90 protein-coding genes and 4 pseudogenes (1 of these 94 running past the window's edge) are annotated in these 115,343 nt (G+C 68.5%); 42 read left to right on the forward strand and 52 right to left on the reverse strand.

Annotated elements, in window-relative coordinates:
- From PGN25_11470 to PGN25_11505, 8 genes are all read right to left on the reverse strand, one after another.
- On the reverse strand, window positions 1–635 hold a 635-nt coding region (locus PGN25_11470), incomplete at its 3' end, for an energy transducer TonB (protein ID MEH3118176.1).
- Window positions 632–1,069, reverse strand: coding sequence for a TonB system transport protein ExbD (gene exbD / locus PGN25_11475; GenBank protein MEH3118177.1), 438 nt, complete (start codon window positions 1,067–1,069; stop codon window positions 632–634). The genes PGN25_11470 and exbD, both read right to left, overlap by 4 nt.
- A gap of 4 nt (window positions 1,070–1,073) precedes the next feature.
- Complete coding sequence (gene exbB / locus PGN25_11480; protein ID MEH3118178.1) at window positions 1,074–1,754, reverse strand: tonB-system energizer ExbB; 681 nt, start codon at window positions 1,752–1,754, stop codon at window positions 1,074–1,076.
- A gap of 403 nt (window positions 1,755–2,157) precedes the next feature.
- The gene (locus PGN25_11485; protein ID MEH3118179.1) at window positions 2,158–2,958 is read right to left on the reverse strand and encodes a YitT family protein; all 801 of its coding nucleotides are present in this window, start codon (window positions 2,956–2,958) and stop codon (window positions 2,158–2,160) included.
- Complete coding sequence (locus tag PGN25_11490; protein MEH3118180.1) at window positions 2,955–4,103, reverse strand: PLP-dependent cysteine synthase family protein; 1,149 nt, start codon at window positions 4,101–4,103, stop codon at window positions 2,955–2,957. Before PGN25_11490 ends, PGN25_11485 begins: the two co-directional genes overlap by 4 nt.
- Before the next feature lie 83 nt (window positions 4,104–4,186).
- Entirely contained in the window at window positions 4,187–4,741 is a 555-nt protein-coding gene (locus PGN25_11495) for a hypothetical protein (protein MEH3118181.1), read from the reverse strand.
- Between the two features lie 83 nt (window positions 4,742–4,824).
- Window positions 4,825–5,802: a FecR domain-containing protein gene (locus tag PGN25_11500; GenBank protein ID MEH3118182.1), complete on the reverse strand. Its 978-nt coding sequence runs from the start codon at window positions 5,800–5,802 to the stop codon at window positions 4,825–4,827.
- Between the two features lie 17 nt (window positions 5,803–5,819).
- Window positions 5,820–6,305, reverse strand: a complete 486-nt coding sequence (locus PGN25_11505) for a sigma-70 family RNA polymerase sigma factor (protein MEH3118183.1) — start codon at window positions 6,303–6,305, stop codon at window positions 5,820–5,822.
- Window positions 6,306–6,939: 634 nt separating this feature from the next.
- On the opposite strand from PGN25_11505, the gene PGN25_11510 reads away from it, so the two are divergent.
- Both PGN25_11510 and PGN25_11515 read left to right on the forward strand, forming a co-directional pair.
- Window positions 6,940–7,233 (forward strand): hypothetical protein, encoded by a 294-nt coding sequence (locus tag PGN25_11510; protein MEH3118184.1) that lies wholly within the window; start codon window positions 6,940–6,942, stop codon window positions 7,231–7,233.
- 55 nt (window positions 7,234–7,288) lie between these two features.
- Window positions 7,289–7,537, forward strand: coding sequence for a hypothetical protein (locus PGN25_11515; protein MEH3118185.1), 249 nt, complete (start codon window positions 7,289–7,291; stop codon window positions 7,535–7,537).
- A 26-nt stretch (window positions 7,538–7,563) separates the two neighbouring features.
- Here the strand turns inward: PGN25_11515 and PGN25_11520 are convergent, their stop codons facing one another.
- From PGN25_11520 to PGN25_11560, 9 genes are all read right to left on the reverse strand, one after another.
- Entirely contained in the window at window positions 7,564–8,910 is a 1,347-nt protein-coding gene (locus PGN25_11520) for an HlyD family type I secretion periplasmic adaptor subunit (GenBank protein ID MEH3118186.1), read from the reverse strand.
- The gene (locus PGN25_11525; GenBank protein MEH3118187.1) at window positions 8,910–10,670 is read right to left on the reverse strand and encodes a type I secretion system permease/ATPase; all 1,761 of its coding nucleotides are present in this window, start codon (window positions 10,668–10,670) and stop codon (window positions 8,910–8,912) included. Before PGN25_11525 ends, PGN25_11520 begins: the two co-directional genes overlap by 1 nt.
- An 85-nt stretch (window positions 10,671–10,755) precedes the next feature.
- Window positions 10,756–12,876, reverse strand: a complete 2,121-nt coding sequence (locus PGN25_11530; GenBank protein MEH3118188.1) for a S8 family serine peptidase — start codon at window positions 12,874–12,876, stop codon at window positions 10,756–10,758.
- A 680-nt stretch (window positions 12,877–13,556) separates the two neighbouring features.
- Window positions 13,557–15,395 carry an ATP-binding cassette domain-containing protein gene (locus PGN25_11535; protein ID MEH3118189.1) on the reverse strand — a complete coding sequence of 613 codons (1,839 nt, stop codon included), beginning with the start codon at window positions 15,393–15,395 and terminating at the stop codon, window positions 13,557–13,559.
- An 83-nt stretch (window positions 15,396–15,478) separates the two neighbouring features.
- Window positions 15,479–16,369: a hypothetical protein gene (locus PGN25_11540; GenBank protein ID MEH3118190.1), complete on the reverse strand. Its 891-nt coding sequence runs from the start codon at window positions 16,367–16,369 to the stop codon at window positions 15,479–15,481.
- A gap of 9 nt (window positions 16,370–16,378) precedes the next feature.
- Complete coding sequence (gene trxA / locus PGN25_11545; GenBank protein ID MEH3118191.1) at window positions 16,379–16,705, reverse strand: thioredoxin; 327 nt, start codon at window positions 16,703–16,705, stop codon at window positions 16,379–16,381.
- 59 nt (window positions 16,706–16,764) lie between these two features.
- Window positions 16,765–17,913 carry a TonB-dependent receptor gene (locus tag PGN25_11550; protein MEH3118192.1) on the reverse strand — a complete coding sequence of 383 codons (1,149 nt, stop codon included), beginning with the start codon at window positions 17,911–17,913 and terminating at the stop codon, window positions 16,765–16,767.
- Window positions 17,841–19,220 (reverse strand): TonB-dependent receptor, encoded by a 1,380-nt coding sequence (locus tag PGN25_11555; GenBank protein MEH3118193.1) that lies wholly within the window; start codon window positions 19,218–19,220, stop codon window positions 17,841–17,843. The genes PGN25_11550 and PGN25_11555 overlap by 73 nt, the downstream gene beginning before the upstream one ends.
- A gap of 1,255 nt (window positions 19,221–20,475) precedes the next feature.
- Entirely contained in the window at window positions 20,476–21,612 is a 1,137-nt protein-coding gene (locus PGN25_11560; GenBank protein ID MEH3118194.1) for a hypothetical protein, read from the reverse strand.
- A gap of 65 nt (window positions 21,613–21,677) precedes the next feature.
- Between PGN25_11560 and PGN25_11565 the strand changes: the two genes are divergently transcribed.
- Window positions 21,678–22,400 (forward strand): MBL fold metallo-hydrolase, encoded by a 723-nt coding sequence (locus PGN25_11565; protein ID MEH3118195.1) that lies wholly within the window; start codon window positions 21,678–21,680, stop codon window positions 22,398–22,400.
- Here PGN25_11565 and PGN25_11570 read toward each other — a convergent pair.
- The 16 genes and pseudogenes from PGN25_11570 to PGN25_11645 form a co-directional block, all read right to left on the reverse strand.
- Window positions 22,395–22,580: pseudogene (locus tag PGN25_11570) on the reverse strand (LuxR C-terminal-related transcriptional regulator). The gene PGN25_11565 and the pseudogene PGN25_11570 overlap by 6 nt on opposite strands.
- A 988-nt stretch (window positions 22,581–23,568) precedes the next feature.
- Window positions 23,569–24,543 (reverse strand): homoserine kinase, encoded by a 975-nt coding sequence (locus PGN25_11575; protein ID MEH3118196.1) that lies wholly within the window; start codon window positions 24,541–24,543, stop codon window positions 23,569–23,571.
- 307 nt (window positions 24,544–24,850) lie between these two features.
- Complete coding sequence (gene thrC, locus PGN25_11580) at window positions 24,851–26,263, reverse strand: threonine synthase (GenBank protein ID MEH3118197.1); 1,413 nt, start codon at window positions 26,261–26,263, stop codon at window positions 24,851–24,853.
- Between the two features lie 65 nt (window positions 26,264–26,328).
- Entirely contained in the window at window positions 26,329–27,357 is a 1,029-nt protein-coding gene (gene tdh, locus PGN25_11585) for an L-threonine 3-dehydrogenase (protein MEH3118198.1), read from the reverse strand.
- 57 nt (window positions 27,358–27,414) lie between these two features.
- Window positions 27,415–28,617 (reverse strand): glycine C-acetyltransferase, encoded by a 1,203-nt coding sequence (locus tag PGN25_11590; GenBank protein MEH3118199.1) that lies wholly within the window; start codon window positions 28,615–28,617, stop codon window positions 27,415–27,417.
- A 518-nt stretch (window positions 28,618–29,135) separates the two neighbouring features.
- Window positions 29,136–29,687, reverse strand: coding sequence for a hypothetical protein (locus PGN25_11595; GenBank protein ID MEH3118200.1), 552 nt, complete (start codon window positions 29,685–29,687; stop codon window positions 29,136–29,138).
- Window positions 29,680–32,553 carry a 2Fe-2S iron-sulfur cluster-binding protein gene (locus PGN25_11600; protein ID MEH3118201.1) on the reverse strand — a complete coding sequence of 958 codons (2,874 nt, stop codon included), beginning with the start codon at window positions 32,551–32,553 and terminating at the stop codon, window positions 29,680–29,682. The genes PGN25_11595 and PGN25_11600 overlap by 8 nt, the downstream gene beginning before the upstream one ends.
- Window positions 32,534–32,818 (reverse strand): sarcosine oxidase subunit delta, encoded by a 285-nt coding sequence (locus PGN25_11605; GenBank protein MEH3118202.1) that lies wholly within the window; start codon window positions 32,816–32,818, stop codon window positions 32,534–32,536. The genes PGN25_11600 and PGN25_11605 overlap by 20 nt, the downstream gene beginning before the upstream one ends.
- An 11-nt stretch (window positions 32,819–32,829) precedes the next feature.
- On the reverse strand, window positions 32,830–34,083 hold the full coding sequence (locus PGN25_11610; GenBank protein MEH3118203.1) for a sarcosine oxidase subunit beta family protein: 1,254 nt from the start codon (window positions 34,081–34,083) through the stop codon (window positions 32,830–32,832).
- A gap of 133 nt (window positions 34,084–34,216) precedes the next feature.
- On the reverse strand, window positions 34,217–34,765 hold the full coding sequence (locus tag PGN25_11615; GenBank protein MEH3118204.1) for a formaldehyde-activating enzyme: 549 nt from the start codon (window positions 34,763–34,765) through the stop codon (window positions 34,217–34,219).
- Window positions 34,766–34,830: 65 nt separating this feature from the next.
- Window positions 34,831–35,116: pseudogene (locus tag PGN25_11620) on the reverse strand (4Fe-4S dicluster domain-containing protein).
- A gap of 69 nt (window positions 35,117–35,185) precedes the next feature.
- Entirely contained in the window at window positions 35,186–36,376 is a 1,191-nt protein-coding gene (locus PGN25_11625) for an FAD-binding oxidoreductase (protein MEH3118205.1), read from the reverse strand.
- Between the two features lie 8 nt (window positions 36,377–36,384).
- Window positions 36,385–37,995, reverse strand: coding sequence for an FAD-dependent oxidoreductase (locus PGN25_11630; protein MEH3118206.1), 1,611 nt, complete (start codon window positions 37,993–37,995; stop codon window positions 36,385–36,387).
- Window positions 37,996–38,227: 232 nt separating this feature from the next.
- Window positions 38,228–39,487, reverse strand: a complete 1,260-nt coding sequence (locus tag PGN25_11635) for a cystathionine gamma-synthase family protein (protein ID MEH3118207.1) — start codon at window positions 39,485–39,487, stop codon at window positions 38,228–38,230.
- A complete protein-coding gene (locus PGN25_11640; GenBank protein ID MEH3118208.1) occupies window positions 39,487–40,542 on the reverse strand; it encodes an iron-sulfur cluster-binding domain-containing protein in 1,056 nt (351 codons plus the stop codon). The genes PGN25_11635 and PGN25_11640 overlap by 1 nt, the downstream gene beginning before the upstream one ends.
- A gap of 8 nt (window positions 40,543–40,550) precedes the next feature.
- The gene (locus tag PGN25_11645) at window positions 40,551–41,759 is read right to left on the reverse strand and encodes an aromatic ring-hydroxylating dioxygenase subunit alpha (GenBank protein ID MEH3118209.1); all 1,209 of its coding nucleotides are present in this window, start codon (window positions 41,757–41,759) and stop codon (window positions 40,551–40,553) included.
- Window positions 41,760–42,107: 348 nt separating this feature from the next.
- On the opposite strand from PGN25_11645, the gene PGN25_11650 reads away from it, so the two are divergent.
- The 8 genes and pseudogenes from PGN25_11650 (at window position 42,108) to PGN25_11685 (ending at window position 51,049) form a co-directional block, all read left to right on the forward strand.
- Window positions 42,108–43,085 (forward strand): LysR substrate-binding domain-containing protein, encoded by a 978-nt coding sequence (locus PGN25_11650; GenBank protein MEH3118210.1) that lies wholly within the window; start codon window positions 42,108–42,110, stop codon window positions 43,083–43,085.
- A complete protein-coding gene (locus PGN25_11655; protein ID MEH3118211.1) occupies window positions 43,073–44,695 on the forward strand; it encodes an ABC transporter substrate-binding protein in 1,623 nt (540 codons plus the stop codon). The genes PGN25_11650 and PGN25_11655 overlap by 13 nt, the downstream gene beginning before the upstream one ends.
- 177 nt (window positions 44,696–44,872) lie before the next feature.
- A complete protein-coding gene (locus PGN25_11660) occupies window positions 44,873–45,877 on the forward strand; it encodes an ABC transporter permease (protein MEH3118212.1) in 1,005 nt (334 codons plus the stop codon).
- Entirely contained in the window at window positions 45,878–46,759 is an 882-nt protein-coding gene (locus PGN25_11665) for an ABC transporter permease (protein ID MEH3118213.1), read from the forward strand.
- A 40-nt stretch (window positions 46,760–46,799) separates the two neighbouring features.
- On the forward strand, window positions 46,800–48,407 hold the full coding sequence (locus tag PGN25_11670) for an ABC transporter ATP-binding protein (GenBank protein ID MEH3118214.1): 1,608 nt from the start codon (window positions 46,800–46,802) through the stop codon (window positions 48,405–48,407).
- A gap of 453 nt (window positions 48,408–48,860) precedes the next feature.
- A complete protein-coding gene (locus PGN25_11675; GenBank protein ID MEH3118215.1) occupies window positions 48,861–50,111 on the forward strand; it encodes a hypothetical protein in 1,251 nt (416 codons plus the stop codon).
- A 155-nt stretch (window positions 50,112–50,266) separates the two neighbouring features.
- Window positions 50,267–50,552 (forward strand): annotated as a pseudogene (locus PGN25_11680) (IS630 family transposase).
- A 329-nt stretch (window positions 50,553–50,881) separates the two neighbouring features.
- Window positions 50,882–51,049 (forward strand): hypothetical protein, encoded by a 168-nt coding sequence (locus PGN25_11685; protein ID MEH3118216.1) that lies wholly within the window; start codon window positions 50,882–50,884, stop codon window positions 51,047–51,049.
- Window positions 51,050–51,120: 71 nt separating this feature from the next.
- On the opposite strand, the gene PGN25_11690 is transcribed toward PGN25_11685, so the two are convergent.
- Window positions 51,121–52,749 (reverse strand): EAL domain-containing protein, encoded by a 1,629-nt coding sequence (locus PGN25_11690; GenBank protein MEH3118217.1) that lies wholly within the window; start codon window positions 52,747–52,749, stop codon window positions 51,121–51,123.
- A gap of 342 nt (window positions 52,750–53,091) precedes the next feature.
- On the opposite strand from PGN25_11690, the gene PGN25_11695 reads away from it, so the two are divergent.
- The 4 genes from PGN25_11695 (at window position 53,092) to PGN25_11710 (ending at window position 57,516) form a co-directional block, all read left to right on the forward strand.
- A complete protein-coding gene (locus PGN25_11695) occupies window positions 53,092–53,301 on the forward strand; it encodes a hypothetical protein (GenBank protein ID MEH3118218.1) in 210 nt (69 codons plus the stop codon).
- A 229-nt stretch (window positions 53,302–53,530) separates the two neighbouring features.
- Window positions 53,531–54,430, forward strand: coding sequence for a LysR substrate-binding domain-containing protein (locus tag PGN25_11700; GenBank protein MEH3118219.1), 900 nt, complete (start codon window positions 53,531–53,533; stop codon window positions 54,428–54,430).
- A gap of 222 nt (window positions 54,431–54,652) precedes the next feature.
- On the forward strand, window positions 54,653–56,092 hold the full coding sequence (aspA, locus tag PGN25_11705) for an aspartate ammonia-lyase (protein ID MEH3118220.1): 1,440 nt from the start codon (window positions 54,653–54,655) through the stop codon (window positions 56,090–56,092).
- An 86-nt stretch (window positions 56,093–56,178) separates the two neighbouring features.
- Complete coding sequence (locus tag PGN25_11710) at window positions 56,179–57,516, forward strand: dicarboxylate/amino acid:cation symporter (GenBank protein MEH3118221.1); 1,338 nt, start codon at window positions 56,179–56,181, stop codon at window positions 57,514–57,516.
- Window positions 57,517–57,632: 116 nt separating this feature from the next.
- Here the strand turns inward: PGN25_11710 and PGN25_11715 are convergent, their stop codons facing one another.
- Window positions 57,633–57,815 (reverse strand): hypothetical protein, encoded by a 183-nt coding sequence (locus PGN25_11715; protein MEH3118222.1) that lies wholly within the window; start codon window positions 57,813–57,815, stop codon window positions 57,633–57,635.
- Between the two features lie 481 nt (window positions 57,816–58,296).
- Between PGN25_11715 and PGN25_11720 the strand changes: the two genes are divergently transcribed.
- The 8 genes from PGN25_11720 to xylB all read left to right on the forward strand — a co-directional run bounded on the left by PGN25_11720 (window position 58,297) and on the right by xylB (window position 67,824).
- Window positions 58,297–58,425 (forward strand): hypothetical protein, encoded by a 129-nt coding sequence (locus PGN25_11720; protein ID MEH3118223.1) that lies wholly within the window; start codon window positions 58,297–58,299, stop codon window positions 58,423–58,425.
- Between the two features lie 442 nt (window positions 58,426–58,867).
- Window positions 58,868–60,370: a mannitol dehydrogenase family protein gene (locus PGN25_11725; GenBank protein ID MEH3118224.1), complete on the forward strand. Its 1,503-nt coding sequence runs from the start codon at window positions 58,868–58,870 to the stop codon at window positions 60,368–60,370.
- 218 nt (window positions 60,371–60,588) lie between these two features.
- Entirely contained in the window at window positions 60,589–61,953 is a 1,365-nt protein-coding gene (locus tag PGN25_11730; GenBank protein MEH3118225.1) for a sugar ABC transporter substrate-binding protein, read from the forward strand.
- Between the two features lie 355 nt (window positions 61,954–62,308).
- Window positions 62,309–63,109 (forward strand): sugar ABC transporter permease, encoded by an 801-nt coding sequence (locus PGN25_11735; GenBank protein ID MEH3118226.1) that lies wholly within the window; start codon window positions 62,309–62,311, stop codon window positions 63,107–63,109.
- Between the two features lie 226 nt (window positions 63,110–63,335).
- Window positions 63,336–64,151 carry a carbohydrate ABC transporter permease gene (locus tag PGN25_11740; protein ID MEH3118227.1) on the forward strand — a complete coding sequence of 272 codons (816 nt, stop codon included), beginning with the start codon at window positions 63,336–63,338 and terminating at the stop codon, window positions 64,149–64,151.
- 52 nt (window positions 64,152–64,203) lie between these two features.
- The gene (gene ugpC / locus PGN25_11745; GenBank protein MEH3118228.1) at window positions 64,204–65,310 is read left to right on the forward strand and encodes a sn-glycerol-3-phosphate ABC transporter ATP-binding protein UgpC; all 1,107 of its coding nucleotides are present in this window, start codon (window positions 64,204–64,206) and stop codon (window positions 65,308–65,310) included.
- Window positions 65,311–65,319: 9 nt separating this feature from the next.
- The gene (locus PGN25_11750; GenBank protein MEH3118229.1) at window positions 65,320–66,276 is read left to right on the forward strand and encodes a carbohydrate kinase; all 957 of its coding nucleotides are present in this window, start codon (window positions 65,320–65,322) and stop codon (window positions 66,274–66,276) included.
- A gap of 84 nt (window positions 66,277–66,360) precedes the next feature.
- Window positions 66,361–67,824: a xylulokinase gene (gene xylB, locus PGN25_11755; GenBank protein ID MEH3118230.1), complete on the forward strand. Its 1,464-nt coding sequence runs from the start codon at window positions 66,361–66,363 to the stop codon at window positions 67,822–67,824.
- Here xylB and PGN25_11760 read toward each other — a convergent pair.
- From PGN25_11760 to PGN25_11770, 3 genes and pseudogenes are all read right to left on the reverse strand, one after another.
- Window positions 67,810–68,049, reverse strand: a complete 240-nt coding sequence (locus tag PGN25_11760) for a hypothetical protein (GenBank protein MEH3118231.1) — start codon at window positions 68,047–68,049, stop codon at window positions 67,810–67,812. The genes xylB and PGN25_11760 overlap by 15 nt on opposite strands.
- A gap of 190 nt (window positions 68,050–68,239) precedes the next feature.
- Window positions 68,240–69,760 carry a carbohydrate porin gene (locus PGN25_11765; protein MEH3118232.1) on the reverse strand — a complete coding sequence of 507 codons (1,521 nt, stop codon included), beginning with the start codon at window positions 69,758–69,760 and terminating at the stop codon, window positions 68,240–68,242.
- A 162-nt stretch (window positions 69,761–69,922) separates the two neighbouring features.
- Window positions 69,923–70,006: pseudogene (locus PGN25_11770) on the reverse strand (IS5/IS1182 family transposase).
- 304 nt (window positions 70,007–70,310) lie between these two features.
- Here PGN25_11770 and PGN25_11775 point away from each other — a divergent pair.
- The 7 genes from PGN25_11775 to PGN25_11805 all read left to right on the forward strand — a co-directional run bounded on the left by PGN25_11775 (window position 70,311) and on the right by PGN25_11805 (window position 79,428).
- On the forward strand, window positions 70,311–71,570 hold the full coding sequence (locus PGN25_11775; GenBank protein MEH3118233.1) for an aromatic ring-hydroxylating dioxygenase subunit alpha: 1,260 nt from the start codon (window positions 70,311–70,313) through the stop codon (window positions 71,568–71,570).
- Between the two features lie 2 nt (window positions 71,571–71,572).
- Window positions 71,573–72,706 (forward strand): hybrid-cluster NAD(P)-dependent oxidoreductase, encoded by a 1,134-nt coding sequence (locus PGN25_11780; GenBank protein MEH3118234.1) that lies wholly within the window; start codon window positions 71,573–71,575, stop codon window positions 72,704–72,706.
- A gap of 67 nt (window positions 72,707–72,773) precedes the next feature.
- A complete protein-coding gene (locus PGN25_11785; GenBank protein MEH3118235.1) occupies window positions 72,774–74,816 on the forward strand; it encodes an NADH:flavin oxidoreductase in 2,043 nt (680 codons plus the stop codon).
- Window positions 74,817–74,978: 162 nt separating this feature from the next.
- On the forward strand, window positions 74,979–76,877 hold the full coding sequence (locus tag PGN25_11790) for a DUF3483 domain-containing protein (GenBank protein MEH3118236.1): 1,899 nt from the start codon (window positions 74,979–74,981) through the stop codon (window positions 76,875–76,877).
- Entirely contained in the window at window positions 76,874–78,112 is a 1,239-nt protein-coding gene (locus tag PGN25_11795) for an electron transfer flavoprotein subunit alpha/FixB family protein (protein MEH3118237.1), read from the forward strand. The genes PGN25_11790 and PGN25_11795 overlap by 4 nt, the downstream gene beginning before the upstream one ends.
- A complete protein-coding gene (locus tag PGN25_11800) occupies window positions 78,109–78,897 on the forward strand; it encodes an electron transfer flavoprotein subunit beta (GenBank protein ID MEH3118238.1) in 789 nt (262 codons plus the stop codon). The genes PGN25_11795 and PGN25_11800 overlap by 4 nt, the downstream gene beginning before the upstream one ends.
- Before the next feature lie 21 nt (window positions 78,898–78,918).
- Window positions 78,919–79,428 (forward strand): prolyl-tRNA synthetase associated domain-containing protein, encoded by a 510-nt coding sequence (locus PGN25_11805; GenBank protein MEH3118239.1) that lies wholly within the window; start codon window positions 78,919–78,921, stop codon window positions 79,426–79,428.
- Window positions 79,429–79,497: 69 nt separating this feature from the next.
- Here the strand turns inward: PGN25_11805 and PGN25_11810 are convergent, their stop codons facing one another.
- Window positions 79,498–79,716: a DUF1127 domain-containing protein gene (locus tag PGN25_11810; GenBank protein ID MEH3118240.1), complete on the reverse strand. Its 219-nt coding sequence runs from the start codon at window positions 79,714–79,716 to the stop codon at window positions 79,498–79,500.
- Window positions 79,717–80,696: 980 nt separating this feature from the next.
- Between PGN25_11810 and PGN25_11815 the strand changes: the two genes are divergently transcribed.
- On the forward strand, window positions 80,697–81,632 hold the full coding sequence (locus tag PGN25_11815; GenBank protein ID MEH3118241.1) for a GlxA family transcriptional regulator: 936 nt from the start codon (window positions 80,697–80,699) through the stop codon (window positions 81,630–81,632).
- Between the two features lie 102 nt (window positions 81,633–81,734).
- Here the strand turns inward: PGN25_11815 and PGN25_11820 are convergent, their stop codons facing one another.
- From PGN25_11820 to PGN25_11840, 5 genes are all read right to left on the reverse strand, one after another.
- Window positions 81,735–83,066 (reverse strand): hypothetical protein, encoded by a 1,332-nt coding sequence (locus tag PGN25_11820; protein ID MEH3118242.1) that lies wholly within the window; start codon window positions 83,064–83,066, stop codon window positions 81,735–81,737.
- Window positions 83,067–83,147: 81 nt separating this feature from the next.
- Window positions 83,148–83,984, reverse strand: a complete 837-nt coding sequence (locus tag PGN25_11825) for a glycine betaine ABC transporter substrate-binding protein (GenBank protein MEH3118243.1) — start codon at window positions 83,982–83,984, stop codon at window positions 83,148–83,150.
- A gap of 176 nt (window positions 83,985–84,160) precedes the next feature.
- Entirely contained in the window at window positions 84,161–85,012 is an 852-nt protein-coding gene (locus tag PGN25_11830) for a proline/glycine betaine ABC transporter permease (protein ID MEH3118244.1), read from the reverse strand.
- Entirely contained in the window at window positions 84,928–86,220 is a 1,293-nt protein-coding gene (locus tag PGN25_11835) for a betaine/proline/choline family ABC transporter ATP-binding protein (protein ID MEH3118245.1), read from the reverse strand. Before PGN25_11835 ends, PGN25_11830 begins: the two co-directional genes overlap by 85 nt.
- A 526-nt stretch (window positions 86,221–86,746) precedes the next feature.
- Window positions 86,747–90,616: a glycosyltransferase gene (locus PGN25_11840; GenBank protein ID MEH3118246.1), complete on the reverse strand. Its 3,870-nt coding sequence runs from the start codon at window positions 90,614–90,616 to the stop codon at window positions 86,747–86,749.
- A 797-nt stretch (window positions 90,617–91,413) separates the two neighbouring features.
- Here PGN25_11840 and PGN25_11845 point away from each other — a divergent pair.
- On the forward strand, window positions 91,414–92,319 hold the full coding sequence (locus tag PGN25_11845) for a hypothetical protein (protein MEH3118247.1): 906 nt from the start codon (window positions 91,414–91,416) through the stop codon (window positions 92,317–92,319).
- Window positions 92,320–92,501: 182 nt separating this feature from the next.
- Here PGN25_11845 and PGN25_11850 read toward each other — a convergent pair whose 3' ends face one another.
- From PGN25_11850 to PGN25_11860, 3 genes are all read right to left on the reverse strand, one after another.
- Window positions 92,502–93,272 (reverse strand): zf-HC2 domain-containing protein, encoded by a 771-nt coding sequence (locus PGN25_11850; GenBank protein MEH3118248.1) that lies wholly within the window; start codon window positions 93,270–93,272, stop codon window positions 92,502–92,504.
- Window positions 93,273–93,358: 86 nt separating this feature from the next.
- Window positions 93,359–93,931, reverse strand: a complete 573-nt coding sequence (locus tag PGN25_11855; GenBank protein ID MEH3118249.1) for a sigma-70 family RNA polymerase sigma factor — start codon at window positions 93,929–93,931, stop codon at window positions 93,359–93,361.
- 740 nt (window positions 93,932–94,671) lie between these two features.
- Entirely contained in the window at window positions 94,672–95,970 is a 1,299-nt protein-coding gene (locus PGN25_11860; GenBank protein MEH3118250.1) for a L,D-transpeptidase family protein, read from the reverse strand.
- Between the two features lie 291 nt (window positions 95,971–96,261).
- Between PGN25_11860 and PGN25_11865 the strand changes: the two genes are divergently transcribed.
- Genes PGN25_11865 through PGN25_11875 form a run of 3 tightly spaced genes read left to right on the forward strand, consistent with a single transcriptional unit; the run spans window position 96,262 to window position 98,381 of the window.
- Window positions 96,262–96,663, forward strand: a complete 402-nt coding sequence (locus PGN25_11865; GenBank protein MEH3118251.1) for a hypothetical protein — start codon at window positions 96,262–96,264, stop codon at window positions 96,661–96,663.
- Window positions 96,664–96,715: 52 nt separating this feature from the next.
- Entirely contained in the window at window positions 96,716–97,759 is a 1,044-nt protein-coding gene (locus PGN25_11870) for a DUF1775 domain-containing protein (GenBank protein ID MEH3118252.1), read from the forward strand.
- Window positions 97,749–98,381: an SCO family protein gene (locus tag PGN25_11875; GenBank protein MEH3118253.1), complete on the forward strand. Its 633-nt coding sequence runs from the start codon at window positions 97,749–97,751 to the stop codon at window positions 98,379–98,381. Before PGN25_11870 ends, PGN25_11875 begins: the two co-directional genes overlap by 11 nt.
- 144 nt (window positions 98,382–98,525) lie before the next feature.
- Here PGN25_11875 and PGN25_11880 read toward each other — a convergent pair whose 3' ends face one another.
- The 4 genes from PGN25_11880 to dctP all read right to left on the reverse strand — a co-directional run bounded on the left by PGN25_11880 (window position 98,526) and on the right by dctP (window position 101,902).
- Window positions 98,526–98,708, reverse strand: coding sequence for a hypothetical protein (locus tag PGN25_11880; GenBank protein MEH3118254.1), 183 nt, complete (start codon window positions 98,706–98,708; stop codon window positions 98,526–98,528).
- A gap of 139 nt (window positions 98,709–98,847) precedes the next feature.
- Window positions 98,848–100,200, reverse strand: a complete 1,353-nt coding sequence (locus PGN25_11885; GenBank protein MEH3118255.1) for a TRAP transporter large permease — start codon at window positions 100,198–100,200, stop codon at window positions 98,848–98,850.
- Entirely contained in the window at window positions 100,197–100,883 is a 687-nt protein-coding gene (locus PGN25_11890; protein ID MEH3118256.1) for a TRAP transporter small permease, read from the reverse strand. The genes PGN25_11885 and PGN25_11890 overlap by 4 nt, the downstream gene beginning before the upstream one ends.
- Window positions 100,880–101,902: a TRAP transporter substrate-binding protein DctP gene (gene dctP / locus PGN25_11895; protein MEH3118257.1), complete on the reverse strand. Its 1,023-nt coding sequence runs from the start codon at window positions 101,900–101,902 to the stop codon at window positions 100,880–100,882. Before dctP ends, PGN25_11890 begins: the two co-directional genes overlap by 4 nt.
- Window positions 101,903–102,115: 213 nt before the next feature.
- On the opposite strand from dctP, the gene PGN25_11900 reads away from it, so the two are divergent.
- The 4 genes from PGN25_11900 to PGN25_11915 all read left to right on the forward strand — a co-directional run bounded on the left by PGN25_11900 (window position 102,116) and on the right by PGN25_11915 (window position 105,574).
- Window positions 102,116–102,787 carry a GntR family transcriptional regulator gene (locus tag PGN25_11900; protein ID MEH3118258.1) on the forward strand — a complete coding sequence of 224 codons (672 nt, stop codon included), beginning with the start codon at window positions 102,116–102,118 and terminating at the stop codon, window positions 102,785–102,787.
- Window positions 102,788–103,591: 804 nt separating this feature from the next.
- Complete coding sequence (locus PGN25_11905; GenBank protein ID MEH3118259.1) at window positions 103,592–103,828, forward strand: hypothetical protein; 237 nt, start codon at window positions 103,592–103,594, stop codon at window positions 103,826–103,828.
- Between the two features lie 67 nt (window positions 103,829–103,895).
- On the forward strand, window positions 103,896–104,942 hold the full coding sequence (locus tag PGN25_11910) for a cysteine synthase A (GenBank protein ID MEH3118260.1): 1,047 nt from the start codon (window positions 103,896–103,898) through the stop codon (window positions 104,940–104,942).
- A 479-nt stretch (window positions 104,943–105,421) separates the two neighbouring features.
- Window positions 105,422–105,574, forward strand: coding sequence for a DUF3309 domain-containing protein (locus tag PGN25_11915; GenBank protein MEH3118261.1), 153 nt, complete (start codon window positions 105,422–105,424; stop codon window positions 105,572–105,574).
- Window positions 105,575–105,584: 10 nt separating this feature from the next.
- On the opposite strand, the gene PGN25_11920 is transcribed toward PGN25_11915, so the two are convergent.
- Window positions 105,585–107,054, reverse strand: a complete 1,470-nt coding sequence (locus tag PGN25_11920) for a serine protease (GenBank protein MEH3118262.1) — start codon at window positions 107,052–107,054, stop codon at window positions 105,585–105,587.
- Between the two features lie 203 nt (window positions 107,055–107,257).
- Here PGN25_11920 and PGN25_11925 point away from each other — a divergent pair, with 203 nt between their 5' ends.
- The 3 genes from PGN25_11925 to pbpC form a co-directional block, all read left to right on the forward strand.
- Entirely contained in the window at window positions 107,258–107,704 is a 447-nt protein-coding gene (locus PGN25_11925) for a DMT family transporter (GenBank protein MEH3118263.1), read from the forward strand.
- A gap of 94 nt (window positions 107,705–107,798) precedes the next feature.
- Window positions 107,799–113,099: an alpha-2-macroglobulin gene (locus PGN25_11930; protein MEH3118264.1), complete on the forward strand. Its 5,301-nt coding sequence runs from the start codon at window positions 107,799–107,801 to the stop codon at window positions 113,097–113,099.
- A gap of 3 nt (window positions 113,100–113,102) precedes the next feature.
- On the forward strand, window positions 113,103–115,343 hold the 5' portion of the coding sequence (gene pbpC, locus PGN25_11935) for a penicillin-binding protein 1C (GenBank protein MEH3118265.1). Its footprint extends 39 nt past the window's final position; only the first 2,241 of its 2,280 coding nucleotides appear in the window; its start codon is at window positions 113,103–113,105; the stop codon falls past the right edge of the window.

The following is a 115,343-nucleotide window of genomic DNA, read 5'->3' on the forward strand; positions in this document are numbered from 1 at the left end:
CGAGCCCGCATCTCGTTCTGCCACGTCGCCCGCGACGCCTGGCTGATCGCCGCGCCGGCCGAGGAGGCTGCGGTGCGGTCGGCGGTCTGCTGGTCCGAGCGGGGGCCGCCGCCGCTGCGGGAGGCGGCGGTCGGCTTGTCCTTCTTCTGGACGAGCTTTTCGGGCTTCTTCTTCTCGACTTTCTTCTCGGGCGGCTTCGGCTCGGGCTTCTTCACCTCCTGCTTGGGCGGCTTCGGCGGCAGCACGGCCTGCGGCTTGACCTCCGGAGGCGGAGGAGGAGCCTCGACGACCGGCTCCGGATCGGGAGGCGGCGGCGGGGCCTCCTCCGGCTCGGGCGCGGCCTGCTGCGCGTCGGCGGCCGGCGGCCCCTCCGAGGCGTTGTCGACCTCCGACTTCGCCACGATGGGCTCGGGCGACATGTCGATCATCACCGCCGCCGGCAGCTCCACGGGCGCGGGCGGCGGCTCCGTCTCTTGCGTCAGGGCGAGGTAGAGGCCCAAATGCAGACCCAGCGTCAGCAGCCCCGCCGCCGCCCAGCCCAGGATCTGCGCCGCCGAAGACGCTTCGCGGCTTTCCACGTGCGCGCGGTGCCGTTCGGTGGCCCGCACGAAGGCTTCGGGCGGCGGGTGGATCATGGCTGGGCTCCGCCCGAAACGTCTTCCAGGCCAACCAGGCCGACCTTGAGGTAGCCAGCACCCCGCAGAAGGTTCATCACCCCCATCAGTTCGCCGTAGGGTACGCCCTTGTCGGCGCGCAGGAAGATCCGCTCGTCCTTGTTGCCCTTGGTGGCCGCGTCGAGGGCGGCGCCCAAGGCCGGCCGAGCCACGATATCCTCGCCCAGGGCGATGCCGAGATCGGCCTTCACGCTGACGAAGACCGGCTTGTCCGGGCGCGGCTGCTGCGGCGCCGAGGAGACCGGTAGTTCGACCGGCACGTCGACGGTCGAAAGAGGCGCGGCCACCATGAAGATGATGAGCAGCACCAGGATCACGTCGATGAACGGCGTGATGTTGATGTCGGCGGTTTCGGCTAGGTCGCCGTCGTCGCCGGATCCGAGATTGACGGCCATGGCCTCACTCCGCCGCGACACGGATGGACCCCTTCGGGCCGTAGGTGCCGAACTCGCGCCGGTCGAGGTCGCGTGAGAGGTGGCGCATGATCAAGGCGACGGCGTCGCCGGTCATGGCGCGGTAGCCGGTGATGGAGCGCGTGAGCGCGTTGTAGATGACGACGGCGGGGATTGCCGCCACGAGGCCGATGCCGGTGGCGAGTAGCGCCTCGGCGATGCCGGGGGCGACCACGGCGAGGTTGGTGGTGTTCGAGTTGGCGATGCCGATGAAACTGCCCATGATGCCCCAGACGGTGCCGAACAGGCCGACGAACGGGCCGATCGAGCCGATGGTGGCGAGGATGCCGGTGCCCGAGGCCATACGCTTGCCGACCAGCGCCTCGACCCGGTTCAGCGCGATGGCCGCCCGCTCCTTGACGCCCTCGCTCGGCAATCCCCGGGAGAGGCCGAGTTCCTCCTCGGCCTCGACCAGCAGGAGGGCGCCGACGCCGCGGCGCACCCGCTGCCCCGCCTCCGCCAGGCTGCCCGCCGAGCGGATCTCCTTGAGGTTCGTCCGCATCCGGCGCTTGGCCAGCCCTAAGCTGAACATTTTCACCAGCAGGATGGTCCAGGTCACGACGGAAGCGGCGGCCAGGGTCACCATCACGGCCTTCACGACCGGGTCGGCGTTCAGGAACATGCCCATCGGGGACAGGTCGTGGGCGGCCTTCTCCGGCTTCGCGGCGGGGATCTGCGCGGGTGTCGCCGCGGAAGCGGCGGTCGCGGCAGGCGACGATGCCTCGGTTGCTCCCGCAGGAGGTGCGGCGACGGATGATGCCTCGGCTCCCGACGGTGCGGCAGGCGCTTCGATCGTTCCAGGGGGCACGGCGGAACCCGCCTGCTCGGCCTGCACGAGCGGAGGCGACAGCATCACCGTGCCGCAAGCAAGGGCCAGGACGAATGTCGCTCGCCTGAGGCGACGGCCGCTTCCCGTACCCCGTTGCGGCCCGGCCTTGAAGATCGATCGCATCATCGCTTTCCCGTCTCCTCGGAGATCGAAGGCTTCGCGTGCTTTGACGGATAAGAATCGCTAAGTGACAGCGCCCGACTCAAACTTTCTTTCGGCGACCGGATTCAGCGGACGGAAAAAAATTCGATTGTCCCTCTCCGCAGGTAGCGGACGGGCGAGGCGGGCGTCTCAAGAATCCTCTCCGTGGCCTCGGAGCGCCTGCCGTGCCGGCGCCGAGCCTGTTGGGATGATCCCAGCCGGTGACGCCGACGTACCGGTCCGAACGATGGTGCGCCGCGATCACTGCGTTGACCGTGAGCATGCCGAGCGCCGAAAGGGCCAGGTTCCAGGCCGGCAGGACCGAAGAGGCTATGAGCAGGAGCGCTGCGTCGAAGGCCATCTGCACATAGCCTGCGCGGATGCCGACGCGATCCTGCAGGTACAGGGCGAGGATGCCCAAGCCGCCGAGACTGGTGCCGTGGCGGAACAGCACGATCAGACCGATGCCGATCAGCGCCCCGCCCGCGACGGCGGCGTAGATCGGATCGATCGTGGCGAAGCCGGTCCAGGCCGCGGTCCGTTCGGTCAGCGCGCCCGTGAGCGTCACAGCGAGCAGGGTTCTGGCCACGAACCCGGATCCCCGCCGCCGCGCAAGAGCGCAGAAGGGAAGATTGAAGACGAAGAACACGATCCAGAATCCGACCGGGGCCAGACGCGCAACGAACATCGACAGCCCGGCGATGCCGCCGGACAGGAGTTGCGCCTGAGCCTGGATCACGACGCCGAGCGAGACGAGGCCCGCACCGGTGAACATGGCCAGCACGTCCTCGTGCAGCGCATGCCGGCGCAGGCCCGAGCCGTCCAGCGCCATTGCCGGGACCGTCCGATGCACGCGGTTCATCGCCCGACCGTCCGGGATCGCGCCTTCTCGAGCGCGCAGGGCGGCAGAGAGCCGGTCTTCAGGAAGGCCGTCATCGCCGCCTGCGAAGCGCTCACGTCGATTCCCCGTTCGCGGAGCCACGCCTCGTCGAGATGGGTGCTGCGGTAGCGCTCGCCCGAATCGCACAGGAGAGTGACGACCGATCCGGTCTCGCCGCGCGCGACCATCCCGGCGATCAGAACCGCGACGGCCCAGAGGTTCGTCCCGGTCGATCCACCGCAGGAGCGCCCCAGGGTCTCCGACAGGGCGCGGGCCGCCCCGAGGCTGTCGGCATCCGCCACCGCGACCCAATCGTCGATCAGTCGGGGAAGAAAAGACGGTTCCAGCCGCCCGCGACCGATCCCCTCGACGATGGAGACCGCGCTCGTCGCCGACGCCGACGACGGATCGGCGAGATGCCGATGGAACACCGAGGCCTCCGGATCGGCTAGGCACAGGCGGGTGGCGTGGCTGCGATAGCGCAAATACCGCCCGATCGTCGCCGATGTGCCGCCCGTGCCCGCTCCCACGACGATCCAGGCCGGGACCGGGTAGCGCTCGCGCGCGAGTTGATCGAAGATCGACTGGGCGATGTTGTTGTTGCCCCGCCAGTCCGTGGCGCGCTCGGCATAGGTGAACTGGTCCATGTAGTGCCCACCGCTCTCGACCGCGATCCGGGCCGCCTCGGCGTAGACTTCGGACGCCCGCGCCACGATGTGGCTGTGACCCCCGTAGCGGGCGATCTCGGCGATCTTCTCCGCCGCGGTGGAGGCCGGCATCACCGCTACGAAGGGAAGGCCGAGCATCCGTGCGAAATAGGCCTCGGAGACCGCGGTCGAGCCGCTCGACGCCTCGACGATCGTGGTGTGCGGACCGATCCAGCCGTTGCAGAGCCCGTAGAGGAAGAGCGAGCGGGCGAGGCGATGCTTGAGGCTGCCGGTGGGGTGGGCGGATTCGTCCTTCACGTAGAGGTCGATGTCGCGCAGTCCGTGCAGCGGCACGCGGAGCAGGTGCGTGTCCGCGCTGCGTGCAGCTTCGGCTTCGATCCGGGCCAAGGCGGTCCGCAGCCAGCCGGAATCGACTGCGCGCGGCGCGCGGCTCGGCTCGCGGGACACGAGTTCGACCACGCGGCCGTCATGCGGAGACCCGTGGCGCGGCGGATCAGCGTCTCCGGCGAAGGGATTCTCACGAAGGGAACGGGAGGCGACCATCATTCCGCCCCCAACCGGACAAGGCCGGAAGCGGCGGCACCTGCGACCTCGGAAGCGCCGTCGTCCGCACCGCAATCGCCTGCGGCGCCAGGAGCGGGATGCGCCGACGACCGATGATCGGAGATGATTCCGGCCGGCACGAGGCCCCGGTCGCTCGGCATCGTCCCTGCGGCGGGTTCCCCTTTGGCCCAGTGCATGGCCGTCGACGCCCTCGCATCGACCGCCAGGCCCTGCAGCACGAGTCCACCGTTCCTGTCGGACCCGACGGCGGAAGCCGTGCCCGCAAGCGCCTCCGTCAAAGCGGTCTCGGCGGTCTCGGCGGTCCCGCAGCCCGAGATCGGACCGGCCATGCGCCCGGCCACGAGATGGGCCTGCGCCACGATCGGGATGCCCGAGGTCAGGGCGATCTGCGTCAGCTCAGTGGCGAGATCGCCGCGTGGGATGTTGAATCGGTGGGTTTGATCGGCGTGTGCCGTCGCCGCGATCAGGATCAGCGGCACGACAGCCGACCAGGCTGAGTGAGCCTGGCTCGCTCGCCCTGACAGGCTCTTCATTTTCGTCAGCTCTCCGTTTCCTGCCTGCCCAGGTTGACGATCGAGCCCGCGAAAGGGTCAGCGCAGCCGGCGAGAAATGATGGTCACGCCGCTCCTCTCCCCGCCGGACCGAGCTTGATCCAGAGCCGGGAGACGCGTGTCAGGGAAAGGTCGAGGGATTCGGCGAGCGCGTCGAGGGCCGCTTCCGGATTGCGCAGCGAGAAGACCCCCGTGGCGCGCAGGTCCGCGATTGCAGGATCCACTTGGATGATGCCGGAGAAGTAGCGCTGCAACTGGGTCGTGATCGCGAGGAGATCGCTGTCCTTGGCTACCAGCAATCCTTCGAGCCAAGCCGTCGCGGCCTCGATATCGACCTTCCGCCGCCGCCTGTGTCCGCCGGCGAACTCCACCATGTCTCCGGAGGCAACCGGCTCATGCCCGCCCGGCACGTGCCTGACGCGGCCCGAGCCCTCCACACCGGTCACCGCGAGACGCTCGGCGCGGCCCTCGACGAGGAACGTCCCGCCGAAGGTTTCCAGCGCCATCGAACCGGCCCGGATTTCGAAGGGCGTTGCCCGGGAGGCGGCCCGGACCAGCACCTCGCCGTCCAGGAGTTGTACGGCACGCAATCCGGTCTCGTAGACGATGTTGATCGCGGTCCGCGATGCGAGAACGAGTTCGCTTCCATCGGCGAGCGCCACCGTCTCTTGCCCGCCCGTGCGGGTGAAGCGATCCGCCAGGATGTTGCCGAGGGGCACGAACCGGTCGGCGATGCCCGAGCCGATGGTCCCCACCCCGATCAGGCTGGCCAAACCCGCGATGAAGGTTCGGCGGTTCTGCCGTCCTGCCGCGAGACGCCGGGTCAGGACATCATGCCCCATCATCCCGTTTCGCGCCGCAATTCCGCATGGCATCAGGCCCTCTTGGAGCCGAATCCAGGCCGTCTCGTTGGCGTGGTCCGTCTTCAGCCATGTCTCGAAGGCGCGGACCTGAATTTCGGACATCTCGCCCGAATTCATCTCCACCATCCACTGGATCGCGGCTTCGGCGTGCGCATCCTCGAACTGTTGCGTCGGTGACATGCGAAGATCCGCGCTGCTCAACCTTGTCGATCGACCGCTGCATAGGCCGCGCGCAGTCCTTGAGCAACATACTTGCGGACCATGCTGACCGAAACGCCAAGTTCGTCCGCAATATCGGCGTAAGGAGCTCCTCCGATCTGACTTCTCAAAAACGCGGTCCGCGACTTGTGCGACAAGGTCGAGAGCATCGCTTCCACAGCTTGAAGCGCCTGGATCAGGATCAGCCGTTCCTCGGCCGAGATCTCCAGCGCTTCCGGCAGGGCCATCAACTCCGCTTCATAGGAGCGCCGAAGATCGTCCCGACGACGCGCATCGTAGATGAGGCGACGCGCGATCGTCGTCATCATAGCGCGCGGCTGACTCACGGCTTCTAGGTTCGGTATCGTAAGCAGGGCGCAGAAGACATCCGAAGTCAGGTCTTCGGAAGAATGGACAGTCCAACGCTGCTTGCTCAGCCAGCCCGCCAGCCAACTGCTGTGCGTACGAAACAGCCTGTCGAGCACCGTACGGTTCCGAGAAAGTATCGACTCGGGCATCCATCTTCCTTTTTTAGCGTGGATTACATCGATCATAAATTTCTTTGCTGGAAATCCTACCATCAAGAACCAATAAATATGGTTTGGCAATCCTCAATTTGAGGAACGCAAATCCCGGGCCAAATTGGTATGCACAGAGAAATTTGAGTGTCATGAGCAGCCATTGGCTCGGATCTGCCTCGCATCGGCTTACAGCGGATCGACTGTAGGAGCCTCTGCACAGGCCTAAAAAATTTCTGCGAGCAAGGATAGCTTAGAAAGCATTATCTTGTGTTCCAACATGGGATGCCAATCCGTCGGATTGGCATCCCATATTTTTATTAGGCTTTTTCGAAAATATTATCAAGTATACGTCCGTTCTTAATAATTCGATATATCCAGATTTTTGAACTATGTTCTGACGGTCCTATGGTCCCTTTTTCTCCATGCGCAAGTGTCGGTATGCAACTTCGGCTCTGCCGCAGCCTCATCGCAGTCGAAGTCGCGCGGCGCCGATCAGTTAAGCTTCGATTGGGTAGAGCTGGACACCTCTAAAAACCTCGCGGTTTGAGGCGTTTCGTGGTGTGATGGACGGTTCGAGCAGCCCGACTTCAGCGCAGACATGACCGGGTATCGGCCGCTGACGCAGCCCGAGACGTTCGGCGCATTGCCCGGGCGCCGGGTGCTGCTGCTGGGTGACGACCGCGAGCGGCGTGAGGCGCGGGCGGCACTGCCGAAGGCGGCGGCGCGGGTCGGGACGCTGCTGGGCGAGTGGGAGGAGACCTACGACCGCACCGTGTCGCAGGAGGAGAGGCGGCGGGAACTGGCGCAGGTGGAGATCCCGGGGCTGTCGGAGGCGGCGCAGCAGTTCCTGATCCCTACCGGGCCGGGTCGCGCGAGGCGGGCCAGGCGCTGATCGCGGGGGCGCTGGCGACGGAGGAGGGCCGGGGCGTGCTGGGGGAATTCAGCGGGTGAGCGAGGCTGCGAAGGAGCGCGAGGGGGTCTCTCGGGGGGGCATCGAGAAGTACGCCTTCCTCGGCATTCCCGGGATGGATCGGGAGCGCGGGCTTGCGCTGGGAGAGACGGTGATGGCGATCCGGGGGATCGACCGCGAGCAGGGTCGGATCGCCTACGAGCAGAAGCGGGCGCAGTGGCTCGCGTTGGATCATGCTCAGCGGCGCGGGTTGGAGCGGGATGATGGGCTGGCCCTGGAGTTGTAGCCGGCGAGGCTCTCAGTTCCCCGGGCTCATCGCTCTTTCCACGCTTTGGCGATCTGATCGGTCAGGGGCTTGGTGAGATAGGACAGCACCGAGCGCTCGCCGATCTGGGTGTAGGACTCCACCGGCATGCCCGGCACCAGCCGCAAGCCCTTCAGGCGCTCCTGCTGGTCGTCCCGGATGCGGATGCGCGCCGTGTAGTAGCTCTGCCCGGTCTTGGCGTCCTGACTCACGTCGGCCGAGACCCGGGTCACCTCGCCGTCGATCTCCGGCGTCGTGCGCGTGTTGAAGGCGGCAAACCGCAACACCGCCTTCTGGCCGATTCGCACGTTGTCGATGTCCTGCGGCTGCACCCTCACCTCGACGAGGAGCTGGTCGGAGGCCGGCACGATCAGCATCGCCGGTTCGCTCGGGGTCACGAGGCCGCCCACCGTGTGCACGCTCATCTGGTGGACGTAGCCGTCCTGCGGCGCGCGCAGCTCGACCCGCTTGAGCTGGTCTTCGGCCGCCACGCGCTTCTCGCGCAGCTCCGACCACTTGCCGCGGATCTCGGCCAGATCCTTGCCGGTCTCGGTGCGCATCTCGCCGTCGATCTGGAGGATCTGCAGTTCGGTCTCGGCGATCTTGCCGCGCGCCGAGGCGGTGGAGGCGACGAGCTGGCCGCGCTCGCCCTCGAGGCGGGCGGCGTCGCGCTCCAGGGCGGTGACGCGCGAGAGCGGCACGAGGTTCTTGGCGTAGAGGTCGCGCACGCCGGTCAGCTCGTGGCCGATCAGGTTGATCTCGCGGTCCTTGGCCGCCGCCTGCTTGGTCAGCCCGGCGATCTCCTGGCGGAGCTGATCGACGCGCTCGCGCAGTTGCGCCTTCTGGCCCTCGCGCCCGGCGACGCGGGCCGCGAACAGGCGCGATTCGCCGTCGATCAGCCGGGCCACGGTCGGGTCGTCGTCGATGCGGGCAACGAGGTCGGGCGGGAAGGTGATGGTCTTGAACCCGTCGCGCTCGGCCTCGTCGCGGGCGCGGCGGGCGGCGAGTTCATCCATGGCCTTGAGCACGATGTCGAGGTTGGCCCGGGTCTGGGTCTCGTCGAGGCGGATCAGCACGTCGCCGGCCGCGACCCGCTGGCCCTCGCGGGCGAGAAGCTGGCCGACGACGCCGCCGGTGGGGTGCTGCACCTTCTTCACGTCGGTCTCGACCACAAGCTGGCCCGGCGCGATCACGGCGGCCGAGATGTCGGTGAAGGTGGCCCAGCCGCCGACGCCGAAGACGAGGACCGCCGAGAGGCCGACGGTCAGAGCCAGATGGCGCCGGATCGAGCCGTGGGCGGCGGGCCGCGGCAGCGCCGGGGCGAGGCCGCTCAAGGGAGCAAGCGTCGAGGACATCAGGCACTCTCTCGGATCGTGGGCGCGGCGACCTGCGCGGCGGCGGCCTCGGCGGCGACCGGCACGGGGGCCGAGGTCGGGCGCAGGACGCGCTTCAGGATCTCGTCCTTGGGACCGAAGGCCTGGGCGCGGCCGTCGGCCATCATCAGGATCAGGTCGAGGGCGGCGAGCGCGCTCGGCCGGTGGGCGACGACGACGCAGATGCCGCCGCGCTGGCGCACGCCGAGGATCGCTTGGGTCAGGGCGTTTTCGCCCTCGCTGTCGAGGTTGGCGTTGGGCTCGTCGAGGACCACGAGGAAGGGCTCGCGGTAGAGGGCACGCGCCAGACCGACGCGCTGGCGCTGCCCGGCGGAGAGACCCGAGCCGCCCTCACCGATCCGGGTGTCGTAGCCTTCCGGCAGCCGCAGGATCAGTTCGTGCACGCCGGCCGCCTTGGCCGCCGCGATGACCGCCTCGGCCGGCGCGCCGGGCTCGAAGCGGGCGATGTTCTCGGCCACCGTGCCGGCGAAGAGTTCGACCTCCTGCGGCAGGAAGCCGATATGCGGGCCGAGATCGCCGCTCGTCCACTGATCGAGCGCCGCGCCGTCGAACCGGACCTTTCCGCGCACGGGCGGCCAGACGCCGACCAGCGCCCGCACCAGCGAGGACTTGCCGGAGGCCGAGGGGCCGATGATGCCGAGCCCCTGTCCGGCCCTGAGACCGAAGCTGACATCCTGCACCACGAGGCGCGGCGTGCCGGGTGGGGCGATGCTGGCGGCCTCGACGGTGATGGTCTCAGCGGGCGCCGGCAGGGCGTGCGGCTGCGCGCCCTGCGGCATCCGGGCGAGCAGTTCGGACAGGCGGTGCCAACTCTGGCGCGCGGCGACAAAACCCTTCCAGTTTGCGATGGTGAGTTCCGCCGGGGCCAGCGCGCGCGAGACGAGGATCGAGCTCGCGATGATGATGCCGGCGCTGGCTTCGTTGTGGATCACGAGCCAGGCGCCGAGCGCGAGCACGCCCGATTGCAGTGCCATGCGGAACACCTTGGAGCCGGCGCCGAAGGCGCTGCCGGCATCCGACACGGCCTGGTGCGCGTGCATGTAGTCGCGGTTGGCCTGCGCCCAACGGGCGGCGAGGCGCTCCTGCATGCCCATGGCCGCCAGTACCTCGGCGTTGCGGCGGCCGGATTCGGCGAGCGCGTTGCGCCGCAGGCCGTGGCCGGTGGCCTCCCGCGTCGGACCTTTGCTCGCGCGATCGGTGAGGAACGTCAGGGCGGCGAGGATCGCCATGCCGACGAGGGCGGCGACGCCGATCAGCGGGTGGAACAGGAAGCAGATCGCGAGATAGACCGGCATCCAGGGCAGGTCGAAGAAGGCGGAGGGACCGGAGCCGGACAGGAAGGCGCGGATCTGATCGAGGTCGCGCAGGGGCAGGAGGCCGTCCCCCTGCGTCGTTGCCTTGAGCGGCGAACGCACGACGAGATCGAACACGCGCCCGCTCAGGGCCTCGTCCAGCGCCGCGCCGATGCGGGCGAGGATCCGGCCGCGAATGGCCTCGAGCAGCCCCTGGAACGTGTAGAGCGCCAGCGCGAGCGCAGCGAGCCCGATCAGGGTCGGCACGGAGCGGCTCGGGATCACCCGGTCGTAGACCTCGAGCATGAAGAACGAGCCGGTGAGGTAGAGGATGTTCACCAGCCCGCTCATCACGGCGACGCCGAGGAAGGCCGTCTTGCATCGTGCTAATGCAGCGGCAATCTCGTTGTCGTTTCGGCTCTCGATCACGGGCTTGATTCCACTTCCCGTTGACGCGTTACGCGAACCCCGCCTTATGTGACCGGCCGTGGGGACGGTTCAGTCGGAGAACCGGTCACACGAGGGCGTGACCGCTCGCCATGAACTGGTGAGCGGCCGTCAGGTAATCGGGCCCACTGATTCCGAGCGAGGCACCGTCCTGGATCGTGTCCAGGAGAATACCGGTCAGATCGGCGGTGCGGATCTCCGCACCGAAGGCGGTGCCGCGTTCGCTCTTCGAGAGGGAGCCGGCATTGTCCCAGAAGAACCACTTCAGGGTCAGCGCGGACTGCGCGGCCTGTCCCCCCGCGAAGGTGAGCGTGAGGTCGCCGCCGTCCGCGGAGCGCATGCCTCGAACCTGTCCCCCGTCGATCAGGGCCGACAGCGTGTTCGCATCGTCCCAGTACCCCGCCGTCTCGTTGAACAGGAGAAGCTGGTCGCCCTCGGCCAGGCGGAAGCCGTTGATCGTATCGTGGCCGAAGCCGGCTGCCCCGCCCTCGGCATCCTCGAAGAACAGGGCGTAGGTGTCGCCGCCGTTGCCGGCCCAGATCTGGTCGTTGCCGTCGCTGGCCGTGCCGAGGACACCGCCCAGTTGGAACAGGTTCCTGCCCCCGTTGGCGTAGATGGTGTCATCACCGGCCCCCCCGACGATGACGTCGTCGCCGTTGCCGGTGGTGATCAGGTCGTTGCCGGCGCCGGCATCGATATAGTTGTCGCCGCCGTTGGCGTGGATCCGGTCGTCGCCCGCACCGCCGAAGATCCGGTCGTCGCCCTCGCCGCCGACGAGGGTGTCGTCGCCGCCTCCGCCGACGAGGGTGTCGTTGCCGCCTCCGCCGACGATCAGGTTTGCGGCGTCGTTGCCGGTCAGGACGTTGTCCTGCCCGTTCCCGAACGCCGAGAGGGCCGCGCTGCCGGTGAGGGTGAGGTTCTCCACATGCGCGGGCAGGGTGTAGGACACCGACGCCAGGACCGTGTCGATCCCTGCGCCGGCCTTTTCGACGACGACGTCGGCGGGATCGTCGACGACGTAGCGGTCGTTCCCGCCGCCGCCGGACATCCGGTCGCGGCCGGAGCCGCCGTCGAGCAGGTCGTTGCCCGCCCCGCCTTCGAGACGGTCGTTGCCGGCGTAGCCGTAGAGCGCCACGTCGACCGTCGCCCCGGCGGGCGAAGTCCCGCTTCCGCCCGCGGCTTCTTCGCGAGCCCCCCAGCCGATGATGTGATCGTCCAGATGCGTGCCCAGGAGCAGCGACTTGCGGAACGGATTGTCGATCACCCCGGTCGCGGCGAAACCGAGAGCCGTCCCCTGAATGAGCCCGGCTCCGGTGGCCGAGTCGTATCCCTTGTCGAAACCGGGGGTATTGAGATCATCCATGTCGATGGCGCTGTTCTGAAGCAGGTTCCGCACATCGACCGAGGTCAGCGCCGGATTGGCTTGCAGCATGAGTGCGGCCAGGGCCGCGGCATGAGGCGCGGCGGCCGAGGTGCCGGAGAAGTTCGGCAGGCCGTTCCCGTCGCTGTCCCAGCCGAAGAAGGTGTTGTCACCGTCGTTCGGAGCCATGAAGGCCGGACCCGACCGGATGTCGGGCAGCGGCAGCCTGTTCCCGTGGACATCGTGGGTGAAAGAGGCGCGGCCGACGCTGGAAAACGCTTCGGCCCATGGCTGCGAGGCGCCGAAAGCAGGGGTGTCGCGGTAGTTCACCGCGCCGACCGAAAGGGCGTCCCGCGCCGCCGCATGTCCGTAGAGCGTCCCGGAGTTGAGATTCGATGCCAGCGGCTCGAAGTAGGCCCAGTTCCCGTTGGTCAGCGCGATCAGGCGGAACTCGTCGGGAGGCGGGCCTTCGACCAAGCCGACCTTGACGTGAATCGTCTCGTCGGTGTCACCCGCGAAGTAGGCGATCTGCTCGATCGGATCGTTACCGATGTTCGGGTTGCTGACCTTGAAGAGGAACTCGTTCCGATCGTTGAAGAAGAACAGGTCCAGGTCCGTTTTCGCTCCGTTGGACGGGCTGACGGACGCGTAGGCATCGCTCCACTGGAAGGTGAAGGGAATGTTCGTCCGGGCCGGGATCGTGATCGCGATGTAGTCCTGCCCCGGGGCGAATTCATGTAACTGCACCGTCTCGCCGTCGATCGTGGTCGGGGTCGCCGCGGGCTTGAAGGTCGAGCCGTAGGCGTGATTGGCGTGGTTGCCGGCCATGGTGACGTAGGTCACACCTTGCGCGGTGACGTCGCTGATCGCCTGATTGATGACGCTGTCCTGATAGGTCGGCTCCGCCTGATAGAAGAGGTCGTCGACGATGACCTTTGCCCCCGCGGCCGCGAGATCGCGGATGGCCTGCGCCATCGACTCGACTGTGCGCCCCCCTGCGGCGAACAGGATCGATGCGCCCGGCGCCACGTCGTGGACGATCTGCGCCATCGCCCGACCCTCGTCGATTCCCCATTCGCCCTCCCGCAGGATCCGCGTGCCCTGGGGGAGTTCGCCCGCCGCCCGATCGCTCGCGAACCCGCCGAGCATGTCGAAGCTGTCGGAAATGACCCCGACCTTGATCCCGCTGCCGTCGAATCCGTACTTCGCGCGGGCCAAGTCGGTGCCCATCGCGCGGTCGCCTTGGCTGACGACCCTCGGCTGGGTCGGAGGAACGACGTCGCCCGCTTTCGGCTCCGGCGTGAATGCGGCGGGACTCGTCCCAGGGGCGAGGAAACGAGTCGGATGAAACCACCCCGAGCCCGGCGCCTGCGCGATCGCGGGCCCGTGCCCCCCTGAGAGGGCGCCGTCCTGCTCCGCGTCATCGAGACGTGCGCCGTACGATGTTCTCGTCATGTCGGCCTCCTTGTCGATCGAGAGTTCGTGTGCACGGCCGGGCGATCGGCCTGTCACGCCGAGGCGTATCCGGCAGCGAACATCGACGGGACTGACGGTGCGTCCCTGTCGCGGAGACGCTGTATCCCTGCGCTGTCGCCGGTAACCGTCAGTTGATGCGTGTGCAGATCGTCCAGCAACGGCGTGTGCGCGACGCTGACGATGGTCACATCGGGCATCGCCTCCAGCAACATTGCGTACATCCTGCGTGCGTTCGCGGGATCGAGCGCGCTCGTGGCTTCGTCGAGCAGGATGAGGCTCGGCCGCAGGATCAGGGGGCGCAGGAAGGCGAGGCGCTGCTTCTCGCCCGGGGAGAGGTGCTGATCCCACTCGGCCGCGACATCGAGATCCGGCACCCGGGCGCCCAGCCCGATCTTCTCGAACAGATCCGCCAGATCGACCTCGGGGGCCGTCTCGCGCAGCGGGTAGGTCACGGCATTGCGCAGACTTCCGACCGGCAGGTACGATTGCTGGGGCAGGAAGAGCGTGGCTTCGAGCGGAGGCATGGTGAGACGTCCGCCGGTCTCGGGCCAGATCCCGGCCAGCGCGCGCAGCAACGTACTCTTGCCGACGCCGGAAGGGCCGCGGATCAGCCAGCGCTGGCCACGCTCGACGTGCCAATGGGGCAGGCTGAGCAGCGGTGTCCCATCCGGCTGGGCGAGCGTGACGTTCTCGGCAAGGATCGACGTCGCGCCCCTTTCCTCCCGGAGGATCGCCGGGCTGGCCGGCGGCGCGTCGAGCAGCTTGTCGAACCCGCGCAGGCGGCGGACGATGCCGCGGAGCGTCTGAAACCCCGTCGTGGCCTGCCAGAAGTACGAGATGGCGGCGCTGTAATGACCCACCGACTGCTGCGTCTGCATCATGCCGCCGAGGGACAGCGCGCCGCTCATGTAGCGGGGGAGGATCAGCAGCAGCGGAAAGACGTCACCGAGTCTGCCCACGCTCGTGTTGAAGACCAGGATCTTCACCTGCTGGATGATCTGCCCGTAGATGTTGCCGCGGATCGCCGCGAAACGCTCGGCGAGAACCGCCCGCTCGGTCGCCTCGCCGCGCAGCAGCGCCACCTGCTCGGAAGCCCGGCGGATCTCGATGAGCTTGAAGCGGAAATCGGCAGTGAACCGATGACCCATCATGACGAGTTGCGGGAGTTTGCGCCCGACGTAGAAGGCCCCCGCCGTATGCAGCACCGTGTAGAGCGTCGTCGCGAGAAACAGGTAGCCGGGAACGTAGAGCGTGACGAAGCCGAGCGAGAGTTCGCCCGAGCCCGAGGCGTTCCAGAGGATGACGCCGAACGTGACCGCCGTCGTGACGACGCCGATCAGGGACGTCGTGATGTTGACGGCGGAGGTCGCGAAGGCGGTGGTATCGTCGGCGATGCGCTGGTCGGGGTTGTCGAGGAGGTCGCGGCGCTGGTTCTCGTAGTAGGTGCGGTTGTGCAGCCAGCGCGCGATGTACGTCTCCGTCAGCCATTGGCGCCAATGCAGGACGATCACCTCGCTGGTGAAAGTCGAGATCCCGGTCGTGACGATCGCCAGGACGACGACGACCGCGAGCAGGCCCAGGACCGAGGGCAGCCGTTCGACGGCCTTGTCGCCGAGCATGTCCCACAGCGCCTTCGTGTACTGGGTGCCGAGAACGCCCGTGTAGACGTGGACGAACTGCAAGCCCGTATTGACGACGAAGAGCGGCCACGCCCAGCGCGCGTGGCGCGTCGTCCAGAACCCGCCAATCAGGCGCAGGAAGTGGCGGAGCTTGTCAGCGAAGAGCGCTTCCGCCTCTTCCCGAGCGCTCTGCCGCAGGTCTCTCGTCGTGACGGTGTGGGAGGAGGCGCTACCGTCGGCGGCAGATCGCATCGGCCTATCGTTTCCGCTTCGGACTTCGGTCGGGATCGGGGACGCGCCGCGACGGCGCCTGCCGCGGATGCCGGATCAGCAGGTCAGGCCGCCTCGGGGCGGGGCGCGGCTGCCAGGGTGTCGAGACTCACGCGCGCGAGCGCGCGAGGGGCTTCCAGAAAGGCGACGTTCGAACGATCGAGCTGCCTTACGAACCGCGCGTGGAGTTCCGGCTCGCGCGCGCGGAAGAAAGGCGGGAAGTCGGTGGTTTGGAGCGAGGGGTCATGGGCGAGGACCTCCCGCTGGAACGTCTCGGTGCAGGCGTCGAAGGCGGCATCGTCTTGATCCGACCATCCGGTCTCCATCGAGGCTCGCAGCGCGCGCACGGTGAACCATTTGGCCGCGGCGTCGACCAAGGTGCTTCGCGAGACGAGCGGATCCCAGGCGGCGGCCTCCGCGAGGGCGCCGCAAGCCCTGCCGAGCTGGTCCGCCGCCGCGTCGGTCGCGGCGATGGCGGCGGCCTGGGCTGCGCTCCAATCGGTCCGAGTGGGCGTGTCTCCGCTCCCGGCCCGACGGTGCAGGGCGAGAATCCCGCGCAAGGCCGCCGCAACGCCCTGCGTCCCGGCGGTCCATTCCGCGCCGTCGAGCACTTCACCCAGCATGAAGGCGACGAGGCGGCTCGGAACCCCGGACAGGTCCGAGCCGGGCGCGGCCCGTCCGAGCCAGTCCGCCGCCAGCGTTGCGGCCTCCTGAGGATCGTCGATGCGGGCGAAAAGATGATCGAGCAGAAGGCCGAGGCCGGCCGGGTAACCGGTGACGACCTCGAACGCCTTGGGGTCGCCGCTCGCGGCGATGCATCCGGACGGCGTTCCGCCGGTTCCGTTCCAGCGGTCGCCCGCGCTTGCGATCGTTCCGGCGGCCGCGTGCTCGGCCAAGCGTACAAGCAGAGCGGACCGGATGTCCGGATTCCCGGAGAAGGCGATGAAGCGGGCCACGCGCGTATCTCAGAGATGAGTGTCGATGAAGTGGCACAGACGCGTCTTGGACAGCGCCCCGGCCACGCGGCCCCGCTCGCTGCCCTCGGCGAAGAGGGCCAGCAGCGGGATCGACCGGACACCGAAGCGTTCGGCCAGCCCCGGATGGCTCTCGATATCCACCTTCACGATCTTGAGTTCCTCGCCGTACATCTCGGCGACTTCCTCGAGCGTCGGCTGCAGGGCCCGGCAGGGACCGCACCAGGGTGCCCAGAAATCGACCAGAACCGGTCCGCCGAACGTCATGACCTCGCGGTCGAAGTTGTCCTCGGTTGCCGCATCGATCAACGCAGACATATCAAGTCTCTCCTCGTAAACGCACGATGTTCACCAAGCGTGGGCTCGGATGAAGCGGCTCAGAAATCGAGCGTGGCTCGGATCATGAAGATGCGTCCCTGGGCGAGTGGGATGAAATAAGGATTGACCGTCACATTGTAATAATATCGATCGAACAAGTTTCGTACATTTACATCGACCTTAAAGTTCTCCATCGTGTAACCGATCAACGCATCGTAAGTAATGAAGCCTGGTATCTTCGGTGCAGTCGCCCCAGGCTTGAAATCCGTATAGCTGAACGTCTGGCCGCGCCCACCGCCGCCGACCGACAGGCCTCGAAGGGGGCCTTCCGTGAACGTGTAGACGGCGAAGAGATTAGCTTGATGTAGGGGTTGGCCGGGGATGACGATGGGACCAGTGCCGGATCCAGATTGAAGGAGGTCGTTCGTGAAATCGTTGTAGCTATACCCGCCGATGACTTGCAGGTTCGGGGTAATCTGTCCCTGGAAGTCGATTTCGTAGCCATCGGCACGATAGCCGGGTCCGAGCGTGTTCGGTTGCCCGGGCTGGCCGAAAATGATGCTGTTGCTGTACGCGTTGGAATATTTAGCGGTCGTGATCTGCAATTGATTATCCAAGAGGACAAACTTGAAGCCGATCTCACTCAGATCACTGAGTTGCGGCGGGGCTGGCTGTGTTCGGTTGATCAACCCCTCCTGCGGCACGAAACCCGTACCGACAGTCCCGTACACGCTCACCCAGGGAAGAATGTCGTACAGAGCACCGGCCGTATAGGTCAGAGCATCTTGCTCCACCGTTTGAGAACCTGTTCCGATTGTTCTGGAATTGTACCAATCCTGTCGAACCGATCCGAGGATATGGAGTCGATCGAAAATGTCGATTTTATCTTGAAACGATATGCCCAAGTTATCGGTTTTCGTCCAACCGATTGCAAAAAAATTGCCGCCGAAGTATGAGTTATCAAAAAATCCCGGGAAGCGCAGATTCTGCCTGGGATTTATAAGACTGAATTCGTCTTCTGTATAATAAAGATTCGATTTTACCTTGGAAGATATCGAAAGATAGTCGACGCTGAACCGCATCGTTTGCCGAAAATATTCCGTATCGTGCTTCACGAGCAGGTCGGATTGGGTGATCAGGCGGCCCCCGTTCGCGGCAGCGACGCTGCCGGTTGGACGCACCAGAGGTTCGTTGCCGGCAACCCCCATACAAAGCTTCCGGGAATAAATCCTTGGCTATATGAGTCCGTCAGGAAATACGCCGTCCGATTGTGGAATTTGAAATCCAGGTTGCCAAAATTTTCCGTACTTACGGAGCCGAGATGATGGTCGATTTCCCCGTAGGGATTCAGGGATCGCACCGATCCCCCGTTGGCGGTGCTGCCAAACGGTGTCTCCCTTCGCGTCCTGAACGGACGAAAACCGGTCTCCTCCGTTCCGAAGGTGAAGGGCGGCAATCCGAACACCGTGTCGATGTAGCGAAGGCCGGCGGTGACTCGTGTTTCGGTTCCCTGCCAGGACACGACCGGCGAGATCAGCGCCTCATGGGGACTGGTGTTGCCGCCGAAGGAGGTCGTGGCCGTATTGCCCGACAGATTGAGCCGATAGGTGACACCCTCCAGGTCGGGCACCGGCCCGCCGAGATCGAAGGCGAGCGTTCGAAAGAAGCGGCTCCCGTAGAAAACGTCCGCTCTTCGGATCGGCGTCGCGGTCGGCGCCTTCGTGATCGCGTTGATGGCGCCACCGGCGAAGGTCGGGCCGCTGAACTCGGTGGTCGGACCCTTGATGACGTCGATGCGCTCGATGTCGGTGATCGGCAGCCGGGCGGAGCCCGACGGTTGACCGTTGATGAGAATCTGAGTCTGGTCGAAACCGCGGATCTGGTAGCTCGGCGCCCCCTGAGACTGGCCGGAGCCTTCGCCGATGCGGACGTTGCTGACGTTGCGCGCCACATCGAGGACCGAGGTCTGGGCTTGGGTGCGGATCACCTCGTCCGTCACGCCGACGACCGAGCGCGGATTCTCCTTCAGCGGAATGTCGATCCGCGCGGAGGTCTGGGTATCGACGGCACTGAAGCCGACATCGCGCGTCCCCGTCGCGGTATCGGTGACGTCGATCGCCGCGATGTCGCCGAGGGCGGCGGCTCCGGCGGCGGGGACGGTCGCTCCGCCGCGGATCGTCAAGGCGCCCCCGGCACCCGGCACGGCCACGAGGCCGCTGCCGGCAAGCGCGCGAGCGAGCGCCTCCTGGACGCTCATGCGACCGACGATCGGGCCGGCGCTTCGGCCGCGGGTCAGGTCCGCTGGAAACGAGATCGGCTGCGATGCCGCGCGCCCGATCTGGGCGAGCACGCTGCCGAGGTCGCCGGCCGGGATATTGAAGGCGGTACCGGCCGCGACCTGACTCAGTGCCGGGGAGGCGGCTAGAAGCGGCAGAACGGCCGTGGTCGCCATCAGCAGCGCCGCGAGCGGGATGATCCGCGCGGACCGACCGGTCGCCGCGCAGCTCGCCTGCACGCCCGATGTCCTTCCCGTACCCCGGCGACGCTCGCTCGCACCCATCTCAAACCCCTATGCAGATATGGCTCTGCTTTCGCTGGGTTTGACCGATGAAGGAACGAAAGCGTCAGCGCCCCGTGCGAATTTTTTGATAAAAGATCGGAGCGGACCCGCTGCGCAGGCAGCCTCCGGTCTCTGGTCGACGCCCGCAGCGCCGCCGCTGTCGGCGAGCCAGAGCGCGCATCAGGCTCTCGAACAGCCCCGATCCAGCGCCGGAACCAGCCGTAGACCGTGCCCAGGGCGGAAAGCCCGCCACCCTCCACCCGTCCGCAGGTGCCAGGCGATCCCCGCCAGCGCCCGGCGCACGGGCGTCGCATCCTGACGGCTTGGCGGATCCGCGCGCTCCAGGAAGCGGGCCACCGCGTCCAAGCCTGCTCGCAGCACCATGTCCTCCAGGCACGTCTCGTGACGCGTCCGATGTCGGTCCGTCCCCATCTGCTCTCCACGCCGCCCCGCCCGGCGGAATTTGTGTCGGCACACGAGACAGAGGGGGATGGCCGCCGGAGGATCTCAAACAGGCTCTCAGAGGGATGTTCTCACGGCGATCGAAAGAAACGATGGTGGGGTGACGTTGCTCAGACTTTTTGGAATCGAGATTGTTGTAGGAACGGCTAGCACCTCACAGCCGTCATGCTGAAAGGCGTTGCGCCAATGGTAGAACATCGCGCGAGTGATGCTGCGCTTGTCCAGTGGAGGGCGCGTCGACAGATGGGATAGTTCGACTCCCGGATGATCATAGATACTTGTAGTAAAGCATCTCATGCCGCGTCCGCCCTCGCGCCGGTCATGCTTTTTCCACTAGGTGGTACTTCGCGAGGAGTTTGGCCACGACCCTCTATCAGAATACCGGAGTCACGGCGTGGCTCCTTGATCTCGTCGGTATTGGTGGCGCAGGCTGCAGCGGCAAAGGGTAGTTTGCTGCCGGCAGCATTCAATATTTTTGATTATTAAATTATATATAACGTCAATCATTCGCACCGCCACATCTCTGCGATGATATCGCGCTCCAAAACACTTGCAAGATGGCTAAAAATTCCCTATAATACGAGAAGCGCTGCCGACCAACATTGTCGATGACTCTGATTGCCGCCTGCGGCGGCTTTAGAATCGGTCTGAGTATTTTTTGCCTCCGATCTTTGGATTGCGATAACGGATCACTATCGGCTCACGGAGGTTCTCAAACATCTAAGGATTGCCGGCCTTGGAAATTCCATTAGGCCTCTGCCTGAGATCGGTAGCGTTCAAAGGCGATAAGCAACGAGCGAGCGAGCGCTGGCCCGAGGTTTAGACCATGAGTGTTTGCGAGATAGTGCTGAAAATCGTAGATTGTAACGGCTGGACAAACTTCGAACTCGAAGAAAATCGGCCTGCCTTCCGCATCCAAGCGGAAGTCCATCGAAAAGTAATCCTGCAATGAAATTAACCGACGGAGACGATCCGCATAGACCATAACCAAGCATGCGGCCGCCTTGCCGCGTGAATCATCAGTCGTTCGCAGGTCATCCATCTCCGGGGTGAAGGCCGCGTCATGCGCGCGACCGAATCTATTGCGGGAACCTTGCGTGTCGCCGGCGCCCGACAAGGTCTCGTTGTCCTGCATCGTCATAAACGCGCCGCTGGTCTCGCTGGCAGAATTCTTGCGCAGCCGGCCGACGCCGACCTGGGATTCGAACCTTTTCCCGGTATCCATGTAGCTGACGCGGATGTCGTCGCCAGCGATGTAGGCCTGCACGATGGCACGGTCGGCATAGCGGTCCCAGATGCGCTGTCCGAGCCGAGCAGCGGCCTCCATCCCCACGCAGCGGCTATCGGCAAAGATGCCGAGTTTGGCGCCGAGCGTCGCGGGCTTCACGAAGAGGGTGGCCGAGTCCCAATCGAGATCGGACTCCCGCAGCGCCGCCATCGTCGTCGCCCCCTCCAAGAGGCGGGTCGGCGGGATCGGCAGACCCGCTCCCGCCGCCAGGGCGAGCGAGCCGAACTTGTCCTGGCAGAGATGCTGCGCGGCGGGCGGCGAACCGTACCGCGCCAGGCCGAGCAGGCGAGCGAGGGCCGGTATCGACGATCCGCGATAGAAGCGAACGCCGTCCGTCTGGCACCAGACGATCGTGTGCTCCGGATCGGCGCGCAGGAGCGCCTCCGGGGCCTCGGCGAGGGTCGTGAACGTCACGCCGAGTCCCTCCGCCGCCAGGGCGCCCCGGATCTCCTCCTCGAAATCCTCCAGGTCCGTCGCCTGCGCCAGGTAAGTGGCGATCTCCGATGCCAGATGATCAGGGTAGCCGTGCCTCGCGAGGTGGTCGCGGCAGGCGGTCTCGGGTTCGAAAACGATGACAACGTGCTTGAGTTTTGACATGGCTGACGGACATCACCGGCGAGAGGCATCGGCCCTATGCCGATACGTCGCGGAGCGTATCACCGATGGACGACGCGTGCTGGTTTCTGACCCGTGACTTTGGTCACGGTGTCCGGCGGATCGGAGAAGCCGGCTTGGGCCCCCGTCATGCCGCCAACATATGGCTCGTGACCGGTCGGGACAAAGCGCTCTTGATCGATGCAGGCGTGGGCGTCCTCCCGCTGAAGCCGGCGGTCGAAGCTTCGACGGACCAGCCGGTCATCTGTCTTCTCACGCATGGCCATTACGACCACATCGGCGGCGGGTGGGAATTCGCGGATCGCCGAGCGCACGCCGCCGAGGCGGCGATCCTCGCCGCCCCGACCCCCGAGGCGACCCAGTGGCAGGGCTGGCTGACCGATGCGGCGTTCCTTACCCATCCGTATCCCGGCTTCCGCATGGCCGACTACGCGCTGAAGCCTGCGGCGCCGTCGCAGCTCGTCGGCCACGGTGACGAGATCGACCTCGGCGGTCGCCTCCTCACCGTTCTCCACGTGCCGGGTCATTCCCCGGGCCTTCTGGCCGTGTACGAGCGGGAGACCGGCCTGCTCTTCACATCCGATGCGCTCTACGACGGGCCGATGTACTTCGATCTGCCTGGATCCGATGCCCGGGCGGCGCGCGAGAGCATGGCGCTTCTCTCCTCTTTGCCCGTGCGGACGGTCCATCCGGGTCACGGCGAGAGTTTCAGCGGCGCTCGCCTTCGCCAGATCGCGGATGAGCAGTCGCGCGTGCTCATCCCGTCATGAACTTCCATCGGCCATGCAATGGAGGAGGACTTCGCGCTCCGTCGTCACATTGAGCTTGTCGTAGATGCGACGGCGATGATTCTTGACCGTACCCTGCGCAAGGCCAAGCCGCTGCGCGATCGTCCTGATGGGATAACCGCGCAACATCAAGCGGATGACGTCGTTCTCGCGCCGGCTCAACAACCGGCTGATGCCGTCCGGGACAGCCAAGGTCTTTGCCACGCAGGACATCGAGCCGAGGGGCTCGATCGTCTGGACGGAGCCGCACGGTGCGATATCGAACGTCTCCGGCAAGGTGGTCCGATGCAGGATGACGTCACGGCCGATCCGCACCGACCCCGCCGGATCGACATGTTCCGAAGCGACGGCGAAGACACTAGCGTCTCGGTGCGCGAACGCGCTCCACCCGGCGTTGCAGACGATTTCGTTCCCGTCCCGGTCGAGGATGCGCGTCGGCGTCGATCCGGCAAGGGCTGTCCCGACCGGTTGACCATTGTGCAGGATCTGTCCGAACGCAGCCGCGACGTGAGCCGTGTGAAGCCCGGCCGCGAGGTCATAGACGAGGCGGGCCCTTGCGAGATCCACCGCCGCGTATGAACCGCCCCGCCGATCGAGGATCAGGGCGATGCTGCTGCGGCCGACGGGCGGCAGGAAGAGGCCGAGTTCATCGGTGACCTGGACGTCATGCAGGATCGCGCCGACATAGCGGCGCCGGTCGGCTTCCGTGACAGAGACGTCGCGAAGGGAGATCACTCCGGACCGCGCCGTCTGCTGCCAGTAGCGCCGGAAGGGATCGTGCCGGTGGAAACTCTGCACATAGCCGGACATGAAACGGGGATCGTAGTCCGCGCTGAACAGGAGGTCGGGCCGCGACGAGGTGGAGTAGCGCATGACGGAGGACAGATCGTGCGGAAGGCAGCATCCGACGGCTGCCAGCAATTCCCGGTAGAAGCCGTCGCGCCCGATCGCCGCCGCGGCCCGACCCAGCATCGCCGATGCCGTCCGGTCGATGACGAGGGCGCTCGCCATGGGGGCGGACGCCGGCCCGGCCCATGACGGAGTGTCGCGGAGGAACTCCGCAGCCGTGCCCGATTGCGGCGCGACCGGGCACGGCCCCAGAGGACGTTCTCGCTCGGCCATCGGGACGGTGCTCCTTCCCTCGCGTTCGTCAGATCGCAGCAACCGTCCGGCCATAATCGATCGCGCTCGAGACCGACCGGTGAAAGGCGAGCTTGCGCAGGTATTCGAGGGGATCCTTGCGCTTCACGAGGGCGCCGTCGCGGCCGTCGCGCCAATCGACCAACCGGGTGAGCAGGAAGCGCAGTGCGGCCCCGCGGCAGAGCGTGGGCAGGGCATCGGCTTCGGCCGTGCCGAGGGACCGCACGCTTTCATACCCGGCGAGCATGGCGCGGCCCCTGTCGCGGTCGAACGTGCCGTCCGGCGCGAAGCACCACGCGTTGAGGCATATCGCGAGATCGTAGGTGAGGGAGTCGTTGCAGGCGAAGTAGAAGTCGATCACGCCGGACGGCTCGCCGCCGGAGAACAGCACGTTGTCGGGGAACAGGTCCGCATGGATCACGCCGTGGGGCAGGCCCTTTGGCCAGCGCGCCGCGAGGTGAAGGAGTTCGTTCCGGACCGTGGCCGCCAAGCCGTCCGCGACGTCGTCGGCATGCGCTTGCGCGCCGGCGAAAAGGCCCGGCCAATCCGACAACGACAGGGCGTTGCGGCGGCGCGACGGGAAGTCAGCGCCCGCCAGATGCAGGCGCGCCAGCATCGCGCCGACGTCCCGGGCGTGGTGCGCGACGGGGACCAGGACGGACGCGCCCTCGAGGAAAGTGACGATCGCGCAGGGCCGCCCGGCGATGGCCCCGATGACGTCACCGGCGTGGCTCCGCACCGGCCGGGGGCAGGCGATGCCACGCGCGTGGAGGTGTTCCTTCAATTCGAGGAAAAACGGCAGATCGTCCGCCCGCACGCGCTTTTCATAGAGCGTGAGGATGAACCGGCCTGCCTCGGTCTCGATGCGGTAGTTGCTGTTCTCCACGCCTTCCGCGATGGCTTGATACGATCGCAATTGACCGAGATCGTACTCGCGCAGGAGCGAGGCGAGTTGAGCGCGCGTGACTTCCGTATAGACAGCCAATTCTGCAATCCTCCGCCCCGATGCGTGAAGAACCTCGCGACATCCCCTCCGCCGGCGCTCCGTTCACTGCGGCGGGCAGGGGAAGATCGGTGGGGCCCGCCGGTCTCGAAGGATGCCCGCGATCGTTCGTGACCGAGCGGCGGCGTCCGCTCCGGGATATTGGCAGCCGTGCCGTCGCCGGGTCGATCCGTGACGGGCGATCCTCCCGGCGGGCCGATACGAGCCGCCGCCGGTCGCTTTCGAAGCCACGACGAGGGCCAACCCGGAGACGGAGATGCCCAAACGGCGTGTCTTCCTTCGACGGCTCTCAGAGGCGCTCGCGCGCGACTCGGCTGTGCCGGCGGACGAAGTCCTCCACCGCCGCCTGGCTGTTCGGCAGGACGGTGATGCGCTCGGGGCGTTCCATCAGATCGGTGAGATGCGCTGGGAGCTGCGGCCGCAGCCCCGATGCGCGCTGCACCTCCTCGGGGAACTTCGCCGGATGGGCCGTCGCAAGCGCGACGACCGGTGTCGCCGGCGCGGCGCGCAGCAGCGTGCGCGCCGCGCGCACTCCTACGGCACTGTGAGGGTCGAGCATGTAACCGTTGTCCCGCCGCGTCTCCGCGATCTCCGCGGCAGCCGCCTTCCTGCCCACCGACTCGGCGGAAAAATCCGTCCGTATCGCCTGCAGCGCCCGGGGATCGATCGTGAAGCGGCCCGATCGGGCGAGATCGGCCATCGCCTCGATTACTGCGGCGGCGTTCCGGCCGCCGGCTTCGAAGAGCAGTCGCTCGAAATTCGAGGACACTTGGATGTCCATCGAGGGGGAACTCGTCGGGACGACGCCGCGAACCTCGTAAGTGCCGGTTGCGAGGGTCCGCGCCAGGATGTCGTTCTCGTTTGTTCCGATCATCAGGCGATTGATCGGCAGGCCCATCCGTTTCGCGGCCCAGCCGGCGAAGATGTCGCCGAAATTGCCGGTCGGAACGGAGAAGGAGACCGCCCGGCCCGGGCTGCCCAACGCCGCGCCCGCCGTGAAATAGTAGACCGCCTGTGCGGCGATCCGCGCCCAGTTGATCGAGTTCACGACGGAGAGCTTGATCTCTTCGCGGAAACCCGGACTGGCGAACAGCGCCTTGACCATGCCCTGGCAGTCGTCGAACGTGCCCTCGACCGCGACGGCATGGACGTTGGGGGCGTCGCATCCGGTCATCTGCCGGCGCTGGACCTCGGATACCCGCCCCTGCGGGTAGAGGACGAAGACATCGACGCAATTCAGGCCCCGGAATGCATCGATGGCGGCGCTGCCGGTATCGCCCGACGTCGCACCGACGATCGTGGCGCGTTCGCCGCGGGCCTGCAGCGTATGGTCGAGGAGTTGGCCTAAGAGCCGCATCGCCACGTCCTTGAACGCGAGCGTCGGCCCGTGAAAGAGTTCGACAAGGAAGAGGTTGTCGTCGATCTGGACGAGGGGGCAGACCGCTCTGTGCCGGAAGGGGCCGTAGGCCCTCTCGATCATTGGGTCGAGATCCTCCGGAGCAATGTCGTCCCCGGTCAGCGCGCCGACCACCACCTTCGCGACGTCCGCGTAGCGCGCGCCTGCGAAACGCCCGATCCGTTCGGGTGCGAGAGCCGGCCATTGCTCGGGGACGTAGAGCCCTCCATCGGGCGCGAGGCCGGTCAACATTGCCTCGACGAAGCCGACCTTCGGCGCCTGACCACGGGTCGAAACATACAGCATAGCGCGTCCTTCACGTCGTCCCGAGAGTCCAGGTTTCCGCATTCCTGTCGGGGAGGGCCCGCGGGTCAGGCCGTCCAGTCGAGCACGATCTTTCCGCAATCGCCCTTCGCCATCAGTTCGAAGCCCCGCGCATAGTCGTCCACCGGCAGGCGGTGCGTGATGACCTTGCGCACGTCGAGGCCGCTCTGAAGCATCGCCAGCATCTTGTGCCACGTCTCGAACATCTCGCGTCCGTAGATGCCCTTGACGGTGAGCATCTTGAACACGAGCTTCGTCCAGTCGACCGGTGACGGGCGCGTCGGTATGCCGAGCATCGCGATCTTGCCGCCCATCACGAGGTGCTCGACCATCTGCTCGAAGGCGGCAGGCGCGCCGCTCATCTCGAGTCCCACGTCGAAGCCTTCCTTGATGCCGAGGCGCGCCCTCACCGAGGCAAGGTCCTCCTTCGACACGTCGACGGGGACAACATCCGCGACCTCGCCGGCGAGGCTCAGGCGCGTCGGATTGATGTCGGTGATGACGACGTGCCGTGCCCCGACATGCCGGGCGACCGCGGCGCTCATGATGCCGATCGGACCGGCGCCCGTGATCAGCACGTCCTCGCCGACGAGATCGAACGAGAGCGCCGTATGAACCGCGTTGCCCAGCGGATCGAGGATCGCGCCGATCTCGTCGTCGATATCGTCCGGAAGAGGTACGATGTTGAAGGCGGGGATCTTGACGTATTCCGCGAACGCACCGGGAATGTTCACCCCGATGCCACGCGTCATCGGATCCAGGTGAAACCGGCCGCCCCGGGCCGCCCGGCTCTGCATGCCGATGACGTGCCCTTCACCGGAAACGCGGGCGCCGACGGCAATCCCTCGTACCGCGGAGCCGCATTCGACCACCACGCCGGCATATTCATGCCCGACCACCATCGGGACAGGGACGGTCTTACGCGCCCAGTCGTCCCACGTATAGATATGGATGTCGGTGCCGCAGATGCCGGTCTTCCTGACGCGGATCAGAACCTCGTCCGCGCCGATGGCCGGAACGGGTTCGTCCCGCAAACAGAGGCCGACTTCGTCCTCGGCTTTGACAAGCGCCTTCATCGTACGGACCTAACCTGGTTCAACCGGTTCGAAGTGTTGTGCCGCTTGCGAGCGGCCTCAGACGAGACCGAACGACCGGCCGGCATCGGCGAAGGCGTCGATCGCGAAGTCGATGTCGGTCTCGCTCAGAGCCGCGCACATCTGCGTGCGGATCCGTGCCGCCCCCTTCGGGACGACCGGAAAGAAGAAGGCCGCGACATGGACGCCGCGCTCGTTCAGCGCCGATGCCATGCCCTGGGCGCGGCGGGCATCGTGGAGCATGACCGGGATGATGGGCGTGTCGCCCGGCAGCAATTCGAAACCTGCCCTCGTCAAGCCGGCGCGGAACCTTCCGGCATGCGCCGTCAGTCGCGCGCGGCGGTCGTCCGCCCGTTCCGCGAGGTCGATCGCCTTGAGCGATCCGGCGGCGACCGCGGGTGCGAGGCTGTTGGAGAAGAGGTAGGGCCGCGCGCGCTGGCGAAGGAGATCGACGATGGGCTGTGACGCCGCGACGAAGCCGCCCATCGCCCCGCCCAGGCTCTTGCCGAGCGTTCCGGTCACGATGTCGATCTGCCCGCTCGTTCCCGTCAGGGCGGGCGTGCCGCGGCCCTTGTCTCCGAGGTGGCCGGTCGCGTGGCAGTCGTCGACCATGACGAGGGCGCCGTACCGTCGGGCGAGGTCCGCGATGGCAGGCAGGTTGGCGATGTAGCCGTCCATCGAAAACACGCCGTCGGTCACGATCAGCTTGAAGCGGGCGCCGGTGCGATCCGCCTCCTTGAGACGGTCTTCGAGCCCGTTCATGTCGCCGTTGGCGAAGCGGTAGCGCTGGGCCTTGCTCAGGCGGACGCCGTCGATGATCGAGGCGTGATTCAGGGAATCCGAGATGATCGCGTCCTCAGCGCCGAACAGCGGCTCGAACACCCCGCCATTGGCATCGAAACAGGCGGCGAAGACGATCGCGTCGTCCTTGCCAAGATAGCGCGCAATCCTCGTCTCAAGGGCGCGATGCAGGGTCTGGGTGCCGCAGATGAAGCGCACGGACGCCATCCCGAAGCCGAACTCGTCGAGGGCGGCCTTGGCCGCCGCGACGATCTCGGGATCAGCCGCGAGGCCGAGATAGTTGTTGGCGCAGAGATTGACCGCCGCTCGCCTCGCTCCGCCGGACTCAATCTCGATCCGCCCGCCTTGCGGGCCTGCGATCACGCGTTCGACCTTGTACAGACCCTCATCGCGGATGTCCGCAAGGACGCCCTCGACATGGTCAAGAAACCTCGACGCCATCACAAAGTCCCTCATCGCTTCCGCCGATCCGTCCTCTGCTGGCTCTCGGGCTCCGTCCCAGGCGGCGACGGAAGACGCTCAACGTGTCGATCGTCGCGGCAGCGTTGTCCACGATCCACGGAGATCATGTGAACACATCTGCAGCGTCGAAGCTCGCGTCACCAAGCGCCAAGCTCGATAAGTTCTATCAAGATCCGAAGAGCACAGTTATCGAGGGAGATTCTACAGATTTTCGTTTAATATTTTGCATTGAACGAATCTTTTCAAATCGTAGCGCGCAGGAACCGGCAGAGCAACAGGCTCATGAAATCATGGCACATCCAAAATCTACTACCGCCATCTAAATTCTTCAAATGCAGGTGGGCACATCGATTTGATGGAAACCGGCAAAATCCGCAGCCCCGGGCGACCGACCGATCGGAGCCGGCTCCCCCGGCAGAACGGTTCGCCGCCCGGACGACGAGGGGAGACGCGTGCCCGGACAAGGCATTGTCAGGTCTGGAACGCCTGCGGCCGTGTCACGCGCGTGCGATGCCCCCTCCGAGGAACATCCCGCACGCCGTGCCGAGCCAGGTCCAGACGTAAGCAGCCAAGCCGCGATCGACATGCAGCCTGAGCCGTCCCGGTTGCTCCAGGCCGTATAGCACCGCCGTGACCCCGGCGAACGTCACCGCCGCGCAAGGTCCGGGCGCCCTCGGATCAATCACGCAGGCGCGGCGCACGATGTCCTCCACGCGATCGCCCTGCATGTCGAAGACGTGAAGGCCCGCCGACATGTTGGAGGCGAGGTAGCCATCCGCGGACCAGCCGGCCTCCACCGGCATGGCGGGCTGGCCCACGAGCAAGATCCGGTCGCGCCCCACCCGGACCGCGTACGGCGCGCCGCGCACGACGCCGAGCGCCCCAGCCGCCGGCGTCGTGACGCCGGCCGCCCGGCACGCGGCGGCATCGTTTCCGCTCACCATCCACTGCTCCAGGCCGGCGCACGAACGGATGCGCAGGCCGTCCCGCTCGATCTCCGCCTCAGACAGGTCGGGAATCGCCGACCAGGATCGCACCAACTCACGCATGGAGACGCCCTCCGTCCAGATTGTAGGCACAGGGCTGCGCGATCTTCGCCTTCCGCCGCCGACCCAAGTGTTGCACGTCGATCACCTCGCCCATCCGGCTCGCACCGCGCTCAATGAGCGCCAGCGCGATCGGGCGGCCGAGCGTCGGGCTGTCGTAGCTGGAGGTGACGTAGCCAAGGCTTCGGACCCTGTCCCCGGAGACCTCGACGCCGTGGGCGCCGGTCGCGAAGGCCGGGCCGCCGTCGATCACCTCCAGGCCCACGAATTGCTTCCGGTCGGACCGCTGCGCCTCTTCGAGCATCAGCGACCGCCGCCCGAGGAAATCTACCTTCTTCTTGGTCAACGGCGCGACGACGCCGAGGTCCATCGGCCGTGTCATGCCATCAGTGTCCTTGCCGATGATGATGTAGCCCTTCTCGGCCCGCATCAGCAGCAACGCTTCGACACCCATGACCACGACTTCGAACCGGCTGCCGGCCCGTTTCAGATCCGCCCAGAGGGCGCCGGCCCTGTCGGCTCGGATCGAGAGCTCGTAGCTGCGGTCGCCGGTGAAGCTGACCCGCGTGACGCGCAGCGGGATGCCGCGGTAATTTCCCCATCCGGTCGCCATGTGCGGCAGGATCTCGTCATCCAGCGCGAGGCCGAGGTCGAGCGCTTCGAGCAGGGCCTTCGACTTCGGGCCGGAGACCGTCAGCGTGGCCGTGTCGGCGGTCGCGTCGTGGATGAAGAGCTGTTCGCGATCGAAGCGATCCTGACGCCACTCCTCAAGGAGCGCGTGGATCCCTCGTACGTGCGACGACGAGCAGGACACGACGAAATGGTCGTTGCTTAGCCGGACGAGGACACCGTCGTCGAAGACGATGCCGGACTCGTGCAGGATGAAGCCGTACCGGCAGTGCCCGGGCTTCAGCGTCGACATGGTGTTGTAGTAGATGAAGTCCATGAAGGCGGCCGCCTGCGGGCCGCCGACCTCGATCTTCCCCAGGGGAGAGCCGTCGAACAATGCGACTCCCCGGCGGGCCCGCGTCACCTCGCGCGCGATGGCCGTCGCGGGTTCGCCGGAGCCGTACCACGCCGGACGGAGCCAGCCGCCGTATTCCTGCATCACGGCCCCGTCCGCCAGGTGGGCCGCTTCCAGGGCCAGACGACGGGGCGGGTTCATGAATTCGCCCGTGCCCATGCCGGCGAAGCTCATCATCGGCACGGGAGTGAACGGCGGCCGGTAGGTGGTGGTGCCGACCTCGGGAATGCTCCGCTGGGTCAACTGTGCCATGAGCGCGAGGCCGTTCAGGTTCGACGTCTTGCCCTGGTCCGTCGCCATGCCCAGGGTCGTGTAGCGCTTGAGGTGCTCCACGGAGACGAAGTTTTCCCGGGCCGCGAGTTCGACGTCCTTCGCCGTCACGTCGTTCTGCAGGTCGATCCAGACCCTGCCCTTCGTCTTCGGCCGCGGCCAAGCCGCCACGATGCCCGTATCCGCCCTCGCCCCGCCGCTGAGCCTCGGAAGGGTGACGGCGATCCCGACGCCCCCGAGGACGTCGCGAACATCGTCCAGGATCGCCGGCAGGTCGAACCGGCCCGAGGCCGCACCGACGGCCTTGACCCCGGGGAGCAAGCCGTCCGGGACGAAGCCGAGGATGCCATCGTTCCAGGCGAGCCTCCCCTGCGCCTGGCAATAGAGGTGGATGGTGGGCGTATATCCTCCCGAGACGAGGACGGAATCGGCGGCCAGACGTGTGCCGTCATCGAGGATGACGCCGTCGACCTTCCGGCGTCCCGTCGCCCTCGCGACCGTGCGGCCCTCGAGAGACCGCAGGCCGTCGCGCGGTCGGGCGCCCGCGCGATGATCGACGAGCGTGACCTCGACCCCCTGTTTGGCGAGCGCCGTGGCGACCTCGCGGGTGAAGCCGTTGTTGGTCGCGATCACCACCTTGTCGCCGACAAGGACCCCATAGCGCCGGAGGTAGACCAGGGCCGCCTCCGCCGACATGATGCCGGGCAGGTCGTTGTTGGCGAACGGCAGGGGCCGCTCGATCGCCCCGGTCGCGAGGATCGTGAGGTGCGGACGCACGCGCCACAGCCGATCCGGCACCTTGTCGCCGAGGCGCTGGTTGAGGGCAACGAGTCCGTGGTCGTAGATCCCGAACGCGGTGGTCCGCACCAGGATGGTCACGCCGAGCGCAGCGAGACGTTGCCTCACCCGCGCCGCCCACCGGGGGCCGGAGACGCCATCGATCTCTACCTCGCGGTGCAGCAGCGCGCCGCCCAACAGACAATCGTCCTGACACAGGATCACCGACTTGCCGGCCTCCGCGGCCGCCAGCGCGGCGAGCAGCCCGGCCGCGCCGCCGCCAACCACGAGGACGTCGCAGTGGACGTCGACCTGGTCGCCGGGACCGAGGGCCCTCACCGCCGGATCAAGCCTGCCCAGCCCGGCCATCTCGCGGATGCGCGGCTCGAACAGGTGCCAGTCGGGGAACATGAACGTCTTGTAGTAGAACGCGGCGGGAATGAAGCGCGAGAACCGGTCCAAGAAGCCGTGCCGGTCCGCCGCCGCCGTGGGATGAGCGTTGACGCTGCGGATCGACAGGCCGTCGCGGACGGGTTCCGTCGTCGCCCGGACGTTCGGCCGTCCGCCCTCGCCCGCGATGTCGACGAGCGCGTTCGGCTCCTCGACGCCGCTTCCCCATATCCCGCGTGGGCGGTGATACTTGAAGCTCCGTCCGACGATGTCGACGCCGTTGGCCAGCAGGGCGGACGCAATCGTGTCGCCGGCGAAGGCCGTAAGATCGCGCCCGTCGAACGTGAAGGTCATGCTCGAGGAGCGATCGAGGGCGCTCCCGCCCGTCTTAAGACGCCGCGCGGACATGCTCGCCTCCATGCGAGAGAGGGGCCGAGCCCGAAACTTTGTGGGTGAGCGTGTCACGATCCATTCGGAAGACCTCGCCACAGGTCATGTGCATCCAGACTTCGCTGGCAGGGCCCCGCGAATTCCTGCGGAAATAGAGGTAGTCCGTCCACGTCGCGGTCTCGGCGGCGGACTGGCCCTCGGGCCGCGCGTTTCCGGAATCTCCGCCGAAGTGGAATTCGGCTTCGCTGCGCAGCCCGCAGAATGGGCAGGGAAAAAGCTGCATCGGTTTCTCCGTCAGTGCGCGATGCCGGAACCGGCCGCCTCGTCGATGAGGCGGCCGGTCGCGAACCTCCTGAGATCGAAGGGTTTGCTGATGTCGTGGTGGCGGCCGGTCGCCAGGAGATGGGCCAGCAGCGTGCCGCCTGCGGGGATGGCCTTGAATCCGCCGGTTCCCCACCCGCAATTCAGGAAGAGGCCGGGCAGCGGGCTCTCTCCCAGGATCGGCGAACTGTCCGGCACGACATCGACGATGCCCGCCCATTGCCGCATGAGCCTCAGTTGGCGGAAGCTCGGGAACATCTCGAGGGCGCCGGCGATGACCGTCTGAAGGGTGGGCAGGTTGCCGCGCTGCCCGTAGGACGGGATGCGGTCCAGCCCGCCGCCGATCACGATCTCGCCCTTGTCGGACTGGCTGATGTAGGTGCCCGTCGCCGGCGACGAGACAACCGTGTCGACGGCGGGTTTGATCGGTTCGGACACGCAGGCTTGAAGGGCATAGGAGATCACCGGCAACCGGAAGCCGGCCTTCTCCGCCATGACCGAGGAGTTCCCGGCGACCGCGAGGCCGGTCCGGTCGGCCCTGATTTCGCCGCGGGTGGTCCTCACGCCCCGGCACAGGCCGTTCTCGACGATCCACTCCCGGACCTCGCAGCCCTGGATGATGTCGACTCCCAGGCGATCGGCCGCGCGCGCATAGGCCCATGCGACGGCATCGTGGCGGGCCGTGCCCGCCCGCTGCTGCCACACCCCGCCATAGACGGGATAGCGATTGTCCGGGCCGAGATTGTAGAGGGGCACCACGCGCTGGACGTCGGCCGGCCCGAAGAGTTCCGCGTCGATGCCGTTGATCTGCATCGCGTTGACGGTCCGCGTCGCCATCTCTAAATCGGCCGGGCTATGCGCGAGCGTGAGCACTCCGCGCTGGGACAGCATGATGTTGTAGTTCAGGGCCTTGCCGAGCCCTTCGTAGAGCCGCAGCGCGAGATCGTAGAGGGCGACGCTCTCCGGGAAGAAATAGTTCGACCGCACGATGGTCGTGTTGCGACCGGTATTCCCGCCGCCGAGCCAGCCGCGCTCGACGACCGCGACGTTCCGGATGCCGTGGTTCTTGGCGAGGTAGTAGGCGGTGGCCAATCCGTGCCCGCCGCCGCCGACGACGATGATGTCGTAGCGGGACTTGGGCTCAGGCGAACGCCAAGCTTTCTGCCAGCCAAGCTGCTGGTTCAATCCTTCCTTGAACAAGGATAAGGCTGAATAATGCTTTGTCATTGGCCTGTAAAAGCCCTGCTTGTGATCGTATCACTCGAATACGGATCGGACGAGTCGAGTGCCGGAGTCACGATCTGGCGAGATGCCGACACGGTAATGGGGTGATTGCCATCAGACCGCGCGGCAATATTCATTAAATTTTTCCGTCGATCCCCATCTGGTAATACTTGTGCACGATGTCATTTTGATTTTCGAGCAGCCAATCGATCGATGGCTCATGGGTCATGGCCTTGCGGATCGCCTCGGTCATACCCTTGCGCTGAATCTCGAACAGCGCCTTGTGGTCGACCGTCTCGGCCTCGATCACGCCGGGGCTGAGCCAGACCGAGCAGATGATGCCGAGGTCGTTGGCCTTCTCCTTGGGGATGTAGCCGGCCCGCACCGCGTCGAGCACGCCGTTGGCAATGGCGAACTGGACGGTGCCCATCAGGATCGAGGTGTACTTGCTCTCGGTCACGCTCACCTTGGAGACGCACAGCGTCACCGGGCGGACCATGATGTCGGTGTTGAGGAGCGCGAAGACGCGGCTGTGGCCGACCACTTGGTCGCCGGTCAGGGTCGCCAGGGCAGTGCCGACCGGGCCGTCGAGCTCGCCGATGATGACTTCCGGCTCGGAGGCGGTATTGGGCGGGCCGCCCGCGACGAGGGCCTCGCCGGCGCGGAGGATGATGCGGTCACTCATGTTGCGTAATCCCTGTTCGAGAAGATTTGCCCTGATGACGATCGGATCGAATGCAAAGATCTGAATCACATGTTTGGATAGTTCAGCCCGCCCGGACCTTCGGGCGTCACCCAGTCGATGTTCTGGTTCGGATCCTTGATGTCGCACGTCTTGCAGTGGACGCAGTTCTGCGCGTTGATCCGGTAGCGCACCCCGTCCGAGGCGGCGGCATCCTCCACCCACTCGTAGACGCCGGCCGGAGGGGCCGCCGAACACGTCGTGCTCGGAGTGCTTCTGCAGCTCCATGTCCCGGACCTTGAGGTGGGGCGGCTGGTCCTCCTCGTGGTTGGTGTTCGACAGGTAGACCGAGGTTTGCCAGCCCTTCGGCCGCGAGGGCGCTGCCGCCAGAACGGATCGACCTCGCGGCCGGATCGGTCGGCATCAGGCAGCGGCGCTGCTGGTAGCCGGACTGCGCCAGCCCTGGCGTTCACGCCAATCCGACGGGAGGTTTCTGAACCGGTCGAGACTGTATTTCTCGAGGTCGGTGAACGAGCAGCGCCCATCGAGCACGAGATCGCGGATCGCGTGGCCGCTCGCGGGCGACAGACCGAAGCCGACACCCGACATGGTGCAGACGGTGACGTTGCCGGGATCGGCCGGCCTGTCGATCACCGGCCGTCCATCCGGCGTGTTCTCCACCACGCCGGCCCAGGATCGGATCACACGCACATGCGCCGCCTTCGGGAACAGCTCGGACAGCCGCCGTGAGAGATTGGCCAGAAGCGGCGAACTCGGGCGGGCGATAGGACCGTTCGGCCCGACATCCATCCACTCGTGCGGACCGCCGCCATAGGCGAGGTTTCCGCGCAGGGTCTGGCGGCCGTAGAGCCCGTTGCCGTCGCAGCCGCCGACCCGCATGAGAGGAAGTGGCTCGGTGACAATCATCTCCGCCCGGGCGGAGGCCAGGGGCAGCCTGATCCCGATCGGCGACAGCAGGGCCTCGCTCTGAGGACCGGCCGCGACGATGAGATGGTCGCAGGCCAGGAATCCCAGGCGCGTCTCGACGCCCGTGACCTTGCCGCCCTGCTCGACGATGCGCAGCGCCGGCGTATGCTGCAGCACACGGCCGCCCAGATCCTGCAGCGCCCACGCATAAGCCTGCACGGTCCGCTGCGGGTTGGCGTGACCGCCGCCACGGATGTGGATCGCCCCCACCGCGTTGTCGCCGGCGAGCGGGATCGCCTCGCGGCATGCCCGCGGATCGAGTTCGTCGACCTCGATGCCGTACCGCAGGATGATCTTGGCGATGCGCCGGTACTGCGTCCACTGGTTCTCGCTGACGGCGAGGATGATGCGCTCGCGCCGGTACTCGGTGGGGTAGCCGAGAAGCTCGTCCATCTGCGGCCAGAGCCGCTGCTCCTCAAGGAAGAGCGGGCTCTGGTAGTGCGAGCAGCCGCCGCCGTTGCGGCCCGACGCCTCCCAGCCGACGAGGCCCTTGTCGAGCACGAGGACGTCGACGCCCGAGCGCGCCAGCCACCAGGCCGCGCTCAATCCGGTGACGCCGGCGCCGATGACGATGACGGATGCGCCCTTGGGGGGGGCCTCGTCCGAGGGGAGGATGGGCAAAGTCATGCTCGCGCTCACAGGTGCATGTTGACGCCGAGATACTCGGCTTCCTGGGGAGTGCCGATGTCGGCATAGGGGACCCACTGGGTCGGGATGCCGAACCAGACGTCCCAGTGCTCGCGCATGGCGGGCATCTCCTCGATTCTCGCGAGAAGTCCGAGTTGCAGCGGGCGAACCGGTGCGCGGTAGCCGGCGAGCGGCACACCCTCGAGCCCAGTCCCGCCGCCGATAGCCAGCATCATCGCCACCTGCTCGCGGCAGCGCCGCGCCTGGCAGGGCCCCATGCAGGCCCGGGTGATGCGCTTGATCTGGTCCTGGTTGATCGATCCCTCGGCGATCAGCGCCGTGAGATCACGCTTCTCGATCGTCTCCGAGGAGGCCCCGAGATAGCGCGGCGGACGCACGCCGAACAGTTCTCCGCGCGTGACTTCCTCGCACTGGCAGGCGAGGACGTCGGCGTCGCCGCACGCCAGGAGGGCGCGCATCCAGTCGAGCCGATAGGCGTGCCGATCGCCATCGCGGGTGGACGACGGCACGTCCGCAGGTTCCACGGTGCGCCCGAGGGAGGCCATGACGGCCCGGGCGACGCTCCGCGCCCGGTCTTCCGCAGCCGCGGCGTCGGCGACCGGACCGGATCGCAGGCCGGCACAATCGCCGGCCACGTATATCTCAGGGATCGAGGTTGCTCCGTCCGCCGCTAGGCGAGGCACGTAACCGCCGCGCGTGCCGTCCAGGACGAGTTGGGCTCCGGCCACGTCGAGGAGTTCGACGCTCGGAACCCGATCGACCGCCAGACAGACCGTGTCGCAAGCGACGCGCCGCTCCGCGCCGTCCGATCCCGAAAGAATGGCGCCCGTTACGCCGAAAGGCCCGCGTTCGGCCGAACGGATGACGTGGCCGCACAGAATCTCGACCCCGCGCGCACGGAGGGCCGAGACATCGGCTTGCGGCTCGCCCCGGACCTCGACCAAGGCGGCGACATGAACGCCCCTGTCGAGGGCCAGTCCGGCCGTCTCGACGGCGAGCGCGTCCGAACCGAGGATGACGACGCTCCGCCCGTCGAAGGCGTCGTACCGGGCGAGGAGGGCGTGCAGCGCCTGAGCGCCCATGACGCCCGGCTGATCGGCCCCATCGAAGAACATCACGAGGTCGCGCGCGCCCGTCGCCAAGATGAGGCGATCGAAGCCGCACAGCCAGGGCTCGGCTTCGTCGGCGAGCCCGACCACCGGGACCGGGAGAGACTGGAGGCCCGGCCCGCTCACGAAGGCGCCCCAGGCATGGACGCCCAGCGCCACGTCGACGCCGGCCTCAAACGCCTCCTCCAGGCGCGGGTTGGCCGCGATGACCTGTTCGAGCATGCGCGCCTTGGCCTGAACCGCGGAACCGGCCCGGCCGCCGTAGAAGAGCGGTACATCCATGCCGATCAGTTCGCCCGAGACGGGATTCTCGTCGACGAGCTTGACTCCGGCGCCGAGGCGGGCGGCCTCGATCGCCGCGGCCACGCCCGCCGGTCCGGCCCCGATGACCAGCACCTCGACATGCTCGCGCGCGTTGGGGAATTTCTCGACCTGGGACCGCGGATCGACAAAATCCTTCGGTACGCCGGCAGTGATGGAATTGGCCATCGTTGAAGATACCTTTCAGAGCCTGTTTGACCGGCCGCCGTGTCGTCAGGCAACGGCAAGGCGAGGGAAGGTCCTACTCCCATCCTGAACCCTCATCCTGAGGTGCCGGAGCGGAGCGGAGGCCTCGAAGGGGGCTCCAGGAATCGCGCGGGATCCGGAGCCCCCTTCGAGGCCGCTCACGCGGCACCTCAGGATGAGGGGCGAGATGGGATCACTGCAGTCAAACAGGCTCTCAGACAGCATCGAGGGCGTGAGCGAGGTCCGCGATCAGGTCGTCGGCATGCTCGATGCCGACGGAGATCCGCAGGGTGCTGTCGTCGACACCGACATCCTCCCGCCTGTTGCGAGGGACCGAATAGTGCGTGGTGGTGGCCGGGTGGCAGATCAGGCTCTCGGTCCCGCCGAGACTGACCGCCAAGCGGATCACCACGAGCCGGTCGAGCATCCGGAACGCCTCGGCTTCGCCGCCGGCGATCCGGAAAGAAAAGGTCGATCCCGCTCCCGCACATTGCCGGCCCAGGATCTCGCCGACACGCCCGTCCGGACCGCTGTTGCCGAGAAAGGCCACCGAGCGGACTTTCGGATGCCCTTCGAGGAAGCGTGCGATCTTCCTCGCGTTGGAGCAGGCGCGCTCCGTGCGCAGGTGCAGCGTCTCGAAGGATCGCAGAAGCATCGCGCAGACATGCGGATCGGGATGGCTCCCGAGCACCGTGCGCATCTTCCTGACCCGCTCGATCAGAAGCGCCGAACCGCTTACGCCACCGGCGAGAAGGTCGCTGTGGCCGCCACAATACTTCGTCAGGGACGTGATGCAGAGGTCGGCGCCATGTTCGAGTGGCGATTGCAGGAAGGGTCCGAGGAAGGTGTTGTCGACGCTGATGATCGGGCGATGACCTTGCCGGAGGCGGATCGAATCGGCGATCTCGGCGATCATCGTCAGGTCGGTGATCGATCCCGTCGGATTTGCCGGTGATTCGACATGGATCATTTTCAGGGAGCCGGCCTGCATGGCGCGTTCGGCCTCGGCCTGGACGGCCGCGCCGTCGAGGCCGTCCCGGAAGCCAAAGGACCTGATGCCGAGCGCACTCAGTTCGCCGTAAAGGAGGCTGTCAGTGCCGCCGTAGAGCGGACGGGAATGCAGGATCGTGTCGGCGGGACGGAGGAAGGCGAGCATCACGGTGCTGATCGCCGCCATTCCGCTGGCGAACACGGCAGAATCGACCCCCTTGTCGAGGACAGCCAGACGCCGCTCGATCATCGTCAGGTTCGGATGGCCCACGCGGGCGTAGATGAAGCCCGATTCCTCGCCTTCCGGCAGCGGCACACCGTCGAAATAGGCGCGGTGGACGTTCTTCGCGTGCTGGGCCGAGCGGTAGAGGTAAGTAGAGGTCGGGAAGATCGGGGGCTTGGCCGCGCCTTGGTGGGCATGCGGATCGTAGCCGTGGGCGATCGTCAGCGTCTCGGGATGGAGAACGCGGTCGGCGGCGTTCATCAGGACACCTTCACGGTCACGGGGCTGCGCGGATATGAACAGCAGGCGAGGATGGCGCCGTCGGCGACCTCTTCGTCAGAGATGCCCCCTTCGTGGTTCATCGCGACCTCGCCCGTCTCCTTCTGAACGAGGCAGCTGCCGCAGATGCCCTGGCGGCAGGAATTCGGGATCCGCACACCCAAGCGGAGCCCGGCTTCGAGGATGCTCTCACCGGGACGGGTCCGCGTTTCCTTGCCCGAAGGCAGGAAGCGGACGACCTGCTCTTGCGTGGTCGGCTGCGGCGGGACGACCATGCTGCCCTCGCCGCCGAAGCCTTCCTGATGGAAGCGTTCGGGCGCACCGCCGGCAGCGCGATGGGCCGCTTCGACCGCGGCCATGAACGCGCCCGGCCCGCATGCGAACACCTCCGCCTCGCCGAGGGTCGGAATCAGTTTGCCGAACAGCCCGGCGTCGGGCCGTCCTGCGCGAATGCCGTCCTGAGCGACGCCCCTTGTGACCATCCAGTCGAGCGTCCAACGGCCCGTCCGTTCGGCAAGCGTCGAGAGTTCCCGCCGGAACAGCAGGTCCTCCGGTGTCCGGCCGACATGGACGTGGTGGACGCGGGTGGGCGCACCGTGATCGGCGAGCCACCTCAGGATGGCGGCCATCGGCGTCGCGCCGCTGCCCGCCGAGACGAGCACCAGAGGCCGCTCCGGGATCGATTCTAGCCGGAATGAGCCGCCGGGTTTGCGGCCCGCGAGGCCCATGCCAGGGCGAAGGTGATCGTGCAGCCAGCGCGTGGCGTTGCCGTCAGCCTGCGCCTTGATGGTGAGATCGACGGACTCATCGCGCAGGGCCGAACTGGCGATTGTGAAGCTGCGCCAGGCGGGACCGGTCTCCAGAGGAACCGCCAAGGTGAGGTACTGGCCGGGATGGAACACGAACCGCGCTCCGGACTCGGCGGCGAACCGGAACGACTTCACATCCCTCGTTTCATCCCGGACGCTCTGGCAGACGAGGCAATCGTCTCCGGCCGCCCAGGCAGTTCCCGCGCTTCTACGCGTCTGGACGCTCATCGCCCGCATCAAGCGTTCGCTGCGATGAAGCTTCGGGCCTTCCCGCAGTACCAGTCGACGAACCGCCGGACGAGTTCCTCGGCATCCTCCGAATACGGGCCGGGCCGGTATCCGGCCCCGTTGACGCCCCGCTGGTTGTTCTCCGCGAGGTCACGATCCTGCATGTTGGTGACGGTCCAGAGACGAACCAGTTCTTCGACCTTATAGTCGACGCCCTCTTGCGCGTCCTTGTGTACCAGCCACTTGGCGGTGACGACGGTCTCCTGCGGACCGGTCGGCATCGCCGAGAACATGAACACGAAATCGCCGACCGCATGGGCGAAGCAGTGGGGCTCGAGGGCCCACCGCATCGAGCCGATGTCGCCGCCGCCGGCCTCGCACATGAGCTTGGCAACGCAGGAACTGCCGTCTTCCGACATCGAGACGCAGCCCTCGTTCAGAGGGAAGCGCATCGCCTGATACCAATCGCCTTCGATCGGCCCGACCGAAAGGCCGATATCCGCCATGCGGGCGTTGAAGTCGGCGAGCCGCGGGTCACCGTTGTAGTCGAAGTTCCTGCTCGTACCCGTCGGGAAAGTGAAGGAAAGCTCCGGGTGCTTGGCGTCGCAATGATAGCACTCGCGCCCGTTTTCCATTACGAGCTTCCAGTTGGCCTTCTCGATGAGGGTGCTTTGGTGGGCGAGCTTGGCATTGGCGAGATCGTGGGGCGCCAGGAGCGGCGTCAATCCGGCGCGGAAGGCGGTGAAGTCCGGCGGCGTCTCGGCGATGCTCGCGTAGATCGTTCCGGCCACTACTTCGACCTTGATCGGGACGAGGGAATGCTCCGCCGGGTCGAAGCTCTCCTGCATGCGCCCGGCATGCATCAGCTTGCCGTCGAGGCCGTAGGTCCACTGGTGATAGGGGCAGACCAGGCGCGCGCTCCTGCCGTGACCCTCCTCGCAGATCTGCGCACCGCGGTGCCTGCAGGAGTTGAAGTAGCCGCGAATGGCCCCTGCCCGGTCCCGGACGATGACGATCGGTGATTCGCCGATTTTTGTGGCAATGTAGTTGCCGAGCGAGGGAATTTCGACCTCGAACCCGATCATGATCCATGAATGGCCAAAGATCGCATCGAGATCGAAGCGATAGATCTCGGGATCATTGTAGAAGGACTGCGGCAGCGTGTAGCCGGGACGACGTTCATCGAGCAGTCGGCGGATCCGCGTCAGGTCGTGCATGGGTGCCTCCGGAATTCGGGAAGACGATGCCATGCGGGTCTCGGATTAGAACAATTGCATTTTGGCATGCGGGTATCTCATAAAAGCAATTGCTCTCTTCTATGATCAAATCAAAGATCGTTATTAGAAAAGCTCATTTGATAGGCGATTCTCTTGATGGTCGCCGCCTTCGTGAGCAATGAGCGCTTTTCATGGGCGATCACCGGATCAATCACGACGCAAGGAAACACTAGGGCTGCCGAGATCACCCCGCTAGAACTCCCACACGACGAGAGCCTTCCCGCTACCTACACCGGCGCGATCGAGAGTTGTGGAAGCACCTCTCCGGGATTGCCAGGGAGGAATCCGATGATCGATCGACGCTGGTTGCCGCTCAACGCCCTCCGGGCCTTCGAATCGGTTGCCAAGAATCTAAGCTTCACGGCGGGTGCCCAGGCGCTTCACGTGACGCAGAGTGCGCTCAGCCGGCATGTCGCCAGCCTTGAGGTGCTGCTCGAATGCAAGCTCGTCGAGCGCAGGCCGCATGGGCTCGTGCTAACCGCAGCGGGCGCCATGCTTCTGCCCGTGGTCACGAAGTCCTTCGACCGTCTTCAGGACACGATGAACGAGATCCTGCGCGACGGCAGCGGTCTCACGCGGACCCTTCGCGTCCACATGCCGCCGTCCTTCCTCCAACATATGGCGATTCCCATGCTCCGGGACTTCCGGCGGGAATTTCCGAACATTCCGATCGACGTATCGAGCTCCTCCGTCATCGGCGTCCCGACGCGCGACCTCGACATCGCGGTGATCTACGACCGGCCGCGCCAGGGCGACGCGATCCGGGACCTCCTCTGGACGGTCCAGGTCACGCCGCTCTGCGCCCCCGAGGTCGCCCAGGATGCGGAAGGGTTGGATCTCGCCGCGTTCCTCGCCGCCAACGAACTGCTGCATGTCCGGATCGACGGACAGCCGCGCGGCGTGATCTGGGATGCGTTCGCCGCGCAGGCGGGGATCGGCCTCAACACGGAGCGGGGCTTGGCGTTCGACACGTCGAGCCTCGCCATCCAGTACGCGCAATCGGGGTCCGGCGTCGTCCTGGGTGACACCCGCATGTTCGCCGACCTGATCGCCAGCGGGCAGCTCGCGCAACCCTACGACGTCGTCTGCGAGGACGGGCATGGCTACTACCTGACCTTCCATCCCGAGGATGTGACCGAGCCCGGCGTCACTCTGTTCCGCACCTGGATGATCGAGCGTTTCGCCGGATTTCAAAAGGGATCCGGGATCAAGTCACCGACGATACTTTCGAACGAGAAGCAGGGCAGACTGGAATGTTCACTCTGAAGACGTTGAGCGGCCGCCCGCAGCATCCTGCCGTCGACGAGCTGTGTGACAGTTACAGGGGAGGGCATATCGGCCGGAGGGACTTCCTGCGGACGGCCGCATGGCTCGGCGTGTCGGCGGCAAGCGCCGCCGCCTTCGCCGGTTCCGGCACCGGCAGCGCCGCCGCGACCGAGACGCCGAAGCGCGGCGGAAGCCTGCGCTTCGCCTGCCAGATCCAGGAAATGCACGATCCCGCGGAATCGAACTGGTTCGAGGCCGCGAACGTCTTCCGCAACGTGCTCGAATACTTGACCAGGGTCGATGCGAACAACATCGTCCACCCCTATCTCGCCGCGAGTTGGGACCCCTCTCCCGATCTGAAGACCTGGACGTTCCACCTGCAGCCGAACGTCAAGTGGTCGAACGGCGATGCCTTCACGAGCGAGGACGTGGCCACCAACCTTCGCCGCTGGATTGCCCCGGACTCGAAATCGTCGAACAAGACGAGCTTCGCCGCCTTGCGCGACATCGAGATCCTCGGCCCGATGGAACTGCGCCTGCATCTCGATCGGCCGATGCTCGCACTGCCCGAGATGCTCTACGCTCCGAACACCCCGATCATGCATCGGGACTTCGGAACGTCCGGTACGGACTGGACCAAGAATCCGATCGGCACGGGCCCCTATCGGCTGACGGAGTTCCAGGTCGGCCAGAAGGCGACGTTGACTCGCCGCGCGGAGTATTGGGGCGAGGCGCCCTATCTCGACGAGATCCGCTTCATCGATCTCGGTACCGACATCTCCACCCATCTCGCCGCACTGGCCGCGCGTCAGGTCGACATCCTCTACCGGATCAACGTCGCCGATCTCGACCTCGCCAAGCGCCTGCCGGACGTGCAGATCCTCAGAGTCCGCGCCGCGCAGACGCCCGTCATGCGCATGCAGGTCGATCAAAAGCCGTTCGACGACATCCGCGTGCGGCAGGCCGTGGTCCTCGCCTGCGACAACAGCCGCTTCCTGGACATCGCTATCCGTGGCGCCGGCGTCTTGGGCGAGAACTGCCATGTCGCCCCCTTCCAGCCCGAATATGCGCCGGTCGCCGCACCCAAGCGCGACCTGGAGCGGGCCAAACATCTCCTGCGTGAAGCCGGCTACGCGAACGGGCTCGACCTGTCCATCGCCGTCGGCAATACCCAGGGTGTCTGGGAGCAGAATACGGCGCAGGTCCTGCAGTCGCAGTGCGCCGACGCGAATATCCGTGTCAAACTCAACATCATGCCAGCTTCCCAATACTGGCCGATCTGGAACAAAGTGCCATTCGGTCTGACCTACTGGGCACACCGCCCGCTCGCCGTGCAGACGCTCGACCTCGCCTATCGCAGCGGCGCGGCTTGGAACGAGACCCATTTCGCAGATCCGAAGTTCGATGCCGCCCTTGATGTCGCGATGGGAATCATCGATCCGAAGGCTCGGTCCGTCGCCATGGCACCCGTCGAGAAAATTCTTCAGGACGCCGCGCTCATGGTGCAGCCATTCTGGATGAACAAGTACACGGCAGTTTCCAGCCGGGTGCGGGGTTACATTCTCCCGCCCAATGAGTCGTTTGAGCTGTTCAAAACCTGGATCGCGTGAAACTTGCACGGTAGATTTATTATGCCATCCAGGGTGAGATCATAAAAAGTCGTTGATCGACAACGCCGGTCCGGAGCTATCGGATCGACTGCCTCAATCGCTGCCCGGCGCGTCCGATCGGCGCGCCGGCGCTTTCCCGACCGCGGACTTCGCCCAGCGGCTTGCAAGGAACGACACATGCTGCGCACCGGCCTCGTCCGAATGATCGAGATCGCGCTGACGATGCTGACGGTCTCGGTCATCGTCTATCTCCTGCTGGAATTCGACTCCGACGATGTCGCGGTGAAAGTGCTCGGACAGTTCTCGACCGCGGCACAGCGCACGCAGTGGCTGCATGAACACGGTTACGATCAAGGTTTTCTCGTTCGTTACTTGGCATGGCTGAGGAGCTTCCTCAGCGGAGACTGGGGCCGGTCGCTCCATTATCAGGTTCCCGTTCTTCCACTCGTCGCCGAACGACTGGTCGCCACCGCCATCCTTGGCGTGCTGACGCTCGCCCTCATGATTCCGCTGGGACTCGGTTTCGGCATCCTTGCCGGCATCCGCGAAGGGTGCGCGGTCGATCGCGTGATCTCGATCTTCAGCATCGTCACCACGTCCGTACCGGAATTCGCGAGCGCGGTGTTCCTGACGGGCTTCTTCGTCTTTTGGCTCGGGCTGCTGCCGGGTGCCAGCACGATGACGTCTGGATTCTCCTGGCAGGAGATCGTGCTGCCGCTCCTCGTCCTCGTCCTCTACGGCACGGGCTATCTGGCCCGCGTGACCCGGGCATCGGTCGCGGAAGTCATGAACGCGCCCTACGTCCGGACGGCGCGCATGAAGGGCGCCGGTCCCTGGCGGATCGTCGGTCGCCACGTCCTGCGCAATGCGCTCGTGGCGCCCGCCACCATCATCATGCTGCAGATCCCATGGCTGCTCTCGGGCGTGATCGTTGTCGAGGTCTTCTTCGCGTATCGCGGCTTCGGCTCGTTGCTCTACGAAGCGGGATTGAACAGCGACATCAACGTGATCGAAGCCTGCGCGATGATCAGCGTGTTCGTGGTGGTCGTCACGCAGCTCTGCTCGGATCTGATCAACACCTGGTTGAACCCGCGCACCCGTCGGATCCGCGTCACGTGCGCGGCCCCGGCCCCCATCGTCGGAAGCGCGACGCCTCTCTCCAAATCCGCGGAGTCCGTCTGAATGCGTGCGTTCCTGTCCCTCCGCCGTCGGCCATTGGGTCTCCTCGGCGGTGCCGTCGTCGCCCTTTGGCTGACCTGCGCCTTGTTGGCGCCCTGGCTGGCACCGCACGATCCCCTGCGCAGTTTCGTACCTCTCACCCTGCCCTTCTCGGGGACGCCTCAGGACGGGGTCTTCTACCTCGGCACCGATATCCTGGGTCGCGACATCCTCTCGCGCCTCGTCTTCGGCGCACGCTCGGTCATGATCTGGTCCTGCCTTGCGACCGGCACCGCCTACATCTTCGGCATCGCGACGGGTTTGGCAGCGGGCTTCTATCGCGGCGCCATCGATCGTCTGTTGTCCTTCGCGGCCAACGTCATCCTGTCGTTCCCGATCCTCGTGCTCTACCTCGTCGTGATCACGCGGTTCGGCGCATCCGGTCTCAACATCATCCTGGCGGTGACCTTCGCGAGTTCGCCCGCGATCTTCCGGATCGTCCGCGCCCTGACCCTCGACCTGCGCGGCCGCGATTTCGTCGAAGCCTCGGTGACCCAGGGCGAGAGCGCGTGGCGGATCATGCTGGTCGATATCCTGCCGAACGCGAGTGGACCTCTCGTCGTCGATGCCTGCCTGCGGCTCGGCTACACGGCGATCACGATCGGCGTCCTCGGCTTCCTCGGCCTCGGGCTGCCGCCGCCGACCCCCGATTGGGGCGGGATGGTCAACGAGGGCCGCAGCCTCGCCATCGCCTTCCCGCACCTCATCGTCTTTCCCTGCATCGCGATCTCGTCGCTGATGCTCGGCCTGTCGCTCCTGTCGGATGCGCTACGGGAGGCCGGCCAGGCCGCCTTCGCCGGCGGCACCCCGAGCGAGGCGATCGCTCCTCCCGCCGCTCCCGTCTGAGTTCGAATCGATGAACGCCTTGTCCCCGGAGCAGCCCCCCATGTCGGAGCCCGTGCTGACCATCGACGGACTGACCGTGCGCCTGCCCGGCGGGTCCGATCGCCCGTTCGCCGTCGAGGGGGCGAGCTTCCAGGTGAAGCGCGGGGAGATCGTCTGCATCGTCGGCGAGTCCGGCTCGGGAAAATCGATCCTGTCGAGCGCCGTCATGGGGGCGTTGCCGACGGGACTGAAGCATGTCGCCGGCCGCGTGCTGTTCGGGGGGGCCGACCTCTTGTCGCTGTCCGAAGCGCGTCTGCGTGCGTTGCGGGGACGGTCCATCGCGATGATCTTCCAGGAGCCGATGGCGTCCCTGAACCCGTCAATGACCGTCGCGGCTCAGATCGGCGAGATGTTCGAGATCCACGAGCCGAATCTCACGCGCGAGGACGTGTTTCGTCGGGTCCTCGGTCTCCTGAACGACGTTCAACTGCCCGATCCGGAGGCGATGATGCATCGCCTGCCGCACCAGCTCTCCGGTGGCCAATGCCAGCGCGTCGTCATCGCGATGGCCCTGAGCCTTCATCCTCAGTTGCTCATCGCCGACGAGCCGACCACGGCCCTCGACGTGACCACGCAGGCCCAAATCCTGAACCTCGTCCGCCGCCTGCGGGACAGGCAAGACCACGGAATCCTGTTCATCACCCACGATTTCGGAGTGGTCGCCGACATCGCCGACCACGTCGTCGTGATGCGCCGCGGGCGAGTGGTGGAACAGGGGCCAGCGGAACAGGTTCTCACCCAGCCGGCGGATCCCTACACCAGAGCCCTGCTCGACGCCGTCCCTGCGGGCACGCCGCGACGGAGTTGCATCGAGCGGGGCTATCCCGTGCTCTCGGTCCGCGACATGTCGAAACATTTCGGCACGGTCGCCGCCCTGGACGGGGTCAATCTCGACGTCGTTGAGGGACAGACCGTCGCGATCGTGGGCGAATCGGGCTCCGGCAAGAGTACCCTGGCGCGCGCGATCATCCGTCTGATCAAGCCGAGCGGCGGCCACGTGGTGGTCGACGGCAAGGATTTCGCGACCTTGAGCGGTCACGACGTTCGCGCGAGCCGCAATCTCATCCAGATGATCTTCCAGGATCCGTTCGGCTCGCTCAACCCACAGCGCACCGTCGGTGACATGCTCGAGCGTGCCGGTGTCCTCGGGGGATTGACGCGCCAGATGGCGCGGCAGCAGGCCGAGCGCCTCGTGCGCGACGTCGGGCTTTCGCCTGCCTGCCTCGCGCGCAAGCCGGGGGCCTTCTCCGGCGGCCAGCGGCAGCGAATCGGCATCGCTCGGGCCCTCGCGATGCGCCCAAAGATCATCATCGCCGACGAGAGTGTGTCTGCCCTCGACGTGTCCATTCAAAAACAGGTCCTCGAACTCCTGGACGAGATCCGCTCGCGGACGGGGACCACGATGCTGTTCATCACCCACGACCTCCGAGTGGCGGCCCAGATGGCCGACGTGGTTGTCGTGATGCGCCGCGGTCGCATCGTCGAGCGCGGGACGCCGGAGCAAGTCTTGGCCGATCCGGAGAGCCCCTACACCCGCGAACTCGTCGCGGCGATTCCCGGTCAGACGTTCCACAAAAAGCGTCAAGCCGGCGTGTCATCTCACGGATAGATCATCTTCCCCCGAAGTGAGTACCGGTTCGGCGCATGGAAATGCGACAACGACCGTGAGATTGCGCGTTTCCCTGATTCATCGATCGCAGAAATCCGCCCGGAACCGGATTCCAAACCAGACAGTCGTATCCAGCAAGGCAACATGCCCCTTGCTTTCGGCCCTTTACGCACCGTTTATGATCTGATTTTGATCTATTACAAAAAAAATGATCGCAATAGAATTTTGATCTTTGTGTCGAGAGTAATTCCACCCACCCTCCTGACCAAGGCAGCCGTTCAGATATCCGATTAGAGCGGACGGTCGCCGGGCAACCGCGGGGGTTTTGGGACTATGTTTGGCCAAGAGACGCGTTTTCATCTGGCACGCAGCGTCGTCGCATGCAGTCTCTTGCTTGCGACAGGCCGAGCAGCTTTCGCTCAACAACAGGAGATCGACGCGGAGCCGACGAGAGTGAATCGCGCTCAGCCGGTTACGGTCCCGGAGCCTCGGCGAAAGATCCGGGTCAGGAGCGTCGTTCCCGCGTCGCCCGCCGCGCCGGCGCCGCCGCCCATCGCGGCCGATGGAAAATGGACCTTCGGCGGGGCCATCCGCGCGCGAGTCGATGCCAACTTCAATTCGACGAATGCCAGAACCGGGGCGCCGGATACGCGCAGCTACTTCGGTTTCGATACGCTCATCCTGAAAGCCGCCTACGATTCGAGCACCATCTTCGGTGCGGCTCAGTATCGCTTCTACGGCGGGGCGTACCCCTACACGCGCGAGGCAGGCTACAAAAGTAAATTTGGAGAGTTCAATTTTTTGCAATTTGCATATATCGGTGTCAAACTGACCCCAACAGACAGCCTGTCGGTGGGACTTCAGCAGGTTTCTTTCGGACTTGTTCCCTACTTCAGCACGACGTTCTACGAAACGATCGGCTTCGTCATGGGGATCGAGGAAGTCTACAACGCGGGATTCAAGTTCTCGCACGTCGACAAGGATTATAATTATCAGATCGCCTATTTCCCTGCGGATGGCGGGAATTACTTCGGTATCAGCCGCGACAGCGCACGCTATTCGAGCAATATCGTCAAGGCGGACAGCTATGTCGCGGGAGGTTCCAACAACGCCGAACAGCAGATGCTGGTCGGACGCGGCGAGTATACTTTCTATCGCGAAGCCGACGTGACTGCAACCATCGGTGCCTCGATTTGGCATTCGAGCGTCTACAACTATAATACCGCACAGTTCGGGACCACGCAGAAGGAGGCGATTCACTTCGTCGGAACATACGGTCCATGGACGTTTCGTGCGCTCGGTGCCCGGATCGATATCGATCCGAAGAACCCCGGTGGGCGCAACAGCTTGATCACGATCGGCGGATACGACGGATCCTACAACGTCGCGGCGAAGGGTTTCTTCTTTTCCGGGGACCTGGCCTACAAATTCACTCCGGGAATCGGCCCGTTCTCGGAGATCGTCCCTTATGTAAACTACAGCGCTTACTACAAGGATAAGGTCGATTACAAAGATAGCGAGCGCTATATCGTGGGCTCGGCTTGGACGTTGCGCGATATTTCGAGTGTCTATGTGTATACGGAAATTCGCTTCGGCCGAAATGATCCCTACACCGGGTCGGGGCAGTACACGCAGGGCCTCGGGGCCGGGGGTGACAATCGGTATAAGACCAGTTTCCATATGAATATCGGTTACTACTTTTGATCGGCAATTCCGTACGCTCATCGAGTGCGTGGTCGGGTCACCGATCACGTATTGCGAGTGATCTAGAGCGGTTTCGGTTGGGCTGAGTCGGTGAGATAGGGTTCACACGGGGCGTATGGAGTGATTCACGGGTCGTTCCCGACACGGAGCGATGCATGGGCCGCCCCTACAGCTTGGACCTGCGCGAGCGGGTGGCGGCGGCCGCCGCCGCGCCGTCAAGCCGCTGCCCGCTTCGGGGTCGGCATCGCCATCCGCTGGATGGCCGCGCTCACGACGACCGGGACGGTGGCCGCCCGTCCGCAGGGGCGGGCGCGGCGCTCCAAGCTCGATCCGCACGAGGCGTTCCTGCGCGGCCTGATCGCGGAGAAGGCCGACATCACCCTGGCGGAGATGCGCGCCCGACTGCGGGACGAGCACGGCCTCACGGTGGGGGTGGGCACGCGTGACGGCGGGCGAGGTCAATGGTCCGGGCTGCGACCGCCGCGGCTTTACCGTGCAGACGGGGGTGATCGAAACGCGGCGACAGTGAAGCGGCACGGGTTCGACACCGGCACGGAGCACACACCGCTCGTGCGGGGGACCGCCCCGCTCTCAGTGGCGCGATCCCGTGGTCACGCCCGCAGCCTTCCACGATCAACCCTCAGGGGGGTCCGCTCCGCATGCGCGGGCGGCCGCTGCGGCTGACGCCTTCGCGGTGATCGCGGCCGCGTCCGGACACGTCGGGCGCCCGTCGAGCGGGGATGGCCCCGCCGCAGGACGGGAGCCCGGTCATGGCCCACGATCTCACTCTCGCCCGCAGCCACGCCTTCCACCTCGCCCGCACCCTGATGGTCTGCGTCGTGCTCTTCCAGGCCGACGGCGGCTACGGCGCCATGCCCTCGGACGAGTTCGACGGCGATTCCGCCAGCGTCATCCTGGAATTCGATCCCTTCGCCTGACCGCCGAAGGAGCAGGGGCCGCGCAGCGGCGGCCCCATGATCTGGAGGTCAGGGCGCGATGGGATGGACAATCAAGCGCGGCCGGCCATCATCTCGGCGATGCATGCCCTGGGTATCGGCTTGCTGAACAGGTAGCCCTGAACCTGCTTCAGCCCTTCCGCCTGGGCGAGCAGAAGCTGCTGCTCGGTCTCGACGCCTTCCACGAGCGTGGTGATGCCGAGGCTCGTGCCGAGACCGGCGACCGCGCGGATGATGGCGAGGGCGTCGGCGCTCGTCTCGGCATCGCGCATGAACGACCGGTCGATCTTGATCTTGTCGAAGGGGAAGCGGCGCAGGTAGCTCAACGAGGAGTAGCCGGTGCCGAAGTCGTCCAGGGCGAACCGCACGCCGGCCTCCCGCAGCCGGTGCAGGGTCTGCATGGTCGTCTCGCTCTCCTCCAGAAGCGAACTCTCCGTGATCTCGATCTCGAGCCGGCCGGCCGGGAAGGCCGTCTCGGCCAGGATCGCGAGGACCGCGTCGGCGAAGGATTTCTGCCGGACCTGCACGACGGAGGCGTTGACCGCCACGGTCACGTGGTCCGGCCACCGGGCCGCATCCTGGCATGCCCGGCGCAGCACCCACTCGCCGAGCTGCACGATCAGCCCGACCTCTTCGGCGAGTGGGATGAACGTGGCTGGCGGGATGAACCCGCGTTCCGGATGCTCCCAGCGCGCCAGGGCCTCGACCCCGATGATCCGGCCATCCTGGATCTCGACCAGCGGCTGGTAATGCACCTGCATCTGCCCGGCCGCCAGGGCCGCGCTCAGCTCGCGCTCGAGGGCGAGGCGCTGCCGCGCCGTCTCGGACATGGCGGGCTCGAACGCGCAGACCGTGCCGCGTTCCAGCGACTTGGCTTGGCGCAGGGCGAGGTCCGCGTTCTGGAGCAGGCGTTCGACGTCCGCCGCCACGTCCCTATCCTCGTGCGTGGCCACACCGATGCTGACACCGGCTTCGATGCGCCCGCTCGACAACTCGAATGGCCTGCCGATCTCGGCCACGAGCCTTTGCGCGAAGGCGAGAGCCGCGGTCACGTCGGGAACGCGTTGAATCAGCGCGAACTCATCGCCGCCCAGCCGGCCGACGACATCGTCCCGTCTGGCGGTGGCCCGCAAGCGCGCCGCGACGGCTTGCAGCAACTCGTCTCCGACGGCGTGCCCGTAGGTGTCGTTGACGAACTTGAACCGATCCATGTCCAAGTAATGGCAGGCCAGAACGGGCAGGCCCTTCGCCCCTCCGGTCGAGAGGGCGCGTCCGGATTCGCGAAGGGTCCGGGCGTTGGCAAGGTCGGTCAGCCCGTCGTATCGCGCAAGATGCTGGATGCGCGCCTGACTGCGCTTCTGCTCGGTGATGTCCTCGAAGGTGGAGACCCAGCCGCCGCCCTCGATCGAGCGGTAGAGGATCGAGACGATCCGGCCGTTGGCAAGCTCCCGGAAGACCGGCAGGGCGCGCGGTCGCGTGAGCGCGCCACGCACGCTTTCCCTGATGGTCTCGAGCGTGATGGACGGCGGATAGCGGCCGTCGGCGACGAGGAAGCCACAGATCTCCTCCTGGGTCTTCCCGAACAGCGGATAATCCTCCGGGATGCCGAAGATCTCCCGGTATCTATGATTGCAGACGACGAGGCGCGCCTGCCGGTCGAACATGCACAAGCCCTGATTCATGTAATGAAGCGCTGCTTCGAAACGCTGGAACTGCTCGGTCCAGTCACCGTCCATGATCTGCGAGGTGTCGCCGGGCCAAGCGCCGCAGCGACCGGATGGCAGCGCAGTTCCGGTTACGTCTCGCTCGTCCAGGTCGCCGAAATCGCTCGATAGGGCAAGGCTCAGACCGTCCATTCCACGCTCCCTTGATCGTGGCGCGCGGCAGCGCAATGCCGCGCAACTCGGTCCCAGACGGACACGGGTTGTTTTAAGATCGTCTGTAGCGAGAGGCTTTATTTGCCCGTCCGGTTAATTCGGAGTGACCTCACAGGATAGAGTTTCGGATCGCCTCTGATATGAGCGATGAAGCGCCTGATGACGCCAATTCGTTCGACTATGGACGTCTTCGGAGATATTCATTGCGGCATATGCGGGATATCCGAAATGGAAAGCAAGCCCGATCTTGTCGAGCAGTCCGTTGCTTTCGCGCGAGAACTCCGGGAGTGTGCCGGGCACAGGCAGGGCAGGGCGGTCGACAAGGCATTCATCGACGGTCTCGACGAGCGAGAATGAGGTTCGGACGCTTGCCGCCCGTCTCAAGCAGGGCCGCCGCTGCATCCCCTCACCAATGGGAGTGTGGCGGTCGCGGGCTCGCAAAACAGGACACGGACTTCATCTGCTCGAGCGGCCGCAGGCGCCTGCGATCACGGACGATGATCCCTTGCGTAGCGGGAGCGGCCGGGCAACAGCAAGGGCCGGCCAGCTCAGGCGTGCGGGTCTGCGGGAACATCGGTGTCTCACGATGGAACTGAAGTGGATCGAGGATTTCCTCAGCCTCGCGCAGACCCGCAGCTTCTCGCGCTCGTCCGAGGCGCGACACGTCACGCAGTCGGCCTTCAGCCGCCGCATCCGCTCGCTGGAGATCTGGCTCGGCACGGCGCTCGTCGACCGTAGCACCTATCCGATCGCGCTGACCGCCGACGGGCGCCAGTTCCGCGAGACCGCCGAGGAGGTCCTGCGCCTGCTCACGCTGAGCCGCGCCGACTTCCGCAGCACCGGCGAGGGCTCGAGCCTGCCCGTGATCCGGATCGCGGCACTCCATTCGCTCTGCCTCTCGGTCCTGCCGCAATGGCTCGGCGGCGTCCGCGCCGCGGTCGGCCCGCTGACGAGCCGCGTGCTGCCGGAGAACTTCAACATCTGCGTCCAGGCCCTCGTCGAAGGCGGCTACGACCTTCTGCTGACCTATCACCATCCCGGCATCCCGATCCCCCTCGACGCACGACGCTACCCCTACCGCGTCATCGGCCAGGACAGCCTCACGGCGGTCGCCGTTCCGACCGGGCTCGAGCCCGACGCGGAGGGGCGCCTGCCACTGCTGCACTACTCCCGAGGCTCCTTCCTCGGACACCTCGCCGCGCTCGCCCAGGCTCAGGACGGGGTGCCCACCACCTACTCCGCCCACACCAACGAGAACTCGATGGCCGAGGGCCTGCGGACCATGGCTCTCGCCGGGCACGGTCTGGCTTGGCTGCCGCACAGCCTGGTGGCGGCACAGCTCGCGGCCGGAACGCTCACGGTCGTCGCGCCCGCAATGCCGATGGAGATCCGCCTCTACCGGAGCGCCGAGCGTGGACGCCCGTTCCTCGACGCCGTGTGGGACGCCGCCGTACTCGAAAGCCCAGATTATTCGCAACAGGAATAGTTTGGTTCCGACATAGCATTGGCGGCGCCTCCTCGCCGGGCCTATTCCGGTGCGGCCGGGGCAAGCGCGGCCGCCGATCCAGATCCGAACCGGGGCGGCGGTCGGCGCTCCAGACCCGATCATCACCCGTCCGATGCGGTGCCAACCGTCGGCATCCGGCCGTGCATCCCACGCGGCTCGGGCCGCATTGGATCGTCCCCGTGCGGGACCGAGGAGGAAACCGTGACCCAGCCCCCGACCGCCGTCCCACCGCGTATCGAGCACGATCTCCTCGGTGATCGCGAGGTCCCGGGGCTGGCCTACTACGGGGTCCACACGCTGCGCGCCGTCGAGAACTTCCCGATCAGCGGCAGTACCCTCGCGACCTGCCCGGATCTGATCTGCGCCCTCGCGGCGATCAAGCAGGCGGCGGCGCTGGCCAACCTCGAACTCGAACTGCTCGATGCGCGGCGCTGCGGGGCGATCGTCGCGGCTTGCGAGGAGATTCGGGCCGGCGCGCTGCACGATCAGTTCGTGGTCGACCTGATCCAGGGCGGGGCCGGCACCTCGACCAACATGAACGCCAACGAGGTCATCGCCAACCGGGCGCTGGAGCTCCTCGGCCACGGGCGGGGCGCCTACGAGCACCTGCACCCCAACGAGCACGTCAACATGGGGCAGAGCACCAACGACGTGTATCCGACCGCCCTGAAGATCGCCGCCATCGGCGCCATCCGCCGCCTCGTCGCGGCCATGGCGGTCCTGCGCGGCAGCTTCGAGGTCAAGGCGGCCGAGTTCGCCGACATCCTCAAGATGGGGCGCACCCAGCTCCAGGACGCGGTGCCGATGACGCTCGGCCAGGAGTTCGGCACCTACGCGCGGATGCTGGCCGAGGACGAGGCCCGGCTCGGCGAGGCCGAGCTCCTGATCCGCGAGATCAACATGGGTGCCACCGCCATCGGCACCGGCATCACCGCGCACCCGCTCTACGCCGCGCTCGTGTGCGAGCGGCTCTCCGGGATCGCCGGCATCCCGCTGGTCACGGCGGAGGACCTGATCGAGGCGACGCAGGATTGCGGCGCCTTCGTCCAGGTCTCGGGGGTGCTCAAGCGCGTCGCGGTGAAGCTCTCGAAGACCTGCAACGACCTGCGCCTGCTCTCGAGCGGCCCGCGGGCGGGCTTGGGCGAGATCAACCTGCCGGCGCGCCAGGCGGGGTCCTCGATCATGCCCGGCAAGGTCAACCCGGTGATCCCGGAGGTCGTGAACCAAGTGGCCTTCGAGGTGATCGGCAACGACGTGACGATCAGCTTCGCGGCCGAGGCCGGGCAGTTGCAGCTCAACGCCTTCGAACCCGTCATCGCCTACAGCCTGTTCCGCAGCCTCGCGCATCTCGAGGCCGCCTGTCGGACCCTCGACGCGAACTGCGTGCGCGGCATCACGGCCAACCGCGAGCGGCTGCGGGCCGGCGTCGAGCGGTCGATCGGCCTCGTCACGGCCCTCAACCCCTACATCGGTTACCGCAACGCCACGGCGGTCGCGGTCGAGGCGCACGCCTCCGGCCGCGGCGTCTACGAGCTGGTCTTGGAGAAGGGTCTGATGGCCCGCGAGCAACTCGACGCGGTGCTCCAGCCCGAGCGGCTGACCCGGCCCCAGGCCCTCGCGCCGGTCGTCGCGATCGCCTGACCCGCGCTTCGGGATCCGCCTCCGCCACGCCAGCGGCCGGATCCCTCTTTCATCGCGAACCAAGAGCGATCCAGGGAAGAGAGACGATGACGCACGCCGATGCAGCCCCGCGGTCGGGCCGGCTCACATTCTACACGGGCGCCGGGCTCGCGCTCGGCATCCTCGTCGGCGCGGTCCTGCACGGGCAGGCCGCCGGCCCGGAGGAGGCCAAGGCGCTGGCCGCCCACTTCACCCTCGTCACCGACATCTTCCTGCGCCTGATCAAGATGATCATCGCGCCGCTCGTGTTCGCCACCATCGTGGCGGGCATCGCGAGCTTCGGCGACGCCCGCACGGTCGGGCGGGTGGCCGCGCTCGCCATGGGCTGGTTCGTGACCGCCTCGGTGGTCTCGCTCTCGCTCGGGCTGATCGCGGCCAACCTGTTCCAGCCCGGCGCGGCGCTCCACCTCCCCCTGCCGGACGCGGGGGCGCAGACCGGGCTCAAGGCCGCCTCGCTCAACCTGCGCGACTTCCTCACCCACGTCTTCCCGACGAGCATCGTCTCCGCGATGGCCACGAACGAGGTGCTGCAGATCCTCGTGTTCTCGGTCTTCTTCGGCTTCGGGCTCAGCGCGATCGACCGGCGCTACGCCGACCCGATGGTCGACCTCCTCGAGGGGCTCGCCCGGGTGATGTTCAAGGTCACCGACGCGGTGATGAAGCTGGCGCCGCTGGCCGTCTTCGCGGCGATGGCCGCGGTCGTCACCATCCAGGGGCTCGGCGTGCTCGTCGACTACGGCAAGTTCATCGCGAGCTTCTACGCGGGCCTCGCCGTGCTCTGGCTGCTGCTGATCGGCGTCGGCTGGATGATCCTCGGCCGCCACGTCGTGCGCTTGCTGCGCCTGCTGCGCGCGCCGATGATCCTCGCCTTCTCGACCGCGAGCAGCGAGTCCGCGTTCCCGCCCACGGTGGAGATGCTGACCCGGTTCGGCGTGCGCCCGCGCGTCACCGGGTTCGTGCTGCCGCTCGGCTACTCGTTCAACCTCGACGGCTCGATGATGTACCAGGCGATGGCCTCGCTGTTCATCGCGCAGGCCTTCGGCATCCACATGAGCTTCGCCGAGCAGATCACGATGCTGCTCGTGATGATGGTGACGAGCAAGGGCATCGCCGGCGTGCCGCGCGCCTCGCTGGTGGTGGTGGCCGCCACCGTGCCGATGTTCGGCCTGCCGGCGGCCGGCATCCTTCTGATCATGGGCATCGACCAGATCCTCGACATGGGCCGCACGGTCACCAACGTGCTCGGCAACGGGCTGGCCACCGCGGCGGTCGCCAAGTGGCAGGGAGAGATCGCCGAGGGTCGGCAGGACGAGGCATCGAGCGCGACCGGCGGCCTGGGAGCGGACGTTCCGGACGCGGCGCTCGGCGAGGCCGCCCGCTCCTGACACCCGGCGACGCGCGACCCTGAGCCCGCTGCACCTGACAGGGCAGCGGGCTCAAGCACGCTTCCCGAGGCTCCGGACGGCGTGCGCCGGCTGAGGACCTCCGTCCGGGCGTCGCGTCAGGCGGCCCGGACGGTGGCGAGCTGGACCCGGACTTGCCAGACGCAGCCCGATGGCTGGACGCGCAGGACCAAGCCCCTGGCCTCGATGTCGGCGACCTCTCGCCTGAGGCCGGCGGCCGCGTCGCGCTTGGCCTTGTCGATGGTCGTCTGCCGGATCTCGACGCGCTCGCTCGTGGCCACGGCCCCTCCGGATGCCAGCCGGATGCCAGGTCGGCCTTGGACGGTCGTAGGACAGCTCGCGGAAACCGAGCACCCCCATGGACCGCAACGCCTTTCCTTCGATCTGGCGGAAACGGCGTCGGAAGTGAAGCCCGGTTTAGTTCCGATTGCCAGGAAAGTTCAGCGCCTTGGCGCTGGCAGGGTCAACGTCCGGCCGGATCAGGTCCTACCACAGAGAGTGTCCTCCGGTTGGTAGGGCGGCAGCGGGCAAGAGAATGCCACTGCGCGCGGCTCACCTGAGGCAAGCATAACACGAGCCGGTGATCGCTCAAATCGGGCGCCTTACCCCGGCGCCGCCCCACCAGCTCTCCGGTCCGCCACCAGTCCCCGATCCACGGGCGGGTGCGCGCGATCATCGGGCCGATGTCCGGACGGGTCGCGAGGATCGCCCCGACCATCAGCACCGCGAGAGGCGTGCAGCCTTATCCGGGTCCCGGCAGTCATGCCCGCCATCGATATAGGGGCGAACCATCTCGGCAAGCGGCCGGAGATCCGGCTGCACGAGCACGAGGTAGAAGACGAGACTGAACATCACCAGCCACGCCGTGCCGAGCTTGATCTTGCCGCTTGACCTCCAGCTCCATCATGCGCTCGGCCGCACAGGCCAAGAACTCGCGCACGAGATCGCCCCGTCCGCCCCCTTCTCGATCAGCTCGATCAGGGCCATCCTGTCTCGGTCATCGTCATCTCCGGTTCAAGGTTCAGCTCGCAACCGAACCCTAGCCGAAGACCGGCGATGACCACCTGAGCGGCAGCCCGCTCCTACACCACCTCGGGGGACGTTACCGTGCTTGGCCCATCGAGCAGGGTGGGCAGCCGCGCCTTCGGCGCAATATCTCCGGTTCGCTCGCGGAGTTCGAGCCGATGCGAACTGCCGTGAGAGCTGCGGTGAACCATGGTTGCCGGCGAGGTGCGGTCGCGGCCAGTCCGTTCGATGGCGCGGTATGTTTTGGATTTACACGTCGGCATTTGTTGACTTGGAGAACTTTGCTCTAGGGCCGGGGATATCCACGTTGAATCGAGGGAAGCGGATGGCTTGCAAAACGCGGATCGAGCTCAATCGAGCGACCATCGGAAGACTGCCGCCGAGCGTCAATGCGCCTGCCTACGATCCTGCCGCGATTGAGCCGGGCATCGTCCATCTTGGACTCGGCGGGTTCCATCGCGCGCACATGGCCCGCTATACGCACGACACGATGGAAGCCGACGCTTCCGCCTTCGGCTGGGGGATCGTCGGCGCCGGGCTGATGCCGGGCGATCGCGGGATGATCGAGGCGCTGGCACCGCAGGACGGACTCTACACGCTGGTGGAGCGCGACGGGTCCGGTGAGAGCGCGGCGGTGATCGGCTCGATTCCGCGGGTGGTGTTTGCAGCGGACTCCTCCGCCGAGTTGCTGGAGGTGATGGATGGCGAGGGCATCCGCATCGTCAGCCTGACGGTCACCGAGAACGGCTATTGCCTTGATGCATCGACGAAAAGGCTCGATCCCGAGCACCGGCTGATCAGCGCCGACCTGCAGAACCCGACCCAGCCGAAGAGTGCCATCGGCGTGATCGTCGAAGGTTATGCACGGCGACGGGCAGCGGGGCGGCCGGCCTTCACGGCGCTGACCTGCGACAACATCCAGCACAATGGCACGGTCCTGAAGAACGCCGTGCTCGATTTCGCGCGGCTGCGCGATGCGGACCTGGCGGCCTGGATCGAGGAAAACGCGAGGTTTCCCAGCACCATGGTCGACCGGATCACGCCGGTGACCCGCGCGGCGGACGTCTCTGCCTTCGAGGAGCGCTACGGCCTCGCCGACCAGCGCCCGGTCTTCTGCGAGCCCTTCCGGCAATGGGTGATCGAGGACGACTTTCCGCTGGGTCGGCCGGCCTGGGAAACGGTCGGCGCGCAGTTCGTGCCGGACGTTTCTCCCTATGAATTCATGAAGCTGCGCCTGCTCAACGGCAGCCATCTCGCGGTGGCGGGCGTCGGGCGGCTCTGCGGCTACACCTACATCGACGAGAGCCTGGCCGATCCGCGCATCGCCGGCTTCATGGCGGCCCTGATGGACCGGGAGACGGGGCCGACCCTACCGGCGATCGAGGGGATCGACCTCGCCGAGTACAAGGCCAAACTGCTGGAACGCTTCGCGAATCCGTCGATCAAGGACACGGTGGAACGGGTCAATACCGATGCGCCGATCAACGTGCTGGTCGATCCGATCCGCGACCGGCTGCGGGACGACCAGCCGGTGGAACTTTTGTCCCTGGCACTGGCGGCCTGGCTGCGGCGGGTGCGCGGCGAGGACGAGCAAGGCCAGCCGATCGATGTGCGCCATCCCCTCGCCAAGGAGTTGAAGGAGAAGGCGATTCAAGGCGGAGACGACCCGCGTCCGCTGCTCGGCATCCGACGCCTGTTCGGCGAACTGGGTGACGATCCGCGCCTCGTCGAGCCGGTCGGACGCTGGCTGAAGCTGCTTTACGAGAAAGGCGCCTCGGCCGCCCTCGACGAGGTTTCCGGCAAGGCGTGACACCCCGCCGGGTGATCCCCCGGGTGTCCGTCAGCGCCGCACGAGGCGACGTTTTGCGTCAGCTTGGATGCTCACCATGATGAGCGTGGCAATCCCAACTCGTGCATGTGCAACAAAATCGCACGAAAGATGCAACGATGGGTGGTCGGATCAGCACAGCGGCCTAGAACTATAAATCACCGGGACGCTGGATAACGGCGCCCGACGGGAGACGCCCCATGCCAGAAGGTTCGGACTCGCTGCATGCAAGCGTCCGAGGCCTGACGCTCGCCGCTGCCCTACTCGCCTGCGCCGGGATCGGCTCGAGCGGGCCGGCTCTGGGGGAGCCGACGCAGATCACCGTCGCCACCGTGAACAACGGCGACATGATCATCATGCAGTCGCTGACCAGCCAGTTCGAGAAGGCCCATCCCGACATCAAGCTCCGCTGGGTGGTGCTGGAGGAGAACGTCCTGCGCCAGCGCGTGACGGTCGACATCGCCACTCGCGCCGGACAGTTCGACGTGGTCACAGTCGGCAACTACGAGGTGCCGATCTGGGCCAAGCAAGGCTGGCTCACCCCGTTCGACAATTTGCCGGCGGAGTACGACGTCGACGACCTGATCGGCACCGTGCGCGAGGGGCTCTCGGTGAACGGCAAGCTCTACGGGCTGCCGTTCTACGCCGAGAGCGCGATGACCTATTACCGCAAGGACCTGTTCGAGAAGGCCGGCATCACAATGCCGGAGCAGCCGAGCTACCAGCAGGTCCGCCAATTCGCCGACGCGCTCACCGACCGCAAGAACCGGGTCTTCGGCATCTGCCTGCGCGGCAAGCCGGGCTGGGGCGAGAACATGGCCTATCTGACGACCCTGGTGCACACCTTCGGGGGCCAGTGGTTCGGGCAGGACTGGAAGCCGGCCCTCGACGCGCCGGCCTGGGCCAACGCGATCGCCTATTACGTCGACATCCTGAAGAAGGACGGGCCGCCCGGCGCCACCTCCAACGGCTTCAACGAGAACCTCGTGCTCTTCGCCGGCGGGCGCTGCGGGATGTGGATCGATTCCACCGTCGCAGCGGGCCTGCTCTACGACTCCTCGCAATCGACGGTGGCCGACAAGACCGCCTTCGCCGCGATGCCGCAGGGCGAATACAAGGCCGGCCCCACCTGGCTGTGGAGCTGGAACCTCGCCATCCCCGCGACCTCGAAGAAGCAGGAAGCGGCCAGGACCTTCGTCCAGTGGGCGACCGACAAGAACTACGTGAAGCTCGTCGCCAAGGAGAAGGGCTGGGTGTCCGCCCCGCCCGGCACCCGGCGCTCGACCTATGCGAGCGAGGAGTACCGCAAGGCCGCGCCCTTCTCCGGCTTCGTGCTCAAGGCGATCGAGGGCTCGAACCCCAACGGACAGACCCAGACCCCGCGGCCCGAGGACGCGAGCGGCGCGCAGTTCGTCTCGATCCCCGAATTCCAGGGCCTCGGCACCAATGTCGGCCAGACGCTGGCCGCCACGCTGACCGGGCGCAGCACGATCGCCGACGCGCTGTCCACGGCGCAGGGCGCCGCGACGCGCACCATGCAGCAGGCCGGCTATCCGAAGAAGTAGGGGCGCGATGGTGATGGCTCAGGGCGCGTTCCGACACTCACCCCGTCATTCCGGGGCACCGAAGGCGAACCCGGACCCGAAGGGGCGCGAAGGCGTGCAATCCACGAACGGGCACGGCGGTGAGCGTGCCTCGCCAATCGCAGCATCACGGGTGAATTCCGGGTTCTCTCCTGCGGCGAGCCCCGGAATGACGGGGGTGAACTTTCCTGGCGTCAGAGCGGCGGGGCACTAGGCGATGGCATCCGGCACCGTAGCGACAGCCGACGCGGCAACTGCGCCTGCGAAACCCGCGCGCAGCCGCAAGATCAACGGCTTCCCGCTGATCGCGCCTTCGGTCGGCGTCCTGCTGCTGTGGATGATCGTTCCGCTGGTGATGACGCTGTGGTTCTCGTTCCAGCGCTACAACCTGCTCGACCCGACGGTCTCGGGCTTCGTCGGCTTCGACAACTACAATTACCTGATCAACGACGCGAACTTCTGGGCCTCGATCATCAACACGCTCCTGCTGATCGGCACCGTCCTCGTCATCACCGTGGTCGGAGGCGTGCTGCTCGCGGTTCTGTTCGACAAGGATTTTCCCGGCCGCAATATCGCCCGGCTCTTCGCGGTGGCGCCGTTCTTCGTCATGCCGACGGTGGCAGCGCTGATCTGGAAGAACCTGATCCTGCATCCGATCTACGGCGTTTTCGGCTCCTTCGCCCTGGCGCTCGGCCTGGAGCCGATCGACTTCTTCGGCCAGTACCCCCTGCTCTCGGTCATCCTGATCGTCTCGTGGGAGTGGACGCCCTTCGCCTTCCTGATCCTGCTCACCGCGATCCAGTCCATGGACCGCGAGCAGTTGGAAGCCGCGCGCATGGATGGCGCGGGAGCGATCGCGCAATTCTTCTACATCGTGCTGCCGCACCTTTCGCGGGCGATCAGCGTCGTTGTGATGATCGAGACGATCTTCCTGCTGACGATCTTCGCCGAGATCTTCGTGACGACGGCAGGCGGCCCCGGCAACGCCACCACCAACCTCGCCTTCCTGATCTACGCCCGCGCGCTGCTCGAATTCGACGTCGGCGGCGCCTCGGCGGGCGGCGTCATCGCGATCATCCTCGCCAACATCGTCGCGGCCTTCCTGGTCCGCTCGATCGCGCGCCGGCTGGAGGTGTGAGGGCTTTGATGATGTCCCTGCCGACATCGACACCCGCACCGTCATTCCGGGGCACCGAAGGCGAACCCGGACCCGAAGGGGCGCGAAGGCGTGCAATCCACGACCGGGCACGACGGAAAGCCCCACCCTCGGCATCACGGATGGGTTCCGGGCTCTCGCCGTTGGCGAGCCCGGGAATGACGGTGTGGGGGTGGTCGCGCAGTGCGTCGAAGGGAGGGGCTTAGCGATGCAGGCATCACCGGCCAGGCAGATCGGTCTCGCGCTCCTCGGCTGGGGCGTCGCCTTCCTGCTGTTCTTCCCGATCCTCTGGATGTTCCTGGTGAGCTTCAAGGCGGAGAGCGAGGCGATCCTGCCCGGCCTCACCTTCACGCCGACGACCCAGAGCTACAGCCAGGTGCTGGCCCGGGCCGATTACATCACCTTCGCGATCAACAGCGTGGTGATCTCGGTCGGGGGCACCGCGCTCGCCCTCGCCTTCGCGATTCCGGCCGCCTACGCGATGTCGTTCCACCCGACGCAGCGCACCCGCGGCACGCTGCTCTGGATGCTCTCCACCAAGATGTTGCCCCCCGTGGGCGTGCTGGTGCCGATCTACCTCTTGTTTCGCACCACCGGCCTGCTCGATTCCCGCATCGGCATGATCATCATCTACGGGCTGATGAACCTGCCGATCATCGTCTGGATGCTCTTCACCTTCTTCAAGGAGGTGCCGAAGGAGATCCTCGAGGCCGGCCGCATGGACGGCGCCGGCACGGCGGATGAGGTGCGGCACATCCTGCTGCCGCTGACCCTGCCGGGCATCGCCTCGACGGGCCTGCTCTCGCTGATCCTGTGCTGGAACGAGGCCTTCTGGAGCCTCAACCTGACGACCTCGACGGCGGCCCCGCTCACGGCCTTCATCGCCTCCTTCTCGTCGCCCCAGGGGCTGTTCTTCGCAAAGCTCTCGGCGGCCTCGACCATGGCTGTGGCGCCGATCCTCGTCTTCGGCTGGCTCAGCCAGAAGCAGCTCGTCCAGGGCCTGACGTTCGGGGCGGTGAAGTAGCGATGGCCCGTTGCCGACCCAACCCCCGCAGACGCATGAGGGAGTGATTGCGATGGCCAACCTGACCCTGCGCAACGTCCGCAAGAGCTACGGCAACGTCGAGATCATCAAGGGCGTCGATCTCGACATCAAGGATCGCGAGTTCGCGGTCTTCGTCGGCCCGTCCGGCTGCGGCAAGTCCACCCTGCTGCGGATGATCGCGGGGCTCGAAGAGATCACCTCGGGCGACCTGAACATCGACGGCAACCGCGTCAACGACGTGGCCCCGGCCGATCGCGGCCTCGCCATGGTCTTCCAATCCTACGCGCTCTATCCGCACATGACGGTGCGGGACAACATGGCCTTCGCCCTCAAGCTCGCCGGCGTGGACAAAGCCGAGCGCGACAGGAAAGTCGCCGAGGCCTCGCGCATCCTGCAACTCGACAAGTACCTCGAACGGCGCCCGAAGGAGCTGTCCGGCGGCCAGCGCCAGCGCGTCGCCATCGGCCGCGCCATCGTGCGGAGCCCAAAGATCTTCCTGTTCGACGAGCCGCTGTCGAACCTCGACGCGGCCCTACGCGGCCAGATGCGCGTAGAGCTCGCACGGCTCCACCAGGACCTCAACGCCACGATGATCTACGTCACCCACGACCAGGTCGAGGCGATGACCATGGCCGACCGGATCGTGGTGCTGCAGGGCGGCTACGTCGAGCAGGTCGGCTCGCCGCTGGAACTCTATCACCACCCGGCCAACCAGTTCGTGGCCGGCTTCATCGGCTCGCCGCGCATGAACTTTTTGGCCGCAAAGGTGCGGCCGACCGACGGGAATGCCGTGCATGTGAGCGCGAACGGCTCGAAGCCGATCGCCGTGGCGGTCGAGACCGGCGGCGTCGCGCCCGGCGCGGACGTGACGCTCGGTATCCGGCCGGAGGCGATGCGGCTCGATCCGAACGGCGAGATCTCCGGCCAGATCCGCCATGTCGAGCGGCTCGGCGGCGTCACGCTGATCCACTTCGCTCCGCAAAGCGCCGAGGAGGCAATCATCGCGCAAGTCGATGGCGCCGCGCCGGCCAAGCTCGGCGAGACCATTGCCTTCGGCATCGATCCGGAGGGCTGCCATCTGTTCGGGGCCGATGGAAAAGCGCTGAAACGGCTCGTCCGCCATCCGCTGGCGGCGTAGAGTCTCCCGATGATCCTGGTTTCCGGCGAAGCACTGATCGATCTCTTCGTCGACACCCGCGGACCCGGTGCCGAACGCGGGCGGGTGCCGGCGCGTGCGGTGGTCGGCGGCGCGGCCTTCAATCTCGCCTTCGGCATCAGCCGCTTAGGGGCGAAGAGCGGCTTCCTCGGTGGGCTCTCCGAGGACGGGTTCGGGCGCATGCTCGCCGCCCGCCTCGAGGCCGAGGGCGTCGACATCTCGCTGGCCAAGACCAGCAAGCGCCCGACGCCGCTCGCCGTCGTCGCCACCGGCCCGGACGGCCACCCGACCTACACCTTCCACGCCGACAAGGCCGAGAGCGACCTCGCGGCCGAGGACGTGCCGGTCGACCTCAGCGGCATCCAGGCCATCGCAGTCGGCTCCTTCCCGCTGATCCTCGAGCCGATCGGCACCACCCTCGTCGGCTTGGTGCGGCGCGCGGCGAGCCAGTGCGTGATCAGCGTCGACCCGAACCTGCGGCTCAGCCTCGTGCCGGACCTCGACCACTGGCACACGCGCTTCGACGGCATCGTGCGCCACGCCTCGATCGTGAAGGTGAGCGCCGAGGACATCGATGCGGCCTTCGGCGAAGACGCCGACGAGGCCGAGGTCGCCCAGAAGTGGCTCGATGGCGGCACGCAGCTCGTGATCGCCACCGACGGCCCGCACGGCGCCACCGGCTACCATGCCTGCGGCACGATCAAGGTGCCCGGCCGCAAGATCAAGGTGGTCGACACGGTGGGCGCCGGCGACACCTTCCACGCCGCGATGCTGTCCTCGCTCCAGCGGACCAACCGCCTGACCCGCGAAGCCATCGGCGGCTTCGATCAGGAGTCCTTGCGCGAGTTGTTGACCGAATGCGCGGTCGCCGCCGGCATCACCTGCTCCCGCCAGGGCGCAGATCTGCCGACCTGGGACGAGCTGCGCGCGGCGATGCGTGAGGCGTGAAGGACGACCCTCGCCGTCATCGCGAGCGAAGCGAAGCAATGACGGGCGACGACTGACACCGATCATCTCGGGAAGAGCCCAGCGATGTTCCTAGGCCTCGATCTCGGCACCTCCTCGCTGAAAGCCGTCCTCGTCGACGAACGCCAGGAGGTCGTCGGCCATGCCTCGGTGCCGCTCACGGTCAGCCGGCCGCATTCGGGCTGGAGCGAGCAGGATCCCGCCTCCTGGCTGCAGGCCGTCTGCGACGCCCTCGACACCTTGAAGGAGCAGCACGGGCCGGCTCTCGCCGCGGTGAAGGGCATCGGCCTGTCCGGCCAGCAGCATGGCGCGGTGCTGCTCGACGCCGCAGATGCAGTGCTCCGCCCCTGCATCCTGTGGGACGACACCCGCTCGGGCGTCGAATGCGCCGAGCTGGAGGCCGCTTTCCCCGATCTGCGGAGCGTCACCGGCAACATCGCCATGCCGGGCTTCACGGCGCCCAAGCTTCTCTGGGTGAAGAAGCACGAGCCCGAGATTTTTTCGCAGACCGCCAAGGTGCTGCTGCCGAAGGCGTGGCTGCGGCTGGCGCTCACCGGCGAGACCATCGAAGAGATGTCGGACGCCTCGGGCACCTCCTGGCTCGATGTCGGTGCGCGCGACTGGTCGGACGTGGCGCTCGCGACCACCGGCCTCTCGCGCAATGCGATGCCGCGCCTCGTTGAGGGCAGCGCATCCGCCGGCCATCTGCGCGCGGACTTCACCCGGCGCTGGGGCATGGCGACACCGCCGCTTTTCGCAGGAGGAGCGGGCGACAACGCGGCCGGAGCGGTAGGCCTCGGCGCGATCCGGCCGGGCAACGCCTTCGTTTCCCTCGGCACCTCGGGCGTGCTCTTCGCGACGACGGAGGCGTTTCGGCCCTATCCGGACCAAGCGGTCCACGCCTTCTGCCATGCTCTGCCCGATCTCTGGCACCAGATGGCGGTGACGCTGTCGGCAGCGTCGTCGCTAGCCTGGTGGGCGGGGGTAACGGGCGCGAATCCGGGCGACCTCATCGACGAGATCGGTACGCCGGCGCAGCCGAGCGGCGCGCTCTTCCTGCCCTACCTCGCCGGAGAGCGCACACCGCACAACGATCCGGCCGTACGCGGCGGTTTCGTCGGATTGGCGCATGCCACCGACCGGGCGGCGATGACCCAGGCGGTGCTCGAAGGCGTCGCCTTCTCGCTGCGCGATGGGCTCGACGTCATCCGCGAATCCGGCACGCGGATCGCGGAAGCCGACGTCATCGGCGGCGGCTCGCGCTCACGAGTCTGGCTGCAGATCCTTGCCAACGTGCTCGGCCTGCCGCTGAACCGGCTCGCCGAGGGCGAGCATGGCGGGGCCTTCGGCGCGGCCCGCCTCGCCCGCCTCGCGGTGGGCGGCGAAGATCCGGAAGGAATCTGCACGCCGCCGCAGCGGGTCGAACGGCTGGAACCGGACCAAGACCTCACCCAGCTCTATGCCGAGCGGCTCGTCGCCTATCGCAAGGCCTACCCGCTGCTCGGCGGCCGGCCGTCAGCGACGGCGTAGGCGCGACCAGGCCCGCTCGCGCGGCGCGAGGGCGCCGGTGACGAGCGGCTCTTCGGCACGCTGCGCGACGGCTGGCGAATTCCGGCTGCCGGCATAGGCCGGGCTCGCCGTGGCGCCGAGCGTATAGGCGGTACCCGCGGCCGAGCCGTAGCCCTGCGCGAAGGCATTGGAGCCGGTCGCGGCAAGAGCGGCGACGGCGATGGCGGAAAGTGACGGCTTTCTCATGACCGGATCTCCCCTATTGGTCGTGCCGGCGAGCCGTGAGAGCGGCGCCGGCATCGGACGTGAGCCGAACCCTGTGGAGTGCCGGTCAGATGGGGCGTGCGCCGCAGCACATTCGCTGCGGTGCAATAACAGATCGAGACCTCACCTCCTCTAGCCATGCCGCAGGAGCATGGCTAGAGGAGGTGTTGCGCTAGATGCTGCCGGGCCCCTTGGCCAAGCCGAACAGGGTGAAGAGGTCGCAGGAGAACTTCGCGCCGAGCACGAAGGCATCCGGGATGGCCTTGGGCCGGAACGGGAAGCGGGTCTGGTCCGGGTTGATGATGTACTGCAACTGCGGCGTCAGGCGCGCGGCAGGGCTGAGCTGGATGCCGTAGTTCAGCTCCATCATGATCTGCTGGGTCGCGATATCGCGCGGGTCGAGCCCCTGCGAGGCGCGCGCGGCCCGCACGTTGGCGAGACCGAGCGAGGAATATTTCTGCGTCGAGACCACGAAGCCGACGGTGTCGTAGGGCCTGCCGGCAAAGGTGCCCGTCTGCACGAAGCCGAGTTCGAGGAAGTAATCTTGGATCTGGCGCCCGCCGGTGGACTTCATCGCCACGCCGAACAGGCTCAGACCCTGCGGCTGGGTCGGATCGGGGCGCCAGACCATCCGGTCGAAGCGAGCATAGACCAGCGAGCGGCCGAACTGGGTGAACGGATCGAGCCCCGAGAATACCGAGGCGCCGCCGAGCACGTCGCGTACCGGGTCGCTGTACTTCGAGCGGTCGATCACGGCACCGATGCCGTAGTTGCGCGGCATCAGGTCGTTGTCGAAGGTTGTCGAGTAGCCGAGCTCCATCGGGATCACGGCGCCGGTCGCGCCGCGGGTCGACCAGTCGATGCCGTTGTCGGTCGGCAGCAACAGGGTCGGGTTCACCTCGTAGGCGCCGATGTGGAAGAAGTACTTGCGATCCTCGTCGAGCCAGACCTTGGCGTGGCCCGCCCAGCTCGATATCGGGAAGAAGGTGAAGTTGGTGGTCTTGAACACGAAGATCGGCGATCCGCAGGTCGCGTTGTTCTGGAAGTTGCAGTAGATCGGCGAGACCAGGAACGCGCCTTGGCCGTTGAGGCGGCCGACCTCGAAGTCGAGCCGGTTGTCGAACAGCTTCTGCTGCCAGCTCAGATGGGTCAGGCGCGCGGTCTGGCCGGCGCCGAAGATCTCCTGCACCGACGTGTCGTTGCCGATGAAGTCGTTCGAAAGGCTTCGGCCATGGCGCTGCGTCACGATGGTGTGCAGCGAGGAGCCTTCGATCCCGGCGAGCCGGTTCAGGTCGGCGTCGATGCCGAAGAGGATCTGCGCCGAATAGGCGGTGCCCTGCCGGATGCCGCCGATCGGGTTGGCTGCGGACTCGCTCGTGTAGTTGAGCAGGAAGGTCAGGCCGTTGCCGAGATCGAACGTGCCTGGCGGCAGCTTCGGGGGTGCAGCGGTCTGGCCCTGGCGGGCGGCGTTGCCTTGGACGCTGCCGGCCCCGGCGGTTCCCTGTGTCTGATCGGCCTGCGCCGAGCGCGGACGGGCGGGGCGCGCCTTACGCGGCTTGGGATGCAGCTTCGGACGGACGATCGGCGCCTCGGCTCCGGGGGCCTCCGGCGGCGGAGCCGATTGCGCCGAGGCCCCCGTCGCGGCGACTGCGAAGAGACCGATGACGGCCAGGCTCGTCCCGAATGCCTTCATCGCCATGCTTCCCCAACCCGTGCACCCGAGCCGATCTTCGCCGACCAAGGACAACTTAACATTTGGGATGAGTTGAGGCGTGCATCCAGGCCTCACGCTCTGAATGCATTATCATTCCTAACCGCCTGTGTTGGGAATGCCGCAGGCGGGATGAGCAGGCCACGCGTCCATCGCCTTGCGGTCGGGCGTGCGTGGGTTGTGACAGCCCAACGGGTGCGGCGGACGCGCGGGCAGCGGGGGTTCCATGCGCCCAGGGATCGTCTGGCAGGCGACTAGCCGTCGTCCAGAACGGACGGCTTGCTTGGGCGGCGCTGGCGAGAATCACTCATCCCCGCAACGTAGGACGCCTCGTCTCATCGCCTACCGGGATAGGTTCCAAGGGGGCTCAGGACCATGCAGGGGCTGTGGCCCGCGGAGCTCCCGGGGGCGGTTCGGCCGCCGGGGACGGGTCGCGTCGCGGTTTGCCAAGGGGATGTCGCTGCCGTGGAAGCGGCGGGGCGGGGCGCGCTCATAATTCCTCGAAAGCCAGACACGGCTTGGGAGGTTCTCCATGCTCGATGTGACGCCGACCCCGCTCCAGCGCCTGCTGCGCGAGCGCCGCCCCGGCTACACCCTGGCAGCCCCCTTCTACCTCAGCCCCGATGTGTTCGAGGCCGACATGGAGGTCATCTTCGGCCGCCACTGGATCTATGTCGGGGTCGAGCCCGACGTGCCGGAGGCCGGCGACGTGATGGTCGTCGACATCGGCAAGACCTCGGTCGCGATCGTGCGCGGCGACGACGACCAGATCCGCGCCTTCCACAACCTCTGCCGCCACCGCGGGGCGCGGCTCGTGCACGAGGAGAAGTCCACGGTCGGCAACCTCGTCTGCCGCTACCATTCCTGGACCTACGACCTCACCGGCAACCTGATCCACGCCGAGCATATGGGCCCGGACTTCGAGCGCGGCTGCCACGGCCTCAAGCCGGTGCACATCCGCTCGCTCGCGGGCCTCCTCTTCATCTGCCTCGCCGACGAGCCGCCGGCCGATTTCGACGCCATGGCGGCCCGCCTCGGCCCCTACATCGAACCGCACAACGTGCGGAACACCAAGGTCGCCTTCCAGAAGGACATCATCGAGCCCGGCAACTGGAAGCTGACGATGGAGAACAACCGCGAGTGCTACCATTGCGGGGCCAACCATCCCGAGCTGACCGTGCCGCTCTTCGCCTACGGCTTCGGCTTCGCCCCCGAGGAGATGGACGAGCACGACCGCGCCAACGCCGAGCGCTACGGCTGCCTGCTCAAGACCCGCCACGGCGAGTGGGAGGCGGAGGGGCTGCCCTCGCGGGAGATCGACGAACTCGACACCATGATCACGGGCTTCCGCACCGAGCGGCTGCCGCTCGACGGCGAGGGCGAGTCCCACACCCTCGACACCAAGGCGGCCTGCCGGAAACTCCTCGGCACCTTCACCAACGCCAAGCTCGGCGGCCTCTCGGTGTGGACCCAGCCGAATTCCTGGCACCACTTCCTCGGCGACCACATCGTCACCTTCTCGGTGCTGCCGCTCGATGCCGGGCGCTCGCTGCTGCGCACCAAGTGGCTCGTCCACGAGGACGCGGTCGAGGGCGTCGACTACGACCTCGCCAACCTCACCGGCGTCTGGGAGGCGACCAACGACCAGGACAGCGAACTCGTCGGCATCTGCCAGCAGGGCGTGGCGAGCCCCGCCTACGAGCCCGGCCCCTACTCGCCGCATACCGAGATGCTCGTGGAGAAGTTCTGCAACTGGTATGTCGGCCGCATGACAGCGCATCTGGGGCGCTGAGCATGACCGCGGCCCCCGCCCCGGCCGAGCCGGCCGCCGCGCGGCTGGCGGCCTCCGCGCCCTGGGATGCGGAGGCCGACGACGCCCTGGTCTGCCTCGCGGTGCGCGACGAGACGCACGACGTGAAGACCTTCGTGCTGGCGCCGAGGGAGCCCCGGCTCTTCGCCTACGCGCCGGGCCAGTTCCTGACCTTCTCCTTCGAGATCGGCGGCGAGACGATCCACCGCTGCTACACCCTCTCCTCGGCGCCGACACGGCCGCACGCGGTCGCGGTCACGGTCAAGCGCGTGCCCGGCGGCCCGGTCTCGAACTGGCTGCACGACACCCTGAAGCCCGGCGACACCGTGCGGGCGCTCGGGCCGATGGGCGCATTCTCCTGCTTCAGCCATCCGGCCCCCAAATACCTGCTCCTGTCGGGCGGCAGCGGCGTCACGCCGATGATGGCGATGGCGCGCAGCTTCCACGACGTGGGCGAGCCGCGCGACGTGGCCTTCGTCCACTCCGCCCGCTCGCCCGCCGACATCGTGTTCCGGGGCGAGTTGGAGCTGATGGCCCGGCTCGATCCGACCTTCCGCGTCCACGTGGTCTGCGAGACCGATTCCGCCGACGAGGTCTGGGCCGGGCCGAAGGGCCGGCTCTCGCTCGACACCTTGCGCGAGGCGGTGCCGGACTTTTTGGAGCGCGAGATCTTCGTCTGCGGACCGAAGCCCTACATGGACGCCGTGCGGGCGATGCTGAAGGACGCCGGCTTCGACATGGCCCGGCACCACCAGGAGAGCTTCGACTTCGGCGAATTGCCGGAGGCCGACAAGGAGGCGGCGGCCGAGGCCGCCGAGGCGCTCGACGCCGAGGCGGCACCGGCGGCGACGGTCCGCACATTCCGGGTGGAGTTCGCCAAGACCCGCCGGGTGCTCGAATGCCCGGAGGACACGACGGTGCTCGACGCCGCCCGCAAGGCCGGGATCCGGCTGCCCTCCTCCTGCGCCAAGGGCCTGTGCGGCACCTGCAAGTCGAAGCTCACCTCCGGCACCGTCGCCATGACCCATGCCGGCGGCATCCGCCAGCGCGAGATCGATGCCGGCATGGCGCTGCTGTGCTGCTCCAAGCCGACCAGCGACCTCGTCGTCGAACGCTGAACGGGAAGGGCCGGCCGGCCCTTCCCGCGCGCCCCAAGCTCTCGCTCATGCCTTCGGGAGTGCTCCCGTGATCGCCAATGCCGACGCGCTTCTGAAGCCGCTCACCATCAAGGGCCTCACCATCCGCAACCGGGTGATGTCCACGAGCCACGCCCCCGGCTACGGCCGCGACGGCAAGCCCCAGGAGCGCTACCAGCTCTACCACGCCGAGAAGGCCAAGGGCGGGATCGGGCTCACCATGTTCGGCGGCTCCTCCTCGGTCGCCGCCGACAGCCCTGCCGCACCCTGGAACCAGATCTCGGTCGCCGACGATTCGGTGATCCCGTTCTTCCGCCAGTTCTCGGACCGGGTGCACGCGCACGGCGGCAAGCTGATGATCCAGCTCACCCATATGGGCCGGCGCACCAAGTGGGACACCGAGCACTGGCTGCCCACGATCTCCCCCTCGCCCCGGCGCGAGCCCGCCTCCCGCACCGTCCCGAAGGAGATGGAGGCGGAGGACATCGCCCGGGTCGTGAAGAGCTTCGCCCAGGCCGCCCGGCGCTGCCGCGAGGGAGGACTCGACGGCTGCGAGGTCTCGGCCGCCCACGGCCACCTGATCGACCAGTTCTGGTCGCCGTCCGTCAACCGGCGCACCGACCGGTACGGCGGCAGCCTGGAGAACCGCATGCGCTTCGGCATCGAGGTGCTGGAGGCGATGCGCGCGGAAGCCGGCGACGACTACGTCATCGGCATCCGCATGTCCGGCGACGAGATGATCGCCGACGGCCTCAGCCAGGAGGATTGCGTCGCCATCGCCTCGGAATATGCCAAGCGCGGCCTCGTGGACTTCCTCAACATCATCGGCGGCCAGGCGCGCGACCACATCGCCCACGCGATCTCGCTGCCGAACATGTCGTTTCCCGTGGCACCGTTCCTGTTCCTGCCGAGCGCGATCAAGCGCGAGGTCGACGTGCCGGTCTTCCACGCCCAGCGCGTCACCGATCTCGCCACCGCGGCGCGCGCGGTCGCGGACGGGCATGTCGACATGGTGGCGATGACCCGCGCCCACATCGCGGACCCGCATCTGGTGAAAAAACTCTCCGAGGGCCGGGCCGACGACATCCGCCAATGCGTGGGCGCGGGCTACTGCATCGACCGGATCTATGTCGGCGGCGACGCGCTCTGCATCCAGAACGCCGCCACGGGCCGCGAGGCGAGCATGCCGCACGAGATCCGGCGCGCCGACCTGCGCCGCCGCGTCGTGGTGATCGGGGCCGGGCCCGGCGGCCTGGAGGCGGCCCGCGTCTGCGCCGAGCGCGGCCATGCCGTGGTGCTGTTCGAGAAGGAGGCCGTCGCCGGCGGCCAGATCAGCCTCGCCGCGAAGGCCGGCTGGCGCGAGGCGATGTCGGGCATCACCCGCTGGCTGGTCGCGCAGGTGACGAAGCTCGGGGCGGACCTGCGGCTGAACACCGAGGCGACCGAGGCGGCGGTGCTTGCCGAGAAGCCCGACATCGTGATCGTGGCGACCGGCGGCACCCCTTTCCGCGGCCACGCCAAGGGCGCCGAGCGGCACGCGGTCACCACCGCCGAGGTGCTCTCCGGCACGGTCGAGCCGACCGGCTCGGTGCTGCTCTACGACGAGATGGGCCAGCACAACGCGGCCTCGGTCGCCGAACTGATGGCCAAGCGCGGCTGCCTCGTGGAGATCGCCACCCACGACCGCATGGTCGCCGAGGAGGTCGGCACCACCAACCAGCCGATCCACCTGCGCGAACTGTACAAGCTCGGCGTGGTGATGAGCCCGAACCTGGAGCTGATCGAGATCTTTCCCGAGGGCAACCGGCTGGTCGCGGCGCTTCGCAACACCATGACCGACGCCGAGGAGGAGCGGGTGATCGACCGCGTGGTGGTGGATCACGGCACGCTTCCCGTGGACGGCCTTTACCGCGCGCTGAAGCAGGCCTCGGTCAACCGGGGCCAGACCGACCAGGACGCGCTGCTGCGCGGCGAGCCGCAGCCCTACGACCTGACCAAGGGCTACGCCCTCTACCGCATCGGCGACGCGGTCGCCGGCCGCAACATCCACGCGGCGATCTACGACGCCCTGCGGCTGTGCAAGGATCTTTGATGGGCCCCTCGTGAAGGAACGGGGCCTGCCGTTGCTCCCCCCTCTCCCCGCGTGCGGGGAGAGGGGATGCACGGCCCTCGAACGCCTCGTCCGGAATGACGAGGCACGGACTGTCAGCAAGCCCATGAGATCGTCGTTGAGATCGTCGTCGAGACCACCGTCATGATCAGCGTCGCCCCCCTGACCACGGTGTTTCCCGGCCTCGTCTGGCTGATGGCGGCGCTCGCCCTCGTCCAAGTCTCACGCCGCGCCGCCCTCTGGCGGGTCGGCGCGGCGGCGCCCGTGGCGTGGCTCGACGGCCTCGCCAAATTGCCCCGTCGCTACCTCGTCGATGTCCACCACGTCGTGGCGCGTGATCCTTACGCCTCGCGCATGCACGCGGTCGTGGCCGGCGGCCTGCTCGCGGCCTCGATCCTCACCGCGCTGGCGATCCTGCCGCCGCTCGCGGACTTCCGGCCCTACTGGTTTCTCGTCGCCCTCGCCTTCGGGGTGACCGCGGTCGGCTCCCTGCTCGTCGGCGCCCGGCGCTACCCGGAAAAGCAGAATCGCCTCTCCGCCGGGCGCTTCCAGATCCTGCCGGTCCTGCTCGTCGCCTACGCCGTCGGCGGCACGATCACCGCGCTGCTGCTCGCCTTCGACGGCGGCGGCCTGCTCGCGCCGCTCGCCCTCGCGCTCGCCGCGGCGGGCGGCCTCGGCCTCGCCTTCGAGGTGCGGCACGGGCCGATGCGCCATGCGGCGGCCGGCGCGCTCCATCTCGTCGCCCATCCACGGCCCGGCCGGTTCGAGGGCCGCCCCGACGCCGCGCTCCAGCCCCTCGACCTCGACGCGCCCCGGCTCGGCTCCGAGATGCCAGCCGACTTCACCTGGAACCGGCTCCTGTCCTACGACGCCTGCGTGAGCTGCGGGCGCTGCGAGACCGCCTGCCCGGCCTACGCCGCCGGCCAGCCGCTCAACCCGAAGAAACTCGTGCAGGATCTCGTCGCCGGCCTCTCGCCGGCCGAGCCCGCTTACGCCGGCAACCCCTATCCCGGCGGCCGGGCGGCGGAGGGCGCGCACGGGGCGCTGGCCCGGCTGGTCGGGCCGGACGCGCGCATCCATCCCGACACGCTGTGGTCCTGCACCACCTGCCGCGCCTGCGTCGAGGAATGCCCGATGATGATCGAGCATGTCGACGCGGTGGTCAGCTTGCGCCGCCACCAGACCCTGGAGCGCGGGGCGCTGCCCGAGAAGGCCGTCGGGCCGGTGACGGAGCTGCGCCAGGCCGGCGATCCCGGCGGGCGCCCGCTCGCGGCGCGCACCGACTTCGCCGCCGGCCTCGACCTGCCCCTGATCGCCGCGCGCGGGCAGGCCGAGATCCTGCTCTGGCTCGGCGAGGGCGCCTACGACCTGCGCTACGGCCGTAGCTTGCGCGCCCTGGTGCGGCTGCTGCGGGAGGCCGGCGTCGATTTCGCGGTGCTGGGGGCGGAGGAGCGCGACACCGGCGACCTCGCCCGGCGGCTCGGCGACGAGGCGACCTTCCAGGCGCTGGCGCGGGAGAACATCGCGACGCTGGCGAAATACCGCTTCGGACGGATCGTCACCGCCGATCCGCACGCGCTGCACGCGCTCCGCAACGAGTATCCGGCCTTCGGCGGGCGCTACGCGGTGACCCACCACACCGCCTTCCTGCTGGAGCTGATCCGGGCCGGAAAGCTGACGCCGAGCCGCCTGCCGGACCTCTCGGTGACCTATCACGACCCCTGCTACCTCGCCCGCTACAACGGGGAGACCGAGGCGCCCCGCGCCGTGCTCGACGCGATCGGCGTGACCCGCGGCGAGATGGCCCGCTCCGGCCGCCGGGCGATGTGCTGCGGCGGCGGCGGCGGCGCGCCGGTGAGCGACGTGCCGGGCGAGCGGCGCATCCCGGACCTGCGCATGGCCCAGGCCGCCGAGACGGGTGCGGGCATCGTCGCCGTCGCCTGCCCCTCCTGCACGGCGATGCTGGAGGGGGTGACCGATCGCAGGGCGGAGATCCGCGACGTGGCCGAACTGCTGCTCCAGGCGGTGGAGGCCGGACGATGAGCCGCCTGCGCCGCGACCCGAGGGCCGAGCGGGCGGCCGCCCTCATCCCCGGCGAGGGCCCCCGCCCCCGCTACGACCGCACCCGGAAAAAACCCGGCTCCGGCCGGCCCCGCCGCGACCCGCGGGCCGAGCGCGAGGCGCAGCGCGTCGGCGGAGCGGCGCGGGCGCGCTACGACCTCGGCCAGGCCGGCCGTCCCGTTGGGGAGGCGGTCGCCGCCGCGCCCCGGGCCGCGCCCGCGGCGGAAGCCCCGAGAACCATGATCGTCGAGGCGCCCGCCTTCCTCGTCGCGGTGGTGCCGGACGCGCCCGGCGGCCGCCTCTCGGGCCACGACCGGCAGGTGCTCGGCGCCGCCCGGACGCTCGCCGGCCGCGAGGGCGCCGTCGCGGTGGTCTCGGAAGGTGCCTGCGAGGGGCTGGGCGCGGCGGGCGCCGACCGCGTGCTCCGGCTCGACGGCGCGGAGGGCCACGACCCGGCCGACCCGGCAATCCGGGCCGCCCGCATCGAGGCCGCCCTGGCGGAACTGGCGCCGCGCCACGTCCTGTTCCCGGAATCCCGCGACGGCGGCGATCTCGCCCGCCGCGTCGCGGTCGGCCTGAACGAGGCGCTGTTCACCGACGCCGAGGTGGTGGCCGCCAACGGTCTCGTCCGCCCGGCCAGGGGCCGCCGGGTCGAGCAGCGCGTCGCCCCGCCCCGCCTCGCCACCGTGGCGCCGGACGCGGTCGCCGACTATGCCGGCCCGCCGCGGGAGGCGCGCGCCGTGCCCTTCGAGCGTTCGACGCCGCTGGAAACTCCGGGAAACATCGTGTCGGCGACGCGCATCCCGGCCGATCCGGCGACCGTGCCGTTGTCGCTCGCCGAATTCGTCGTGTCGGCCGGCAACGGCCTCACCGATCTCGACACCTTTCGCCAGGTGGTGACGGCCCTGCACGCGACACCCGGCGCCAGCCGCGTGCTGTGCGATGCCGGGCTGATGCCGCGCCACAGCCAGGTCGGCGCCTCCGGCACGGTGCTCGCGGCGACCTGCTACTTCGCGCTCGGCATTTCCGGCGCCCCCCAGCATCTCCAGGGCGTCGCCGGCTGCGAGCACGTCATCGCGGTCAACACCGATCTGCACGCGGCGATGATCGAGCGGGCGGGCCTCGCCGTGGTGCAGGACGCGCAAGCCGTGATGCCGGCCCTGCTGCGCCGGCTCGCCCAGGAGACGGCAGGGCAAGCCGCCGGGGGACGGCCATGAAGATCGCCGTCCTTCTCTCCGCCGGACTCCATCCCGTCTCCGGGGCGCCGGTGCTGCCGCGGCTCGAAGCGCAGGCGATCCGGATGGCCGCCGGGCTCGGCGACGCCTTCGGCCTGCATGCCGGGCCGGATGCCGCCGCGGTCGCCGAGGCCCTCGGCCAGGGGCTGTCTCGCATCGAGCACATCGCGGTCGCGGCCGGAGACGACCCGGTGCCGGCCCTCGCCGCGCGGCTCGCGGAGACCGCCCCCGACCTGATCCTGGCCGGGCGGCGCAGCCAGGGCGGCGACGAGAGCGGCCTCGTGCCCTACGCCCTCGCCCGCGCCCTCGCGCTGCCCCTGGTGGCGGACGGGGTCGCGGCGGCGTTCGAGGCGGAGGGCAGCGTGCGCCTCGATCAGAGCCTCGGCCGCGGTGCCCTGCGCCGGGTCGTGGTGCGGGGGCCGCTCGTCGTCACCTGCCATCCCGACGCGCCGGCTCCGCTGGCCTTCGCCTACGGCCGGGCCCGCCGCGGGACCGTCGAAGCGCTCGCCCCGGCAGCCGCGGCCGGCCCCGCGATCCCCGCTGGCACGGTGGAGGAGCGCCCCTATCGCCGCCGGCCGAAGCTGGTGAAGGGCGCGCCCGTCGGCGGCTCGGCGGCGGAGCGGCTGAAGGCGGCCACCGGCGAGGCCGGCGCGACGGCCGGCGGCCGGCTCCTGATCGAGCCCGATCCCGACGAGGCCGCCCGCGAGATCCTGGCCTATCTCCGACGGATCGGCGTGCTCGCCCCGCCGGCGCAACCGAAGACCTGAGGCAGACGGAAAGGACACGCCATGCCCCTGAGCCCGGACGACCTCCTGACGCGGCTGCGCGCGCTCGGCATCGCCTACAAGCTCTACGAGCACCCGCCGGTCCTCACCGTCGAGGCGATGATGGCGGTCTGCGGCGACATCGCCGGGGCCCACACCAAGAACCTGTTCCTGCGGGACGGGAAGAAGACCACCTTCCTCGTCACGCTCCGACACGACGCGCAGGTCGACCTGAAGGCGTTCCGCTCCGTGCTCGGCGCGCGCGGCGGGCTGTCCTTCGCGAGCGCCGAGGCCCTGCGCGAGCAGCTCGGGGTCGAGAGCGGCGCGGTCTCGCCGCTGGCGGCGCTCAACGCCGCGCCGGGCAGCGTGCGGGTGTTCCTTCAGGACAGCCTGCTCGACGCGACGCGGATCAACGTCCACCCGCTCGTCAGCACGCGGACCCTCTCGCTCGTTCCGGCCGACCTGATCCAGGCCCTGCGGGCGAACGGGCACGAGCCCACGCCCGTCGCCCTGCCGGAGAGCGCGGCGGCCTGAGCGGCCGTCGGCGATCCGCGCTCCTTCGGTCCCGACCGCGGACGGTCGCACGATCCGCCGAACCGGCCTTCAGGCGCGCTGGAGCGCCGCCGGGAAGGCGAAGGCCATGAACGGCGGCTCGCCGGCCTTCTCGGCGCGCGCCGGTTCGGAACGGGTGCGCAGTCCCGACAGGGCGGCACGGGTCAGGCCGATGTCGGCCAGCGCCTCGTCGCTCAGGCTCATGAGAGCCTCTTCGTCCGCCCGGGCGCGGAGATGGACGCGAACACTTTCGAAAACCTTGCCGAACATGGGAGGAACCTCGATCGCGCCGTCGCTGATCAAGACGAGGACGGCCCGCGTCGGAACTCGTATGAAGCTTCCCCAGTCCTCGGAGGAGCGCAGATGCTTGGGATCAGCCCTGCTCGATGCGCATGAACTGAGCAAAAAAGGCCCGCAATTCAGCGATGTGCCCACCCATTTTGCATGGAACCGCCCGGCTGAGAGCCTGTTTGATCGGCCAACGTGTCTTCGTCAGGCCACGGCAAGGCGAGAGGAAGGTCCTACTCCCATCCTGAACCCTCATCCTGAGGTGCCGGAGCGCAGCGGAGGCCTCGAAGGGGGCTCCAGGAATCGCGCGGGATCTGGAGCCCCCTTCGAGGCCGCTCACGCGGCACCTCAGGATGAGGGTCGAGATGGGATCACTGCAGTCAAACAGGCTCTGAGCGGTCGTGCCGGCCGTGAGCCTGTTCAACCGCTGCGCCTTCGGGCCATGGCCGGTGAAGGAAAGAGCTTCGATCCCATCCGCCCCCTCATCCCGAGGGGCGTCGGCGAAGCGGAGGCCTCGAAGGGTGTTCCGGGAATCGCCCGGCCTCCGGAAGATCCTTCGAGGCCGCCTCGCGGCGCCTCGGGATGAGGGGGCGGCTGGGACGTGCGCGGTCGAACCGGCTCCGATCGGTCGCCTCGCGGGCTGGAAGCCCGGCCGCCCACGCGGCCGTTCGAACAAGAATTATTCTATTGCCTTCGCCCGATGATCGGAGATTAAGTTCCGGTGCGGGCCTCGCCTCGAAGAAGGTGCCGCGGGCGGTCACCGAGGCCGGTTGCGGTCGGGCCGATCCCGAATCGGCTCCGGTGCGGGGACGGCGCGGCACGTGAATTGCCCACCGAGGCGCGGCACGCGCCGACAAACGGTGATCGGGATGGACATATCAGTCACGGTCGCGAAGACACGCCCGGTCGATCGGGTCACGGCGAGCGAACCGGTTTCCGGAAAGGCCATCTCCGTCGGTTTCATGCTCGTCGAGCGCTTCTCGATGATCGCCTTCTCCTCGGCGATCGAGCCGCTGCGGCTCGCCAACCGCGCGGTCGGGCGCGATCTCTACCGCTACTCGCTGTGGTCGGAGGACGGCGCCAAGTGCACCGCCTCGAACGGGATCGAGGTGAAGGTCGCGGGCCGCTTCGGCGAGGCGCAGGACTTGGACATGCTGGTCGTGTGCGGCGGCCTCGACATCCAGCGCGCCGATCACCGCGCCCTCCACACCGCCCTGCGCCGGAGCGGCGCCCGCGGCGCGGCGATCGGCGCGGTGTGCACGGGCACCTACGTGCTGGCCAAGGCCGGACTCCTCGACGGCTACCGGGCGACGATCCACTGGGAGAACCTGCCGAGCCTCGTCTCGGAGCATGACGGGCTGGAGATCGGCTCGGACCTGTTCGAGATCGACCGCAACCGCTTCACCTGCGCGGGCGGCACCGCGGCGGCCGACATGATGCTGTCGCTGATCATGCGCGCCCACGGGCCGAGCGTGGCCTCGGAGGTCGCCGACCAGCTCATCCACCACCGCATCCGCGAATCCGGCGAGCGCCAGCGAATGGACCTGCGCATGCGCCTCGGGGTCTCGCACCCGAAGCTGTTACGGGTGGTGGGGCTGATGGAAACCTCGCTCGCCGAGCCGCTCGGCAGCCAGGACCTCGCCGACGCGGTGCATCTCTCGACGCGCCAGCTCGAACGGCTGTTCCTGAAGTATCTCGGCCGCTCGCCGGCCAAGCACTACCTGCGCCTCCGCCTGGAACACGCCCGCACCCTGATCCGGCAGACGGCGATGCCGCTGCTCTCGGTGGCGTTCGAATGCGGCTTCACCTCGGCCTCGCATTTCTCGAAGGCCTATCTCGACGGCTTCGGCCAGCCGCCGAGCGCGGAGCGGAAGCTGGCCCAGGCGGGCCGCGCCTGAACGGTTCACGTCGGCGCGCGGCGCCCCCGGCACCGCGCTGACCCGAGCGCCGACGATCAACGTCGCGACGCCGGCCTTGCACAGTCTTGAGACGGACGATGCCTAGAAGTAATAGCCGATGTTCATGAGGAAGCGCGACTTCCAGCGGTTCTCGCCGCCCTGGGCGAGGCCGTCGTTGAATTCGCCGGCACCGACGTAAGGGTCGTTCCGGCCGATGGCCGCCTCGGTGTAGACGATGAGGTTCGGGTCGGCCGTCAGGGTCCAGATGCCGCCGAGCATGAAGCGCTCGCTGTCGCGGAAACTGGCCTTGTCCTTGTAGAAGGCGCTGTAGCCGACGAAGGGCACCACCGTGAACGGGCCGACCGGATCGGGAACCTTGTAGGTCACCTCCGCCGAGACGAAATTGCCGCGCGCGGCGAGATTGTACGAGAAGTCGAAGCCGCCGACGGTGACGAGGTCGTTGCGGAAGGGGTTTCTCGGGTCGATGTCCTGGCGGACGTAGATCGCCTTGACCCCCCAGGGGCCGTAGGTGCCGAGCGCGTGCAGGCCTTCGAGCTGCTTGGTGCCGGTCTGGCGCGTGTCGAAGTTGTAGATCTCCGAGTGCCAGATCGAGGCGCCGAAGGCCAGCGAGGCGGTCTCGTTCTTGAGAACGAAGTACTCGGCCCGGCCGATGAACATGTTCTGTTCGGCGTTGTTGACCCCGTTCGTGACGTAGGGGTCGGCGCGGACGATGTTCGTCGAGTAGCGCGCGCTGTCCAGGCTCAGGCCGAAGGCGTTCGGATTGGCGCCCGGGTAGAACCCGAACTGATAATTGAAGTCCGATTCGACGTGGGAGAACTTGACGCCGAGATTGTAGACTTCCTCCAGGCCCATGGTGAAGCCGAGGGTTGCGAGGAAGCTCGTCCCGAAATACGGGGTCAGGCCGAAGGGGGACTGGTTGAAACCGAAGGTGACGCTGTCCTCGGGCGTGAACTTGTAGCCGACATAGGCCCACATCGGGAAACTCACTTCGCCCGGATAGCCGCGATAGCCGCTGCTGGGGCCGTAGATCGAGCTGCCGCCGTAGAACCGGTACTGCGCGGCGCCGAAGATCGTGTCGGAATCGTAGGTCGCCTTGAACGCGAGGGTGTCGAAGTCGAAGTTCTCGCGCGCCTTGCGGACGCCGCCGCGGCTGGCATCGTCGAAGCGCCAGTCGTAGCGGGCGCGGATCGCGCCGCCGAAGGTGAAGGTGCCCGGCCCGGCCTTGCTCTTGGGCGGCGCCAGATCGAAATCGTAGCGGGGGTCGGCCACCGCGATCGGCTGCTCACGGTTGGCTGGGCTGGGCTCGGCATTGACCTCGACCGTGCTCTGCTCCTGCGCGGCGGCCGCTGACGGGCCCAGCATCACCCCCGCGACACAGGCCACGAGGGCCGCCCTCAAACCGTTCGCCGTCATGTCCCCCGAACCCCTCTCATCGAATCCCCGATCTGCCTTCCGAGCCGTTTCCCGTCGCTCTTATTGTCCCGGTCGATGCCGTCACTTCAGCCAGCCATCGACGGTGGCGCGGTTCCGCGCGATCCACTTCGCGGCGGTCTCCTCGGGCTTGGCGCCCTTCTCCTCGTTCTCCGCCATCACGGCCTCCTCGTCCGCGATGGTGAGCTTGAAGTTCCGCAGGATGGCGTAGACCTCGGGCAGGTCGTCCTTGAGCCCTTTCCGGGCGAGCGTGTTGACGCTCTCGGCCTCACCGAAGCTCTTCTTGGGATCGGCGAGGTATTTCAGGTCGTAGCGCGCGAACATCCAATGCGGCGTCCAGGCGGTGACGACGACGTCCTTCTTCCGGCGCACCGCGTCCTTCAGCGCGCTGGTCATCGTGGCGTCGCTGCCGTCGATGAGCTTGACCTTGAGGCCGTAGGCCTTGATCGCCGCCTCGGAGCTCTTCATCACCCCGGCGCCGGGATCGATGCCGATCACCTTGCCGTCGACCTCGGACGCCCTGGTCGCCAGATCCTCGATCGAGTTGAGCGGCGAGGTGGCGGGCACGGCCCAGCCGATCCGGGCCCCCGTCACGTTCGGGCCGATCAGGTCGATCCGGTTCTTGAGCTTTTCGTAGTAGGCGCCCTGCGTGACGGGCAGCCAGGCCGCGACGCTCGCATCGGCGTCGCCCGTGGCCACGGATTGCCACATGGCGGCCGCCGCGAGCGGGATCGTCTTGACCCGGTAGCCCTTCTCCTCCAGCACCTGCTTGAGGATGTTGGTGGCGACCACGGCGTCGGCCCACTCCACGTAGGCGATCCGGACCTGCTGGCCCGCGGCCCCGGCCGGCGTCTGAAGCAGGGCGAGGCAGGCCACCGCCCCAAGCATCGGCACACGCATGGATCGAACCCTTCAGACTAGTTCAAGGATGACGGCCGATTCGGGGGGCGTGATCAGACGCGATCTGCCGCCACCCCCTTTGTATTATACTGCCGCCGTCCGCCTTTGTATTATAGGTTATTTCTTCGGCCAGGAAATCGCAAGCGTAAGTTGCCGCGCCGCTCGGAGAATACCGGTCAGGCCGCGCCGTGAGGGCGAGCCCGGGCGGCGAGCGCCTGCGTCACGCGGTCGAGGATGACCGCCACGATCACGATGCCGATGCCCGCCTCGAAGCCGGCCCCGGCCTCCAGCCGCTGGATCGACTGCCAGACCGCGCGGCCCAATCCCCCGGCGCCGATCATCGCCGCGATGACGACCATGGAGAGCGCGAGCATCATGGTCTGGTTGACGCCGGCCATGATGGTCGGGAGCGCGAGCGGCAACTGCACCTTGAACAGCTTCTGCGTCGCCGAACCGCCGAAGGCGTCGGAGGCCTCGACGAGTTCGGACGGCACGTTGCGGATGCCGAGCGCCGTCAGGCGGATGACCGGGGGCACCGAGAACACGATCGTCGCGAAGCAGGCCGAGACGGCGCCGAGCCCGAAGAAGGGCAGCGCCGGGATCAGGTAGACGAAGCTCGGCAGCGTCTGCATCATGTCGAGCACCGGCGAGAAGGTCCGCCATGCCCGCCGGCTCAGCGCGAACCAGATCCCGACGGGCAGGCCGATCACCAGCGCCGCGCCGGTCGCGAGGATGACGAGGACCAGGGTCTCGACCGTCGCCTGCCACAGCCGCAGGTTCCACAGGAACAGCAGTCCGGCCAGGGTCAGGAGCCCGATCCTGCGGCCCCCGACCCGGTAGGCGGCGAGCGCCGCGACCGCGATGCAGACCCACGGCGGGATCGCGACGAGGGCGGCGGTCAGCGTCTCGATCCAGTCGGAGACGGTGCGGCTGACCGCCCGGGTCAGCCAACTGCCATGTTCGGTGAGCCAGTCGAGACCGGTGTCGCTGAGCGTGTCGAGGGGAAATTTCGGGACGTTCCACTCCATCGATGGGCTCCTGGCGGCTTCGAGAGGGTCGGCGCGCCCGGGCGCGCGGCCATCGCCCGCACCACATCGCGGCTGGTGAGGGAGCCGATCAGGCGCCCGTCCCCGCCCACGACCGCCACGGACTCCTCGGCGGCGACGGTCGCGAGGATGGCGTCGAGGCGGCTGTGCGCCTCCACCACGGTCTGCCCGGGATCGAGAAGGCTGGAGAGGGTCTCGGCGGGCCGGGCGGAGGCGAGCCTGTCGGCCAAGATGCGCCCGACGAGCCGCCCGTCCTGGTCGGCGACGAGCCAAGCCGGGTCGGGCGCGTCGGCGACGGCCGCCCTCGCCTCGGCCACCGTCTGGGTCGGGGCGAGCACGAGGCCGGACCGGTCCGCGACCTGCTCCGCCCGCAGCACCGCGGCGAGGTCGATATGCTCGACGAACCGCTCGACATACGCGGTGGCAGGACGGGCCACGATCTCCTCGGGCGGACCGATCTGGACCACCTCGCCGTCCTTCATCAGGACGATGCGGCCGCCGAGCGCGATCGCCTCGTCGAGGTCGTGCGAGACGAAGACGATGGTCTTCCCGAGCTTGCGCTGGAGGTCGCGCAGCTCCGCCTGCATGTCGCGGCGGATCAGCGGATCGAGGGCGCTGAAGGCCTCGTCCATCAACAGGATGTCCGCATCCGCCGCGAGCGCCCGCGCGAGGCCGGCCCGCTGCTGCATCCCGCCCGACAACTGGCTCGGATACTTCGTCTCCCAGCCTTCGAGGCCGACGAGCCCGATCGCCCGCATCGACCGCTCGACCCGTTCCCTGGCCGGGACCCGCCTCATCTCGAGGCCGAAGCCGACGTTGTCGAGGATGGTCCGGTTCGGCAGCAGCGCGAAGTGCTGGAACACCATGCCGAAGGTCTTCTGCCGGAAGGCGAGCAGGTCCTTGCGGCCGAGCCGGGTCACGTCCACGCCGTCCACGACGATCCGGCCGCAGGACGGCTCGACGAGCCGGTTCATGCATCGCAGAAGCGTCGACTTGCCGGAGCCCGACAGCCCCATCAGGACGAGGATCTCGCCCTCTTCGATGTCGAACGCGATGTCGCGCAAGCCGACGACGGCGCCGCAGGCGGATGCGATCTCGCCCTTGCCCTTGCCCTGCGCGATCAGATCGAGCGCCTGGGCGGAGCCGGAGCCGAAAATCTTGCTGATCCCTTCAAGATTGATTCGGCCCATAGGCAGATGACCTTCTCGATGCAGCGCGACGATCGAATGCGGCAGCAGCTTTGACCGGCTTTATTGATGATGATGAAAGGCTACGGGCGGTCACGCCACCCGGCTTGTCGTATTGCGACGCTTTATTGGCGGCAGCCGACGTTTCGGTATTTTATCGCCGGGATACTGGTCTTGCGCGGGCGAATGCCACGCTTCTACACAACTGAGCCCAAAAAATCTGCTCGATATGTGCAAAACCTGGGCATGATGCTGTGATTGCACGCAATACGCCCCCGAACCTCCTTCTCGCCGCTCCGAGATTGCAGGGGGAAGGACCGCGCGGGGCGCCCGGACGCGAAGTGTATTCCGCTTCAGGAGCCTTCAATCCCATCCCCACCCTCATCCTGAGGCGCCGCAGGGCACCCGCGTCCGACCCCTTTGTGCGGATCGAGCGGGGGAGAGCCGGGACCGCGCGGAATCGGCTTGCCCTCGCGGCCGTGGGCGTCGCAAGCGCCGGGCGGGAGACCGCTGACGTCCCCCGCGGGGCTCAAGGCACCGTGAGCAGGCGCTCGTAGAGGGCGATCAGGTCGTCGCCCTGATCCGCCGCGGTCCGGGGCGGCTGCGCGGGGCTCGGCGGGCTCGTGCGGAAGCGCCCGGGATCGGCGTTCATCCGCTCGAACACCGCGCGCACCCCGTCCGGCGAACCGACACCGACCCGGAAGCCGTTGACGCCCTCGTCGATGTCCTCGCCGATCGCGCCGAGATCGCTGGCCACGACCCACAGCCCCGCCGCCCGCGCCTCCCGCGTCACCAGTCCGAAGCTCTCGGGCCAGAGCGAGGGGGCGAGCAGCACGTCCATGTCGGCGTAGAGTTCGCCGATCTCGTCCTGCGGCACCTTGCCGACGATCCGGACGGGGGTGGCGCCCCAGGTCTCCTCGCCGACATGGTCGGTGGCCAGGGCGTGATCGACGAGCGTGAGGCTCAGGTTCTCGAACCGGCCCGCCCGCAGGACCGCCTCGACCAGCGTGGCGCCCTTGTGCGCCGTGCGGCCGCCGATATGGCCGAGGCGCACGCGGCCGGTCCGGCTCGCCCGGCGCGCGACCGGGGCGAGGCGCGGAACGCCGTTCGGAAGCGCGATCGTTTCGGGGAAACCGGCCTGCCGATAGATTCCTGCGAAGGATTCCGAGACCGCGGCGACGACGGCCGCCGCTTCGAGCATCCGCGCCAGCCCGCGGCGGCGGGCGATGGAGGCGGTCGGGCTGACCGAGCGGCTCGTCGTGTCGGCGAGCAGATCGGAGGACGGCATCTGCACCAGCCCGTCCTCGTCGATGAGGAACTGGAAATCGGAGATCCACCACGCGTCGTGGACGGTGACGATGTAGGGAATTCCGCGCGCCCGCACGGCCTCGACCGTGCTGGCGGTCAGTTGCTGCACGCAGTGGAAGTGGACGAGGTCGGGTCCGAAGCGGTCGAGCAGGTCGTCGAACTCCACGCGCACGCTCGGGTTGAACGGGCGCCAGTCCATGTTCCGCTCCCGCGGCGTGGCGATGCGGAAGACGGGAACCCCGCGATAGGCGTCGATGCGCGTCCGGTAGGGCGGCTCCACCTCGATGTCCGAGGCCGCCACCGCGAATTCGAACCGGTTCGAGGCGCGATCGAGGATGTGGTCGAGGTTGTCGCGCACGACCCGGGTCGCCCCCCCGACGGTCTGGGGCGGGAAGTAGACGTTGACCAGGAGGATGCGCGGCTTGCCGTCCCGGCGCGTTCCGGCGGCGGCCCCTGCGCCGTCCGCAGGGACCGGCTCCCCCGCCTTCGCCGAGCCGGACCCGGCCGCGGGTCCGGCCCACGCGGCGCGGGCGGCTTGGCGGCGATCCGCCTGCGCCGCGGGCGCCTCCGGCGGCGGTGCCAGCACGCCCTTGAGGACATCGACCGCGGCATCCAGGCCGTAGGCGGTCAGCGCCTTGTCCCGCGCCCTCGCGCCGACCGTCCGGCGCAGCTCGGAATCGGCGATCAGCGCACCGAGCGCCCGCGTCCAGTCCTGCACCGTTCCGGCCAGCAGGGCGTCCTGCCCGTCGACGAGGATCTCGCGGTAGGTGCGCGTCGCGCTGACGACCGAGGGGATGCCGCACATCGCGGCCTCCAGCCACTTGATCTCGCTCTTGGCGTCGGCGAAGGGGCCGGGCGCCAGGACCGCGAGGTTGATGTCCGCCCCCGAGAGCGCCTCCCAGTAGGCGGTCACGTCGTCGGTGAAGCCGAGCTGGCGCACCCGGTGCGCGAACCGGCGGAAGCCGTCGCCGAGGCGCAGATAGCCCGCGATCACCAGGCGAACCTGCGGATGGCGCTCCATCATCTTGAGGAGGGCGGGCGCGGCGAGGTCGTTGAAGTCCTTGTTGTGGGCGCGGGTGCCCGATCCGTAGAAGATCGTCAGCGTCCGATCCGAGAAGGGCTGGTGCGGACGCTTCAGGAAGGGCAGGTTGCGCGCGTCGAGCGCGTTGCGCAGCACCTGGCAGACGCCCGAGCGGACGAGCGGGCGCATCCGCTCGGCCAGGGCCGGCGTGGAGGCGAGGCCGACGTCGCACGCCTGCATGGCGTAGCGGAACAGCGGCACGCCGTATTGCAGGTCGACGTAGTGCTTGGGCGTGATCTGCCCCTCGAAGCTTTCGAGCGGATCGGGAAACATGCCCGCGTCGAAGACGATGTCGTCGATCTCGTAGATCGTCGGCAGGCCGAGCGCCCGCGCGTAGAGGATCGCGTGCAGGACGCCGGGAAAGGCCGCCACGCGGTAGAAGATCACCGCGGACGCCCGGTCGAGCGCCGGCCGGCATTCGCCCGCCTCGTCCTGCTCGAACACCTCGACGGTCCAGCCGCCGTGTTCGAGCTGCTGGATCTTCTGGACGACGCGGTAATGGTCGCACTGGGGAAGATCGCGGTTGGCGACGATCACGATGTGGCCGTTGGCCGGCGCCGGCAGCGGCGCCGGCAGCGGATCGATCCTCTCGATCAGGCCGGCGATCCGGTCGAGGCAGGCGGTGAGTCGATCGTCCGCCTCCTGCCGCCTTCCGGCGGCGTAGGCGGCCCGCGCCTCCTCGCTCGTGAGGGCGAAGGCCGCCGCGATGGCGCGGTGCGCGGCGGCGCGCCATCGGGGGTTGGGGTGCCACTCCTCGGCCGAGCGCCGGACCCGGTCGAGGGCTTCCTCCACCCCTTTCGGCTGCGCGAGGAGACCGTCGATCGCGTGGATGTGGCTCCACACCACGGCTCCCGGCACGTCCGCGGCGTTCGCGAAGGCGCGCGCGGCATCGTTCGTGCGGTTGAGCATGCGCAGCGCGTCGCCGCGCCGGTGGTGGAGGCGGCCGGAGGCGGGACCGGTCTTGAGCGCCCGGTCGTAGGCCTCCTTGGCGGCGATGGCGTGGCCGTGGCCGAGGTGGTATTCGCCGATCCGCTCGAGGAACGGGGCCGAGCAGGCCTGCCGCACGGGTTCGAGTTCCCAGAGGTGGAACCCCGCCGTCACGAAATGCCGCAGCGCGTTCAGCCGCCCGGGCGGCGGCGCGGCGACGCCCTCGGGCAGCAGCGAGCGGTAGGCCGCCTCGTCGAAGCTCTCGGGAAAGCCCTCCTCTCCGAGAAGGGTCAGCAGCGCCGCGGCCTCGGTCCCCGGCTCTCCCTTCCCGATGCCCTTGCCGAGCCAGTGACGGTACAGGTCGGCATCGCTCGCGATGGCGGGTGCATCCGGGTTGTCCGACCGGTAGAAGCCGGGATCGAACCGTCGGCGGAAGGCGATCGGGGCGAGGCGATCCACGCCCGCCGTCAGGAAGGCGATCAGTCCTTCCATGCGCGAGGCAGGGGGACGCGGAAGCCATGCCTCGTTCAGCAGCGCGAACTCGTAGGGCGCGAACAGGTCGAGCCACGGTCCGGGCAGAACCCGCGCGGCGACCAGAAGGTGCGCGAAACTCTCGGCCGGGCGCACGGGAGCGCGCCGCCCGGCCGCCTCGGCCTCGTGCGCGAGCATCCGCTCGTATTCCAGCTCGAACGCCGACAGGTCGGGCCGATAGGCCCGCCCCTCAGAACGTCCGAAGCGCAGGTAGTGCTCCGTGATCCGCCACGGCTCGGCCAGCCCGGCCAGATCGTCGTGGATCGCCCGGTAATGCTCCGGGATGAAGTCCCGCGGCAGCAAGCCGTCCCGAGCTTCGAGGGAGGCGATCAGCCCGGCCGCGTTCGGAACGCGCCCCTCGGCCCGGCCATGCTTGAGGTAATGCTGCCTGAGGGCCTTCGGATCGTCCCCCAGGACGGCGAGGTCGGGATAGTGCCGACGGTAGAAGACCGGGTCGAAGCCTTCGTCCGCGCCCAGCAACCTTGCCGGCGTCTGCAGGCTCTTGCCGAAGCCGACACGCCTGGAGAGCGTCTGCAATCTGCGCTTGAACAATTCCGGCAACCTCGCACACGGATTGATCGAAAACTCGCGGGACGATGTTCGGCCGACCGTCTACGCCGACCGAGGATCCGCATCGGCCCGCACCTTGGGTACGCGCATTGACAAGAAAGAAGGATGCCACCCGTGCATGACGGTCCCCACGACGGTCCCCATGTCCGGCGGCTCCAGGAAAATGACCTTAGGGATTACCGCAGGCGCTTCAATCTCTGTAGAGTACCTCTCGCCACGCGGGATGAGGCCGATCGCCGAACCGCGCGTCCCGCCTGCGCCGTATCGAGCGAAGCAGTAGCCCGCGGGATGGAAGCGAGCAATCCCGAGGAAACAACCTTAGGTTGTCTCTGCCGATGTTTCCTCGATCGGCCCGAAGCCGCTCGCGTCGGACGGGTACGGCCGGGCACCGCCGCCCCGTCGTCCGATCGCACGCGACCGAAGCGCAATGCCGATACCTCGCCGTCGGCGGAAACGGGCCTGCGCCCGGCTTCCGGCTCGGGAATGCCTCGTGGAACGCTCGGTCACCGCTCATGCCCGCTTTCGGGGCGGCGCAGGGACACGCCTGCGTGACGGCGACACATGGAGAGAGCGATACGCAGCGACCGAACGTTTCCGACCCGGGACGATCCTGTCCAGCGCGACCGGATACGGCCCTGGCGGCGCCGAGCCTCTGCCATCGACCTCGCGAGGCATCCCGGCCACGGGTTCGTTCGGACGCGAACGGACGATTGCGCCCGGCCCGGCGGGACGGATAATTTCGGCGCTTCCTTCAGGCCGAGAGGTAAGGCGTTCGCGGCATGCATTCCGGTTTCCTGTCGCTGGATGCCTTCCTGGCACGCCGGTCCGCCGACCGGCGCCTCGCCCGGCTCACGCACGACGTGCCGCTGCCGGAGGCGCGCGGGCTCGAATTCGGGCCGGCCGACAACCCGACGGCCCTGCCGGAGGGCATCCGCGTCGCCTATGTCGATCACGCCGCCGACGCGCAGGCCAACCTGCCCGACGCCGTGCCGATCGATCACGCCTGGACGGGCTCCGACTCGCTCGCGGCGGTGCTCGGGCGGGGAGGGATCGAGGAGGATCTCGACTTCGCCATCGCCGCGCAGGTCGGGCAGTACGTGCCGAACCTGCTCGGCTGGTTCCGCGGCATTCACGCCGTCCTGCGGCCGGGCGGCGTGTTCAACCTCTCGCTGCCCGACCGGCGCTTCATGTTCGATGCGGGCCGCGCCGACAGCACCATCGCCGAACTGGTCGAGGCGGATCTGCTCGCCTACACCCGCCCGAGCCCGCGCCAGATCTTCGCCCACACCCATCAGGCGCTCGCGGTCGAGCCCGGCCGGGTCTGGGCGGGCGAAGATCCGGCGGCGGCGGCGCGGCTGTGCGGCGACGCGGCCCTGGCGCTGGCTCATGCCCAGGCGAGCGAGACGCTCGCATCGGGCGCTTACGCGGATTGCCATTGCTGGGTGTTCACGCCGCTGTCCTTCCTCGATGCCGTCGAGGCGGCGGCGCGGCTCGGCCTGTTCCCGTTCGTGCTGAACCGGATCGCCGCGACGGAGCCGGGCGGGTTCGAGTTCTACGTCTCGATGCGGCGCGACGGCGAGACCGATCCGCAGGCGCTGCGCAGCATGCAGGAGGGCGCGATCGGCCACCTGCGCGAAATCCTGGAGCGTCAGCAGCGGACGGCGAAGCTCCTCGCCGGCGCATAAGACGGCGCCGGGCCGGAGCGCTCTCCCTATGGAGCAGAGGCCGCGCTCGGACGAAGGCGGGGCACGACCGTCCGTAGAGCGACGATGCAAGAAGAAGGGGCCCGGAGCCGCGGCGATCCCCCCTGGATCGGTCGCGGCTCCGGGCCCCTCGTTTTCAAGCACGGCCTCGGCGTCGAACCGGCCTATTTCCGGAACGCGGCGAGGTGAGCGGCGGCGGCGTGCAGGGCCGGATCGTCGCGCGAGCCGCTCAGCGCGTAGGCGGTGCTGCCGTTGCGCCAGTAAGCGGTCGTCCCGTCGCTCGAACGCGCCACGGGCTCGGTTCCCTCGGCCGGGGACAGGCCGCTGCTCCGCTTGGCGAACAGGGCGAGTTCGCCGATCTCGGCCGAGACGATCGAGACCTCGATCCCGGTGCCGTTGCGGCTCGGGAAGATCTGCACGTCCCGGACGTTCCAGCCCTTCGGCAGCGGCGGCAGGTCGACCCCGGTCGCGGCTTCGAGGTCGGCGGGATCGTAGGACGAGGCCGCGGGCTGGGTCGTGGCGCGGGCGCGGATCTGGACGGCCCTGCGGGCCTGCTGCGCCTCTTCGGCCAGGGAGGCATCGATCGGCGAGGCGAAGGAGCCGGGAACGCCGAAGGTGCCGGTCTCGGTATGGGCGAGCCAACCCGCCCCCACCAGCACCACGACCGCCGCCGCCCGGCGCAGGCGGGAATTGACCCGCTGCCACGCGAAGGCGCGGTCGATCCGGCGCGCGCCGGTACGGAGCCGCTCGGGCCCCGGGCTCGGCAGGGACGGGAACGCCTCGCGCAGCGCGTCACGGTCGCGCAGGTCGGCCATCACCTGGAGCGCATCCCCGGAATCGCGCGCGAGATGCGCCTCGACCTCGAGCCGACGCATCGGATCGAGTTCGCCATCGACATACGCGATAAGATCGGATTCCGTGACCGCGTCGACCATCAGCCCACTCCGACTGCCCTTCATGACCACCGTCCCCAGCCTCGCTGCTACCCGTCGTTGCTTTTCTTAACGGTTAGCCCGGGCCTTCAATTCCCGCCGACGACACGCAGATGTGGCCGGCCTCGGTCGGACGCGTCGTCGGAAGGCGTCGCCTTGCCCTTGCGGCCGCCTTCCTCGAAGGCGCGCAGGGCTGCCCGGCCGCGGCCGAGCCGCGACATCAGGGTGCCGATCGGGATGCCGAGCACGGCCGCCGCGTCGGCATAGGCCATGCCTTCGAGGGTCACGAGGTGGAGCGCGGCGCGCTGCTCCTCCGGCAGGCTCTCGAACGCCTTGCGGATCTGCATGAGCCGCACCTGTCCTTCCTGGGCGGGCAGGGCCACCTCCTCGGAAAGCTGCGCCAGCACGTCGGCATGGCGCGCCTCGACCCGCTTGCGGCGCTGCTCGTCGATGAAGACGTTGTGCAGCACCGTCATCATCCAGGTGCGCAGGTTGGTGTCGGGCCGCAGGTTCGCGCGCGATTCGAGCGCGCGGACCATGGTATCGTGCACGAGGTCGTCCGCCTTGAGCGAATCCCGCGTCAACGACCGGGCGTAGCGCCGCAGGGGCACCAGCAGGTCGACGATCTCGGAGCGTTTCGAGCGCGTTCTATCGAGCAGCATATACTTTCAACGTCGGGCGAGAGCGTTTAATCCGCCCATTCCGCCGGGATACGAAAAAAATTCGCGATTCCTTTCGTGCCGCGTCCGGGGCCGATATCGGACTTCGCCCGGCGACCGAAACCGAAGCGGCGCCCGGGGGCCTCTCATACGACATCCGGTCGATGACTTCGGCCTCTCCTGCGTCCTTGCGAGGCGAAGCCGTGGCCATCCAGGACGCGACCTTTCCGGACAGGTCGCGCCCTGGATCGCTTCGCGGCCGCTCGCGATGACGGAGGGGGGCGAAACCCGAAGCGATCAGTTTGGAAACGGTCTCACGACGGCAAAGGCCCGGGCCGGATGTCGAATCCGGCCCGGGCCCGTTCCGATCTCTCGCCGCGTCGTCCGAGCGGGCCGCGGCCCGCTCGGACGAGGGAGCGCCCAGCGCATCGTCCTGAAAGTCAACTCCAGGACGATGCGCTGGATTCTTGTTTTTGTTTGTGCATCGTCTTTTCAGAGCCTGTTTGACTGCAGTGATCCCCTCTCGCCCCTCATCCTGAGGTGCCGCGTGAGCGGCCTCGAAGGATCCTCCAGATCCCGCGCGATTCCTGGAGCCCCCTTCGAGGCCTCCGCTCCGGCACCTCAGGATGAGGGTGGGGATGGGAGTAGGATCTTCCTCTCGCCTTGCCGTTGCCTGACGAAGACACATTGGCCGGTCAAACAGGCTCTCAGACAAGCCGGCAGCCACCTTTCGGGACGATGCTCTAGTTCTCCTCGTCGCCCGGCTCGAACACCTCGGGCCGCGTCGAGGCGGCGCTGGCGACTGGGGTCGGCGCCTCGATGGTCGAGGGCACGTTCACGCCGTCGCGCTTGTAGATGTCGTCGCGGAACTGCACCGTGCCGTCCGGGGTCGCCCAGGAGGTGATGTAGGTCCAGTAGACCGGCACGGGCTGGCTCAGCGTGGCGTCGATGCGCTGGCCGCTCTCCACCGCCTGCTCGACATGGGCGCGGTCCCAGCCGGGCGTGTCCTTCAGGAGCCACGTGATGTACTCGCGCACGTTCTGCACGCGCACGCAGCCCGAGGAGATGAAGCGGAAGTCGTCGCCGAACACGCCGCGGGTGTTGGTGTCGTGCATGAACACGCCGTAGGGGTTCGGGATGTTGATGCGCACGACGCCCATGGAGTTGAAATCGGCGCCCGAATCCTGGCGGTAGGTGTAGCGGGTGCCCTCGTCCGAGTTCCAGTTCACGGAACGCGGCGAAATCTCCTGGCCGTTCGAGAGGATGCGGATCTTGTTGTCGGTGAGGTAGTTCGGATCCTTCTGCATCTTCGGGATCAGGTCCTTCCTCACGATCGAGGCCGGGACCGTCCAGGTCGGGTTGAAATTGATCTGCGTCGCCTTGGTGTTCATGATCGGCGACTGGCGGTCGATCTTGCCCACGCCCGCGGCATGCAGCGTCACGACCTGGCCGTTCTCCACCGTCTGCACCAGGGCGGCGGGGATGTTGGTGATGACGAAGCGCCGGCCGAGATCGCCCGAATAGGAGCGCAGGCGGATCACGTTGGTCTCGAGCTGGCGCAGGCGGATGTCGGCGGCGACGTTCATGGCGGCTTGCGTCGCCGGGCTCATCTGGCCGGTCTGGGACAGGCCGTGGCGGGCCTGGAAGCGCTTCACGCCGGCCGCGACGTAGGAATCGTAGGTGCCCGCGCCGCCGGCATTGGCGTCGAGGTCGCCCGTCACGATCAGGCGCTGGCGCACCGCCGCCACCGCCGGGCCGCGGGAGCCGATGCGCAGGCCCGCGGCGCCGGAGACCGGCTGCCAGCCGCCGCGGGCGACGATGGCGCGGTACTTCTCGACCATCGCCTCGGTCGCCGCCACGGTCTCGGGCGAGAGGATCGGCGTCGAGGAACGGTGCACCTGCATGGTGGTGGGCGAGGAATAGTCCTGCGCCCACTCGGCCTGGGCGAAGCCGCCATCGCGCGCGAGCGCCGGGCCCGCGAGCAGCGTGGCCGCCAGGAGGGCGGCCGTGAAGGGACGGGAGGGGCGTGCGGTCTGCAGCATCGATCCGGGCTCTGGGCTCAAAGGTGCGATCATCGGAATCGGCCGAAGGCCAAGGTCTGAAACCAAGTCTCGGCCAAGTTTTCGTGCCAAGTCCTCGTGCCGCGGTTGTTGCGGTCTCGTGGTTAAGAAGCCATGCCGTTCCGGGCCATATTGTGGCGTCCGGGTGTGGCGGCGCACGCTTCGGGCCTTCGCGCCGGCGGGATCGGGTCCGGCGCGGCGGCGGCGGGTGCGCCGGCATGGCGCCGGGCGGCCCCCTACCGGAGCGGCGCGAAGCGGCGTAAGGCTCGATCCATGCCGACCACACGCCGCGACCGGACAGGGCGAGCGCCGCGCATCCTGCGCGCGCTGACGGCCGTGGCCGCCCTCTACGCGCTGGCGCTCCAGGCCCTGCTCGGCGGCATCGCGGCCCTGCCGGTCGCGGGCGCGCCGGGCTTCCTCTGCGCCTCGATCCGGAACGGGGACGCAGCCATCTCGACGGCGAAGGACGGGCTTCCGGCTCCGGACCTTCCCCACCCCGGCTGCTGCACGGCCGCGAACCATGCGCCTGCCGCCGCCCTCCCCTCCCCCGCCTCGACCGGCATCGCGTGGACCGCGCGCGATGCCGTCCGCGCCGACTGGCGCGGCACGATCCGCCGGGCCGCCCGCCCGCCGCCCTTCACCCTCGCCCATGCCCGGGCCCCCCCGGCCGCCTGACCCGCCCGCTCCCTTCAGCGAACCCGTAAGTCAGACACCGGAACCTTCCCTCATGCGCTCCCCTTCGACCCGCGCCTCGCTCCGCGCGTTCCTGCCGCTCGCCTTGCCGCTCGCCTCGATCGGCCCCGCCCTCGTCTCGACCGCCGCGGCCCACGCCGTGCTGGAACGCAAGGAGGCCGCGCCCAACGCCGCCTATCGCGGCGTCGTCCAGATCATGCACGGCTGCGACGGCCGGCCGACCACCCGCGTCAGCGTCACCATCCCCGAGGGCGTGACCGGCGCCAAGCCGATGCCCAAGCCCGGCTGGGCGATCGGGACGGTCGAGTCGGCCTATGCCCGCCCCTACCCCTCCTTCCACGGGCAGGTCTCGGAAGGGGTCACCCGGATCACGTGGAGCGGCGGCAGCCTGCCCGACGATCAGGTCGACGAGTTCACCTTCTTCGCCCGGGTCTCCGACGCCTTCGCGCCCGGCGCGACGATCTACTTCCCCGTCGAACAGGATTGCGCCGAGGGCCGCTACCGCTGGAGCGAGATCCCGGCCGAGGGCCAGGATGCGCGGGCGCTGAAGGCGCCGGCCCCGGCGGTGCGGATCGTCGCCGCCGGAGCCACCACCGCGACGGCCGCCGCCGGGCCGGCCGCCAAGGCCGGAGCGGTCGCGATCGAAGCCCCCTGGCTGCGGGCGACGCCGGGCGGCGCGACGGTGGCCGGCGGCTACGTGACGCTGCGCAACACCGGCGCCGAGCCGGACCGGCTCACCGGCGCCGCGATCGAGGCGGCCGGGCGTGGGGAACTGCACACGATGTCGATGGAGGGCGGCGTGATGAAGATGGGCCCCCTCGCCGACGGCCTGGCGATCCCGCCCGGCCGGACGGTGACGCTCGCCCCCAGCGGCCACCACCTGATGTTCATGGACCTGAAGGCGCCCCTGAAGAAGGGGGAGCGGGTGAAGGGCACGCTGACCTTCGAACGGGCCGGCACCGTCCCGGTGGAGTTCACCGTCGAGAGCCTCGCGGCCAAGACCCCCGCCGAGATGCCCGCCGAGATGCCCGCCGAGGGTGCGGCCCACGATCATGCGGGGCACGACCATGGCCGCTGAACCCCGGCCGCTCCCCCGCGCCTCGCGGGGAAGCGGCCTGATCCTCGCCGCCTTCGCGCTGGGGCTGCTCGGCATCGCGGCGGCGACGGTCGCCTTCCTGCCGCGGGGAGACAGGCCGGCCGCCCTGTCGGCGGTCGGCGGTCCGTTCCGGCTCGAATCCTCCAAGGGCGGCACCGTCGATTCGCGGGTGCTGAAGGGCAAGCCGTTCCTGGTCTTCTTCGGCTTCACCCGGTGCCCGAACGTCTGTCCGACGACGCTGGCCGATCTCGGCACCCTGCTCGACGCATTCGGCGCCGAGGGCGGCGACGTCCCGGCCTACTACGTCACCCTCGACCCCGAGCGGGACACGCCGGCGGTGATGCGCGACTACATGGCCTCGTTCACGGACCGGATCACCGGGCTGACCGGCACGCCGCAGGCGATCGCGCAGGTGGCGCGCGACTACCGCGCCTCGGTGAAGCGGGTGCCGCTGCCCGGCGGCGACTACATCCTGGAGCACACGCTGATGGTCTACATGATGGACCGCGACGGGGGCTTTGCCGGGCCGCTCGACCTGAATGCCGGGCACGCGCTCGCCCTCGCGCAGCTCCGGAAACTGGCCGCCGACGGCCGGACCACCTGATCCGGTTCCCGCTTGTCGAAGCGGGAACCGGATCGGCGAACCCGCGCGGCGTTTGAGCGAAGCCCAAATCCGCCATCCCGAAGGGATCGATCGGATATCGTATGACGCGGGCTCCGCCCGGAACCCGCGAGGGAGGCTCGGGCCTCAGTCCCGCGGCTTGGCCAGGCGGGTGATGAGCGCTTCGAGGCGCTCGCCGACCGGCTCGGTCAGGCAGCCGGCATAGTGGCTGCGCAGGCTCTTGCCGAGATGGCGGCGCACGCCGGGGCTCAGCGGCGGCACGGCGGCGGTGTCCGCCGCGGGCTTCGTGTCGGCGACCGTCTTCGTCACGGATCGTCTCCCGTCCGGCGCCGGAAGCGGCTCTGGAGGGGTGAGCTTGCGCCCCCGAGGGTTAAGGCGAGTTTTATCGCGGGCAGCGACGAACGATGAACCTTCCGCGCAGGGCGGCGCGGAGGGGTCGGCGGTTTTGTCAGCGGGTCGTCGGCAGGAGCAGGTCGGGCAGCCGGAGGGCGATGCCCGGCACGAGGCAGAGCGCGACGATCGCCACGCCCATCAGGATCACGAAGGGCAGCGTGCCCCAGATGATGTCCCTGAGCGGGATGTCGGGGGCGATGTTCTTGATGACGAAGATGTTGAGGCCCACCGGCGGGTGGATCAGCCCCATCTCCATGGTGATCGTCATCACCACGCCGAACCAGACGAGGTCGAACCCGGCGGCCTTGAGCGGCGGCAGGATGATCGGCGCCGTCATCAGGATGATCGAGACCGGCGGCAGGAAGAAGCCGAGCGCGATCACCAGGGCCAGGATGGTGGCGAGCAGGAGCCAGGGCGAGAGCTGCATCGCGACGATGGCCTGCGCCGCCGCCTGACTGATGTGGAGGTAGCTCATCACGTAGGCGTAGAGGAGCGACATGCCGATGATCAGCATCAGCATGGTCGATTCGCGCAACGTCGCCGTGAGGATCGGGTCGAGATCGCGGAACCGCCAGACGGCGTAGATCGCGGCGATCAGGGCCAGCGCCAGCAGGCCGCCGAGGCCGGCCGTCTCGGAGGGCGTGGCGTAGCCGCCGTAGAGCGCGACCATGACGCCGGTGAGCAGCACGACGAAGGGCAGCACCCGCGGCAGCGTCGAGAAGCGCTCGCGCATGCTGTAGGCGTCTTGCCTGAGGATCGGATGCGGCGTGCCGTTCCGTTCGCAGGCGCGCTTGGCCGCCGCGAATTCCGAGCGGAAGCGGAAGACCGACCAGCCGGCGAACAGGGCGACCAAGAGGAAGCCCGGCCCGATCCCGGCGAGGAACAGCCGGCCGAGCGACTGCTCGGCGGCGACCGCGTAGAGGATCATGGTGATCGAGGGCGGCAGGAGGATGCCGAGGGTGCCGCCCGCGGCGATGATGCCGGCGGCGAAGCCCGGCGAGTAGCCGCGCTTGCGCATCTCCGGGATGCCGGCCGAGCCGATCGCCGAGCAGGTGGCGGGCGAGGAGCCGGCCATCGCCGCGAACAGGGCGCAGGCGAACACGTTGGCGATGCCCAGGCCCCCCGGCACGCGGTGCATCCAGGCATGCATCGCCGAGTAGAGATCCTGCCCGGCGCGGGATCGCCCGATCGCCGCGCCCTTGAGGATGAAGAGCGGGATCGAGAGCAGGGTGATCGAAGCCATCTCCTCGTAGACGTTCTGCGCCACCGTATCGAGCGAAGCGGCGGGCATGAACGCGTACATGAAGACCAGCGCCACGAAGCCGAGGGCGAAGGCGATGGGGATGCCCGACAGCATCGCCCCCAGCGTCGCCCCGGCATAGAGGAAGCCGATCGCGGCGGTGCTCATGCCCGGCTTCCCTTCTGTCCCGCGGCGGTCGCACGGCCCATCGGGTCGGGACCCGCGGGCGCGATGTCGGGGCGGTCGAGGCCGGCGCCCATGCCGATCCCCGGCTCGGCCCAGCCGGCGGCGCGGGAGCCGCAGAGCAGGCTTTCCGCGATCTGGAGCGCGAGCTGGAGGCCGAGCAGGCTCATGCCTGCGGCCATCATCAGGTAGGGAATCCAGAGCGGCGGCCCCCAGGTCGATTGCGAGATCTGTCCGTCGACCCAGGCCTCGTGGAACAGGCTCCAGCTCTTCCAGGCGAAGAAGACGACGAAGGCGAGGGCGACGATGTCGACGAGCAGCAGGCGCACCCGGTTGACGCCCGCCGGCAGCAGGCCGGTCAGCGCCTCGATGGCGACGTGGCCGCGCTTGGCCTGCACGCCCGCCGCCGACAGGAAGGTCGCGCCGACGATGAGGAACACGGCGGTCTCGTCCTGCCACTCGGTCGGTTCGTGCAGGACGTAGCGGATCACCACCGAGTAGCTCAGCACGAGGCAGGCGGCGACCAGCGCGAGGCCGCCGCAGACGAGGATGACGTGATTGAGCCCGCGCATCAGGCGGTCGAGGAGGCCGAGCAGGCCCGGAATCCGGGGCTCCTCGGCCTCGTGCGTCTCGGCAGCCGCCGAGGCCGCGTCGAAGGCGTGGCTCACGCGACCTTCTCCGCCAGCTTGAGCAGCTCGGCGCAGCTCGCGCTCTTGTTCGAAAAATCCTTCCAGGCGGTGTCGCGGGCGATGTCGCGCCATCTGCCGAGCGTCGGCTCGTCCAGGTGAACGACCTTGGCCCCGGCCTTGGAGAACACCGCCTCGACCCTCGTGTCGTCGGCCTTGGCGCCCTCCTGGCCGAAGCCTTCCAGCTCGGCGCCCACCGCCATGATCAGATCCTGGCCGTCCTTGGGCAGGCCGGAGAACACGATCTTCGACATCATGATCGGCTCCAGCATGAACCAGTAGGAGCGCTCGCGGCCCGAGGTCAGGCCCTTCGAGATCTCTTCGAGGCGGAACGAGATCAGGCTGGTGGAGGAGGTCAGCACCGCGTCGCACGCGCCCGTCTGCATCGCGGCGTAGGATTCGTTCGACGGCAGCGAGAGCGTGGCGGCACCCGCCTGCTTCATCATCAGGTCCATCTCGCGCGAGCCGCCGCGCACCTTCATGCCCTTGGCGTCGTCGGGCGTGAGGAGCGGGCGCTCGCGGCTCGCCACGGCGCCGGCCTGCCAGACCCAGGAGACCAGCACGATGCCCTTGGCCTCCAGGATCTCGGTGAGCTTGCGGCCCACGGCCGCGTCCTTCCAGGCCACGGCCTGCGCGTAGGAGGGGACCAGCGCCGGCATCAGGCCGATATTCATCTCCGGCACCTCGCCGCCCGCGTAGGGCGAGGGGTAGAGCGAGAGGTCGAGTGCCCCTTTGCGCATGGCGCTGAACTGGGCGTTGGTCTTCATCAGCGAGGAGCCGGGATAGACCTGCACCTCCATCGCGCCCTTCGAGCGCTCCCTGATGGCGGCGGCGAACTTCCGGCACATCCGATCGCGGAAGTCGCCCTCGTCGATCGTGCCGCCGGGGAACTGGTGCGAGAGCTTGAGGGTCGTCGCGGCCCGGGCCGGGCCGGCGCCGAGCCTCAGCAGAGCCGGCGCGGCGAGCCCGGCCGCGAGCAGGTGGCGGCGGTTCAGCGTCATGGCGTTTCCCCTCCGAGGTCTTGTCCGCCGCAGCACGCCCCCGGATCGGCGCAGCATGGCATTTCTCTTTGTTTTTGTGCGCAGCACAATATTCTTGCAACGCATCATAGTATACAAGATCGCGTTATCTTGCATATTTTGTCAACGCCCCGGAATATGTCCGAGCCGAAAAACGTCGGACACCCTGCCGTGACGCCTGCCATGAAGCTCGCCATGAAGCCTGCTCCGAGCCAGACCCAGCGCCTCAGGCAGACGATCGAGGACGAGATCGTCGAGGGGCGCCTCGCCCTCGGCGCGCGCCTCGACGAGACGCAGCTCGCCGAGCGGTTCGGGGTCTCGCGCACGCCGATCCGCGAGGCGCTGCTGCAACTGGCGGCGACCGGCCTCGTGGAGACCAAGCCGCGCCGGGGCATGGTGGTGAGCGCGCCCGAGCCGGGCCATCTCCTGGAGATGTTCGAGACGATGGCGGAGCTGGAAGCCGCCTGCGGGCGGCTCGCCGCACGCCGTCTCACACCGGAGCTCGAGGCCGAGCTGAAGGCGGCGCTCGCGGCCTGCGCGCGGGCGGCCGCCGCGGGCGATCCGGAGGCCTATTACGGTGAGAACCACGTCTTCCACACGGTGATCTACCGCGCCTGCCGCAACGACTTCCTGTGCGGGCAGGCGCTGGCGCTGCACCGCCGCCTGTCGCCCTATCGGCGCCTGCAACTGCGCGCCCGCCACCGGGTGGCGCAGTCGCTCGCCGAGCACGAGGCGGTCGTCGCCGCGATCCTGGCCGGGGACGGCCCGGCGGCGGCCGACCAGCTCCGCCGCCACGTGCTGATCCAGGGCGACGGGTTTTCGGAACTGGTGGCGAACCTGCGGTCGCTCGATACGAGCGCGGCGTGAGGATTTCGGGGAACAGGCCACCGCCAATCTGCGGCCCGGCCTCCGGCGCCCTGGCAGGCGGATCGAGGGGAGGCGATCGATCAGACGACGGCGGGGCGCGGGCGCACGGGCGCGTGCCGGGTGGCGCGCGGGGCGCGGCGGCGATCTCGGGCCGCCACGGCCGGCGAGCGCGGCCGCGCCGAGCACGACCTGCAAGGCAAGCGCGTAGAGCGCGGCCACGGCGATGACCGCGCGACAAACGGACCATCCCGGCAAGCGCCCTCACATGCCGCCAGCTACGGCCAAGCCTGTGCGAGCGTCAACGGATTCGTGACCGGGCAGCGCCGCTGGGAGCGTCGCCCGGCGCGGGGCCGGTTCAATCCAAGGCGACGGCGACGAGGGAGAACAGGCCGGCCAGCAACAGGTTGCAGGCGATGAGGACGACGACCGTCATGGGGTGGCTTCGCGGCTGATAAGGAGAGATCGGACAAGGAAGGCCGGCGGGACATCGCCGGAGTTCGAACGTCTAGCCGGGGAAGCTTGACGATGTGCTCATCCCGCTCGATTGCGGCGCGGGCGGGGCTCGGTCCGCCGAAACCGAGGCAGGCCGATCACACGCACCTCCCTGCATCGCGGCGCTTGAACCGGTGCTGAACCGATGCACCGGCCGGTGTCGCGACGCCGCCACGGCCAAGTCCCGGCCAAGTCCCGGCCGTCCGCCCGGCGGCCCGGAAACGGCCGTTTCCGACTCCTCGCCGCAATATCGTCAAGATTGGGTTAACGCATACGGGTTCGCGACGTCCCGTTTTGAAACAGGACACGGCCATGACCTCCTTGAACGACGCCCTGCTGACGGCCGCCGGCCTCCTCGGACTCGGTGCCGCGGCACCGGCACGGGCCGGCCTGGATGTGCAGGCCTTCCTGCCCCAGACCCTGACCGACGAAAGCCTTTCGCGCATCGCCGAGGGACGAAGCCTGCCGCCGGACGAGGCGGAGGCGGATGATCCCTTCTTTCTCGCCGTCGCCGACGCCCTGCGCGAGGCGGGCTACCTGGATTCCTGAGAATCCGGTGGTTAAGCCTGCCTGATCCGCCGCCCCGCGCGGGCGCTCAGAAAGGCCGCCGCACCGCATGCCCGCATCTCCCACCGTCTCGTCCGACGTGCTCGCCGCGGTCGGCGGCACGCCCCTGATCCGGCTGCGCCGCGCCTCGGAGGAGACCGGCTGCACCATCCTCGGCAAGGCGGAGTTCCTGAATCCCGGGCTCTCGGTGAAGGACCGGGCGGCGCTCTCCATCGTGCGGGACGCCGAGGCGCGCGGGCTGATCCGGCCGGGCGGCACCCTCGTCGAGGGCACGGCGGGTAATACCGGGATCGGGCTCGCCCTGGTCGCCTCCGTGCGCGGCTACCGCACCGTCATCGTCATCCCCGAGACCCAGTCGGCGGAAAAGAAGGAGACGCTGCGGCTGGCCGGGGCCCGGCTCGTCGAGGTGCCCGCCGTCCCCTTCGCCAACCCGAACAACTACGTCCACGCCGCCCGCCGCCTCGCCGAACGGCTGTCGCAGACCGGGGAGGCCGGTGCCTTCTTCGCCGATCAGTTCGACAACACCGCCAACCGCCGCGCCCATATCGCGGCGACCGGCCCCGAAATCCTCGCGCAGACCGGCGGCGCGGTCGACGGCTTCGTCTGCGCGGCCGGCACCGGCGGCACGCTCGCAGGCGTGGCCGAGGCCCTGCGGGCGGCCAAGCCGGAGGTGAAGATCGCGCTCGCCGACCCGGAAGGCTCGGCGCTCCACGCCTACTACACCACCGGCACGCTCAAGGCCGAAGGCTCCTCGATCACCGAGGGGATCGGCCAGGGCCGGGTGACGAAGAACCTCGAAGGCTTCACGCCCGACCTCTCCTTCCGGATTCCGGACGCGGAGGCTCTCGGCATCGTCTTCGGCCTGATGCGCGAGGAGGGTCTGTCGCTCGGCGGCTCGTCCGGCATCAACGTGGCGGGCGCGATCCGGCTGGCCCGGGAACTGGGACCCGGCCGCACCGTCGTGACGATCCTCTGCGACGGGGCCGCCCGCTACGCCTCGAAACTGTTCAACCCGGCCTTCCTGACCGAGCGCGGCCTGCCGACGCCGGACTGGCTCGGCCGGACGGACGAGGCCCTGCCCGACTGGCGGGCGTAAGGAGTTTTCGCGCTCACGGAGCCTGTTGGAGGACGATCATCCCATCTCGACCCTCATCCTGAGGTGGCCGCGTGAGCGGCCCTCGAAGGGTGCTCCAGGGATCGCGCGGAAACTGGAACACCCTTCGAGGCCGCTTCGCGGCACCTCAGGGTGAGGGAGGGGACGGGAGTTCCGCAGCCAAACAGGCTCATACCGTTTCCGATCGATCGCTTCGGGTTTCGCCCCCTCCGTCCTCGCGAGCGGCCGCGAAGCGATCCAGGGCGCGACAGATCCGGAAAGGGCGCGCCCTGGTTTGCTTGCGCCGAGCCTCGCAAGGACGCAGGACAGGCCGAACGCATCGTCCTTCTCCGAAAGCCGGCGACCATCTTTCGGGACGATGCCCCGGAATCGATCCTTCGCCGACTGAACGGAATCGCCGGCCTCGACGTTGCCGTCGGCGCTCAAGCGAACGTGTTTGAGCCGCCGGAGATGGACCGTCGATGCTCACCACCATTCTGCTGATCCTGCTGATCCTGCTGCTGTTCGGCGGCGGCAACTTCTACGGCGGCGGCCGCTTCCGCGGCCCCGGCTTCGGGCTCGGCGGCATCCTGCTCATCATCCTGATCGTCCTGCTGGTGACGCACCGGATCTGACCGCGCGCCCTCACCGCTCGCAGGCGATCGCCACGACCGCGCCGAGCAGGGGCGCCGCCGCCCCGCCGAGCGTGGTCGCGGCGGCGTTCCGGCCCGCCCCGGCGGGCACGCCGCTCTCGGCCAGGAAGGCCGCGACCGCCCCGGCCGGCACGACGGGGTAGCGCGTCGGCGGCATCACCCCCGCGATCAGGCGGGGCGCGGCGGGAAACCGGGCGACGAGCCCGGCGAGCCGCCCCGACCGGTCGAGCACCGGCGCCCCGCCCGCACCGGGCTGGAGCGGCGCGAACACGCCGTCCGCGACCGCGGTGCCGGGGGCGACGCCCGGGGCTCCCTTCGCGCCCGCGCTGAGCACGAGGATCGCCTCCCCCTCGGCCGACGCCTCCGTGCGCAGGGGCGGTGCGGCACCGCCCGAAAGCCCCTCCACCCGCAGCAGCGCGAGGCTCCCGCCTGCGTCCCGCCGCTCGACCCGGGCCGCCGCGCCGCCGACCCGCGGCGCGGGACAGGCGTCGAGCGCGGCGGCCGCGGTCAGCACCCGGCCGCCGCCGAGCTTGAGCCCGGTCGCGGCGGGGTGTGCCTCTGCCGGCGATCCGGGAAGCGGCGGCAAGGCGGGCGCGACGGCCAGCCCGGGGCCGGGCCTCGGCGCCGGGCCGGCGGCGGCTGCCGGTGCGGCCTGAGTCGGTGCCGCCTCGGGGAACGGCACGAAGCCGTTGGCCACCGCGATGACGAGGCGCTCGACCGTTCCCGCCAGCGCCTTGTCGTAGCCGATGGTGAAGCCGCGGATGCCCGCCGGGCCGGCGGCGTAGCGGATGTAGGAGCGTCCGGTCGCCGTCTCGGCGGTGACGACGACGAAGTCCGGTTTCTTCAGCTTGTAGGTGACCTTGCGGCCGGGATTGGCGGCGCTCGCCCGCTCGAACAGGGTGTCGAGGCCGGTCTCCTCGGGCGCGAACGACTTGGTGTCGAGGGTCACGCGCCCGTCGGCGCTCTGCCAGCGGGTGCCGCCGGGAACCGCGCTCCGCCGCGGCAGGAGCGCCTCCGGCACGCCGATCACCGCGCCGCTCGCCGGATCGGGCTGGACCTTGAACCGGGCCGCCCGGCGCGCCTCCTCCGCCTCGCGCGCGAGCGCCGCGCGCTCGGACGGGGCGAGCAGGCCCGTCGGCGTGACGCCGGTGCGGGTCTGGTAGGCCTGGACGCCCTCGAAGGTGCGTCGCCCGAAGGCGCCGGTCGTCACGCCGTTGTAGTCGCCGGTCCAGACCAGCGCGTCCTGCACGCCCCGGCGCTGCGCTTCGGGCAAGGCCTCGAAACCCGCCCGCGCCGCCTCGAAGGCGGGATCGGGTGCGGGCGGGGCGGGCCCCGGCCGCGCGGCCGGCGGCTGCGGCGGAAGGGTCTGGGGCGGCGGAGCCTGGGCGAACGCCCCCGTCGCGAGGAAGGCCGCGAGCAGAGCCGGAATGCCGCTGCGCAAAGCTGTCGTCCGTCCCGCCATCGCCCCCGCCCGATTCGATGCGCGGGCGATGATGCCGGCGGGAATGCCGGCGCCACAAGCCGCGGCGCGCCGAACCCGGGTTGGCAGCCTTCGCCATACGCCATTGTCATCACCGCCGCGCGGGTTCTTGCGTGGACGGCCCGGTGCCGCGCCACAGCTTCTCGCGGAAGTTCGCTTCGATGATCTCGGGAGCCACGATTTTGCTGACACAGATCGGATTGTACGGCGCGGCGGCGCTCGCCGGGACGGCCTTCGTGGTCCAGCAGGCGATCAATGCCGGCCTGAAGGGGGCTCTCGGCTCCGGGCTCTGGGCCGGATTCGTCAATTTCGCCGTCGGCGGCCTCGCCATCGGCCTTCTCGCCCTGGCCCTGCGCGAACCGCTGCCCTCCCTCGACGCGGCGGCCCGCGCGCCCTGGTACGCCTGGACCGGGGGCCTGCTCGGCGCCCTCTACGTCGTCGGGACGATCTTCCTGATCCCGCGGCTCGGCGCCGCCGCGGTGGTGGCCCTGCTCATCGTCGGGCAGATGCTGATGTCGCTCGCCCTCGACCATTTCGGCGGGCTCGGCGTGCCGGTCCACGAGGCGAGCCTGCCCCGCCTCGGCGGCGCGCTCCTCCTGATCGTCGGCGTCGTGCTGATCTGCGCGTTCTGAGAGCCGACCCAGCGTTGCGGCGAGCGCGGCAAGTGGTAGCTTGCCGGCCACGGGCGCCCCCGCTTCGGGCGCGCCGGCCGGAGGAGGCGAGCGCATGTCCCAGGCCAACCGTCTCGGGCGTCTCGGCGCGGCCCTGCTCGCCGCAACGCTCCTCGGCGCCCAGGCGCAGGCGCCCCGGTCGCCCGCGCCGCCGAAATCCGCGACCGCCCCCGTCCAGAAAACCTTTGCGCGCGAGGCGCTGGCGAGCGCGGGCGTCCGCCTCGAAGCGGCGCTGAAGAGCGAGGCGCCCGCGAACGGCAAGACCGCCGCGCAGTGGCACCGCGAGGCGGAGAGTGCGGCCAGGAGCGAGGGGGCGGAGCCGGATGCCGAACTGAACGCCACCGCCGCGGCGGTCGCCGCCGACCCGAACGACAACCGCAACTGGCTCGATTACGCCCGCGCCGCCAACGCCGCCGGCAGCGACGAGGCGCGCGCCGACTCTTCCGCCCGGTTCAAGCTGAAGGGCCGCGCGGCGGCGGCCGCCTACCAGGGCTACCTGCGCGCCCGGAATCCGGCGGACGAGGCGCGGGCGCTCGCCCGGCTCGGCGAGATCCAGGCGGCCCAGGCCGAGTGGCGGCCGGCGCTCGAAGCCTACCGGGCGAGCCTCGCGATCCGGGACGAGGCGCAGACCCGCGCCGCCTACGAGAGGCTGCGCGAGGCGCACGGCTTCCGCATCCTCGCCTACAAGGTCGATTCGGACGCCGCCGCACCGCGGGTCTGCTTCACCTTCTCCGAGAGCCTCGTCCCGAAGACCGATTACGCCCCCTACGTCGCCGTCTCCGGCGCGGCCGACGCCGCCGTCACGGCGGAAGGCTCCCAGGTCTGCGTCGACGGGCTCAGGCATTCCGAGCGCTACGCCTTCGTCCTGCGCCAGGGCCTGCCCTCCTCCGTCGGCGAGAGCCTGCTGAAATCGGCCGATTACGAGGTCTACGTCCGCGACCGCTCGCCCCAGGTGCGCTTCACCGGCCGCAACTACGTCCTGCCGCGCACCGGACAGGCCGGCGTGCCGCTGGTCTCGGTGAATGCGCCCGCACTCGACGTCGAGGTGCTGCGCATCGGCGACCGCGGCCTGCTGCCGGCCTTGCGCTCGGAGGAATTTTTGAGCCAACTCAACGGCTCGACGGCCCGGACGATCGCCGACCAGAAGGGCCAGCGTGTCTGGAAGGGCATCCTCGACACCGCCAAAGCCGAGACCAACCGCGAGGCGGTGACCGCCTTCCCCGTGCTCCAGGCGGTCGGCAAGCTGGAGCCCGGCCTCTACCTGATGCTGGCCAAGCCCACGGGCACCACCGATTCCTCGGAGGATGAGTACGGCGGCTACGAGGCGCAGGCGACGCAGTGGTTCGTGGTCTCCGATCTCGGGCTCACCGCCTTCAAGGGCCGGGACGGCGTCCACGTCTTCGCCCGCTCGCTCGCCAGCGCCAGGACCGTGGCCGGCGCCGAGATCCGTCTGATCGCCCGCAACAACGACGTGCTCGCCACCGCCAAGACCGACGGCCAGGGCCACGCCGCCTTCGCGAGCGGCCTCGCCCGCGGCGAGGGCGGGCTGGCGCCGGGCCTGGTGGTGGCGCAGGTCGGCGACGATTACGGCTTCCTCGATCTGGCGCTCGGCGCCTTCGACCTGTCCGACCGCGGCGTGAAGGGCCGCCCGGCGCCGGGCGGGGCGGAGGCCTACGTCTTCCCCGAGCGCGGCGTCTACCGCTCCGGCGAGACGGTGCAGCTCACCGCGCTGCTTCGCGACCCGCAGGGGGCGGCGGTCGCCGGCCTGCCGCTGACCCTGGTGGTGAAGCGGCCCGACGGCGTCGAGTACCGCCGCGCGGCCTTGGCCGACGAGGGGCTCGGCGGGCGCTCGCTCGCCCTGCCGCTGATGGCGGGCGCCATGCACGGCACGTGGCGCGTCGCCGCCTATACCGATCCGAAGGCGCCGCCCGTCGGCGAGGCGAGCTGGCTCGTCGAGGATTACGTGCCCGAGCGCCTGGAGGTGAGCCTCACCCCGAAGACGCCGACCCTGACCCGCGGCGAACCCGCGGTCATCGACGTCGCCGCGCGCTACCTCTACGGCGCGCCGGGCTCGGGGCTCGAGGTTTCGGGCTCGGTGGCGGTGCAGGCCGCCGCCGATTCCGGCATCAAGGGGCTGGACGGCTTCTCCATCGGCCTCGACGACGAGGCGGTGGAAGCGACCACCGCCGAGATCGACGCCAAGGCGACCACCGACGCGCAGGGGAAAGCCAGCCTCGCCGTTCCGGTGCAGGAGGTGGCCGCCCCCCGCGCGCTGGAGGCCAGGATCACCCTCGCCGTCGGCGAGCCGGGCGGCCGGGCGCTGAGCCGCAGCGTGACGCTGCCGATCCTGCCGGCCCAACCCGTCCTGGCGATCCGCAAGAATTTCGGCGGCGATCTCGCCGAGAACGCGACCGCCACCTTCGACGTGGCGATGGCCGCGCCCGACGGGCGCCGCCTCGCGCAGGACGGCGTGACCTGGACGCTGTCGAAGGTCGAGCGGACCTATCAATGGTATCGCGCGGACGGGCGCTGGAGCTTCGAGCCGGTGAAGTCGAGCCGCCGCGTCGCCGACGGCCGCGTGGCGATCGGCACGGAGGCACCCGGGCGCATCGCCGTGCCGGTCGGCCTCGGCCCGTACCGCCTGGAGGCCAGCGTGCCGGGCCAGCCGCAGGCGGCGGCGAGCGTGTCCTTCACCGTGGGCTGGGGCGGCTCCGAGAGCGCCGACGTGCCCGACCTCCTCGACCTCACCCTCGACAAGGCGGCTTACGCCGCCGGCGAGCGGCTGCGGGCGCGCCTTCAGCCCAAGTTTGCCGGAACGGCGACGCTGGCCGTCGTCAGCGACCGGGTGCACGAGGTCCGCGACGTGACGGTGGCGGAGGGCGGCGCCAGCGTCGAGATTCCGGTGAAGGCGGAATGGGGCGCGGGTGCCTACCTCGTCGCCACCGCCTACCGCCCGCTCGACCAGGCAGCCAAGCGCATGCCCGGCCGGGCGCTCGGGCTGGCGTGGTTTTCCGTGGACAAGGAGAAGCGCGGCCTCTCCGTCTCGATCGAGGCGCCGGAAAAGGTGCGCCCCCGCGGCACGCTGAACGTGCCCGTAAAACTCGCCGGCCTCGCCCCCGGCGAGGAGGCGCGGGTGACGCTCGCCGCGGTCGATGTCGGCATCCTCAACCTGACCCGCTACGAGGCGCCGAACCCGTTTGCCTATTTCTTCGGTCAGAAGGCCCTCGGCCCCGAGATCCGCGACCTCTACGGCTACCTGATCGACGGCATGCAGGGCACGCTGGGCGCGATCCGCTCCGGCGGCGACGGGGGCGCCGCGGAACTCGCCGACGCGCCGCCGACGCAAGCCCCGCTCGCGCTCTACTCGGGCATCGTCACCGTGGGGCCGGACGGCACGGCCAAGATCCCGCTGGAACTGCCCGCCTTCAACGGCACCGCCCGGCTGATGGCGACCGCCTGGACCAGGGCCAGGGTGGGGCAGGCCCAGGCCGACGTGATCGTGCGCGACCCCGTGGTGCTCACCGGCACCCTGCCGCGCTTCCTCAATGTCGGCGACCGCTCGCGCTTCTTCGTCGCCCTCGACAACGTGGAGGGAGATGCCGGCGACTACGTGATCGATCTCGACCTCTCCGGTCCCGTCGTGGTGGCGGGCGAGGCGGTGCGCTCCACGATGCGGCTGGAAGCCGGCGCCAAGGGGCAGCTCGTGATCCCGATCACCGCCGCCGGCCCCGGTCTCGCCCGGCTCGACGTGAGCCTCACCGGCCCCGGCATCGAGGGCAGCGCCGGCCAGTCGTTCTCGCTCGGGATCAATCCCGGCACCGGCGCCCTCGTGCGCCGCAACCTGCATCCGCTGGAGCCCGGCGCCGGCCTCGACCTGACGCCGGACCTGCTGGCCGACATCCTGCCCGGCACCGGGGCGGTCTCCGTTTCGGCCAACCGCTTGGGCGGCATCGACGTCGCCGCCCTGCTGCAATCGCTCGACCGATACCCCTACGGCTGCTCCGAGCAGATCGTCAGCCGGGCGATGCCGCTTCTCTACGTCAACGCGCTGGCGGCCGGCGAAAAACTCGGCCTCGACGGCAAGCTCGACGAGCGGGTGCGCGCGGCGATCGAGCGGGTGCTGGCACGCCAGGATTCGAGCGGCGCCTTCGGCCTGTGGTCGACGGAGAATGCCGGCGACACGTGGCTCGACGCCTACGTCACCGACTTCCTCACCCGCGCCCGCGAGCGGGGATTCGCCGTGCCGCAGACCGCCTTCGACAGCGCGCTCGACCGCCTGCGCAACACGGTCGCCAACGCCACGAACGTCGAGAACGGCGGGATGGACTTGGCTTACGCCGCCTACGTGCTCGCCCGCAACGGCCGGCCGGTGATGGGCGACCTGCGCTACCTCGCCGACACCCGGCTCGCCGACTTCGCCACGCCGCTGGGCCGCGGCCAGCTCGCCGCCGCCCTCGCCCTGCTCGGGGACCGCGGGCGGGCGCGGAAGGGCTTCGAGGCGGCCTTGCAGGCGCTGCAGGCCGAACGCGACAAGGGCGCCTACCGCGCCGATTACGGCTCGCGCCTGCGCGACGGCGCCGCCCTGCTGGCGCTGTCGGCCGAGACCGGGTTCTCCCGCGAGACCTTGCAGCCGGTCGCGGCCGTGCTCGGCCAGGAGCGGGCGGACGGGCGCAGCACCAGCACCCAGGAGAACGCCTGGATGGTGCTGGCGGCCCAGAGCCTGTCGAAGGAAGCGGAGGGTCCGACGCTCGCGATCGACGGCAGGACCGAGGCCGGTCCGCTCTCGCGGCTCTACCGGGCGCCCGCCCTGGAGGCGCGGCCGGTGCGGATCGTCAATGCGGGCCGCGACCCGGTGCAGGTGGCGGTCGGCGTCCAAGGCAACCCGATCGCCCCGGAGCCGGCGGCCTCGCAGGGTTTTTCGGTCGAGCGCGCCTTCTACCGGCTCGACGGCGGCCCGGTGGATCTGGGAAAGCCCCTGCGCCAGAACGACCGCCTCGTCGTGGTTCTGAAGGTGACCGAGGCCAAGGCGAGCGCCGGGCGCCTGCTGCTGGTCGACCGCCTGCCCGCGGGCCTCGAGATCGACAACCCGAAGCTGCTCGACGCCGACGCGCTGTCGGGCCTGAGCTTCGCCAGGAGCGAGGTGGCGCCGGTCCACACCGAGTTCCGCGACGACCGCTTCGTGGCCGCCTACGATCGCAGCCCGGAGCAATCGGCCTTCTTCTCGGCCGCCTACACCGTGCGCGTCGTCTCGCCGGGCACCTACGTGCATCCGGGCGCGAGCGTGGAGGACATGTACCGCCCCGAGCGGTTCGGGCGCACCGCGTTCGGATCGGTCGAGGTGACCGCGGCGAAGTAGGGCATGGATGCCGACGCGGATCCCCTCTCCCCGCATGCGGGGAGAGGGCTTTGCCGACCTCGGCGTCGGCAAAGCGAGGCGGCGGCCGAGGGTGAGGGGGCTTGGCCGGAAGAGGCTTGGCCCGAGACGCCCCCTCACCTTCGCTCCGGCCACGCCTCCGCTTCCCGCAGGCACGGCGAGGTGCGTGCGGGCCTCTCCCGGCGGGCGGGGAGAGGGGGGCGCATCGGCACTGTTCTCGCTCTCTCCCTCACCGCCGTCCTTCCGCTGGCGGGTGCCCTCTGGCGCTACGCCGCCGCCCTCCCGCCCCTCGACCTGACCCAGGCGGCTCTCCGCTCCACGGTCGTCCTCGACCGGAAGGGCCAGTTGCTGCGCCCCTTCGCCACCGCCGACGGGCGCTGGCGGCTGCCCGTGAGCGCGGGGGATGTCGATCCGCGGTATCTCGCCATGCTCAAGGCCTACGAGGACCGCCGCTTCGACGATCATCCCGGCGTCGATCCGGCGGCGACCTTGCGCGCCGCGTGGCAGTGGCTGGTGCACGGAAAGATCGTGTCGGGCGGCTCGACGCTGTCGATGCAGGTCGCCCGCCTCGTCGAGCCGCGGGCCGGGCGCTCGCTCGTCGCCAAACTCCGGCAGATGGTCCGCGCGGTCGAGTTGGAGCGCACCCTCGGCAAGGCCGGCGTGCTCGACCTCTACCTCGCGCTGGCCCCCTATGGCGGCCCGGTCGAGGGTTTGCGGGCGGCGAGCCTCGCCTATTTCGGCCGCGAGCCGGCCCGCCTGTCGTTCGCCGAGAGCGCCCTCCTCGTCGCCCTGCCGCAGGCGCCGGAGGCGCGCCGGCCCGACCGTTTTTCCGCGAACGCCCGGCGCGCCCGCGACCGGGTGCTCGACATCGCCGCCGCCCGCTTCGTGCTGACCGCCGACGAGGCGCGGGCCGCCAAGGCCGAGCCGGTGCCGGTCGCGCGCAAACAATTCCCGATGCTCGCCGCCCACGCCGCCGAGCAGGCCCACGCCGCCGACCCGGAGGCGCGGGTGCAGCACCTGACGCTGGACGCCCGCCTCCAGGCGAGCCTCGAAGCGCTGGCTTCGGAGCGCGCGGCGGCCGCCGGCCCGGCGCTCTCCGCCGCGATCCTCGCCATCGACAACCGCACCGGCGCGGTGCTGGCCCATGTCGGCAGCGCCGGCTATCTCGACGGCGCGCGCGCCGGCGCGGTCGATGCCACGCAAGCGGTGCGCTCGCCGGGTTCGGCGCTCAAGCCCTTCATCTACGCGCTGGCCTTCGAGAACGGGCTCGCCCACCCCGAGACGCTCCTCGACGACCGCCCGGCACGCTTCGCCGCGTACGCACCGGAAAACTTCGACATGGGTTTTCGCGGGACGGTGACGGCCCGGGTCGCGCTCCAGCAATCGCTCAACCTGCCCGCGGTCGATCTCCTGGACGCGGTCGGCGCCGCCCGCTTCGTCGCCCGCCTGCGGGGTGCGGGCGCGGCGATCCTGCTGCCGCGCGACACCGCGCCGGGCCTGCCCGTGGCGCTCGGAGGCCTCGGCATCACGCTGACCGACCTCGCCCGGCTCTATGCCGGCCTCGCCCGCGCGGGCAGCGTGCCGACGCTCGCCCGGCGCCTCGACGGGCCGCCCGCCGCATCCGATCCGGAGCGCCGAATCGCCGATCCGGTCGCGGCCTGGTACGTCGCCGACATCCTGCGCGGCGCCCCGCCCCCGGAGAACGCCCTGCCGGGCCGGATCAGTTTCAAGACCGGCACCTCCTACGGCTACCGCGACGCCTGGGCGGTGGGGTTCGATGCCCGCGTCACCGTCGCCGTCTGGATCGGCCGGCCCGACGGCGCCTCGGTGCCGGGCCTCGTCGGACGCAGCCACGCCGCGCCGATCCTGTTCGACGCCTTCGCCCGGTTCGGCGGCGCGCCGGAGGCCCTGCCCCGCCCCCGCGACGCCCTCGTCGCCGCGACCATGGCCCTGCCCCCGCCCCTGCGCCACATCCGCCGGGATGCCCCCAAGACCTTCGCGGCGACGCTGGGCGTGCCCCTCAGGATCGCCTATCCGCCGGACGGGGCCCGAGTCGATCTCGGCCTCGGCCAGGGTGCCCAGGCCCGCCTCGCCCTCAAGGCGCTCGGCGGCCGGCCGCCGCTGACCTGGATGGTCGATGGAATGCCGGTAGCCGAGGCCATGCGCCGGCAAGCGGAATGGAGCCCGGAGGGCGCCGGCTTCGCCCGGATCTCGGTGATGGACGCA

This window comes from Methylorubrum populi (assembly GCA_036946625.1).
Classification (GTDB): Bacteria; Pseudomonadota; Alphaproteobacteria; order Rhizobiales; family Beijerinckiaceae; genus Methylobacterium; species Methylobacterium populi_C.

Coding starts and splice junctions, on each gene's coding strand:
- PGN25_11845 (MEH3118247.1), top strand. CDS start 91,414: ATGCATTCCGGTTTCCTGTCGCTGGATGCCTTCCTGGCACGCCGGTCC.
- PGN25_11815 (MEH3118241.1), top strand. CDS start 80,697: ATGCTCGTCGAGCGCTTCTCGATGATCGCCTTCTCCTCGGCGATCGAG.
- dctP (MEH3118257.1), bottom strand. CDS start 101,902: ATGACGCTGAACCGCCGCCACCTGCTCGCGGCCGGGCTCGCCGCGCCG.
- PGN25_11690 (MEH3118217.1), bottom strand. CDS start 52,749: ATGAATCAGGGCTTGTGCATGTTCGACCGGCAGGCGCGCCTCGTCGTC.
- PGN25_11740 (MEH3118227.1), top strand. CDS start 63,336: ATGCAGGCATCACCGGCCAGGCAGATCGGTCTCGCGCTCCTCGGCTGG.
- PGN25_11915 (MEH3118261.1), top strand. CDS start 105,422: ATGCTCACCACCATTCTGCTGATCCTGCTGATCCTGCTGCTGTTCGGC.
- PGN25_11765 (MEH3118232.1), bottom strand. CDS start 69,760: ATGAAGGCATTCGGGACGAGCCTGGCCGTCATCGGTCTCTTCGCAGTC.
- PGN25_11810 (MEH3118240.1), bottom strand. CDS start 79,716: ATGTTCGGCAAGGTTTTCGAAAGTGTTCGCGTCCATCTCCGCGCCCGG.
- PGN25_11720 (MEH3118223.1), top strand. CDS start 58,297: ATGCCCGCCATCGATATAGGGGCGAACCATCTCGGCAAGCGGCCGGAG.
- PGN25_11800 (MEH3118238.1), top strand. CDS start 78,109: ATGAAGATCGCCGTCCTTCTCTCCGCCGGACTCCATCCCGTCTCCGGG.
- PGN25_11635 (MEH3118207.1), bottom strand. CDS start 39,487: ATGAACGCCGCCGACCGCGTTCTCCATCCCGAGACGCTGACGATCGCC.
- PGN25_11565 (MEH3118195.1), top strand. CDS start 21,678: ATGGACGACGCGTGCTGGTTTCTGACCCGTGACTTTGGTCACGGTGTC.
- PGN25_11710 (MEH3118221.1), top strand. CDS start 56,179: ATGACGCACGCCGATGCAGCCCCGCGGTCGGGCCGGCTCACATTCTAC.
- PGN25_11610 (MEH3118203.1), bottom strand. CDS start 34,083: ATGACAAAGCATTATTCAGCCTTATCCTTGTTCAAGGAAGGATTGAAC.
- PGN25_11650 (MEH3118210.1), top strand. CDS start 42,108: ATGATCGATCGACGCTGGTTGCCGCTCAACGCCCTCCGGGCCTTCGAA.
- ugpC (MEH3118228.1), top strand. CDS start 64,204: ATGGCCAACCTGACCCTGCGCAACGTCCGCAAGAGCTACGGCAACGTC.
- PGN25_11645 (MEH3118209.1), bottom strand. CDS start 41,759: ATGCACGACCTGACGCGGATCCGCCGACTGCTCGATGAACGTCGTCCC.
- PGN25_11600 (MEH3118201.1), bottom strand. CDS start 32,553: ATGTCCGCGCGGCGTCTTAAGACGGGCGGGAGCGCCCTCGATCGCTCC.
- exbB (MEH3118178.1), bottom strand. CDS start 1,754: ATGGGCATGTTCCTGAACGCCGACCCGGTCGTGAAGGCCGTGATGGTG.
- PGN25_11695 (MEH3118218.1), top strand. CDS start 53,092: ATGAAGCGCCTGATGACGCCAATTCGTTCGACTATGGACGTCTTCGGA.
- thrC (MEH3118197.1), bottom strand. CDS start 26,263: ATGCTGTATGTTTCGACCCGTGGTCAGGCGCCGAAGGTCGGCTTCGTC.
- PGN25_11820 (MEH3118242.1), bottom strand. CDS start 83,066: ATGACGGCGAACGGTTTGAGGGCGGCCCTCGTGGCCTGTGTCGCGGGG.
- PGN25_11700 (MEH3118219.1), top strand. CDS start 53,531: ATGGAACTGAAGTGGATCGAGGATTTCCTCAGCCTCGCGCAGACCCGC.
- PGN25_11520 (MEH3118186.1), bottom strand. CDS start 8,910: ATGTCCTCGACGCTTGCTCCCTTGAGCGGCCTCGCCCCGGCGCTGCCG.
- PGN25_11530 (MEH3118188.1), bottom strand. CDS start 12,876: ATGGCCGGCAACCACGCCAATCACGCCTACGGCTCGACCTTCAAGCCC.
- PGN25_11750 (MEH3118229.1), top strand. CDS start 65,320: ATGATCCTGGTTTCCGGCGAAGCACTGATCGATCTCTTCGTCGACACC.
- PGN25_11860 (MEH3118250.1), bottom strand. CDS start 95,970: ATGCTGCAGACCGCACGCCCCTCCCGTCCCTTCACGGCCGCCCTCCTG.
- PGN25_11665 (MEH3118213.1), top strand. CDS start 45,878: ATGCGTGCGTTCCTGTCCCTCCGCCGTCGGCCATTGGGTCTCCTCGGC.
- PGN25_11550 (MEH3118192.1), bottom strand. CDS start 17,913: ATGGGGGTTGCCGGCAACGAACCTCTGGTGCGTCCAACCGGCAGCGTC.
- PGN25_11590 (MEH3118199.1), bottom strand. CDS start 28,617: ATGGCGTCGAGGTTTCTTGACCATGTCGAGGGCGTCCTTGCGGACATC.
- PGN25_11485 (MEH3118179.1), bottom strand. CDS start 2,958: ATGAACCGCGTGCATCGGACGGTCCCGGCAATGGCGCTGGACGGCTCG.
- PGN25_11760 (MEH3118231.1), bottom strand. CDS start 68,049: ATGAGAAAGCCGTCACTTTCCGCCATCGCCGTCGCCGCTCTTGCCGCG.
- PGN25_11730 (MEH3118225.1), top strand. CDS start 60,589: ATGCCAGAAGGTTCGGACTCGCTGCATGCAAGCGTCCGAGGCCTGACG.
- PGN25_11930 (MEH3118264.1), top strand. CDS start 107,799: ATGTCCCAGGCCAACCGTCTCGGGCGTCTCGGCGCGGCCCTGCTCGCC.
- PGN25_11805 (MEH3118239.1), top strand. CDS start 78,919: ATGCCCCTGAGCCCGGACGACCTCCTGACGCGGCTGCGCGCGCTCGGC.
- PGN25_11685 (MEH3118216.1), top strand. CDS start 50,882: ATGGCCCACGATCTCACTCTCGCCCGCAGCCACGCCTTCCACCTCGCC.
- PGN25_11910 (MEH3118260.1), top strand. CDS start 103,896: ATGCCCGCATCTCCCACCGTCTCGTCCGACGTGCTCGCCGCGGTCGGC.
- PGN25_11735 (MEH3118226.1), top strand. CDS start 62,309: ATGATCGTTCCGCTGGTGATGACGCTGTGGTTCTCGTTCCAGCGCTAC.
- PGN25_11670 (MEH3118214.1), top strand. CDS start 46,800: ATGTCGGAGCCCGTGCTGACCATCGACGGACTGACCGTGCGCCTGCCC.
- trxA (MEH3118191.1), bottom strand. CDS start 16,705: ATGTCTGCGTTGATCGATGCGGCAACCGAGGACAACTTCGACCGCGAG.
- PGN25_11535 (MEH3118189.1), bottom strand. CDS start 15,395: ATGCGATCTGCCGCCGACGGTAGCGCCTCCTCCCACACCGTCACGACG.
- PGN25_11595 (MEH3118200.1), bottom strand. CDS start 29,687: ATGCGTGAGTTGGTGCGATCCTGGTCGGCGATTCCCGACCTGTCTGAG.
- PGN25_11510 (MEH3118184.1), top strand. CDS start 6,940: ATGACCGGGTATCGGCCGCTGACGCAGCCCGAGACGTTCGGCGCATTG.
- PGN25_11835 (MEH3118245.1), bottom strand. CDS start 86,220: ATGGGCCGAATCAATCTTGAAGGGATCAGCAAGATTTTCGGCTCCGGC.
- PGN25_11825 (MEH3118243.1), bottom strand. CDS start 83,984: ATGCGTGTGCCGATGCTTGGGGCGGTGGCCTGCCTCGCCCTGCTTCAG.
- PGN25_11875 (MEH3118253.1), top strand. CDS start 97,749: ATGGCCGCTGAACCCCGGCCGCTCCCCCGCGCCTCGCGGGGAAGCGGC.
- exbD (MEH3118177.1), bottom strand. CDS start 1,069: ATGGCCGTCAATCTCGGATCCGGCGACGACGGCGACCTAGCCGAAACC.
- PGN25_11780 (MEH3118234.1), top strand. CDS start 71,573: ATGACCGCGGCCCCCGCCCCGGCCGAGCCGGCCGCCGCGCGGCTGGCG.
- PGN25_11625 (MEH3118205.1), bottom strand. CDS start 36,376: ATGACTTTGCCCATCCTCCCCTCGGACGAGGCCCCCCCCAAGGGCGCA.
- PGN25_11790 (MEH3118236.1), top strand. CDS start 74,979: ATGATCAGCGTCGCCCCCCTGACCACGGTGTTTCCCGGCCTCGTCTGG.
- PGN25_11870 (MEH3118252.1), top strand. CDS start 96,716: ATGCGCTCCCCTTCGACCCGCGCCTCGCTCCGCGCGTTCCTGCCGCTC.
- PGN25_11615 (MEH3118204.1), bottom strand. CDS start 34,765: ATGAGTGACCGCATCATCCTCCGCGCCGGCGAGGCCCTCGTCGCGGGC.
- tdh (MEH3118198.1), bottom strand. CDS start 27,357: ATGAAGGCGCTTGTCAAAGCCGAGGACGAAGTCGGCCTCTGTTTGCGG.
- PGN25_11920 (MEH3118262.1), bottom strand. CDS start 107,054: ATGGCGGGACGGACGACAGCTTTGCGCAGCGGCATTCCGGCTCTGCTC.
- PGN25_11560 (MEH3118194.1), bottom strand. CDS start 21,612: ATGTCAAAACTCAAGCACGTTGTCATCGTTTTCGAACCCGAGACCGCC.
- PGN25_11850 (MEH3118248.1), bottom strand. CDS start 93,272: ATGGTCGACGCGGTCACGGAATCCGATCTTATCGCGTATGTCGATGGC.
- PGN25_11885 (MEH3118255.1), bottom strand. CDS start 100,200: ATGAGCACCGCCGCGATCGGCTTCCTCTATGCCGGGGCGACGCTGGGG.
- PGN25_11500 (MEH3118182.1), bottom strand. CDS start 5,802: ATGTCACCGACGCAACAGTTCGAGGATGCGCACGCCGAAGCCGCGATC.
- PGN25_11495 (MEH3118181.1), bottom strand. CDS start 4,741: ATGAAGAGCCTGTCAGGGCGAGCGAGCCAGGCTCACTCAGCCTGGTCG.
- PGN25_11655 (MEH3118211.1), top strand. CDS start 43,073: ATGTTCACTCTGAAGACGTTGAGCGGCCGCCCGCAGCATCCTGCCGTC.
- PGN25_11640 (MEH3118208.1), bottom strand. CDS start 40,542: ATGAGCGTCCAGACGCGTAGAAGCGCGGGAACTGCCTGGGCGGCCGGA.
- PGN25_11855 (MEH3118249.1), bottom strand. CDS start 93,931: ATGCTGCTCGATAGAACGCGCTCGAAACGCTCCGAGATCGTCGACCTG.
- PGN25_11660 (MEH3118212.1), top strand. CDS start 44,873: ATGCTGCGCACCGGCCTCGTCCGAATGATCGAGATCGCGCTGACGATG.
- PGN25_11830 (MEH3118244.1), bottom strand. CDS start 85,012: ATGGAGTGGAACGTCCCGAAATTTCCCCTCGACACGCTCAGCGACACC.
- PGN25_11865 (MEH3118251.1), top strand. CDS start 96,262: ATGCCGACCACACGCCGCGACCGGACAGGGCGAGCGCCGCGCATCCTG.
- PGN25_11905 (MEH3118259.1), top strand. CDS start 103,592: ATGACCTCCTTGAACGACGCCCTGCTGACGGCCGCCGGCCTCCTCGGA.
- xylB (MEH3118230.1), top strand. CDS start 66,361: ATGTTCCTAGGCCTCGATCTCGGCACCTCCTCGCTGAAAGCCGTCCTC.
- PGN25_11900 (MEH3118258.1), top strand. CDS start 102,116: ATGAAGCCTGCTCCGAGCCAGACCCAGCGCCTCAGGCAGACGATCGAG.
- PGN25_11775 (MEH3118233.1), top strand. CDS start 70,311: ATGCTCGATGTGACGCCGACCCCGCTCCAGCGCCTGCTGCGCGAGCGC.
- PGN25_11795 (MEH3118237.1), top strand. CDS start 76,874: ATGAGCCGCCTGCGCCGCGACCCGAGGGCCGAGCGGGCGGCCGCCCTC.
- PGN25_11605 (MEH3118202.1), bottom strand. CDS start 32,818: ATGCAGCTTTTTCCCTGCCCATTCTGCGGGCTGCGCAGCGAAGCCGAA.
- PGN25_11630 (MEH3118206.1), bottom strand. CDS start 37,995: ATGGCCAATTCCATCACTGCCGGCGTACCGAAGGATTTTGTCGATCCG.